Genomic DNA, 115,343 nt, shown 5'->3' with positions numbered 1-115,343 from the left:
TGACTTCCCAGTTGCGATAATCTATTTTCAGGTCATAACTTGCGATGTCGTAAATTTGATTGAATAATTCCTGCAAGTTTATGATAGGTTCAGTATCGCCCGATCGCAATGGTAGAGGAAAAGCTGGCATCTGGTTCTGCACGTTAAAAGCGTACAAATCAGCTTTGGGACGGCGATTTCCCCGACACACCAAAACGCTATAGTGACTTTCCACGTTATTGCCAACAATTGGCATTTTTTGACCGCGCCGCAATAAATCTATTTCTATTAAATGAGTGCGACTGGATAAAATTTCTTCTCGCTTTTCTTCGTACATTTGTCGCCCTTTACCTGTTCGTTTATTAGTAGGCGATAGAATTTCAATAAGGGTGATTAATTCTTGGCTTCCCCTTTCTCTAATTTCTAAATAGCCTTCCCGAACCTGGTAGGGCATGGGAATATTTACTGTTAAGGGTTGTGTCGGTGGCGCTGCAACGGCTACGTTTGATGTGATTAATTCGGTTTTGGTTTTTGGTTGAATTACGTTTACATCAGGAATGCCAATTGATAAATTATCGTCAGCCATTTCATACATTCTCACTTCTACAGACACTAAATACTTAGGACGTAGTTGCGGAGATAATAATCTGGCAATTTCAATAATTAGCCAGTGATGTAGGGCAGGCCAGAGTTCGGGATGCTCTAAATACGGGTCCATACCGGGAAAGGGAGATGGCATTGATTTGACTCCTTAACTTAAGTCTATTTACAGTTTAGCAATATTTTTTTGGCACGAATGCTGTAAGAGATTAATCGATCGCACATTTTGCACTTATTGCCACAGTCCGTCGGGGGTTTAAACCCCCGCCTCATAGCTAAAGTCGTCTAAAGACGACTGAAAAGGCGATCGATTAATCTCTAATTCAATCCTTTCTTCAGTCCTTTCTTCAGTCCTTTCTTCAGTCCTCTTTGAGAGGACTTTCGCTATGAGGCAGGGGTTTAAACCCCTGCCGGAATATGGCAACAAATGCAAGATCTCAGTCCGATCGCTATTAAACTTCGATCGCCAATTGCATCGGAATTAGCACGCTGTTTTCATCTAACACAGACACCGCATTTACGAACACAATTGTATGCGGGACTGCGGGCCTTAAGCGGCGCAGCGCATTGAGGTAAGATTCGGCATCGCGGCGACGGGCGAAACGGGCGACTGTTAACCGCTGACACTTGGGGAGATGCCGAATTAGATGCCACGGTTGAACTCGATCGCGATATGTCGGTTGTTTTGGTATCATAGGAAAATCCTTCCCACTTTTGTGGGTAGTGAATGAAAAGCGATCGCCCTGCGACCTCAGAAATCAAGGGCGATCGCTGTATTTAACTATTAAAAGCCAAACACGTAGCTTATGTCAAGCATAAATGGGGTTAATTAGGTTGCGAGTTCGAGAACTAGCTGAGGAAAAGGGTTGGACGCTGAAAGAAGTTTCCGAGAGAACGGGCATTCCCTACAGCACAGTCAAAAATTATGCACAAGCTCCTAAACTGGCAACAGTGGACTACACGGCTTTGCAGAAACTTGCTGCTGTCTTCGATTTGATGATCGAAGATTTGGTTGAGGTTTTGGAACATTGAACTAATTTGTCAGCGGGAAGATGGGGTTAATTCCAGGGCGGTTTCATTCTCCAAAAAACGAGGGCTTTGTAGGGGTAGTGGATGGTGCGTGCCTACCCCCCCACAGACCATTTTCATTCATTTCAGGCATTGGGGCAACCGGGCGTGGGATTGCCCCTACAAAGAATGAAACAGCCCTGGGGGCTGGGGGGGATCTTTGGGTTTGAAAACACGCCCTAGGGGGGGTGGGGATGCGAGGGGGATCGAAATATATGCAGCCTCATATTAAATTGGTATAAACTGGCAACTGTAGACTATACGGCTCTGAATAAAATGGCTCGTGCGTTCGATATTGCGATCGAAGATTTAGTTGAGATATTGGAATATTAAACTGATTTATCAGCGGGAAGATGGGTTTAATTCGGTTGCGAGTTCGAGAACTAGCTGAGGAGAAGGGTTGGACGCTGAAAGAAGTCTCTGACAGAACGGGAATTCCCTACAGCACGGTTAAAAAATATGCCCAAGCTCCCAAAATGGCAACGGTGGACTATACGGCTTTGCAGAAACTTGCTGAAGTCTTCGATGTGATGGTGGAAGACTTGGTTGAGGTTTTGGAACGGTAAACTGATTTGTGATTTGGTTTTTGCGCTTGTTGCAACAGTCCGTCGGGGGTTTAAACCCCCGCCGAGAGAGTTCAAGTCGTCTAAAGACGACTGAAAAGGCGATCGATTAATCTCTATTTCAATCCTTTTTTCAATCCTTATCTTCAGTCCTCTTTGAGAGGACTTTTGCTATGAGGCAGGGATTTAAATCCCTGCCGGAATCTGGTAGCAAATGCCAGATATCTGTTTTCATAAATATTTGCTAGAAATGCAGTTCAAAGCCCCCCCTTAGCAAGGGGGGGTTGGGGGGGGTTAGCTATGTCACGCTACTTCATGAAATTGGTATTAACGGGCGATCGAATACTTGATTTTTATGCAGACTTGACATATCATTAAATAATGGGAATCTGTGCCGCCATATAAAGTGAAAAAGATTGCCCCCAGCGAAGACAGCGCAACTGCGAACCGGGCGACTAAGACAGCGCAACTACAAACTAAAACAAGGATTGTGTCAAAATAAGCTTAATCTCCACCCATCCACCTAAAACCGATGATTCCCCCAGGTACAATCCTCCGCAACCACTACCAAATAATCAAATTCTTGGCTGGTGGTGGCTTTGGCGACACCTACCTAGCCAAAGATTTAGACTTACCCGGAACACCCCACTGCGTCGTCAAACACCTGAAACCGAAAGACAATCGTCCCGTTGTTTTGCAGCTAGCCAGAAAGTTGTTCGATACCGAAGCACAAGTTTTGTACAATTTAGGAAATCAATGCCCGCAAATTCCGACTTTGTTTGCTCACATTGAAGAAAATGGCGAATTCTATCTAGTTCAAGAATTCATAGATGGACATAATTTAAGCACAGAGATTGTTCCCGGCAAAAAGTTAAGCGAATCCTACGTTATTACCTTATTAAAAAACATCTTAGAAGTTTTAACAGTTCCTCACGAACACCAACCAAATGCCGTTATTCATCGAGATATTAAACCAGCTAATTTAATGCGCCGTCGCCAAGATGGTAAAATAGTCTTGATTGACTTTGGTGCAGTTAGGGAAATCAATCAATTAATTGTGAATGTTAATGGAAATGTCACAACAACAATTGCTATAGGCACACCCGGATATGCACCCAGCGAACAAGCTAAAGGAAAACCAAAATTGTGCAGCGATGTCTATGCTGTGGGGATGATTGGGATTCAAGCATTAACAGGAATTCCCCCGCACCAATTGCAGGAAGATCCGAGAACCGGGGAAGTAATTTGGCGGCAATTAGTGCCAAGAGTTGACTCTAGATTTGCGGATGTTTTAGATAAAATGGTGCGCGACCATTTCAGTCAGCGTTATCAGAATGCAGGGGAAGCTTTGCAAGCACTTTTATCTTTATCGACGAATCCTTCCGGGAGCAAAGCCCTGGCCGGAGCGCAAATCTGCATTTTTTGGGTCGCCAATCAAGTTAATCGGGGTTATTGGTTGGGTGGGGGCGGGTTTATACAGATTGTTGGTTGGTCTCAAATATTATTTGTAAAACCCGCCCCTACCGAAGAATCAAGGGTATTAAACACGAGATTAATCAAATGTTTCCAGACTTCTGATAGTTCTTCTGTGTACTCTAAATCTTTGGCAAGAGACATAATAAACTTGCCTCCCGGCAAAAAACATTACTCTCAGTTTATCAAAATCCAGAATAAATGTCACTTGTAGTTGAGTCTCGATCCCCCTAAATCCCCCTTAATAAGGGGGACTTTGAATAACTCTTGTCCCCCCCTTATTAAGGGGGGTTAGGGGGGATCTAGACTTTGATACAAACAAGAGATACTCAAGGTTTAAGTTAAGTTGACAACAATGGTCAAGGTCTAAGTCCTTACCTCATCTCATAACCAAACAAATTAGGATCGACTTCTCCCAAATTTAGATCGGCCAAACCGTACTCGGCCCAACGCCGCTGAACCATCGCCGTCATATCAGGATCGGATTCCAAAGGTTTACCCCATTCGTGCTCGGTTTCCGGCGGCATTTTCGTAGTCGCATCAATCCCCATTCTGCCTCCCAAACCAAGCTTTTCACTGGCAAAATCTAACGTGTCAAACGGCGTATTCGGCAAGATAAATACATCTCGAACCGGGTCAACTTTAGAACTAATTGCCCAGACTACTTGACGCGGATCGCGAATGTTGATACTTTTATCGACAACAATCACAAACTTGGTGTAAGTAAACTGCGGCAATGCACTCCAAAATGCTAAAGCAGCCCTGCGCGCTTGACCGGGATAGGCTTTATCGATCGAAATAATTGCCGCTTTATAACTCAGCGCTTCCATCGGTAGGAAGAAATCGACAATTTCCGATACTTGCTGCCGCAAAATAGGGGTATAAATGCGATTTAGGGCGATCGCCATCATAGCCTCTTCTTTCGGGGGGCGGCCGCTAAATGTCGTTAAATAAATCGGATCTTTGCGGTGCGTCATGCAATTGAACCGTACCAGCGGCGAATCTTCCACACCGCCGTAATAACCCATGTGATCGCCAAAGGGCCCGTCGGGCAGAACTTCACCGGGGGTAATCGTTCCTTCTAACACGATTTCCGAGTCAGCAGGTACTTCCAAATCTACGGTTTTGCACTTGGCCAATTGCACGCCGGAACCGCCATAAAGTCCGGCAAATAACCATTCGGATAAGTCTACAGGAATGGGAGTTGCTGCGGCCAGGATGATTAGTGGATCGACACCTAGGGCGATCGCAACTTCCAATTTCTTACCAGCTTGCGCCGCTTTCCGCAAGTGGCGCGCGCCGCCTCGGACAGATAACCAGTGTACAGTCATGGTATTTTTTGACTGCAACTGTAAGCGATAAACCCCCACATTCGGCGTACCGGTTTCGCAATCTTTGGTAATTACCAAACCCAAAGTGATAATTTTGCCCGCGTCTCCCGGATAGGGGCGAATCATCGGGATTTTGTTCAAATCGAGCCCTTCTCCCTCAATTACCACTTGCTGACAAGCCGGGAAGAAGTCGCGCCCCGGTTTGGCTTTCACTACGTCAAACAGCACTTTGCCAAATTCTATGGCTTGGGAAATCTTTTTTGGGGGTTTGGGCTGTTGTAGCATACCTAATTTTTTGCCGAGTTCTTCAAGTTCGATCGGCTTTTCCATGTTCAGCGCCCAGCAAACCCGTTCTTCCGTACCTAATAGGTTAATCGCCACCGGGAATTCTGCGCCTTTGACGTTTTCAAATAGCAAGCCTGGGCCGCCTTTTTGCAGCATTTGGTTGGAAATTTCGGCAATTTCTAAGTCGGAATCGACTAAAGCGCTAATCCGGCGCAGTTGTCCCCGTTCTTCGAGTAGTTTGAGGAATCCTCGCAAGTCTCTAGCCATTTTTTTTAATAATTGTTAAGTTTCTTTTACTATTATGGGGCTTCTGAACGGGTCAAGGGATATGTGTTTAACGAACCGCGAAGACGCTAAGGGCGCGTTCGGCGAAGCCGTTCCCGCAGGGTAGGAAGATAAAAAGAAGGTAGCTAATGCCTTGTTCGGTTTGGGAGTAGGCTGTAATAATGGTTAAATGAAATGTCCCATATGCGAATCTGACCAACTCCGTAAAAACGGCCGTCCCAAGGGTCGCCAGCGGTATCTGTGCAAGGCTTGCGGCAAACAATTCTTTGAGCCCCTAGGGCCACAGTCTTTAAGTCGCCAATTCACGGAAAGTGAATTAAGCGCAGCTATCCCCCAGGAAATCGCCCCTGCAACCACCACAAAGTCCTGCGGGATTGCGATTTTGCTGTTAGATGCAGAAAATCTGAAACTTAACGTTCATACAGAACTATTCTTAGCGAGTTTGTGCGTCTATCCTCTGCAAGTTAAAGTTGCTTTTTCTAACTGGAAAAATCTGAGTACGGGGAAGTTGGATGCTGAGCTTTATGACCGTGGTTATGAGCTGATTCATGTTCCGGGCGGTGCTAATAGTGCTGATGGTAAAATGATTGCCTTTGGTGCTGCTATTTTATATCGATATCGCGATGTGCGAGAAGTTTTTGTTTGTTCTTCGGATGGTTTGTTAAATCATCTTTGCAATCAGTTGCAAAATCAGGGGTTGACTGTGTTTCGGGTGCGGCGACAAAATTCTGTTTTGTCTATAGACAATTGTCGGAGTGGTGATACTCGTCACTATTCCTGCGATCGGGAAATGGAAATTCCTAGTTTTGAGGAATTGGCTCATCAAGTTGCAGAGTTATTACAGGCTGAGCATAAATCTATTGAGGAGCGTATAGCTCGCTTTTCGATGGTAGCTCAGTTTTTTAAAGAGCGCCATACTATTGCTTTTAATTCTGTAAGTTCTCATGGAGTAACAGTTTCTGAGTCAGTAGAACCGGGAGTTTCTGCCATGTCTGAAGCGCCTTTGGCGACGGTTGTTGTCGATCAAAATGTTGCCCAAAAACCGGATATAGAAATCGTTTCTGTTGTCAATTCCTCTACTATTGATTCTCTGGATGTTTTTCAAATTAAAATTTTAGAAATTATTGAATGTGCCAAAAATGAGTTGCACGAGGATACGGTGAGTCTGGTAAGAATTCAGAAAGATTTTTTGGATAAATATAAATCTAATGCCGATTTAGTTGTGAAAAGTTTTTTGGGTAAAAATTCCAGCTTGCTAAAATATTTGCAGTCGAGATCTACAGTTTTTCAAGTGAAATCCAGCGGTCAAAAACATCAAGTGGCGATCGCACTTGCCTAAGTTGTTCCCATCTTTAATAGCAGATGTTGAGGTGTGGATGCCATAGTTGAACAGGGAATTAAAAAATGGATAGATGCCATTGCGGGCAAGGGTTTAAGCGATTTACCAGCGATCGGAGTCAAGCCCCAATTTCTTCAAGAATCCGAGGCTGGTGCCTATGGTATCAATGGTGAAATTTTTTTTATTAACTCTCCCAACAGCTAATTGTCAAAAATTTAATTCAAATTTAACCAAAATTTAAAACAAGCTTATCCTTTCTCCAGGTCTGACTCGTATGTTTCGGTCTATCCTATGGAGGGGATTCCCCAAAGTCTGTTATTTAAGGAGGAGGAGTATGTTTTTTTTCACAGGACGTTGGCGACGTGCCTTTATAGTTACGCTAGCAGCAGCCGCATTTTCGCTCTCGTTAATTACTTCTGCTGTAGCAGCCGTCACACTAAATGGTTCGGGAGCTACTTTTCCCAAACCTCTTTACGATCGCTATTTCTCGCAGATGAGAAGTGCTAATCAAATTACTGTAAACTACGAAGGGACTGGCAGTGGTGCTGGCATCAAAGCATTAATTTCAGGTACTGTTGACTTCGCAGGTAGCGATGCGCTGATGACGGCCGCGCAAATCGCTCAAGTAAAACGGGGTGTCATTGCTGTTCCTACCGCTGGTGGAGCTGTTGCGGTTGTTTACAATTTGCCAGGAGTAAACAATGTTAGATTGAGCGCCGATGCGATGAAAGGCATCTTTGAAGGGAAGATTACCCGCTGGAACGATCCTAAAATCGCTGGAATTTCTGGACAAGCTAAAAATTTGCCAAATACTCCGATTCGAGTAGTTGTACGGGCAGATAGCAGCGGTACAACCTTTATTTTTGCTAATCACTTACAGGCGATCGGCAGTACCATCAAAGCCGCCGCTCAACCTAGCTGGCCCGGAAGCCCCCTCAGCGGTCAAGGAAACCCAGGTGTCGCAGGTTTAGTGAAACAAACAGCCGGTGCGATCGGTTATGTTCAAGATACCTATGCCAGACAAAACAAGCTCCAAACAGCATTTATTCAAAATAAAGCTGGTCGTTTTGTAGATGCTAACTTGGCAGAAGCCGAAAAAGCTTTAGCAGGGGAAATATTCCCCGCCGACTTCCGTTTAGTAGAAGGGAATCCCAACGACGGTTATCCGATTGTTGGTTTAACTTGGTTGTTAATCTACAAAGAGTATCCTGCTGCGAAAGCCGATGCTATTAAAAAGATGGTTAATTGGGTGATGACTACAGGCCAAGGTATCAACAAACAGCTAGAATTTACTAGAATTCCTTCGCCGACAGCTCAAAAGGTAATTCAAACAGTAAATCAGACTGTACTTGCTAAAGGTTAAGAGAGGGCGCTACAACTCAGTTAGGAGTTAAATATCTAACTCCCAACTTATAAATTGTCAGGGGTAAGGTGCGCAGCAGCGCACCCTACTACATCTACTATAATTACTCTTCCATCAACCACATATTTCACTGTTTACTCAGTAACAACTAGGGTATGACCAATTTTGCTAAGGAACCGAAAAAATTGACTAATCAGCAAATCACAAACACTACAGAAGTAGACTTGACTGATACTTCAGGTGAAGGTTTGTGGGTGGAGTCAGGATTTACCATATTTGTATGGGCTTTTGCTCTAGCGACAGCAGCTACGTTGTTCGGGATGAGCGCGGTAATTTTTAAAGATGCTTGGCCTGCGATTAGCAAGTTTGGCATCTCATTCCTCTGGAATCCTAAGTGGGATATTGGGGAGTTACAATTTGGAGCTTTGCCCTTTATTTACGGGACTGTGATTAGTTCTGCGATCGCCATTATTATCGCAATTCCTCTTGGACTTTCCGTGGCTATAGTTACCAGCGAAAACTTTTTGCCCGTTTGGGTGCGATCGCCCTTGGGATTCATGGTGGAATTAATCTCAGCCATTCCCAGCGTCATAGTTGGACTTTGGGGAATTTTTGTTCTCATTCCCTTTCTCCTACCTTTACAACAGTCGCTATTTAACAATTTCAGTTGGTTCCCCCTGTTTAGCAGCGAACCCTTTGGTCCAGGAATGTTGCCCGCTGGAATACTGTTATCCATCATGATTTTACCAACAGTAGCCGCCATTAGTCGCGATGTTTTGATGTCAGTTCCCGTAGACTTGCGCAGTGCTTCCATGTCCCTAGGTGCCACCCGTTGGGAAACAATATTTAAGTTGTTATTACCAGCAGCTAGTTCAGGAATTATCGGGGCAACCATCTTGGCCTTGGGACGCGCTTTAGGCGAAACCATGGCAGTCACCATGGTAATTGGCAACTCGATTCAAATCAACCAATCTATTCTAGCTCCTGGTTACTCAATCCCCGCTGTTTTAGCCAGCCAATTTCGGGAAGCTCAAGAACCTCTGCACGTCGGTTCTTTAATGTATTTAGCGCTAATTCTATTTGTCATCACCCTATTGGTGAACGCAGTCGCAGTATTGTTGGTTCAGCTAATCGGTGTCAAGGGAGCGAAAAACTAAACATGAATCAAGCACAAAAAACACCAACTATTCTGGATGCAGAAATTTACAATCCCCTGTCCCTAGGTAGAAACTTTTTTAGCCGAGGAATGACTGTTATTGCCTTTGGTCTCACAGCCTTAGCTCTGCTGCCTTTGTTCGCTATTTTATACAAAATCCTGGGGGAAGGATTAACACATTTAAGCTGGGACGTTTTAGTTTCCCTGCCAGCACCAGTAGGAGTTGAAGACCAGCCCAACGGATTTGCCAATGCGATTCTGGGCACGGCTTTAATGGTAGGAATTGCAACCTTATTTAGTGTCCCAATCGGGGTAATGACCGGAATATTTTTGTCAGAATTTGGCAGAGAAAATAAAGGGATGGCAAATGCCATTCGCTTTATCACCGTCATTCTCAGCAGCGTTCCTTCCATTGTTGTGGGAGTCTTTACTTACGCTTTAATTGTCGTTACAACCAAAGTATTTTCAGGATTAGCTGGCGGTATCGCTCTGGGTATTATTATGCTTCCCGTTGTCGCCTTGACAACAGAACAAGCATTAAAATTAGTCCCTACTTCTTATCGGCTCGCTTCAGGAGGTTTGGGAGCCGGACGTTTTCAAACTATCTTTCGGATTATCATTCCCTCGGCACTCCCGACGATTACCACAGGCGTTTTGCTCGCCGCTTCCCGCGCCGCCGGCGAAACCGCACCACTCATCGTTACTGCTTTGTCCAGCCAGTTTTGGCCTCCTTTGATTGAGAAATTGGGAGAAATAACTCAGTCTCCCCTTGGTGCAGAAACTCTCTCGAAAATCCAAGAAATTCCGGGGACGCTTCTGACTCCAACTCCTTCTATGTCAGTATTAATATACAGTTATGCCAGTTCTCCTTACAAGGAACAGAATGAATTGGCTTGGACGGCGGCTTCTGTGCTTTTAGGCATGGTTTTGATTGCTAGCGTTGCCTCTCGTGCGGTGACACGCAAACGCTTGCAAAATAGATAATTCTCATTAATTATAGGTCTCCCTTCGGGAACAGTCAGCCAACAATTAGCGAGATAGTTATCTACATCTCAAAGTTTACTATTAACCCTACATAACTGAAAATAATGACACTTGAAAGTAACTTGACAACTGGAAAAAATACCCATAATTTTTCGGCAGATACCGCCCAGGAAATTGACCCCAAGGCAATGCCAGCCTTGCGGGTTCAGGACTTGAGTTTTTACTACGGAACTCACAAAGTTCTGGAAAATTTGTCGATGAATATTCCTCACCCACAAGTCACGGCTATTATTGGACCTTCTGGTTGTGGTAAATCAACTTTTCTGAAGGCTCTTAACCGGATTGGGGAATTGGAAGGAAAAGTAATCATCAAAGGAAGGGTTGAGTTTTTTGGACAGGATATTTACAGTCCTAAAGTGAATATTAATAGTCTGCGTCGCCAAATTGGGATGGTGTTTCAAAGACCAAATCCTTTTCCACTAAGTATCTATGATAATATTGCTTATGGAGTGAGAATATTTGGCAAAAAAAGTAAAGCAGAATTAGATGAAATTGTAGAATCTGCACTGAAAAGCGCCGCGCTTTGGGATGAGGTCAAAGATAATTTGAAGAAATCGGCTCAGGGGATTTCTGGTGGACAGCAGCAGCGACTTTGCATTGCTCGTGCTCTAGCTGTGAAACCAAAAATTTTGCTGATGGATGAACCTTGTTCGGCTTTGGACCCGATTTCTACAATGAAGATTGAGGAGCTATTTCAGACTCTGCGGCAACAGTTAACTGTGGTGATTGTGACTCACAATATGCAGCAGGCTGCTCGTGTTTCTGATTACACGGCATTTTTTAATACTGATGAAAGTCGCATCGGCCGCATGATTGAATTTGGGCCGACAAGTCGGATTTTTACTTCGGCAAGCAATCCCAGTACCAGGGATTATATTCAAGGTCGTTTTGGTTGATACTGGCATCTAGAACTTATTTGATAACAGGCATTTTGCCTGTTCCACCAGGGACAAATATTTGGGTGGAGCGGGCATTTTCCTGGCTATAATTATGTCTTCACAATTACTAAAGCGAGAATTAGGTGTTTTCGGTGCGACTCTGATGGGGCTCGGCTCCATTGTCGGTACGGGAGTATTTGTGAGTATCGGGATGGCTGCACAAATTGCAGGGCCTGGAGTGATTTTGGCTGTGGCTATTGCTGCTTTAGTTGCTGTTTGCAATGGCCTCAACAGTGCTCAATTAGCTGCAAGTCATCCTGTTAGTGGCGGTACTTATGAATATGGTTACAAATATCTGAATCCTTGGCTGGGTTTTACGGCGGGATGGATGTTTTTGTTAGCTAAAATGGCTTCGGCGGCTACTGCTGCTTTGGGTTTTGCGGGGTATTTTTTAAATCTAATTGGTGTAGCCGATCGCACTTATCTCATCTTAACAGCCTTAGTCGCCCTCGCCACCCTCACTCTGGTGGTATTAACTGGTATAAGGCGATCGCATATTACCAATACTGTCATAGTCTCAGTTACACTGGTGTCTCTGACAGTGTTCGTCATGGCTGGTTTACCAGAGCTAAGCTCGGAAATGCCGACTGTACAGAATGATAGTTCGATCGCATCCATCCTCCACGCCACCGCCCTGATGTTTGTGGCCTATAGCGGTTACGCGCGCATCACCACCATGAGTGAGGAAGTGCGGGAACCGAAGCAAACCATTCCCAAAGCCATAATTTTCACTTTGGTGCTGACAATGCTCCTTTACATGGCGGTAGCAATAGTCTTTGTTGGCGTGGGTGGTCCCGCTCAATTGTCCCTGCAAACAGCCACCACTGCTGCACCTTTGGAAGTCATCGCCCGCAGTTTCCGAATTCCGGGAGTTTCTCAACTGCTAGCTGTTGGGGCTATTACCGCCATGCTGGGAGTGCTGCTGAACTTAATTTTAGGGCTGTCGCGGGTGTTGCTGGCGATGGGGCGACGTCGGGATATGCCGAGAGTCTTGGCGCGTCTCAACCCCTCTGGGACAACTCCCTATGTAGCTGTGGTGGTCGTGGAAGTGGCGATCGCGCTTTTAATCCTCATCGGCGATGTCCAAACCACTTGGTCATTTAGCGCTTTTAGCATTTTGATCTACTACGCTATCACCAACCTCGCCGCCCTGCAACTTTCCCCCACCCACAGACTTTACCCCCAATGGCTCGCTATAGTAGGTTTAGCTTCCTGTTTGTTTCTGGCTTTTTGGGTCCAGAGGCAAATTTGGCTGATTGGGTTAACCTTAATTATTGTTGGTTTGATATGGCGCGCGATCGTCCGACTACTGGCGAAAAACTAGAATTATAGGGCATACTAGAACCTTTGGACGTTTATCCAAGCAACACAGGCGTGAGCATCGACCTCTAGTCTGAGCTTTCCAATCCTCTCTGAGCAAGCCTGCTGCTGGAGTCACCAATCGAGCGTGTCTTTAGACCTGAGAGTGTCAAGATAGATTTAGAAACCATCCTGCATTGTGGAGAGCTATGCCCGCTCATAACCCCTTGCTGGCGACTCAAGAATCTGCCGCATTCAGCGCCATCAGTCGCTATCTAGCTCAAACTCTAGTTTCCATTCAATCCAAGCACCCCGAATGGATAGCTGAAAAATACAGGAAAACCCAGTGGGCCAAACCTGATTTTCAGTCAATTTTGATTTTCAAATTTACCAAAAGTTTCAGATTAGCAAAAGATGTAGATTCAATCCTGCTAACTGCCAAAAAATACCTCCAAATCCTCTTGATTCCTGAATTCATTAATTCGGCTCAATTCACCAAATTAATCGCCAAAATTCAGCAACTTGCCGAAGCCCCCATAGCACCAGCTAAATCCAATAACTCAGCCCCATCGAAATCTCCAACTCCCACTGTTCCAACACTCTCATTTGGCGTCGGCATAGCCATCCTGCTGCTAGATGTCGAAAACTTGCAACTCAATCTCGAAACCGAAAAATTCCTAGAGGGAATTTGCCAGTATCCCATCCAAATTAAAGTTGCCTTTGCCAATTGGCGCAGCATGGGTAAAAAAGATGCTGAATTTCACCAACGCGGCTATCAACTTATTCATGTTCCCCCCGGAAAAGACAGTGCCGATTTAAAAATGGCTACCGTTGGAGCATCTATTTTTGTCCATTATCCCACAGCCAAGGAGATTTTGGTCTGTTCGTCCGATCGCGCATTGACCCACCTCAGCAATACTCTCCAAGCTCACGGATTAACAGTTTTTCAAGTCCGCAAACAAGTAGATAAAATCATAGTTTTAAATAGCAAAACAGGACAAACTGAAACCCATTCCCTTGTATCTGTAAACGAACCTGACCCCATCGAAAAATTAATTCTCAATCTAAAAGAATTAATCAAAACAGAACAACAACGCACATCAGCTCAGTGGGTAAAACTTTCCAGGATTTCAGTTTTATTTAAAGAAAATTACGGTTCAGCCCTCAATCAAGTTGTAGCAACTCATCTCCTAGGTACTAAAACCAGAGATATATTTATTAAATATCCCACGGAATTTGTGGTTCACCAACCCTCAGAAAATTCTCAAGCCTATGTAACTTTGTTTGAGGTAAAACAGTCACCAAAACCACCAATAATCAACAAAGAAAGTTCACCTAACAGCATGGCAGTCCCAGCTAGTTTGGCAAGTATTAATTCTCTTGAAGACTTGGAAACAGCCATTGTCCAAATCGTGAAAGACCTCACCAGAAACTCTCCAGCTAATTCTGTATTTCTCTCAAATGTAGGTAGCGAATTTCACCGACAATATGGTAAACAAATTACTCAAATAATTAAGGAATTCAATCTCAGTAGAAAATTCCCTAAATTTTTGCAATCTTGCACTTCTCTCCAAATCCAAAAAGTAGATAAAGGCTGGCAAGTTTCTCTGAAATAGTTATTGGTTATTGGTTATTGGTTATTAGTTATTAGTTATTGGTTATTCGTTATTCCCAATTCCCAATTCCCCATTCCCAATTCCCCATTCCCCATTCCCCATTCCCAATTCCCCATTCCCCATTCCCCATTCCCCATGCCGCTTCGCCCAATTTTCATAACTTGAGTTATCATACAAACACGATGTAAAGAAATGTAAAGGGATATGCAGAATAAAGTTGTGGTTGTTGTGGGCGCTACTGGTGGGATTGGTTCAGCGGTAGCCCACAAACTGGCAGATGCAGGTGCAATCCTAGTGCTTGCAGCCAGAGACAGCAGTCGTTTAGACGCAATAGCCGCCGAATTCCCCACCACCAAGGTACTAACAGTACCTACAGATATTACTCAGTTGTCACAAGTCCAAACTCTGATGCAGAAAACTGTAGAGCATTTCGGACAAATTGATGTATTGATAAATGCGGCTGGTGCGGGTATCCTCAAGCAGTGGAACAAGTTAGAACCCGCTGATTTAGATGCGATGCTTGACTTGAATTTGAAAGGCAGTTTTTACACATCTCAAGCAGCAGCTAATGTGATGAAAGACCACAAATCAGGTCACATTTGTAATGTCATCGGCATTTTGGGTAAGCATTCGATGGCGATGGGAACAGCTTATTGTGCTTCCAAGTTTGGGGTAGTTGGTTTCAGTAAGTGCATGGCCGATGAATTGCGTCGCTATGGTATCAAGTTTACGCTATTCTATTTTGGTGGGGTGGATTCTCCCTTTTGGGATAGTGTGAGTTTGAAGGTAGATAGGTCAAAAATGTTGACTACAGAAACTGCTGCCAATGCCATTATGTTTGCTCTTTCTGCGGACCCACAAGCAGTCCCAATGGAAATTAACATTCAGCCTGAAAGTCATTTGTTTTTCTAGAATTTAAGCAGCATACCCATGGTAGATTTGAGATTGTAGATTTGAGATTGTTACGACTGATGAACCTGGGGTGATAAATTTTAAATTTATCATATAATTGAAGATATATTTCGATTTCCCCTTTCGATCCACAATCCCCTATCCCAAATCTACAATCTTCATGATTCAGTCTTCAGGCAGACACCAGAGCTCCTGTTTATAGGCTATTGTTAAGTCAATTAACCTTATTAAACATAAAAATGACTAAACAGTTTGTTAATTTCCCCCTAGCCATTTTCAATTATTGATTATGGAGTTCGATCGCATTCAATTCTATACTGAAGATGCCGCAAAATCGCGGGACTGGTTTGTGAGCAAATTAGGCTTTCAAGCCACAGCAAGTTATGCCAATAGCCACACTCATAGTGAAGCGATCGCAAGTGGCAATATCTGTTTTGTTTTATCTTCCCCATTGACATCCTCTAGCCCTGTCGCTAGTTGGTTGAAATTACATCCTCCTGGTATTGCCGATGTGGGATTCCGGGTAAAAAATATTGAATTTGCCATAGCTAGAGCGATCGCTGAAGGTGCTACACTACTGGAACCGATTCAAAAAGGTATAAATGCAGGAGGCAGTTTTAAGCGGGCAAAAATTGCTGGTTGGGGAGACTTAAGCCACACCTTGATTGAGGGAAGTGGTGATAGTTCACTATCCATTAATTCTGCCGAAATCCCACTATTTACTAATATTGACCACGTAGTTTTAAATGTGGCAACCGGGGATTTGTCTACTGCTGTTAATTGGTATCAAAGAGTCCTAGGTTTTCAGACTAAGCAAAATTTTGATATTCAGACTGACAAATCGGCTTTACGCAGTCGAGTCATGGTTCATGCTGAAGGTCGAGTGCAATTGCCTATTAATGAATCGGCATCACCTAATTCTCAAATTCAAGAGTTTTTGGATGCAAATCAAGGACCGGGCATTCAACATATGGCTTTGCAAACCGATCGCATTGTAGGAGTTGTTGCTGATTTGCGATCGCGCGGTTTACCTTTTCTGCCGGTTCCCTGGACTTATTATAAAGAATTACAACAACAGCAAAACTATGTACCAAAAGATTGGCAAGAAATTGTAAGTGCTCAAGTTTTAGTAGATTGGCCGGAAGAGACTCCCGCAGCCCTGCTGTTGCAAATTTTTACGCAGCCAATTTTTGCTGAACCTACATTCTTTTTTGAGATAATCGAACGCCGAATTGCCTTAGTTAACGATCTAAAAGTGCAAGCGGGAGGTTTTGGGGCGGGAAATTTTCGGGCTTTGTTTGAGGCCATAGAACGGGAACAAATGAAGCGAGGAAGTTTGAGCTATGATTAATCAAGGTAGTCCTGGATGCAACAATGCTATGGATTAGGAGCAACCAGGAGGAAACTCTCCACCCCCCAAGGCTGGGCGGTTTCACTGCTACAGGAACCAGCGGCTAAAGCAATAGTTGCTATTGAATGGGAATAGAGCATGGGGAATCTATTAAGTATTTGTCCGAACACCCCAAGCAATTGTGAGGGGTTCTAAGATTTTTTGCTGACTGCTAGAGGCGAGTTTCGTCAAATATTCCCGCACTATAGAAGCCTGTGGGATATTCAAACTATAAGTCCGATCGCCCTCTTGAAGAAATAGCGGTGCAGCCCCGATCGCCTCCCAATCAGGATTTTGCTGAGAATCCGGCGCTAACAACATTAAATCGGTGCGATCGGGCAAAAGTCCCGCCGTCCAATTTCCCGCCAAAATTCCCAAAATCCGGGACTCACAGGTGCGAGTATTCACGCCACGGCGTTCCAATAACTGCAAAATTTGCTCAAACCTCATAGCTGCTTCCCCCAGCACCTGCATTAATTCCCACAGAATAAAAAAGTTGCCGTATTGATGCCTCGAAGCATCTAAAATTTGAGGATAAACAGCTACACTCGCCAATCCGCAAGCCACGCGACTGATTTTCACATCCTCAAATTCTGGGTATTGAACTACGATCGCATTCGGGAGTTTCTGTCGCAGCCAACGGGCGATCGCCGGCCAAGCGCCCATTCCCCCAGCACAAATAGCCTGATTTATGCCCACCGGCGATATTCCGACACGGCTCAACAAAACATTCAATTCTCGGTTTAACTGCTGCACAAAAGGCACTAAAACCTGACTTTCCAAATCCTTCCGTCGCACATTCCAACGTTGTTCGCCAATATCCAAAACAAAGCTTTCTTGATGCTGCAAAATCACCTTCAAATGTCGGGCAGCTTCCAACAATTGCAGACCAAAAGTGGAACTTTGTAAGCGCTGCTGCAATTGATAACGACTGGGTAAATCTGGATGTCCAGGACGAGGTAAATCCAGCGACATTCCAAAGGTTTCATTTTTTGCTAATAACTGACAAATAATATCTTGATCGAAAGCATTGCCAGCAAAAGCAAAACTTTGGCAAGCAAAATCAGTATAACTTAAATGTTGACTATTTTCGGGCAAATCAACTAAACCCAATTCCACCGTCGTCGCCCCCGCATTTATAATCAAAGTTCCCCCACTAAAAGACGAAGCATGAAGCACTAACTGTCGGTTAGAGCCGGGATTTTCCTCAGCGATCGATTCCCCGGTTTCCGACTGCCCAAAATAGGCATTTGTCACAGGAGTTACAGCAGAAAGCAAAGTGGCGATCGCATCTTCCACCACAAAAATTTGCTCACCTTCGGCCACCAGTCCCGCACCCAAAACCGCCTCCCGCAGGTTAAACCGATAAGCATCGGACCAATGGGCGGGAGTTCCCAAAATTACGCCGCGTAAGTTTTGCAGCGCTCGATCTAGAGTTTCCTTCTCCAATCCCGAAGCTCGACAGATGAAATTAGGCATTGACAAATCATCATTCTGCCCCTGTAAGCGGGGATTTAAAGTAGTCAACAGCGCCCGCAAACCGTTGAGGGGCAAAGCGATAGAAATAGCCTGCTCCTGGGAAAGCTGCAACAGAGGCTCATAGACAACTCCTGTTTCCCGCAGATAGGGAATGCCCACCTTCAAAGGTAGTTTGAAATTTTGCAGCAACAACTCCCCAACCAGCAAAGTCTGTGGTCGATCGCCCACCGAATTGACCCTTATTTGCTGTCCTAGACCCTCGGTGGCTGTTTTTGCCAAAACTGCCACCGAGGGAATGCGACAAGTGGTAACAGGCTCATAAGCATCATTAGAGGATGTTTCTGAGGGTTGTTTCTCCCAGTAAATCGGGTACAACTGATGTTTTTGCCGATCGACCAAAGCCGCCGAAAGCCCGCAGGTGCCGAAGTCAATGCTCAAATACCAGTGAGAATTGGGGCGCGGGGGCGCTGGAGTGGGAGATTCGGGGAATGAAGGAGCGATGGAGCTTGCAACCGAATTGGGAACTGATGCTGCTTTGTTACTCTCGATCGAAATTAGGTTTTTTTTTTGACTTTTTGGGGAATTCGACCGCATTCTGGTAGTTTCTGCGGCAGTTTCTGGGGAAGGATTGGCAGAATTAATCGGATTTTCCTGTGTTGGGGTCAAACTAGCCAAAATATCGTCTAGACTGACATTCGCTGCTTCCTCTTGAGTCAATAAATCAGAATCCAGATCGTCTTCTAAAGTAAAAATTTCATCCTCCGATGATTCTTGCAAGATATCTGGGAACAAATCTTCTAGGGTGCCGAGTTCTGCCTCTGCCATTTCTGGAAAAGGGTTTGCTGTGTTAGCCTCAGCATCGGCAAAGAAACCGGATTTGACTGTTGTGGAGTCTGGGGATGGTCTGGGGTTAGTATTTTCTAATCCTTCGAGACTGTAAAGGTCTGACTCTAATTGTTCCAGAATATCGCTGTCCAAGTTCAGGGAGCGATCGACATCTTCCTCCTGAGAGGACTCTATCGGTAGCAAATTTTCGTCCGGTGAAGCTTGGATATAAAAATCTTCAGGGGCGAGATTACTGGGTTCTAAATTAGTTGGCGCGCTTTGGGATGTGGAACTACTTTCTCCCCTGCTTCTCAAAGCCCCTGGTAGCTCAGATGTCGATCGGGTTTGAGTCCCAACCTCAGTAGCTGATAGTTCACTTTGGCTAGATGCAGTTGCTGGATTTGCTCCTTGATTCCCCAGTCGTTGTGGCTCGACTTTGGGTATGGTTGGTTCTGGAGACAGGGGTGGTGTTGTCACTTGCTGTCTCCCTAAATCTGGAGTCTCTAAAGTTAGCTCCTCGGAATTTTCACCTACTAAAAATCCTGCCTCTGATTCATCTTCATGTAATAGATTTTGAAACAACTCGTTCGTCGCATTTAGCGCTTCATCATTTCCTGAAAAGCTGGAATTGGACTCAGATGAATCCTCAGCTTCTAGTTCTCCAAACAAATCTAATCCCTGACTATCTAGTGATGATTCACTGGCAACTACTGGCTGCTCTGATGCCGAGTAATCATCAAATTCTAGTTCTCCAAACAAATCTAATCCTTGACTATCTAGTGATGATTCACTGGCAACTACTGGCTGATTTGATGCAGATGAATCCTCAGCTTCTAGTTCTCCAAACAAATCTAATCCTTGACTATCTAGTGATGATTCACTGGCAACTACTGGCTGATTTGATGCAGATGAATCCTCAGCTTCTAGTTCTCCAAACAAATCTAATCCCTGACTATCTAGTGGTGATTCACTGGCAACTACTGGCTGATTTGATGCAGATGAATCCTCAGCTTCTAGTTCTCCAAACAAATCTAATCCCTGACTATCTAGTGGTGATTCACTGACAACTACTGGCTGATGAGAGGCAGATGAATCCTCAAATTCCAGTTCTCCAAACAAATCTAATCCCTGACTATCTAGTGGTGATTCACTGGCAACTACTGGCTGATTTTCAGAGGGGATTAATTTACTTTCGGTAGCAGTTGCGGTATTTTCTATAACGAAGTTTTCCAGGTCTAGTTCTGCAACTTCTGCTTCCAGAAATAAATTAGCATAAACATCCTCAACCTCTTCATCAGTTTTTGCCGATGGTGTTTCGGATTCAGCCCCTGGAAAGGGAGTTGTTGGTGGATCGACTTGCGGCCCGGAACCGAACAAGTTTTCTTCCAAATCCGGGAGCGAAATGGCTACGGAAGTACGATCGCGTTTCAACTGTCCGAATTGGGAAGAAATTTCTGTTCCCGCATAGGGTAGTCTTTCTTGTTCTTCGAGTTGGTTGCTACTATTCCCATGGGCGATCGCCATTTCTGCTCTGGGAGTCTCGGTAGCTAACTCGGTTTGAGAGGTGTTTGGTAGTATCTCGCTGGTGAAGGTGGCATTTCCGAGGGTGGACAAATCGATGGGCTGCTGTAGGTAGGATGATGCTTCTCGGCCCAACTCCTGGGCCAAATGGCTCACCAAAGCGGTAAACATCATCTCGCTCTGTTGACCCAAACCGTGCATTTTTTCGAGTCCTTGGGACAAAGAGGCTTGATAGCTTTCCAAATTTCCTTGCAAAGCCTCGAATACAATGTGCATTGTGGAATCGAGTCTCATCAGGAGGCGATCGGCTTCAGTCTCGAATTCTTGCAGTTGTTCCAACCTGGGGGCCGATGTCGGCACCGATGATTCTCCTGGGGCTTGTGGATGCACATCTAGGGAGTCGGAGGTAGTTGCTTGGGGGTTGGGGGATAAATTACCGAGTCTGGTTTCTTGCAAGCGGCTGGTGACTGCTTGCAAAAATTCCGAAATGATTTGCTGTTGATGGGCTTGTTGCTGAGCTAAGGATTGTTGCTGCTGACGTCTGACTTCCAGCTCCTTGATTTCTTGAACCAGAGCCTGCTGTTGTTGACGGAGAGCTTCTATGTCTTCTTGTAGTGGACCAGTCAGCTTTTCTCGCAAATGGCTGATTTCTCCGGTTACTGCTTGCAAGATTTGCTCTGTGGCTGAGTGTTGATTTGTCGCCAGTGGTACTTTGGGTACTGGAACTGGTTGCGGGCGCATCTGGGGGCTGTTGGCTGGTTTGTCTGGCACCATTAGCTTTGAGTCTGGGGAAACCAGATAGGTGCGAACTCGCTCTAAAAGTTGACGCTGGTGCACGAGATCGATCGAACCCGTCCAAGGTAATCGGGGTACGGGTTTGCTGAGTACCTCATCAATCTCAGCAATTAGTGCTTGAATTTTGTACTTCTGAGAATTCAAGGGCGGAACCTCTAAGAATGCGGCTTGCGAAAAACTTTACCAAAAAAAGGCTGAAGTCATGGGATAGTCATGTTCAAATACATAGATTAATCTGGATGCAATCCCCCTGTTTCGGGTGTAGTATTTTTGGGCCCGACCATCTGTAGGGTTCTTTGTACTTCTTGCCAACTACTATCTATGTTTTGCCTTGCGATCGGTAAGAATTGATGATAGCTTTTTATCTTTATCTATGGCTAGACATTAATGGTACAATGTTTTGGGGGTTCTCCGATAAGTTGCTAAGACAACTCGCCAGTCTCGCAAGATCGATCGCCAACCTTGAGGCTACTATTCCCCCGAATGTTCCATTGCTGCTGACCTGGGAGAGTTGCTCGCCAGTAGAAAATCCTATTTTGTTACTGGCATGACATATTAGCGGACTGTACCAATAGACTGTTGGGGTCTCCTGACAACAAAGCTCTCAGCAGTGTTAAACTATCTCTCGCTAGCTGTTTGACAAAGGTAGTCACATCCTCTGACTCGGAGACTAGGCTGCTACAATTATGTAGCTAAACTTCGGTTACAGGTCTTGGCCTCAAAAATTGTGGTATATTTTTTAGCTTCTAGCTCCCAATCAGAGATTGAGGCTATTGATTCCATTTTTTGACCGGAGACCGCAAAACTTTAGAGGTAAAACTCCTAATTTTAGACTCTTGTTTCTGGTTTCTTAAATCCAATGACTCGGCTGCAAGCTATTTTTAACTGCCCAGCAAAGCTCAAGCGCATAAATTAAAATGATGGCCTCATGGAAGACCGCTTTAACACCCGAGATCCGCAGTCGAATATCAATCAATTGATACTATCCACTCCTTTCTTTTTAGGCTTACCCGATCCTGTAATTGAGAGAGCAACTGTCCACATTGTTACCCGCAGCCATCCTTCAAATCAAGTGATTTTGTTGGAAAATGACTGGGGTACATCTGTGTATTTTATATTGGATGGTTGGGTGAAAATTCGCACCTACAACCTAGACGGAAAAGAAGTAACGCTCAATATTTTAGGCAAAGGAGAGCTATTCGGTGAAATGGCGGCGATCGAAGAAACACCGCGATCGACAGATGTCATTACCCTAGCTCCGACACTGATCGGTAATATGCCATCCCAGGATTTTGTGCAACTAATTCACACCGAGCCGCTAGCAGGGATTCGGCTGGCTCAACTGATGGCTCGCAGGCTGCGACAAGTTAATCGTCGTCTCCGCTTGCGAGAGTCCGACAGTACCTCACGAGTAGCAGATATTCTATTATTTTTGGCAGAAGGACAAGGGAAAATCATGTCCACAGGAGGTACAGAAATTCCCAACCTCCCACACAGAGAATTGAGCAGTCTCAGCGGTCTAGCGAGGGAAACAGTAACGCGGGTGCTCAGCAAACTGGAAAAAAAAGGAACTATTCAGCGCGAACGCGACATTTTGTGTATTCCAGACTTGCACGCCCTAGAACGGCTGTTAGTCTAGAAGTGAGAGAGATTGTGAACTAAAGTCAAAGGCATTTTCTCCCTTGTGGCTGTTTATTAATTACCATCGGAGGTTAATCAATGAGTTTTCAGAAAATCTTTGCGGCCTTAGATGACTCTGAATTGAGCCACCGCGTGTTCAGCGAAACTTTAGAATTAGCTAAGGCTAATCAAGCTGCTGTGATGCTATTTCATTGCGTCACCGTCAACTCCTTGGGCGAGTCTGCCGTACCAATTCCGGTAGATTTGGGCATGAATGTACAATTAATGGATCAGGCTTATCAAACTCAACGTTTGTTGCTGGAAAAAGAAGTCAAACAAGGGGAGAGTTTGCTGAAAAATTACTGCGACGCAGCAGCAAATCAAGGAGTCAAGGTGGAATTTGACTCCCAAATAGATGGCGATACAGGCCATTGTATCTGTGAATATTCCCAAAATTGGGGCGCAGATTTAATCATCTTGGGGCGGCGTGGGCGCACGGGGATCGCAGAAGCTTTCCTCGGTAGCGTCAGCAATTATGTCGTTCACCACGCATCTTGCTCGGTTTTTGTGATTCAAGAACCCAAGGTCTAAAAATAATCGTGGTGATTGTTTGGCTGAGAAATTTAATCTCACATCACACTGACGACCAGAAACCAGAAGTTTGGGATAAATATTAAATTGGGCTAGGATTTATCGACTCAAAAAAACTGGTTTCTAGTCTGGTGAAAGCTAAAATTTAAAATATAAAATCTAAAATCGGATGAGTGATTTTTTCTCAGCAGATTCTGCATCAAATGTGAGCAGTTCGCCTAATACAAATAACGACCCGCAGCACCCAGCTATTTCAGCTTTGTCCGCCGATCGCACCAATCCAGACCCAACCTCAAACAGAAACTCAGCACCTTTGAGGCTAGTGGAAACGGCATTTTTAGCAAGTACCGCTAGCTTGATTTGGCTAGTAAATTACTATTTTCCACTGGGACCTTTGCTGCGAGTCTTCTTTCCAGTCCCCATTGCCCTAGTCTACCTGCGCTGGGGTCAGCGGGCGGCTTGGATGGCGGCTTTAGTTTCGGGTTTGTTACTATCGGTACTGATGGGTCCGACCCGCAGCATTTTATATGTCATACCTTTTGGGATCATGGGAGTTGCCCTTGGAGGACTGTGGAGGCGCAAAACCAGTTGGTCTGTTTCCATTAGTGTGGGCGCGCTAATTGGGACTTTTGGCTTCTTTTTTCGGTTTTGGCTGCTGTCAGCCTTGGTGGGCCAAGACCTCTGGGTTTACGTCACCGCCCAAGTAGCAGAGATGGTGGAATGGGTGTTTGTGAAACTAGGTTGGCTGAGCGTGCCGAGTTTGAACACGATTCAGGCGATCGCGGCCGGGATGATTTTAGTTAATAATATTATCTATTTATTCGTAGTACATTTAGTAGCTTTGCTGTTGTTAGATCGTTTAGGAAATTCCATCCCCCGACCACCACGCTGGGTACAAGTTTTGATTGATTACGAAGAATAGTTATTGAAGACCCAATAACTAATAACTAATGATGATTAATATTTATACAGAAATTCAACAGGGCAACAGGTGGGTGGAATCCTACCGGGGGAAAAAACCCCTATTTGCCTGCATTTTAGGATTTACTGATACTGGCTTAATTCCCGGTATTTCCGCAGCAGGTGCAACCCCCCACGATCGCCAATTTACCTGCTTAGCAGATGCAGAATTTTTGTATAACGGCCCCCAAATTCAGCCCCAATATCCCTTGCCACCCCTAGAAGCAGGCGCCTCACCGGTACTGATATCTCGCGCTGTAGTCGAGGCTTTGGAAATTCCCCTTTACCTATTTAACGCTGGTTTGCCCTTGCTTCCTCCCGTACCTACCATAGATTTAGGGGGGCAAAGGGCCAAATGTCTGACATCGGGGAAGGCTTTACCACTGGAAACAGTGGAACATTTGCTGGTACAAGGATTAATGTGGGGAGCTAAATTAGCTGCTACCACCGATGATAGCTACCTCATTTTAGGGGAGTGCGTGGTTGGGGGTACGACTACGGCTTTGGCTGTATTAATGGGCTTGGGTATAGCGGCGGCGGGGAAAGTTAATAGCAGTCACCCTCAGTGCAATCATGCTCAAAAATTGGCGGCAGTCACCACAGGACTGGAAATGGTGGGCTGGACAATGGGCGGGAAAATATCTCCTCTGGAATTGGTGGCTGCGGTGGGAGATCCCATGCAGATAGCCACGGCGGCAATGGCGATCGCCGCGAGTCGGACTTGTGGTGTCATGCTGGCTGGTGGCACTCAAATGCTGGCTGTTTATGCTTTGATGGAGGCGATCGCCCGCGAATATGCTCTTGTATGGTGTCCCGAAGGAGTCGTGGTGGGGACTACTGACTGGGTGGCTCAAGACCCTACAGGGGACACGGTAGGACTGGCTAAGGATGTTGGCGGTGTACCTTTGTTGTCGGCACAGCTAAGTTTTGCAGGTTCTACTTATCCCCAACTTCAAGCTTACGATCGGGGATATGTCAAAGAAGGTGTCGGTGCTGGAGCCTGTGCGATCGCATCTAACATCATGGCAAATTGGACTCCATCTCAACTTCTAGAAGCTGTTGAAGTTTTAGCCTCGCGCTTATAAAAAAAACTAAATTCCTGGTGGAAGTGTCTATATTTGCTGAGGAATTTTTGTCAGATATTTACTATCATTTTTCAATGAAACTTGTCTATTTTTGTGAGTGTATTCTTTTTGACAGCAACTGTTCCTCCAGGGCGGCAATCCGATTGTAAGCTGCTGTGAGCTGCGCAGTTAGGCGCTGGATTTGAATATCGGTTGTTAGTTCTTTTTCGAGGTTTTGAGAATTCTTGTCAAAGTAACTGTCATCCAATAAAATGTCTTTGTGATCGAGCATCGCGTCGAGACTGCTGTAGGCGGGATAGACAGAGATCGGCTCACTGGCTTCGATGCTCGATCGCTGATTGTGTTGTTGCTGGGTCAGCTTAGTTTGGTTAGCTGACTCCAATATAGTTTGATTGAGATTTTCTATGAGTTTGTAGAGGTCATTGACTTTTTCAGTCAATAGTGAAACTTGTTGACGAAGCGCTTCCATAAATCAGTCCTGTGTATCTTAACTTATATGTTTATATCTTAGGCAAATCGTTACATAAGTGTGATTTATCACCAAATTATTTAATTTTTGAGCCAACTCTTGTGATATAAATCATGAGGGTAGATTGAGGCGATACACTAGAGCAAAATTGATAGGTATTTGTTCCTCAATTTGAAAGTTTCCTTGACCTTCATGCCTTGGGTCTCTTCCCTCAGATTCATCCGTTGTTAAATAAAAAATATGGTCTGCGATCGACCAGATCGTCAATCTATCCATGGCGTCAATTAGTGGTGTTCCCCTTAGTAAAAGTAAATTGCCCCTGGGCTACTGTAGCTGATGTTTGCGCCAAAGTGATGGCCACGGGGGCTTGGGGACGATTACGCTCTGGAAAAGAGAATTTTAAGCAGCCCAGGCTGCAACTTTGTGTGGAAAAACCGAGTACAATGGCTCTGTGTTTGAGGAAGAAATAACACAAATCGCCTCCCCATACCGGATTCGACCAAAGATTATTTCTCGGACCACAAAACACAAAACCATCGGTCAATATTTAGAAAAGCGCATTCAAAAGTGAAACGAAGGTCTTTGCTATTGGGGACAGCTACCCTAACTTTAAGTCAATTGGCGGCCGCGTGTGAGTCGAAGCCTAGTCTCAAAATTCGATCGCTCAAAAATGCGATTCCGGCCCAACTCGTCAGCAAGTTTAGCCTCGATTCAAAACCCTCTTCAGTTTTGCAGGTAACGCAGTCAACCCAATTAACAGAATTGTTCGCCCTATTGCAAGACTGGAAACGGAATCCCCAAACCAAAAATCAAGCTGACTTAGTGATGCTGGGAGATTACTGGCTGACTTTGGCAATTAGGCAAGAATTAATTAGACCGATCGATCCACAGAAATTTTCTAACTGGCCACAAATCCCCGAAAGATGGCGAACACTGGTAAGACGAAATAATCAAGGTCAGTTAGACCCTAAAGGTAAAATTTGGGCCACACCTTATCGGTGGGGAAGCACTGTAATTGCCTACCGCACTGACAAATTTAAGACTTTGGGATGGACTCCTACAGATTGGAAAGACCTCTGGCGCGAGGAATTGCGCGATCGCCTGTCTCTACCAAACAATGCCAGAGAAGTCATTGGTTTAACTTTAAAAAAGTTAGGTAAATCCTACAATACCCAGGATTTAGATAAAATTTCTAACCTGAAAACAGAACTTGCAAAATTACATCAGCAAGTTAAATTTTATAGTTCCGATGCTTACCTGCAACCTTTGATTTTAGGTGATACTTGGTTAGCCGTTGGTTCATCAGCAGACATCGTACCGCTGTTAGCAACTCAAAAAGATCTAGCCGTAGTAGTCCCTCTTGCTGGAACTGCACTTTGGACAGATTTGTGGGTAGAACCTGCGTCAGGGAATCCAGTACCCTTAGTAGCAAAATGGATTAATTTTTGTTTACAACCTTCTGTTGCGCCTCAATTATCTTTGCTGAGTAAAGTTAGTTCGCCGATTGTTGTGGGGATGAAACCGGAGAATTTGCCTGCGGAGGTTCGGACTAATCCTGTACTATTACCCGATGCCAAGATTCTCGATCGCAGCGAGTTTCTACTGCCTTTTGGGGATCGGGCGATCGCACAATATCGATCGCACTGGGAACAAATGCGACAAGTTATCAAAAGTTAAATATGAGATATCTGCTGTTTAACTATCAAGGCTAGATCCCCCCTAGCCCCCCTTAATAAGGGGGGGACTGGAAGCGCTCAAAGTCCCCCTTATTAAGGGGGATTTAGGGGGATCTGGACTCAGGTAGAAACGAGATTTATCAAGGCTTTCAGGCGATTGTTGACACGCCTTGGTGGGAATCGGGCGGCAAATTCCCGACTTCTGCTTGAGCCAACTCCCTCAGCCTTTCTTCATCCAAAACTTTAATAGGTTTTCTTTGACCATATTTTGCCGCATCACCTCTAGCAGGTATTCCTGAGCTTCATTTTGACTTAAGGTTTTGACTTGTTCTCGCAACACTTGCAGTTTGAACTGCTGTTCCATGCTCAGACTTATAGGCATATCCATAAATCGCTCCTCCACTTTGCTACATGAGATAAATCGAAATCAGATATATCGAAATCACGTTTCGCTGGATTTCTTTTGTTCCTACATTGTAAACTATCATAACATTCACTTGACAATCTGTCCAAGGTGCACATTTTGCTACTAATTTGTGCCACAAAAGTACATCTAAGTGGGGGGAGCTTTATCATAAAAAAACGTACAAACCGGGAAGCCTCAGCCAAAGGAGCTATTTATGATGGATGCAATGGAGTTTTTTCACAGCAGTGCAGGGAAGTGGCGATCGCAGCGCAGCACTCACCACCTCCCTTTCCGCCAAACGGAGATTGGGGATTCCAATATTGAGGTGACGGCCCTTGGTGCCGATGACACGCGAGTAGCCGAGATTTGTCAGATGCACGAAATTGACCCCTGTCGGGCTGCCGGAGGTGCTTTTGTGACTTGGCATGGCTCCATGGCCTGGGATAAGGATGATGAGAATCATAAAGGCTCTACGGTGTTCGCGATCGTCCCCGATCCTGAAAATCCGCGCCAAGGTTTGATGTTACGGGAACGTGGCTATGCGGAAATTGTGCCGGTGGCTGGTCGTTTTGAGATGGATGATGAGGATGGGCTGATGCTGATTACCGAATACGAGACGATGAGTTCGATCGAGCGTTTCTGGTTCGCAGGTCCCAATGTGCGGATGCGGACAAGTACGGTAAAGCGCTTTGGCGGTTTCAGCACTTCCACTTTTTGTACAGAAGTTCGCGTCGAACCCGATGCCGAGGCCGCGAAGCCAGCAGCAGAGGAACCCGTAGTCACCAACAAGTTTTACTCAGCCTTGGGCTGGTAATGTGGCATTCCACCGTCAAAAAATGTTACAGATTGTTGCAAAAATTCAGGAAAATCAGATCTAGACCGCGAGAATCCCCTAATCTGTATGTTGGCTAGTTGTAGCATTACGCTGGCCGATCGCAGTGTCAGCTATTTCTGAAATTTGAGATAACGGAGATTATAACGTGGCGCTTCCTTTGTTAAACTACGCTCCTAAGAGCCAAAACCAGCGCGTAGCTGGTTATGAAGTCGGAGGCGACGAGCAGCCCAGAATTTTCACAACCGAAAATTTGCTCTCGTCCGGGGACATGGAAAATTTGATTTGGGCTGGATATCGCCAGATTTACAGCGAACACCAAATCCTTAAGAGCAACCGCCAAAAGTCTTTGGAGTCGCAACTCAAGTTCGGCCAAATTACGGTGCGGGATTTTATTCGCGGTTTGGCAACTTCGTTCCCTTTCTTGGAACGGAATTATCAAACTAACAGCAACTACCGCTTTGTCGAAATGTGCGTTCAGCGCATTTTGGGCCGGGATGTTTACAGCGAGCGCGAAAAGATTGCTTGGTCGATCGTGGTAGCGAATAAAGGGCCTCAAGGCTTTATTGACGACTTGCTCAATAGCGATGAGTACCTGAATAAGTTCGGCTACGATACAGTGCCTTATCAACAGCGCCGCATCTTGCCTCAGCGAGTTGCAGGGGAGACACCCTTTAACTTGAAGACTCCTCGCTACGGTGAGTACCACCGCTCGCAGCTTGGCTTCCCACAAATCATTTGGCAGAGCTCTGTACGCCGTTTTGTGCCTCAAGAGAAGCAGCTCAGAGCTGGAGATCCGGCAAATTACCTGGGTATGGCTCGCAATATGCCAACGCCTGCTACTCCTCCACAACGTGTTCCTCTGGCTAATATCAATATCGAGACGATGGTGCCTCGCCGGGGTCGGTAATTGATAGTCTCAGGTCTACTTCATTGTGTCAGGCGATCGACTGTTTTTATCAGTTATTAGTCTGGGAGAATTTTGAGTTTTGAGTTTTGAGGTTTGAGTTTTTTACTAAACTCGGAATCCGAAACTCAGAACTCATTTTTGAAGGGAATTCTCTATCATAAATTTATGGCATTTTGTGATAATTTTTTAAGTCGCCATCTAGTGACCAAATGAAAACTTCACTCATTTTAAAAAAATTACAGGACTTATGAAATTCCTGAATGATGCTGAGATCCCCGAAGCTTGTTCCTTCTAATTTAAGAGGTGCTTTGTTTTTACCAGCCAGATCCGGAAATTGGTCAATCCATAGCAATATCTCTTCGGTGTTCGGGAATGTAGTAGGTTTCCAGGGAGCTTCGCCTGTGAATGCAGCTTTAACTTGTTCAACAAAACGTATGGCCGTTTTCCTTCGCATTGTGCCGTCCCCGTTTTGGGCGATGTGGTTCCCTGTTTCGAGTATCGTTGCCATCGGTAACAGAAAAGTACAGCCAGCTTGAGAATAAGTCTTAAAATCTTCGAGAACTGATGCTCTATGCTGATTATAGTTGGGAACGTTGAGTATTTCGAGGAATATGCTGGTATCTATCAGGCAGATACTACTCATTGCCGTACTCCTGTAACCGAGACAGCCATGCCATAGCTTGCTGTTTTCTGTCTTCAGCGGTGTGTGGCGATTTGACGAATCGATCGACTATCCCAGCAGTTACCAGTTGACCGAGCGGCCCCTGAGATATCAGACTAGGAAAATCGTACATCTCCCCAAGCCGTACCAGGCGGCTATCTCCTGCCTCTGGATTGCGGTAACAAAACACTACATCACCCAGGGCAGCATCGGGTAAGGCATCCATTAAGGCTGGGTTGTGGGTAGAAAGCAGCACTCGTAATTTACGCCTCTCGGCAATATCTCGGATGCTGGCGAGTAAATGCTTGGCGCGGTTGGGATGAACGCCGTTGTCGATTTCCTCGATGACGACTAAACTGCCAACGGGTGCTGATAGCATAGCAGCGGCGATCGCCAAAACTCGCAAAGTACCATCAGATAACAATGCGGCATCACAATAGGTGCGGGTATTGCCAAAGGTTTCTGCTAGTCGCACCATGACTTCATCCCGTGGGCCGAAAAGGAAATCTAGCCCATCTATAGCCTGTTCTGGTAAACTCTGGATAAAGTTGAGAATTGCCTGTTGATTTTCGGCTTGGTTCTCCCACAATCGATACAAAACGCTGGAAAGATTTGTGCCATCTTCTTGTAATCGCTTATCAGATTTGAAACTGTACTCGCGCATTCTGGGGGGGACGGGATCTAAAAATAGGATATTTTGTAAAACTCGTTGATATTCGCGGACGGTTTGAGGAATGCTTTTTTGGGATTTGGGGTACTTTGGATCGAAATGGGCAGAAGTGTCTAATTGCACGAATATAGCCATTTGATCGCTGCACGTTATTCGTGGCTTGTTCTTCCCTCTTGTAAAGTTGTTATAGGCCACACCAACATCAGTCCCTACTCCTTGAGAAGGCCGATCTAAGTCATATAGCGGGACTTGACTTGTTGAGTTAATGATTCGCTCATTACTAATGTGCAGTTCTCCGTCACGCACATTTAGGGTGATGTCAAGTTGGTTCCATTCTGTTGAGTCCAAACGGCAACCGATGGTAAAATTTGACTCTCCCCGATGGCACAAGTCATTTACTCGACCGCGTACAACACGCTCTGCACTATTCACGGCATATTGAATGCTGGAGAGTTTTTGCCCTTGTGCTAGCCACGACAGAAAGCGCAAACCTTCAAGGGCGTTACTTTTGCCTGCGGCATTGGCTCCGATTAGTACGGTTAGCGATCCAAGGGGTAATCGGCTTGTACTGTAACTTTTGAAGTTGGCGAGGGTAAATTCGGTTAGCATGGCTTCATGTTAGTCCTCTCTCTTCTTCTCTGTGTCCTCTGTGCCCTCTGCGGTTAAATCCTTCAAAAACAACCGTAAAAAACATCAACCAAACAACCGCTGCTGTGCATTCGCCACATCCTTCCCCGCATAAATCTCGCGAGTTCCCTTCGGAATATAAATCCAACCAAACTCTTGCAAACGATTAGTCAAATTGGAAATACTCACTCCCAACTCATCCCTCATTTTGTATAAATGCGACCATTTAGTTAAATCCCGTCCCTGTCTTTTATCCTCCAAAATACCTCGTGGCATCAACAAACAACTGGCAAAATATTGTGCTTGCCATTCGATCGATGCAATTTTGGTATCAGCACTCGCACCCCGACATACAAACGGTTCCTCCACATCCTGCGCCCTGTTTCCCCCGTTGTCCAAATTTAACTCCAACGGTTCCACATCACCGTCTGCTGCGTCTTGATTGATGTGCAGCACCCAGTGTCCAATTTCGTGGGCGATGGTAGATTCGATGAATCCAGACGGCTTTGCCAAAATCTGTTCGTTGATTTCAATTAACCGTTGCTGCGGCAAAATTCTCGCAGCGATCGCACCCTCTTCATCAGGTTCAATCCAGTCCCAAACTACTCCTAAATCCAGGAAATCAGCCACCATTGTCGCCTCAAAAGGCCATCTCGGAGCAAAATTTCGGGTTTTTTGCATTTGCATCAGAATGTCATTTGCCAAACCCTCGATCGATTCTTTGGGGTAGAAGCAATACGGCTTAAAGATACTCACTTTGAGAGCCCTCTCTTACGGTTGCAAAGAATTTTTCAGCCAATCGGGATTTTCTTGCATCCGCCGGAAAAGAGCCTGCATTTCCTTCGGATTCTGCTTCAGCAAAGCTTCGTACTGCTGTGGCAGTCTACCCGCCAAGAAAATTAGTTCCTCCTCATTGATGTCTAGATTCCGTGCTAGCGATCGGATTACCTCCTCTTTCGGGGCATAATCCGCGCGATCGTTCTCCAACTTCGATAAATATGTAAAATCCACACTTAGCATAGCCGCTAGCTCACGTTGTGAGAATCCTTTGTCCTTGCGAGCTTGACGGATGAGTCTTCCAAAGGTCTGTTCTAATGTCTGTTCCACGGTTTTTCGCCTCCCTCCAAGCATTCTAGCCTGTTTTGATGAAAAATTCAACAAAGCACTTGACGGGAAAATCAACATAGGCTAAACTAAGTTTAGTTGACGGTTTAATCAACAAAAAAAACCATACAGGTAGAGTCAAAAGCCCAAAACCGAAGACAAAACACGCTAGATACAGCCAGTGAATTGTCAAAACAATCAGAAGTGCGATCGGTCAAAACGCTTGTACTGAGAAAACAAGGAGGAACAGATAGCCAATGCTGAGAACCTGGACAGACACCCATTACAAGCTAGAAGACGACGACTGGCTATACATCGCCACCCACGAAGAACAAAACTCGGCCTCACTTGTTTGTCCGGGTTATGCAAGGGATGGCGAAGGCTTCAGCATCCACTTCACCCCAGCCCACCTAGAAATGTTAGAGCATTTACTCGCTGCGCTGCGGATAATTAAAGCTCAGCAAGAAGCGATGCTGGAATACACATATCCCGAACCAAAAAAAGCCAAACATCTCATTAGGTAATTGAAGGAAGAAGGAAGAAGAAAGAAGGAAGAAACTATTCCCAATGCCCAATGCCCGATTCCCAATGCCCAATTTGCTGTCAATCAATAATTAAAGGAAAAGACAATGACTAAAACACAAGAAAGACCAGTATTTTCAGTATTTGGAGCTAAACCTACCAACGCTTTACTCGTACCAGAAATTCCCATCGCCGTTCGTAACAATTGTCAAAGCGGACAGTGGACAATCGGCGATACCGATTATGGTAGTAAATGCTCCATGACAATCCTCAAATTCTCCAAATTCTTCGGCAGTTTAGGTCAAACTTCCCACACACTTTGGGGTCAACTCTGGTTTGTCGCCGAAACTGGCGAACTACCGCAAGGAGTTGTGATGGTAACATACATCAAAAACCGCAGTCTGAACGATTTTAATCGCTTAGTTGCCTCCGTTCAATCTCGCGGAGTAGAGCCAGCTACAGGTATCTTCATTCCCGAATTTACCAAACATTCCGGTCAAAAACCAGATGATAGCGGAGTAGTAAAACCAATCAATTACTACAGCTTAAAATGGTCTTGGATTGAGCGCAAAGACTGGGGAATCATTGACCAAGCCGCCGCAGTATTGTCCGATATGAGCAATCAATCTCGGATGATAGATTTGGAAGGAACGCGGCAAATGATCTGTTTGGACAATCTCCCTCCCCAGGAAGTTGCCTGTTTGATGGCAGCCCATGCTAACGGTGAAAATGATGCCCTTTCTTTGAACTCTAACGGCGCTATCTCACTGCCAGCAGCCCAAGATAAATCAACTGCCGACTTGTTCTAAATCTAGGGAAAGGGCGCGATTATATCTCGCCCTTTCCCTAGATTATTACTAATTTTAACCGATGCCGAAAATAACGAACATCCAAAACCCATCGCATCTGATAGAGAGCCGTTTGAGAGCAAATTTAGAGCTGATAGAACAAATTCGAGCCGATTCTATAAACGACATTGAAAGTCTCACAGAAATGTGCCAACACATGACTTTAGTTACAGAATCTATCCAGCAAAATTACCAAGCTTTATTGGTCCAGAATCAATTGCTAACAGGCAAACTTTTGAGTATAATTGACGAGTGTACTTGCCGGGAAGGGAAGCGCTGCGGGCGCTGTTTGGAAATTCTCAAAACTTTAGGAGGCGAAAATCTAGAACCCAAACCGGATGCAGTTCAAAAATACCAAACTCTCCTTACCAAACTCCGCAAGTTAGGATAGCTAAACACCTCTGTACACACAGAAATAAAAATTAGAATCAGGAGAAACCAGCATTATGACACTAGGAACAGCCAAAGAAAGCAAAGCCAAAATCCAGCAAAATTTTCAGCAAATTATAGCGGAAAGAAAAAAGATTGAATCGAAGGTAGAAACGAAAGAACAGTCAGCCGAAAAAGCCAAAAACCAACAACTCCTCGAAGTCGCTTCTACCTATACAATTGACAGTATTGTCAAAGGCTTAGCGGATTTGCAATTAGATTTTGGTAACATCATCAGCGGACTTTCGGAAAAATTAAATACGGAATCATCAAAATTAGATGAATTAAAGCGCGCCATTGAAATAGAAACAGCACAATTGCAACAATTGCAGCAAATCCGAGTTGTAGCAGATGCACTCTATATTTTAACCCAAGAACACCAAGAGAAAATAACAGCCTTAGAGCAAAGTGCAGCCCTTCAGCACGAAGTTATCGAAAAAGACAGGCTTCAAAAACGCAAAATTTGGGAAAAAGAACAACAAGAATTCGACGTAGCAGTTGCCGAACAAACTGCTCTAATACTCAAAGAACGTCAAGAGGAAGCAGCCGATTATCGCTACGAATTGGAACGCACTCGCAAAATTGAAACTGACGAATACGAAGAAAAGAAACGCAAACTAGAACGAGAATTGCAGCAATATACCCGCGAAAAAGACAAGAATTGGGTAGAACGTGAACAAGTCCTGAGTGACAATCAATCTGAGTTTGAAAAGAATCAAACTAAAGCAGCCGGATTTGAAGAAGAACTCAAACAGGCTTATATCAAAGCCAAAGAAGAAGCGATTCAAGAGGTTTCCCGCGAAGCTAAAGTCAAAGCAGATTTAGTGGATAAAGAATGGGAAGGAACTAAGCAGGGATATGAATTGAAAGTGCAATCTTTGCAGCAGACTATTGGGCGAAAAACTGAACAAATTGCGGAAATTTCGGCGCAACTGCAAGCTACGATGAAGCAAGCGCAAGATTTGGCAATGAAAGCTTTTGCTACTAAAGCTTAAAGATTAGAACTTCGGCGGTTTAAACCGCGACTACACAAGTGAAGTCCGCGGAGGCGGACTAAGAATTTGAAGTTAAATTCAGCAAAAATTGCCCAATTATTAGGAGATGAAAAGTTGTGAACAAAAAAGTAAGTGATAAGAGTACCAAGGCTGAAATTTTGGAAGCATACAAAGAAGCATCAGAAGCTAAGGCTGCTTTGGAATTGCAAGTGAAGCAGGTTAATAAAACCCCACCTGTCAATGTTTCTCAAAAGCAAACTGTAGTTCCAGACAAAGCTATTAGCGAGGTAAATAAACCAATGGTTTTAACTCAAACTCAACAAAAAATGCAGGCTACGATCGACAATTTAATTTTACTGCAATTTGGCTTCGGTGGTGCGGTCAGCGAATTGTCTGAAAAACTGACCTCCGAAGCGTCTAAACTGGAGGAATTGCGGCGGAATGTGGGTGAGGAAGTTCAACAACTGCAAGAGTTGCACAGTTTAGAAGATGTTGCGGAAGACACCCTGGATAATTTAATCCAAGAATACGAAGAAAGTGCGAAAACATTTACTGAAGAAATCAGCCAACAGCGAGAAACTATTGAACAGGAACTCCTGGAATTACGCAAAGCTTGGGAAAAAGAGCAACAACTGCAAGCCTTAGCAGTTCAAGAACGGAATGATAGCGAGCAAAAAATTCGCGATCGGGATGAAGAGTTGTATGATTATGATTTGGAGCTTCAGCGCAATCTGGATATCGAAGAATATGAACAGCGCCAGCAAAGGCTGTACAAAGAAATCGAAGAATTTAAGCAGGAACAGGAGAAACAGTGGGCGGAACGGGAGAAATCTATTGCGGAACGGGAAAAACTTTATGCTGAGGTGAAAGCAAAGGTGGAAGCTTTTCCGAAAGAACTGGAAGCTAATATCAAGAATGGTAAAGATAATGGTCGGAACATCGGCAATTATCAAGCTAAAGTGAAGGCGGATTTGTTTGCTAAAGATTTGGAAGGACAAAGGCAAAATTATGAACTGCAAATCCAAGGTATGTTGCAGACTATTCAAAATCAAGAGTCTCGGATTGCTAGTTTGTCGAAACAATTGGATTCTGCGTTGAAACAGGTGCAAGATTTGGCGGTGAAGGCGATTGAAGGTGCATCGAATTTGAATTCGTTTCAGGCTGTGAAGGAAATTGCGATCGAACAAGCTAAGACTCAGCAGAAAAATAAGTAGTTTTTAGGGATTTTAAGAGTTAGTTAGGTGGCTGTAGATACCCGATTTCTTTGAGAAGTCGGGTATCTGGGTATTGAATTGAAGAGATTTTTGCGATCGCCCGCGAACTGTGCAAATATATAAGTATTTAGGATTAGGACAACTGCTATGCTTGATACTAACAACTTCGATCCGCGCGACATTCCTATATATTCTATCCCTCAAGCAGCGCAATATCTCAGGCTGCGGAAGGATAGGTTGCGAGATTGGGTTGGTGGCTGGTTCTCGAAAACAAAAGCGGAAAAGCGCTTCTTTGAGCCACTGATTAAGTTACCTCACCCCCAAAATTTTGAACTGCTTCCCCAGTCCAAAACTACACTACTTTCTTTCACAAATTTGGTAGAGGTTCATGTCTTGATTGCCATTTTTAAGGCTACTGGCTTCTCCCGAAAACAACTTAGCACTGAACTCGACTACATCAACGATCATCTTTCGACTCCTCAATTATACGGTGGAATTGAGTTTCAAATCGAGGGAATAGCTCTTTTGTTTAAGAGATTCGGACAGAAGCTTGCAGCATCCGACAGGGAACAGGAAGCAAGACAGATTCTAAAAACTTATTTCGATCGCATTGTACGAGATGAAGCTGGATTACCCCTCAAACTCTACCCTTTCACGAAACTACCAGGTGCCGACGAACCTAAAACAGTGATGATTGACCCCAGAATCTCCTTTGGCCGCCCAGTTTTAGCTGGAACTGGCATTCCCACAGCTATGCTGGCGGAACGTTACAAAGCTGGGGATTCCATCGATGAACTTGCCGAAGACTACAATTGCGATCGGCTCCAAATTGAGGAAGGTATTCGCTGCGAACTTCCGCTAGTAGCAGCATGAATGAGATATTTTTCATAGACAGATGTTTAGGAAAGAAACTGGCAGATCCACTACGAAAGGCGGGGGCGACAGTAGAAATTCACGACGATCATTTTAGTCAAGATATCAATGATGAGGATTGGCTGAGGATAGTTGGAGAGCGCAATTGGGTGGTATTAACAAAGGACAAGAAAATCGCTAGCCGTCCTTTGGAGTTATTAGCCGTGGCTCAAGGCAATGTACGGCTTTTTGCATTTGTGGGCGGCGATGTTTCTGGAGTTGTAGTCGCACAAGCTTTTGTAAATGCCTTAGAAAATATGCAACGATTTATGCGGGGGAATCAAGCACCTTTCATCGCTAAGGTACACCAGTCGGGTAAAGTAACGTCCTGCAAAAACCAAAAGGAACTTTTGAAAAAGCTCCCTAAAAAAGCATCACTCGGCGATTGAAACTTTTTGACATTGAAATAGACAAACGAAGTCCGCCTCGGCGGACTAAGAGAAAGTGCCTATTCTGTTTTGTTAGGTGGGTTTACTTAGCTGGAATTAAGGCTTAAGAACGGTTTAAGAGTTTTCGTTTGTAGGAAATTTAGGAAACTTGCACTTTACCTCAATTGCTAAATTGCCTTCGGCTGAGCCTTCGGTAATATATGGAATGCCAGTTTTTCCCCCCATTTTGATAGAAAATTTTAGTGTCACTTCTTCTACTTCCGCCGCACCAAAATCTTTAAAAGCAGTGACAGCATACATAGCATAATTACGAATTAGCTGGCGAGCTTGCTGCATCCGGTTCATCGTCTCGCTTCCTATACCCCTTTGTTCATCAAAAGGACTATCGTCCTCTGACGTTGCAGTTTCGTCAATGGTGACTTCGTACACTTGTTTATGTTCTTCAAAGGCGAAACGTTCTATCATAATGTTACCTATTGTTAAGTTTATGTTGATTTTGCTTAAAGATCGAGCTTGCTTCCGGGAAGTTTAGTTATTATAGCGTTTAAAGGAAAACAACGGTTCAGGGTGTTTGTCAATTAAGCCAGTATTTTTAAGTTTAGGTGAAACTCAATGGCTCGTTATGCCCTGGTTATTGGTATTACTGAGTATCAAAGCTCACAAATGTCCCGTCTCCCGAAAGCTGCTAGTGATGCGGAGATTTTGGCGCAAGTATTAGAGCAGTATGGCGGTTTTGAGGTGAAGCGATTACCGGCACGATGGAATGCCGAAAAAAATTGTTTTGAAATCAGCGGAAATAAGACAGTTACAGCAACTGAAGTCGGTCAAGAGTTGAGAACTTTACTGTTAGATAGAGCTACTAAAAATGAAGCTTTGATTTATTTTGCTGGTCACGGGTTTACCTTCTGCGATAGTTTAGGACAGCAAAAGGGAGTTTTAGCGACTTCTGACTGTCAGGTGGAAATGGCTGGGAAGGAAGTTATTGACTATAAATATGGTATTTCTTTAGCAAGTCTCAACGATTTAATTCAGCAATCGGATTTGAGCAGTTTGGTAATGTTGTTGGATTGTTGTCATAGTGGTTATTTTTTAGAAAGTCAGCTTGTGCAGCGAACTCTGACGGCTTTCAGTACACAAAGAGATTATTATTTAATGGCGGCGTGCCGAACATTTGAGACTGCAAAATCTTTAAAAGGTGAACCAAATAGTTATTTTACAGGTGCTGTGCTGAAGGGACTGGCATCAGCAAATGCCGATCGCAATCTTCGTGTTAGTGGCGATCGTTTGTTCGATTACATCAGTGGGGAACTAAAGAGTTTTGTCCAAGAACCGATTCGGATGGGCTGGGGGCGCTGCATTACTCTAGTAACTTATCCGCAGTCAGAAATGCCTGCTAGTGAAATTAGTTTCGATCGCCAAAATCCCTATCTAGGACTTTCTGCTTTTGAAGCTGAACAAGAAAAGTATTTTTGTGGGAGGCAGGAAGCTGTTCGGATACTGATTACTCATTTGACAAATAGTCGTTTTATTCCTATTATTGGCTATTCTGGTTCTGGGAAATCTTCTTTAATTAAAGGGGGGTTGTTGCCAGAGTTAAGTCGAGATAGAATTCCTGGTAGCAGTCAGTGGCCTGTTGCATCTTTTACTCCTGGGAAGCATCCCCTAGGAAAGTTGGTGGATGTTGTAGCTCGGTATCGAGAGCGGAATGAGCCGTTTGTAATTTTTATAGATCAGTTTGAGGAGATATTTACGCTTTGTGAGGATGAATCTGAGCGAGGGAGTTTTATCCGTTTGATTGCAGAGGAGATGAATGATTCCGCGCGAAAGAGCCGGATGATTATTGCAATTCGTGGGGATTTTTTAATTCGTTGTACTAATTATCCAGATGTTTTAAATTTGATCAATCATATTCCGCCTAGCACTTATATTGTGAAGTCCCTAGGGATTAAGGAGTTGCCAGAGGCGATCGAGAAACCTGCCCAGTTGCATGGTGTTAAATTTGAGCAGGGGTTGGTATTGCAAATTGCTCAGGATGTGGCGGGTCAGCCTGGTGCGTTGCCTTTGTTACAATATGCTTTGAAAGAGTTGTGGCGAGTTTGTATTGAAAAACCAGAATTACCAGAGCCGTTACTGACGAGAAAGGGCTATGAAGATATTGGTGGTGTTGAAGGGGCTTTGGAAAATCGAGCTAATGCAATCTATGAAAGTCTTAGTGAGGGCGATCGCCTTTTTGTTCGCAAACTATTTATGGAGTTGGCGCAGTTGGGTGAGGGTACGGAGGTAACGCGCCGGCGGGTTGATTGGGGTAGAGTAAAGGACATCGCAGATTCTACTGAGCAGTTGGATCGGGTAATTGGGCTGTTGGCTGGGGCGCAGCAGCGTTTGATTATTGTGGATGAAAATACGGTGGAAGTGGCTCATGAAGCTTTGTTGTGTCAGTGGAAATTGGTGAGTAGTTGGATTGAAGAGGATCTGGAAAATATTCGGATTAGTCGGCGGTTAGAGACAGCTTGTCGGGAGTGGAAGGAAACTTATGGTAAGTCGGAGTCGGCGTTGTTGACGGGGGCGCGATTGGCGGAGGTGGAGGAGTGGGAGAAAAGGGTGCGGCAGAATTTGACTGGGGATGAGAGGGATTTTTTGGAGAAAAGTGTTGGTAGGCGCGATCGGCAGATTCAAGATGAAATCAAGATACTAGAAAGGGAAATAAAACTGACGGATGAAAAATATCAGGCTCAAAAGCAAAGGACTAGGTTGGCGATCGCATCTGGGATACTTTTAACCTTTACACTTGGCTTGGGATTACTTACCAATGTACTCGATGGACAGAAAAAACAACGGGAGGCGATGACTCTTGGAACCTTGGTTTCAACCTCTGAACTGTTATTGAAAGCTAATAATCAACTTGAAGCTTTAAAAACGAGTATAGAAGCACTGAAAAAACTGAGAGAGATAGGTAATTCTGATATAATTACATTATCTAAGCTTCAAACCGTAATCTACAGCGTGCAGGAACGCAATCGCTTGGAAGGTCATAAAGACGCGGTTACGAGCATAAGTTTTAGCCCTAGTGCTGGTATTCTTGCTTCTGCAAGTACAGATCAGAATATCAAATTATGGAATTTAGAAGGTCAGAACCTCAGAAGTTTTGCCGGGGCTTCAGGATCTAACAACATAATTCACGAAATTAAATTCAATTCTAAAAATGAAAACATAATTGCCTCTGCCAGTAATGACAGAGCTATAATCTGGACTATAAATGGACAAAGATTACATACTTTTTCCGAATTAAAAGGAACTGTATTTAGTGTTAGTTTTAGTTCTGACGGTAGCTTGATTGCTGTGTCAGATGCTGGCGGTGAGATAAAAATATGGGATACTAAAACCTACCAAAAAGTACAAGAAAAAATAGATAATCAGTTCCAAAGTAAAATATATAAAGTTACCTATATTTATAGAACTGATTTTAATCCTAAAGACAAAAGCTTTATTGCTTACGCAGGGTTTTTAGATGGTGGTAAGGTAAAAATTTGGAATTTAAAAACTAATACAACACAAATTTTAGGCGAACACCGAGGGATGGTAAATTCAGTAAAATTTAGCCCTAGTGGTAATCTTCTAGCTTCTGCTGGAGCTGATGGTAATATAAAAATTTGGTCGCTGAAACAAGGCGTAAAATTTATAGGAGAAATCAAGAGCAGCCAAGGTGAGTTATATGGTTTGGCATTTAGTAAAGATGAGAAGTTAATTCTCTCAGGAGGAAGTGACACAACCATAAAACTATGGTCTTTTGATGAGGTAATAAAGATGGGAAACAATAAAAAACCTTTAGAGATAGCTAATGAGACTGTGAAAGGGCACAAGGGTCAAGTCAATGCTGTACAATTTATCGATCGGACAAAGGATGATAAAATTACTATTGCATCCGCCAGTGATGATAGAAGCGTCAGAATTTGGCAAATAGACATTTTTCCCACAAAAAAGAAACTTAAAGAAAAAATAAAATTAGATGATTTGTTAGAAGATGGCTGTAAGATATTAAAGTCTTACTTAAAAAGTAGTCAAAAATTGAGTCCAGAAGAAAAGACAATTTGCGATCGTTGAGAACTAATCGTCAAATTTATTCTAGTAAAATTTAGGTTGACATACACAAAAAGAGTTCAAAACGTATGAATAAGTTAGAGGCTTCTTTGGAAGTTTTAATGCTGGGTATCTCTAGTGAGTTAATGAGTTCTAGGCAACCTCAAGAACAAGTCAGGCATACCCTAGAACTGCTGCAAAAGATTTACGTAAGAATTGACACAATAGAACAATCTCAATTAAATCAGGGGGTAGATTTGAGAAAATTCCGCTCTCTGTTGATAAACCTTTTAAAAATAACTGTTTTGAGGGAATCTTTTGCCACTATTGAAATTTCGCAAAAAATAGACAAACTACTAGAATATCTAGAAGCAATATATCAACAAATCCCCCTTGATTTTTGGGTGGAAAGTACAGATAACTTGAACAATCCTCCCTTGAACATAGATTCCCCAACGGATGGGACTTTTGATATTAGTTTTCCTCCTCTTAATTTAGGTACTAATCCTCCGTGGACTTTTAGGGGTAGCAACGAGAGAAGGGAGTTCACCGAATCTATTCATGGCACTGGCCCTCGTCCGGCTAGCAACGAGAGAAGGGAGTTCACCGAATCTATTCATGGCACTGATCCTTTTATGGCTAGCATTGAGGGAATGGGCTTCATCGACTCTACTCATGGCACTGCTCCTCAGTTATTGTAAAAACAGAGGTCTGAAAAAACGATCGCCCTTCAACCCCTCAAACCCTCAACAGCTATACTAAAACCAGCACCACAACCATCAAATAGCATGGTACAACAACTCACCCCCGAAACCAAACCAGAAATCATCTACCCAGACAGCGACGGAGAACCAATGGCCGACAATACCAAACAATTCCGATGGATTGTCACTATTACAGAAAATCTAGAAATCTTGTTTGCCAACATCCTAGATGTCTTCGTCGCCGGAGATTTACTTTGGTATCCCGTTCAAGGAAATAACAAAATTCGCCAAGCACCGGATGCAATGGTTGTCTTTGGTAGGCCAAAAGGTGACAGAGGTTCTTACCAGCAGTGGAAAGAAGATAATATCCCTCCTCAAGTCGCTTTTGAAATCTTATCCCCTGGAAATCTGGCTGGAAAGATGGGAGAAAAACTCCTGTTTTATCAACGCTATGGAGTAGAAGAATATTACATTTATGACCCAGACAATATGGAATTGAGTGGCTTTGTTCGCCATGAAGATTGGTTGGAACCGATCGCAGAAATGAATGGCTGGGTTAGTCCGCTGTTGCAAATTCGCTTTGAATTGACAGAGGATACTCTGGAAATTTATCATCCAGATGGCCGGAAGTTTCTCACTCCTGTGGAAATGGATCGAGTCAGGGAACAGGAACGTCAAGAGAAGGAAATTGCTCAATCTCTTGCCCAACAGGAACGGCAAGAGAAGGAAATTGCTCAATCTCTTGCCCAACAGGAACGGCAACGTGCGGATGAAGCGATCGCACAACTGGAACAAGAGCGACAACGTTATCAAGCTTTGCTACAACAAATACAGCAGCAAAGCATAGACTCGGACGCTAGTAATTAACATAATTAATCTAACTGTATCCATCTCTTTAGTCCAGTTTACCAACTGTCTACTCCCATCCTGACTACTTGAGGCTGAAACCCTATTTGTGTCGATCGCCTTTTTAGTTAAAACCCCGATCGCTCTGTGCACTTATTCAAACTGTCCCTATCTCTCCCGATCGCTTCTTTTATACTCTCTATTCTTGAAGTTAATCCACCCAAAGATATATTTAAACCGGAGAGATTATGGCACAACAAATTTTACGTCAAAAAGATACTAATGCTTGGATTTTACAGTGTTGGATTTCCTTTATTCTAGCCACTTCTACCACAGCGGTCGGTATCATTTACTTGCCAGTTGATGTCTGGGTAAAAAGTTTTATGGGTATGGGTTTGACTTTCTCGGTAGGTTCTTCTTTTACTTTAGCAAAAACGATTCGGGATAACAATGAGGCTACTAGATTGACTGCGAGAATTGATGAGGCTAGAGTTGAGAAAATTCTGGCGGATCACCATCCTTTGAAATAAGTTATGGCAGAAGGAAGAAGAACCCCCCCCTACCCCCCCCAAGGGGGGAATGAATCAAAACTTCTGCTGGGGGGAATGATATAAAATCCTCTCTTCATCCTTCTGTATTAAACTCTCTCTTCTCTTCCTTCGCGTCCTTCGCGCCTTCGCGGTTAAATCATTCCGGTTGTATCGGAATCAATCAGAACTTCCCAAGGGGGGGAATGAATCAGGGAAATAAAAATAGCCCGCAGTGGCGGGCTTTGTGTTTGTATTCTGATTGTGTGATGTTAATGGCCGTGTTTGGAGTTGCGATCGCCCAATTTCGCTTTTTGCCGCTGGCGAATACCGGCCCGAACTGTTGCCATATCCACCGGGAAGCCCACGACAGGAATTACCTGATCCTGGCGTTCCTTTTCCAGATTCTTGAGTTCGGTGTAATCTACCCAGTGAATGCAATTCACCGGACAAGTATCGATCGCCTCAGCAATCAATTCTTCAGAATCACCATCTTGTCGAACTACGCGCGATCGCCCATAATCCGGTTCAATGTAAAAGGTATTCCGAGCAACATGAGCGCAATGCTTGCAACCAATGCAGGTAATCTCATCAACGTAGACACCTTTTTGTCGCAACACGCCACCCAACTCTGGTTCAAAACCAGTGCGATCGGGCGCATCTCGCAAAAAACCACCTAACTCTGGTTCACAACCAGTGCGATCGCCCGCAGTCTCTATTTCAATTCCAGAAATCTCAGACATTTTCGACCTCTTCCAATAACAATAAGTCCGCAGAGGCGGACTTTAGATGGTGAATTTATTTGATTGTGCAGCCACTGTTTGAAGCTAGACGCATCTAAGCGCACCAGCGCTGTACTACCAAGCGAATCGAACCATCTTGATTTTGCTTTTGTTCAGAAACTTGGAAACCCTGTTTGGCGCTCTCATTCACCACCGTGTGGTAAGCATAGCGCTGAGTCACCTTATTCAGAAAACGGTCTACAGACCAAGCTTGCTGCCAAAATTGTAAGTCAGCGACTAATTCATATTCAGTCCCATTCCAGCTAAAACCTAAGTCATAGCCATTTTCCTGCTCAATAACCACCTCAGCGGTGCTAGTTAGTCCGCGATAACCCCGCACCTGTGTCGGGCCCGACTTCCAGTGGATACCCAAGTCGGTTAAAGCAGCTTCCAAAGAATTCAAATTGCGGATCTGGGTCTTAATTTGGCTAAAGTGTGACATGATGATTCCAAAAAAATTTAAGTGAACTCAACAAAAAAAATTACCAATCGCTAAAAGCCACTTGGGTTGTCGCTTCGGCTGACTGATGAACCGCTTGGGCAAAATATTCAGATGTAGACTCTTGATGAAGCACAACTCCAAGCTGAGCTTCGATCGCAGCCGTTACCTCAGCGCAGGATGCGCCAATAATGCCGGTGACTGTTTCCTGTACCCGGCCATCTGGATAAATCACAAACTCTAGTGTTTCCATGTATGTTATCGAACAGTGGCTGACTGAATAGGAATAGTGAGACTAGACATCGGTAGCACTAAGCTAAGGACGATGCCTGCGGGCGTCGCTTCTTGAGGTTGGCGTAACTCGCAAACCCCTAAATCAATTTTGACTAATTGATAGGTTGCGAGTCACAACTTCACAAAAGTTATTAATATCTAGAAGCTTTACGTCAGTTATGTGTAAAGTTTCGCGTACTTTGTGACATCAGTCAATGGGATTTTAGATTTTAGATTATTGTAGAGGCGATCGCCCAGGAGCGAGAAAAATATGCACAGTTTATCAAAAATGTCAATAAGTTTGAGATTTGATACGCCCTCAGATGGTCTTGAGAGGGCTAGATATGTTGTTAAAATGATGAGTACACCTGAATAATTTTTAGCAGAGGCGCGATCGCGATGACCGTTGCATCCCAAAAAATGAGCTTGGAAGAGTATCTCAACTTTGATGACGGTACAGATACTCGGTACGAACTGGACAATGGAGAATTGATTGTCATGCCCCCAGAAAGCGATCTGAATCAGCGAATTGCGATATTTCTATTGGTCTACTTTGCAAAACAGGGTATTCCATCTCATCGATTGAGAGTTGGCGCTGAAATTGTGGTGAGTAGTTCGCGGGCTGGGAGTCGTTTACCGGATTTGATGGTGCTATCGGAGGAATTGGCTACGGCTTTGGAGGGAAGTAGCCGATCGACTATTATGATGGATATGCCACCACCATTGCTGGTAGTAGAAGTGGTGAGTCCTCATCAAGAAAATCGAGATTATCGCTACAAACGTTCTGAGTATGCGGCGCGAAGAATTCCAGAGTATTGGATTGTGGACCCCATACAACAGCGAGTGACGGTGTTGGAGTGGGTTGAGGGTTTGTATGAAGAGGTTGTGTATACGGGTGAGAATGCGATCGCCTCCCCTGTGTTGGGCGTGTTGGAACTAACGGCTTCACGACTATTGCAAGGGCGTTGAAAAAGTGGGTGATCTTCAATTTTAGATGAGTTAGAAATATTGTTAAAATGATGAGTAAACCTGAATAATTTTTAGCAGAGGCCTGGTTGCTATGACCGTTGCATCCCAAAAAATCAGCCTGGAAGAGTATCTGAACTTTGATGATGGTACAGATACTCGGTACGAACTGGACAATGGAGAACTGATTGTTATGCCCCCAGAAAGCGAACTCAATCGCCGAATTGCCTCATTGCTATATATATACTTTGCACAACAGGGTATTCCATCTCATCGATTGACGATGAAGACTGAAATTGTGGTGAGTAGTTCGCGGGCTGGGAGTCGTTTACCGGATTTGATGGTGCTATCGGAGGAATTGGCTACGGCTTTGGAGGGAAGTAGCCGATCGACTATTATGATGGATATGCCACCACCATTGCTGGTAGTAGAAGTGGTGAGTCCTCATCAAGAAAATCGAGATTATCGCTACAAACGTTCTGAGTATGCGGCGCGAAGAATTCCAGAGTATTGGATTGTGGACCCCATACAACAGCGAGTGACGGTGTTGGAGTGGGTTGAGGGTTTGTATGAAGAGGTTGTGTATACGGGTGAGAATGCGATCGCCTCCCCTGTGTTGGGCGTGTTGGAACTAACGGCTTCACGACTATTGCAAGGGCGTTGAAAAAGTGGGTGATCTTCAATTTTAGATGAGTTAGAAATATTGTTAAAATGATGAGTAAACCTGAATAATTTTTAGCAGAGGCCTGGTTGCTATGACCGTTGCATCCCAAAAAATCAGCCTGGAAGAGTATCTGAACTTTGATGATGGTACAGATACTCGGTACGAACTGGACAATGGAGAACTGATTGTTATGCCCCCAGAAAGCCAACTCAATTGCCGAATTGCCTCATTGCTATTTGCTCTATTCTTGCAACAGGGTATTCCATCTTATCGATTGATGATGAAGACTGAAATTGTGGTGAGTAGTTCGCGGGCGACGACTCGTTTTCCCGATTTGATGATACTATCGGAGGAATTGGCTACGGCTTTGGAGGGGAGTAGCCGATCGACTATTATGAGTGATATGCCGCCACCATTGCTGGTAGTAGAAGTGGTGAGTCCTCATCAAGAAAATCGAGATTATCGCTACAAACGTTCTGAGTATGCGGCGCGAGGAATTGCGGAGTATTGGATTGTAGACCCCATACAACAGCGGGTGACGGTGTTGGAGTGGGTTGAGGGTTTGTATGAAGAGGTTGTGTATAGGGGTGATAGCGCGATCGCCTCCCCTGTGTTGGGCGTGTTGGAACTAACGGCTTCACGACTATTGCAAGGGCGTTGAATTTAAAGTGCGATCGAGAATCTGCAATAACAAAAATTTAATTTTGTGTTTGAGATTAGTGAGAAATATTGCTAAATTTTAGATATATATTAATTTATTTAGGGTGTGAGAAATCCCTGGATCAGACAGAATTAAGTCGCTCATTTCTAGCTATAAGATGCTAGATATAGTGTTACCATATCGCCCAAAACAACATCTCCAACAGCCACGATCCGCCCGATCGAGCTAAAATCCCAAATCTGAAATCTCAAATCCGATGACCGATGACTTCCTTAAAAGCGATTTAAGATAGAGAGAATAAGATCAACCAAAAATCCACATGACATCAACCCTGCTCAAATCCTCCTCCCGATCGCCCATCAATGCTCCCACCATCCGCCATTTCCCCAACGGCCTCACCGTCATCGCCGAACACTTACCCGTCGATGCCGTTAACCTTAGCATTTGGGTAAACTTGGGCTCCGCCGTCGAATCCGACGAAATCAACGGGATGGCTCACTTTTTAGAACACATGATTTTCAAGGGAACTCCCAGTATTCAAAGCGGAGAATTTGAGCGGGCGATCGAACAACGTGGCGCAGTCACCAATGCAGCCACCAGCCAAGATTACACAAACTACTACATCACCACAGCCCCGAAAGACTTTGCCGAACTAGCCCCTCTGCAAGTAGATGTGTTGCTAAATGCCAGCATTCCCGACGATGCCTTCGATCGCGAAAGACTGGTAGTCTTAGAAGAAATTAGGCGCTCCGAAGACAATCCCGGCCGCCGCACCTATCAGCGATCGGTCCAACTAGCCTTTGAATCCCTACCCTATCGCCGTCCCGTCCTCGGCCCTAGCTCGGTGATCGAAAACCTTACCGCCCAACAAATGCGCGATTTCCACCGCAGCAGATATCAGCCCAGCGCCATGACAGCAGTGGCTGTAGGGAATTTGCCTGTGGATCAATTAATTCAAATTGTGGCAGACAGTTTTTCGGCAAAAAGCACAGCACAAAACGGCAACATAGACATCGCTGCTGCCAAAAATGACTCAACACCCCAAACCCCGACATACTTTCCAGAATCGCCCTTGACAGAAACAGTCCGCCGCGAGTTTGTCGATTCTGCCCTCCAGCAAGCCAGACTGATGATGATGTGGCGAGCACCCGGTTTTGTTGACATCTCCGAAACCTATGCCCTAGACGTTTTAGCCACTATTTTAGGTCACGGGCGCACAACTCGCTTAGTTCAAGAGTTGCGAGAAGATAAGGGGCTAGTCTCGTCAATTTCTGTGAGCAACATGACTCAGCGACTAGGCGGTGTTTTCTCAATTTCCGCTCACCTGGTGCCGGAAAACTTGGCAGAAGTCGAAGCAGCCATCGTCCGACATATCCGCACCCTGCAAACTGAACTGGTGACAGATGCTGAAATTTCCCGCATCCGCACTCAAGTGGCAAATCGGTTTGTCTTTGGTAACGAAACTCCCAGCGATCGGGCAAGTTTGTACGGCTACTATCAGTCGATGGTAGGAGATATCGCTCCCGCCCTCAACTATACCGCTTGCATCCAAGCTCTGACTCCCACCGATATCCGGGATGCCGCCGTCAAATATTTGTCTCCCGATGCGATCGGCATACTGATCGTTCGCCCTTCCTGATTTTGCAGTCTCCCCTTGAAGGTTTTGTATCGAATCATGAATACAAAGCCTTTAACATAGGGGCGATCTACAAAATTATCGTAATTTTCTGAGAGGATAAGCTTGGAATTATTACACATGGGTGGGCAAGGATGAAATTACAAAACTTTCTAAAATCCCAAATGAGGTACGATGTCAAGGCGATCGCGGCTGACGACGAACTCAGTCGCCAAATTCAAAGTCGCCTGATTGACTTGGGTTTACTCAAACCCCCCGTAGACGGCTTATTTGGTCCCCTCTCTACCGCCGCTCTCCATCGGTTTCAAACCCTGATGAAGTGCGGCGAACTTGGTTTTTTGGGAGCAGTCACAGCCGAAAAGCTGATCGAGACCAAAAAGGGAGACATTCCCACACCTCCGATCGTCCTAAAAATCCTCAAAGACACAGTTTTTAAAGCAAAACCTCTGGCAACTTCTCAACTTCTTGAGGCGGAAAAACAATCAATACCAGCGGGAAAAGAGTTTGAACTGATTGCTTTTGCTCCCATTCGCGGCCACCTGAGAATTGCACTGCGCAACCAGTCCTTTAAAGGTTCGGGGATTTGGTATGTTTTTGGGCCACACGCTCAAGTTACTCAAGAAGGTGTGGTGCTCTATCCCAAAATAAATCCACCCACTGTCAGACTGGGAGTTCCTTACCGCTCCCAAATGGATAATTTTTACAATCCCAGTGGTTCTTGTAATGTAACTTCCATAGCAATGTGTCTGGATTTTTTGAGAATTCCACGACGCAAAAAAACCGGGCAATTTGAGGACGAACTCTACGAATATGCGATCGCCAAAGGTTACAGTCGCTGGGAACCGTTGGATTTAGCAAAGATTGTCAAAGATTACGGCGCTCAAGATTACTTTACAGAAAATGCAACAATTCAGGACTTAAGAGATTGGCTAGCCAGTGGCAATCCCGCTGTCATCCACGGATATTTCACCTCTTTCGGTCATATTATAGTTGTAGTAGGTTATGACAGCGATGGATTCTTTGTGCACGACCCCTATGGAGAGTGGTTTGCCAGTGGCTATGACACCAGTGTCAGCGGTTCCTACTTGTATTATTCCGAGCGTTTAATCCGCAACGTCTGTATGCCAGACGGAAATTTTTGGGTTCATTTTATATCCAAATAGTCATTAGTCATTAGTCATTAGTCATTAGTCATTAGTCATTAGTCATTAGTCATTAGTCATTAGTCATTAGTCATTAGTCCTTGGTCATTAGTCATTAGTCATTAGTCATTAGTCATTAGTCATTAGTCATTAGTCATTAGTCATTAGTCATTAGTCATTAGTCCTTGGTCATTAGTCATTAGTCATTAGTCATTAGTCATTAGTCATTAGTCATTAGTTATTAGTCATTAGTCCTTGGTCATTAGTCATTAGTTATTAGTCATTAGTTATTAGTCATTAGTCATTAGTTATTAGTCATTAGTCCTTGGTCATTAGTCCTTGGTCATTAGTCCTTGGTCATTAGTCATTAGTCCTTAGTTATTAGTCCTTAGTTATTAGTCCTTAGTCCTTAGTCCTTAGTGATGGCAAATATGGCTAATACCAAATCCTGCTTTAATACCCCTTTTAGTCTTTAGTCCGCTTGGAATGGACTTCGTTTGACAAGAAGCGATTTCAATCGCCGAATAATCGAGGGAGTAACTTATCTCTTAGCTAATGACTAATGACTAACAACTAATGACTAATAACTAATAACTAATAACTAATGACTAATGACTAATGACTAATAACTAATGACTAATGACTATTAATTTTCATACTCAAATCCAGCCAAGTCGATCTCGTAATTGGAGCACTCGTAGAAATATAGTCAACTCCGGTTTCCGCCACACTCCTAATTGTTTCCAAAGTCACATTCCCAGAAGCTTCAATTTTCACCCGATCGCTCTTTTCACGAATTATTACCACAGCCTGCCGCATCAAATCGAAGGACATATTATCTAACATGATAATATCCGCCTTGTGCTGCAAAGCTGTCTCCACCTCAGCCAGAGTTTCCGTTTCAACTTCGATTGTCAGCGGATAGGGGATAGAATTGCGAATAAGGGCGATCGCCTCGGCAATTCCCCCAGCCGCCGCAATGTGATTGTCTTTAATCATCACCGCATCATCTAATCCCATCCGGTGATTGCAAGCACCGCCGATTTGAGTCGCGTATTTTTCCAACAATCTCAATCCCGGTGTTGTCTTGCGGGTATCCACTAATTGCACGGGCAAATCGGCAATTTTGTCAACATATTTCTGAGTTAAAGTAGCGATGCCGCTCAAACGCATTGCCAAGTTTAATGCTACTCTTTCTCCAGTTAGCAGCGCATCGAAGTTGCCGGAAATTTCGGCGATTACTTCTCCTTTTTCGCACAGTTTCCCTTCGGGTACTTGGGGGATGAAACTAAGGCTGCTGTCTAAAAGTTTAAATGTGCGATGTGCGATCGGCAATCCGGCTATGACTCCGGCTTCTTTGACTATCCATTTAGCAGTACCCTGGATGCTGGCTGCGGGGAATAAGGCTGATGTTGTGCGATCGCCCCTACCGATATCTTCTAGCAGCCAGTTGTGCAGTAGGGAGTCTAAAACTATCCAAGGTGGCAATATTGCTGTCATGTTTTTTTCGGTTGTTATATCAATAGGAATTACGCATCATAACCCAAGAAACCGGGTTTTTGCGATTGAATTGGGCTGTAACAAAAGATCTCGGAAAAAACCCGGTTTCTGACTACCCGTGCGTGTAGGACGGCTACTAGGAACGATAGTCGATCGGGTAATTTTCGGCAAGTTGCAAGATAGTGATGGTGTGAGTGCGATTTTGGGCGATGATCGGGCTAGATAATGGGCTATTCTGTTGCTGACATTGGGTTTTGGTGCTTTAATGGAGTAGATGGGGCGATCGCGAGTAGAAACAATGATACAGCCAGTCATTTTAGAAAAATTAGCAGAACTCCCTGAGTCTCTTCAGACAGAAGTGCTTCATTATATTGAGTTTTTGATCGAAAAGCAGGCTAAAAACTCAACTCAAGAAAAGCCGACAAAGCGAGGCGGACTTGGAATTTGGAAAGGTACAGTCTGGATGTCTGATGATTTTGATGAACCTCTGGAAGATTTAAAGGATTATATGTAAACATGAATATTCTAATAGTCGATCGCACAATTTTAGGCAAGTTGCAGAATAATCTGGCCGCGCGGATGTCCTTGTTGGCTTAATTACAGTTTGCTCAACAGGCGCAGTTTTGTAGTCAATCACCTGTTGACAAAGTTAGGTGTCGGTGATTTAATAAAGTGAGTTTGCTTTGTCGCCAGGAAAATTTCGCCAAAAAAACAAGCTTATCCCATTGAGGAGCAATTAGAGGCTTTGGGGTGGGCCACTAGGGCTAAGGGTAAGTTTGCTAGTAAATTTTGAAGTAACGAACTTGATAAATTAGAGTTCGGAATTGATTATTTCGCCTAAAAACTACATTCAAGCTACAAATACTCAGTTATGACTAACCTAAATATTTCTCCTCTCAACCGTCGCTCTTTTCTTAGTTATGTTGCTTTAGGTACTTTGGGTTTATTGACAAAAGACTTGCTCGATCCAGCTAGCGCTATGGCTGATAGCGAGGGATTAGGCAAAAATTTCTCTACCTTGGAGAACTATCATATTTTTGTTCCTTATACCACAGCACGCAACGGAGGAAAAGAAACATTTACTTTGCGCTCTGGAGAACCTTGTCAGGTAGCAATTCCCTCCAAAACCCAAGATAGCCAAGAGATTACCATCAAAGGGCGCGGTCAAGACGGTAAAGATATTACTGTAGTTTTGCATACCTTATACGATCGACAACTTAGAATAGCCGATCAAGTTTATCAAGAAATTGACAAAAATACGCAATTTGTCGAACAAGCAAGCAAAGCTAAATGCAAATTTGTTTATGAGCAAGTTGAAGATGGTGAGTACATTAATGATCTGATCGCCTTGGATTTTCTGGATTATGTGATATCGTCCTCAAAGCTAGACAGCAAAATTCAAGAGCGTTACCAACTCGCCAGTATCAATTCACGCCTGCTCGGAATTTCGCAAGCCATTGAATCGACCTTGGCTCAATCTAAACTGACTGAGATAGAGAAGAAGCTGATCAGAGGAACTTTTGCATACGTCCGTGCCGGCGAACCAGTTCCTGACTTTAAGGCACTCACAGATATTGACTCAATAGTAGCAAGTTCGACGCTGCCTTTAGAAATAAAACAGACTTACACTTTATCCAGTGCCAATTCAAGAGGCTTAACAGTTGATTTTATTCTGGTAAAACAGATTAAAGAAAGCCAATTGACTGATGAAAAAAAGAATAATTACCAGTCAACTTATCAGCAGGTTCGCGATGGTAAGACAGTAGAAGATACAGCAACTTTGAAGTCGCTAGACTCTTTCATTGACAAAGCCAAAATCCCAGAAAATGCTAAAGCTGTTTACTCGATAGCAAGGAAACAAAATTTAGATAATCAAGTTGCTTCTGGTGAAAAATCCGATGCTTTTGTCCAAACTGCTCAAGCATTCAAAGACCAACTGACGGATGCTAAAGACAAAGGAGCAGCAATTGTTCCACAAGCTACGAGAGTGTTGAGTACACTTGGAGCAGAAACAGCAACGGGTGTTAGTATTACCAGTTTGTCTGGGGCGGCTGCAACCAACGCGACTTTAGCTGTTTTAGGTGGTGGTTCTGTCGCGGCTGGTGGTTTAGGAATGCTGGGTGGTTTAGCAGTAGCAACAGGAGGAGCCGCGTTAATTGGAGCAGCAGGAGTCCTGTCTATTGCGTTAGTCTCAGAAATGGACAGCGAAGACCAAAAAAACCTGGGAATTGCAATTGGTACAGGAACAGTCGCCGGTACTGCAACTATTTTAGCTGCTTGGACTGCTGCGAGTGCTTTGGGAGCTGCAGGTACATTGTCTGGTGCTGCTGCTATCACTGCTACCATCTCGACTATTGGTGGACTCAGTGTAATGACTGGCGGCGCTGCTCTTGTTGCATCGGGTACAGCGTTTTTAATTTGGTCATTACTCAAAGGTGGAAAGACTCGCGATTCATCGGTGCTGCATCAATTAGAAACTCGGACTTACACCTATACTGAAGATATAATTCCCGGTTATTGGGGAGAATTTCTTCAACAGAATATAACTCCAAAAAATGGCGGCATTGAAGAGGGATTTTCTGCTCCTAATATTCCATTAGATAAACTATCGAAATCGCTATCTTCATGGCTGTCTCTTGACTATGAAGAAAAGGTAATCGCTTTGATAGACTACAGTGTTTTTAAGGATGCAAAAGAGGGGGTTGTATTTACAAACGAAAAAATGGCTTGGAAAATATTTCTTTCAGAAGCTGATTCAATTAAGTATGAAAATTTAGCAAAATTTGTGAATAAGGAAAGCAAATTAACTTCACTGCTCTCTGACGCGAAGCAGAAACAGGAGTTGTCTAAGTTGAAAACGGTAGTAGATATTTTGTCAGACGAGAAATACTCTACCAATTTATCTAAGTTGCAAGAGTTAGTAACTATTGTGGGGAGTGACAAAAACTTATCGGAACTGGTTTCTAATGAGAAGTATAAAAACAAGTTGCCAAAATTAAAAAATGCGGTAGCTATTTTATCAGACGAGAAGTACAGTCATAACTTGTCTAAGTTGAAAGATGTTGTAGATGTCTTATCTAATGAACCTGATTTAGTAAAATTTTTCTCGTCGCAATTAGTTTCACAGCTATCTGAGAAGAACTATACCAAGGACTTGTCTAGGTTAAAAGAGGTAGTAGATAGGTTTCTAGACGAATCTGACAAGGACAATTTCACTAAATTGCTTCGACAAATTGGTCAAAAATATAGCACAGTTTAGGTAACAACTTTTGCCCGCGATTCGGGCTATGAGGAAGGTGGAAGGCGATCGCCCACTATTGACTGCTAAAATAAGGGCGATCGCCTGTGATGATTGTGTTAAAATAATTAGGCTATTATCGCCAATTCCCATGTCTCAGGTATTTGACCGATTACAAATCAGTGGCTATCGCGCCCTTAAATTAGTAAATCTGTCTCAACTAGGACAGGTGAATATTTTTGTGGGCGATAACAATGCAGGAAAAACTAGCATCCTTGAAGCTGTTTCCATTCTCTGCAATCCACTCGATCCATTTCAATGGCTTGAAGTTTCACAACGCCGATTATATCTCGGTCGATCGCAACTAATGAGACTTCGACCAAACATTGAGGCGTTGAAATGGATTTTTTCTCAAAAAATAACTGCTTCTAACGACGAATTTTATCAAGCTGAAATTCTGATAGAAGTAAATGGGACTGCACCCATACATGAATTGAGAGCAAAGCTTGGAGAAATTTATGGGAGTGGAGTAGAAAAAAACAATCAAAACAGATTTGAAGAAGATATATCTTCTGCCGAAGAAGATGTCTCTTCTTCTGAAATTGACTCAGTTAGAGCAGGCCTCGAATTAGAAATTGTACTCAACTTAGCTCCAGGAAAAATTAGTTCAGGCCAACTTAGTTTATTTCCTTCTGAGCCAAAAAGTGAAATATTTCAGTTTTGGGAAAACGAGCGATTTGTCCAGCGCCGACGAAATAAACCTATCGTTAAAAATGCAACTATCTTTCCTTCCTATTCTTCATCAGAGCCAATCCTAGAGCGCCTTTCACGAATCATTTTGCAACAAGAAGATGGTAAAAATGAATTATTAGAACTGATGCAATCGTTTGACGATAATATTCTTGATATTCAAATACTTTCACCAACCGCTACAGCAGCTATTTACATAAAACATAAAGAGCTGGGTTTGACTCCTCTATATGTATTTGGCGATGGATTGAAGCGAACATTAATTATTGCTCTTACTTTGTTGACAACAGCTAATGGTGTACTGCTAATTGATGAAATCGAGACATCTATCCATGTTTCAGCTCTTGGTAGCGTATTTTCTTGGCTGATTGAAACCTGTCGCCGCCGAGAAATACAGCTTTTTGTAACCACCCATAGTCTTGAAGCTATTGATGCAATGCTACAGCCTGAAATTGCTACAGAAGATGTTGTAGCTTTTCGCCTAAACCATAATGGACAAGCACCCCAGAGGTTTTCTGGTAATTTGTTACATAGGTTGCGCTCAGAGCGTGGACTGGATGTGAGGTGATTATGGTTAGGTACTGTTACATAGTTGCAGAAGGTCCTCAAGATATTGAATTCTTGATTTGCTTTCTCAAATTTTACGGTTTAAAACGAGTTACTCTTTTATCTGAATTAGACTCATTTTGGGAACCATTAGTACCTAAAACATTCCCCATAAATGGTGACTTGATGAAGCGCGTACCCGTTCCAATCTTTTTGCAAAATGCAGACTTATCAGTTGCTTTGCATAGTGCTACTGGAATCACAGGCTTATCAAATACGATCGAGGAAAGCCTTGCTATAGTGCCATCTTCAGAAATTTTTGGGATTGGTATTTTTCTAGATGCTGATGATGTCGAAACACCTCAACAAAGATTCGAGAAACTAATTCCTGAGTTGTCTCGACTTGGTTTGTCTTTACCTTCGATACCTTCGATACTGGGGGAAGTGGCGAAAGGTTCCCCTCGATGCGGGATTTTTATCGCGCCGAATAACAGTGAGTCAGGAACTTTAGAAGATATTTTGTTAGAATGTGCCAAGTTAAACTATCCAAATCTATTCTTTCTTGCTACTGACTATGTTGCTGGTATTGATACTAATCAATTAACGAACAATGATTTGAAGCAGTTAAATAAACCCGCAGGCAAAAATAAAGCAGTGGTTTCAAGCATCAGTAGTATACTAAGACCAGGCAAGACTCTGCAAGTTTCAATACAAGATAATCGATGGATAGATGAGAACACAATGGCATTGGATAGCGTAAAGCTTGTCAAAATATTTCTTGATGAAGTTACAGGCTCTACATGAAATAACTCCCCAAAAACTAAAGCCCTTTTCCGTTGTTGCGGGAAAAGAGCTTTAATTTATTATTAACCTGGCACCGAGCTATTTTACCGGGCAGTGACCCGCCGAGTATCTTCGCCATAGTAACGTTTAACAACCGAGTTCGGGATGGATCGGAGTGGTTCCATTACACCATAAGCACCAGGAAAGCTTTGAAAACTTTGAATCCTGTGTCTGCGTTAAATTTGATGCGCTGCATCTCTTTCGCCTGACATTTATTAGACTACCAAGCTCTCCCCAGTTTGTCAACCCCTTTTTAAAATATTTTTGAGGTTCGCCGTCTGAGCAACCAAGGTTTTGTAGGGGCGGTGCCCCCGTGCCCGCCCAGCCCATAGCCAATAAGTGGGTGTTTTAGATATCGGGGGCAACCACGGGGGGATTGCCCCTACAAAGAATTAAACAGCCGTGCCTCAATTAACTTTACAAATCCCAAAACCCAGCATCCACACCCTACTCTCTGCGAAGCTTCGCATCCTTCTCAAACCACGCCACAACCTGCTTAACTGTTAATTGCTCGATCGCCCCTTCAGATTCTGCCGCAATTTGCCTCAAAGGCCGCAAAGACGCAACCACCAAATTTGTAAAAAAGTTTTCAAAACTAGCATCAACTTGAATTGACTGCTGAATACTCTCATCATTCTTAACCCAATCCATCACTTGCCCATTTGTCACATCAGCCACCGGTAAACCAGTCTCCCCAGCAATTTGCTTCAACACCCTCAAAGCATAAATAGCCAGCCGCGCCGAAAACTTCTCCTTCGACGACAACAGCGCCATATCAACTTCCGCGCACTCTTCCGGCTTTAAAAAATCAGCTAATGGTTCCATAGTTATTTGTTGACTACTGACTGTTGACTACTGACTACTGACTACTGACTACTGACTAATGACTAATAACTACTGACTAATGACTAATAACTACTGACTGTTGACTACTGACTACTGACTAATGACTAATGACTAATGACTACTGACTACTGACTACTGACTACTGACTACTGACTACTGACTAATGACTTCCTTCTAGCAATCAAATAACCGCACCGATGTTCCCCATCAATAATCCAGTGAGTCCGCTCCACAGTACAATCTGGCAACACAGCCGCAAACATCTCCAACTCATTGCCACAGACACTCGGAAAAGTTTCGGCCACATTAGAAATAGCACAATTGTGTTCCATAAACACAAAACGATCGCCCTTAGCATTAAAATCAGAATCGCGATCGTCCACAGGATAAAACTCAGCCATATAACCCTCAGCCCTGCGCAGCTCCACCAACCCGCTCACCCGCTCTTGAAGCGAACCAGAACCCACCAACCTGCGGTACTCCATCGCCTTGCGCTCCCACTGCTTTTGCAGAATCGAAATCACTTGCTCGCGGCCAACAGTCTCAGCCAAAGTATCCAGCAAAGAAACCGCAAAATCCCCATAACGATTCCCAAAGCGATCGCGCCCCAGACTGGTAAGCTCGTAAATGTGTTGTGGCCTCCCCATACCAGCCTGCACCGACTGATACTGAATCAGCCCCTCCCCCTCCAAATCCTTCAAGTGACGGCGAATCGCCTGGGGGCTGATATCCAAAGCCTCCGCCAACTCAAGAGCAGTCCCTTGACCCCCCTTAAGCAAAAGCTGCAAGATGTCTTGTTTCGTGGAAGTCTGCTGAGTAGTCTCCATCATCTTCACAAAAAATTATTAATTTGACTTTGACAAGATCGCTGTTGTTAATGTAGCTTAAAATATACTAAAGCAACAAATCTGTTGTTTAACTTCCCACAGCAGCCCCCAGAACTCGCCGGACCCCCCGACAGTTCAACGTCTGCCACCTTTGAGAGACTTATCCAGAACACTCGAAAGCGCAAAATAATGAGCTCTACAGTCACAACCCTAGTCAACCAACCCTACAAATACGGTTTCGTCACCGACATCGAGTCAGACACCATCCCCCGCGGCTTGAGCGAAGATGTAGTGCGCCTGATTTCCTCCAAGAAAAACGAACCGGAATTCATGCTGGAATTCCGCCTCAAAGCATATCGGAAGTGGCTGACAATGACCGAGCCCACCTGGCCTCATGTCAACTATCCGGCGATCGACTACCAACAAATTATCTACTATTCCGCGCCAAAACAAAAGCCCAAAAAACTCAACAGCTTAGAAGAAGTTGACCCAACACTGCTAGAAACCTTCGAGAAACTAGGTATTCCCCTCTCCGAACAAAAGCGCCTGGGAAATGTCGCCGTCGATGCCGTTTTCGACAGCGTTTCCATTGCGACAACCTTTAGAGAAAAGCTAGCCAAAGACGGCGTAATATTCTGTTCCATCTCAGAAGCAGTCAAAGACTATCCCGAATTAATAGAAAAATATCTCGGCAGCGTTGTACCCGTTGGCGACAACTTTTTCGCAGCCCTCAACTCCGCCGTATTCAGCGACGGTTCCTTCGTGTACATCCCCAAAGGCGTCAAATGCCCGATGGAATTATCCACCTATTTTCGCATCAACAACGGAGATTCCGGCCAGTTCGAGCGCACCCTAATTGTCGCAGAAGAAAACAGCTCTGTTTCTTACCTAGAAGGCTGCACCGCACCCATGTTTGACACCAACCAACTACACGCCGCCGTCGTGGAATTGGTAACAATGGATAACGCCGACATCAAATATTCGACAGTACAAAACTGGTACGCCGGCGACGCCAACGGTAAAGGCGGAATTTACAACTTCGTGACAAAGCGCGGTTTGTGTCAAGGAGTCAATTCCAAGATTTCTTGGACGCAAGTAGAAACAGGTTCCGCGATTACTTGGAAATATCCCAGTTGCGTATTAGTCGGCGACAACTCCGTAGGCGAATTCTACTCAGTAGCGCTGACAAACAACAAACAGCAAGCTGACACCGGCACTAAAATGATCCACGTCGGCAAAAACACTCGCAGCACAATTATTTCCAAGGGAATTTCCGCCGGCAATTCTGCCAACAGCTATCGAGGCTTAGTGAAAATGGGGCCGAGTGCTAAAGGCGCTCGGAATTATTCTCAGTGCGATTCCATGCTGATTGGCGATAACGCTCAAGCGAATACTTTCCCCTATATTCAAGTGCAGAACCATACTGCTAAAGTGGAACACGAAGCATCGACTTCCAAGATAGGGGAGGAGCAATTGTTCTTTTTTGCCCAGCGGGGAATTTCCGCAGAAAATGCGATTTCAATGATGATTAGCGGTTTCTGCAAAGATGTTTTCAATCAGTTACCAATGGAATTTGCGGCGGAAGCTGACAAGCTATTGAGTCTGAAGTTGGAAGGAAGTGTCGGGTAGAAGGAAGAAGTCACCCCCCCTGCCCCAGGGCTGTTTCATTCTCACCAAAAAAAGGGTTTTGTAGGGGTAGCGCCCCGTGCCTACCCCTGCCACCAACGATCCAATGCGCGTTTGGGGCTGACCGGGCCGGCACTCTTGGCACGGCCCCTACAGAGAATGAAACCGCCCTGCCCCCTGCCCCCCCCAAGGGGGGAAATTCAGGAAGAAGGAAGAAGGAAGAAAATTTATCAAACTTTTTTCTTTCTTCTCAACTCCCGAACCCTCGTTACCAGACAGAACCCATTGGTGAGAAATTAAGACTGCAACCAATAAATAATGTCGCTTTTATTCGAGTCTAGATCCCCCTAAATCCCCCTTAAGAAGGGGGACTTTAAGAATACTTCTTCTGTCCCCCCTTCCTTAATAAGGGGAGTAGTGGTTGACTTCGATCGCAGTCTTGTCCCCCCTTCCTTATAAGGGGAGTAGTGGTTGACTTCGATCGCAGTCTTGTCCCCCCTTCCTTATAAGGGGAGTAGTGGTTGACTTCGATCGCAGTCTTGTCCCCCCCTTATTAAGGGGGGTTAGGGGGGATCGAAACTTCGATACAAACAAGAGAGACTATCGGTTTTACGTTAATTAGTCAGCAATCGGCACAGCATAGGAACGAGAAAACAAACTGTAAACTCCATTGAGGCAAAGGAAAAAAATAGATGATTGTTGAAAATAGTCAAGTGGTATTGTCAGTCCGCAACTTAACTGCGAATGTCGAAGATACCCAAATCCTAAAAGGTTTGAACCTAGAAATTAAATCCGGCGAAATCCACGCCATCATGGGTCCCAACGGTTCAGGAAAAAGCACCTTATCCAAAATCTTAGCCGGCCATCCTGCTTATACAGTAACAGGCGGAGAAGTCACTTTTTTAGGGCAAAATTTACTAGAATTAGCACCAGAAGAACGCTCTCTGGCTGGCGTGTTTCTAGCTTTCCAATATCCTTTAGAAATTCCCGGCGTTAGCAATCTCGATTTCTTGCGCGTGGCTTACAATGCTCACCTGAAACATCGCGGCATGGAAGAATTAGATGCTTTTGATTTCCAAGATTTGATCGAACAAAAATTGGATATTGTCAAGATGAATTCGGCTTTTTTAGACCGCAGCGTGAATGAGGGTTTTTCCGGTGGCGAGAAGAAGCGCAACGAGATTTTGCAAATGGCGCTTTTAGAACCGAAGTTAGCGATTTTGGATGAGACTGATTCTGGTTTGGATATCGATGCTCTCAAGATTGTGGCTGGCGGTGTCAATCAATTGTCAACTGCCGAAAATTGTATGTTAGTGATTACTCACTATCAGCGGCTGTTGAATTACATTATTCCTGATTTTATTCACGTCATGGAAGGTGGCAGAATTATCGCGACTGGCCCGAAAGAGTTGGCGCTGGAGTTGGAAGAACGCGGTTATGACTGGATTTTAGAAGAAGAAGCAGCAGGAGTTGGCGCGCGATGATGAATACGCAAGTTGCTACTAGAGAAATGTTTTTGGCTGGTTTGGTAAATCAGTGCGAAAAGTTGGGCGCAGCTAATGCCAAAACAGTCGCTTTCGGGTTGCAGGAATTGCGAGATGCTGCGGCTGAATACGTGCTAGCGGCCAGTTTTCCGACGGTGAAGGATGAAGAATGGCGATTTACTGATTTGTCTCCCCTGTTACCAATTCAGTTTAATGTGCCCCAGAGTAATCAGTCAGCAATTAAGTTGTCTGATATTACTATGCCTGTGAAAAACAAGGACGATTTACCTTTAAGATTGGTATTTGTCAACGGTATTTATGCGCCGGATTTGTCAGCGGTGAATTTGCCGGACTTTTATGTAGGCAATCTATCCAATGCACCGGAAAAATATCAGGCGCGCATCGCCGATGTTTTGGGCCAGCACAGACAACAAACTGAAGTATTTACTGCTTTAAATATCGCGGGTTTGCTAGATTCTGCGGTGGTGTTCGTGCCGGCCAATATGTCGATCGCCCTTCCGATTCATTTGCTGTTCTTGACCGCACCAGGGGCATCTCCCACGATGTGTCAGCCACACTGTGTGGTTATAGCAGAGCCTGGAAGCAATGTCACCCTAATTGAAGACTACGCCACTATTGGTAATATGGCCGCATTTACGAATGCTGTTACCGATGTAGTTGTCGGCGAAAATGCTGCGGTGAATCATGTTCGACTCCAGCGGGAAGCTGGGGATGTGGTTCATATTGGCAAAAGTGCGATCGTCCAATCTCGCAATAGCCGTTATACTTGTCATGCTATCAGCTTGGGTGGCAAAATATCCCGGCACAATTTAGAAGTCTTTCAGCAAGGCGAAGCCACTGAAACAACTCTAAATGGTTTAACCGTAGCCTTTGGCGAACAACTATCCGACACTCACAGCTTGATTAATTTCAATCATCCCCACGGTACAAGCCGTCAACTGCACAAGTGCATTATTGGTAACAGAGCTCGTGCTGTATTTAACGGCAAAGTTTTCGTTTCCAAAGCCGCCCAATTAACAGATGCGGGACAGTTGAGCCGGAATTTGTTGCTGTCATCAAGAGCCCGCGTAGACACAAAACCGCAGTTGGAAATTGTGGCCGACAACGTGAAATGTTCCCACGGTGCAACAGTCAGCCAATTAGAAGACGATGAACTTTTCTACTTGCAAAGTCGCGGTTTAGATTTAGAGAGAAGCCGCTATTTGCTGATTGATGCTTTTGCAGCGGAGATTTTGGAGAAACTGCCTATTATTGGGGTAGCAAAAATGCTTTCTACCTGCGTGGCTGTCCAAAATTAACTCATATTTGAACAGCCTGTAGGGGCGGGTTTCACGAATAATCATTGCTGAAAACCAACAATCTCATCAACCCGCCCCCACCCAACGACAAATCACTTCTAAAAAATATGACACTTATTCAAGAAAAAACCTTAGCCTCAAAAGTGCGCGGTGACTTCCCAATTCTGAAGGAAAAAGTCAACGGTAAACCGCTAGTGTATCTCGACAATGCAGCTACTTCTCAAAAACCCTTAGCTGTCTTCAATGCTTGGCGGGAATATTATGAAAAATACAATTCCAACGTCCACCGCGGTGCTCATACTCTCAGTGGAAAAGCCACAGATGCTTACGAAGGCGCTAGAGATAAAGTGGCTGCTTTTATCAATGCAGCTTCCCGCCAAGAAATTGTTTACACTCGCAATGCTACCGAAGCGATTAATTTAGTTGCTTACTCTTGGGGTTTGAACAATCTGCAAGCGGGAGATGAGATTATCCTGTCCGTAATGGAACACCACAGCAATCTCGTTCCTTGGCAAATGATAGCTCAAAAAACTGGTGCCCTACTCAAGTTTGTGGAACTAACTGAGACTCAAGAGTTTGATTTAGAACAGTTTAAAACGCTGATTTCCTCTCGAACTAAGTTAGTCTCCATAGTTCATGTTTCTAATACTTTGGGCTGCATCAATCCAGTTAAACAAATCTGTGAAATTGCCCACACTTATGGCGCAAAAGTTTTAATTGATGCTTGCCAAAGCGTGCCACATATGGTAATAGATGTGCAGGCAATGGATTGCGATTGGTTGGTTGCTTCCGGGCACAAAATGTGCGCTCCCACGGGCATCGGTTTTTTGTATGGCAAGTTGGATTTACTCAGAGAAATGCCTCCATTTTTCGGCGGTGGTGAAATGATTGCTGAGGTGTTTCTCGAATATTCTACCTATGCCGATTTGCCGCACAAGTTTGAGGCGGGGACGCCTGCCATCGGAGAGGCGATCGCCCTTGGTGCCGCGATCGATTATCTTAGTAACATCGGCATGGATAACATTCACGCTTGCGAAGCCGAATTGACGGCTTATCTCTTCCAACAACTGCGCCAAATTCCCGAAATTAAAATCTACGGGCCGCAGCCAGACAGCAACGGTGAAGGTAGGGCTGCGTTAGCGGCATTTACCGCCGGAGAAATTCACCCTCAAGACTTGGCTACGATGTTGGATGAGGAGGGAATCGCAATTCGATCGGGACATCACTGCACGCAAGCTTTGCACCGCTATTTGAACCTTTCATCGACGGCGCGGGCGAGTTTGTATTTTTACAATACTCGCGAGGAGATTGATGTGTTTGTGAAAGCGTTGAAAGAGACGATCGACTTTTTCGCCGGAATTATGGGGTAAGTTTGTAGTTTGGGTATTTACCTACCACCTCATTATTAATCCGATCGAACTCAAATGCCCAACTTAACTGATTCATGAGTGAGAAAAGACTTAATTATAGGAACTCAGCACTTACTAACAAAATCTATCTTTAGGGTGATGCCAGCCATCACCTTTGACATTCCATTATGAGACTCTAGGTAATGTAAAAGTTAAATCATTGTGGAATTCCTGAAGCTAGGATTTTTTGCCCGTATCTTTACTGAGTTCTTATTTAACTAGAGGTTCACCATGAAACCTTCAGAGTCAGAATCAGTACCATCCAGCTTCTTTGATGAAACCTATCGCCAAAGTACAGATCCTTGGAGATACACCTCTAGCTTTTACGAAACCAGTAAATTCAGAACAACTATCAGATCCTTGCCCAAAGGCAGATTCAAAAATGCTTTTGAAATCGGATGTGCTATCGGCGTACTGACGGAGAAACTAGCAGCAAAATGTGATAGATTGCTGTCAGTCGATTATTCAGAATTAGGATTAGAGGAAGCCCGGAAACGGTGTAAAAACCTGCCCCAGGTGCGGTTTGAGCAGATGCAAATACCCCAACAGTTCCCTACTGAGCAATTCGATTTCATTTTATTCTCAGAAGTGGGCTATTATTTGACGAAAGAAGACCTCGATAAAACCAAGGAAAAAATTATTAATCAATTACTTCCGGGCGGTTATCTTTTGATGGTTCACTTTAGGTATCCTGTCGAAAGCTTCATTTTGAATGGTGACATAGTTCACGATACTTTTGTCGAAAATTCTGCATCATCTTTGAAGCACCTAGGCGATCCACGCAAAAAGTTTTTGATGTTAGATTTAGCGCGTCATCACAAACGCTATCGGATGGATTTGTTTCAGCGTTTGTAAGTCTCATCAGCAGATAGATTGCATCAGGGTGTATCGACGGTTAAAGGTCGATCGCCCTTTTTTTATGCGCTAGGAATTATTTAATCGCAGAGAACACTCTTGACACAGAGGGAGAAAATAGAGAGCTGATTACAGGTTTTGATATAATTAAAAAATTCCATGCAGCATATTTGGTATTTTCTGGTATTATATATTTCAATAATATTTAACAGAGAGAGGTTAGTGATGGAACCTTCACAACAGCAATCAACACCACCCAGCATCTTCGATGAAACCTTCCGTGAAAATCCAGATCCATGGGGGTACACAACTAATTTTAATGAAATCAGTAAATTCCGAGCCACAATCAGAGCTTTACCCAAAGTCAAATTCAAAAATGCTTTTGAAATTGCGTGTGCTATCGGTGTACTGACAGAAAAACTAGGTCCAAAGTGTGAAAGATTACTTTCAGTAGATTATTCAGAATTAGGATTAGTGGAAGCACGGAAACGCTGTAGCCATCTCCCCCAGGTGCGCTTCGAGCAGATGCAGATACCCAAGCAGTTCCCCACTGAGAATTTCGATTTAATTTTATTCTCAGAAGTTGGCTTTTTTTTGACGATGGAAGATTTGCTGGAAACTAAACAAAAAATTATTGACCACTTACTTCCGGGCGGATATCTGTTGATGGTTCATTATCGAGGTACAGCGGGCGATTATTTTATCCTGGATGGGGAGACGGTTCACAATACTTTTGTCGAAAATTCTGCATCATCTTTGAAGCACCTAGGCGACCCGCGCAAAAAGTTTTTGATGCTAGATTTAGCGCGTCATCACAAACGCTATCGGATGGATTTGTTTCAGCGTTTGTAAGTCTTATTAGCAGATAAATTGCATCAGGGTGTATCTACTATTAAGGGTCGATCGCCCTTTTTTCATGGGCTAGGAATTATTTAACCACAGAGGACACAGAGGACACAGAGGGAGAAAATAGAGAGCTGATTACAGGTTTTGATTGTAAGTCTCATCAGCAGATAAATTGCATCAGGGTGTATCTACTATTAAGGGTCGATCGCCCTTTTTTTATGAGCTAGGAATTATTTAATTGCAGAGAACACACAGGACATAGAGGGAGAAAATAGAGAGCTGATTACAGGCTTTGATATAATTTAAAAATTCTATGCAGGATATTGGGTACTTTCTGGTATTATATTTAAATAATATTTAACAGAGAGAGGTTAGTGATGAAACCTTCAGAGTCAGAATCAGTGCCATCCAGCTTTTTTGATGAAACCTATCGCCAAAGTACAGATCCTTGGGGATACACATCCAGCTTTTACGAAATCAGTAAATTCAGAACAACTATCAGATGTTTGCCCAAAGTCAGATTCAAAAATGCTTTGGAAATCGGATGTGCTATCGGCGTACTGACGGAGAAACTAGCAGCAAAATGTGATAGATTGCTGTCAGTCGATTATTCAGAATTAGGATTAGAGGAAGCCCGGAAACGCTGTATAAACCTCCCCCAGGTACGGTTTGAGCAGATGCAGATACCCCAACAGTTCCCTACTGAGCAATTCGATTTAATTTTATTCTCAGAAGTTGGTTATTATTTGACTTTGGAAGACCTTCACAAAACTAAAGACCAAATTATTGATAGATTACTTCCGGGAGGTTTTTTGTTAATGGTTCATTATCGGTTTCCTGTGGAAAGTTTTATTCTCAATGGCGAGATAGTTAATGATACTTTTATCAAAGAATCTGCACCATTTTTAAAACATTTAGGAGACCCGCGCCAAAAAAACTTTCGGCTTGATTTAGCCCGTCACAACAAACGTTATCGGATGGATTTGTTTCAGCGTTTGTAAGTCTCATTAGCAGATAAATTGCATCAGGGTGTATCTTAATTTAATGGTCGATAGCCATTTTTTATTGGCTTTCATTGTGGCACTGGCATCGGAGATGCCAGAAAATAGTCGTTTCCCAACCGTGAATTAAAGCTATCCCAAAGGGGAATTTTTAACTAAAATTCCCGAATTTCAGGATGAATAAATTGATAACCGGCTTCCTTAATCTTGAGATTGGACACCCTCGCATTATAAGGACGGACGCTAGGACTTCCATCCCAAGTAGCTTTCGGCAGATTATTAGCTTCAAAAATGCGATCGAGCAATTGACTACTCGATAGTGGCACATCTCCGACTAAATTATAAACTCCCTGCAATCGGTGTTCCAAAGCAAAAATTAATCCCCCAACAATATCATCAAGATGTATCCAATTAGTAGCATCTTCTCCTCGGCCAGGACGAGTAGTACCGGCCCAACGTCCAAAGATTTTCACCAATTCTCGTCCAGGTCCGTAAATTCCACCCAATCGGAGAATGCAAACTTTGAGATTTGGACTGGATGCTGCTAATAAAACCCGTTCTGTTTGTGCCAGAATTTCACTATTGCGATTAGCAGGTGCGACTGGTGACTCTTCATTGACTACTGCACCTTGGCGATCGCCATATACTGAATAAGTCCCTGTATAAATCACTTGCTTGACTGTGGGGTTCTCCTTTAACACTGATACCAAAGTAGTTGCTGTATCTAAATAACTTTCCTGATAAGCATCAGGATTGGGAGCGCCTACACATAGCATAACAGCATCTTGGTCTTGCAATAAAGTAGCGATCGCCTCTTTGTCATTTCCCTTAAGCACAGCCACTCGGTGGACAATTGCCTCCAACTGGGCCACTCGTTCCCTGGTGGTGGTAGTCGCAGTCACGGTATAATCAGACTTGGTGCGTAAATTTTTAGCTACCGTTGTACCAACATACCCACAACCGACGATCGCAACTTTCATCAAAAATTCTCCTTGGTTTCATCCTCTCTCAAATTATTACCGGTTTCTACGATATTTTTGCTCTCAGTTTTGTGCTAAAATGTCAAGCGTCGCGATCGACTGGATTAGCATCATGTCTGAAAAAAATATTTTTGCCACATCCTCAGAAAGTGAACTTTTAGCTTTTTATGGAGCTTTATTTGCCATCGCAGCCGCGGATGGTTTCGTGGATATTGACGAACTAAATCTACTGTTTAAAACCATAAATTTAGAACAATTTTCTGAATCAGCAAAGACTCAAATTCACTCCTACATAGCTAGTCCCCCCGCCCTCAAAGACTGTTTGAGAACTCTCGCCACCTCTGCTGATACACTCCGTTTGGGCATCATGTATTTTGCCGTCAGCATTGCTTGGGCAAATCATAGCATTCATCCGAAAGAAAGTGAAGCGATCGCCTTTGCCCAAACACAGCTAAGAATTTCGGACGAGCAAATTCAAGCTATGCAAGAGTCCATCGCCGATTTCCAAAAAATTAGGGAAGTGGCACCACATCCAACTCAAGCATCCGCATCTTTCAAGTCTGGTGTTTCCCGACTCAAAACTGCTGGCATTCCTCTAGATTTAATCGATCCCAAATTAACTGCCACAAACATGAGCAATGCCAAAATTAATTACTCCGATGAAACCTTTTGGGCTAAACTGAAAAAATTTGCTTTAACCGCCGGCAAAGAAGTAGTTGAAAAAGCTTTGATACTATACTACACTGCTCAAAATCCCAAAGTTCCTAGTTGGGCCAAAGGCGTGGTAATTGGAGCTTTGACTTATTTTATATCTCCGGTCGATGCCATTCCCGATGTATTAGTGGGCATCGGATTTACCGATGATTTGGGAGTATTATTAGCAGCCATCGCTACTGTGTCTGTATATATTAATACTGACAGCAAAGAACAAGCTAAACAGAAAATGAAAGATTGGTTTGGTACATAATATTAAGTGTGGTTAATCAACTCCAATTAAATTGGTTGGTAGTGAGGACTTTAGTCATCAAGCACCTAAAGTTATCAATGGGAATAAAGTCCTCACTAGGGATTTAAGGAGTCTAGCGAATCACTCTTTAAGAGGTTTGCCTTCTCGATTCACAATCCGGCTTTCACCATCTGATGCCGTCACATTTTCATAAACGCCTTCATCCCGCTTGACGTATTTGCTGAAGCCCTGATTTTTATATTCCGTGTCGGAAGTGGGCTTCATCAACCTCGGAGCGCTCAACAATCGGCGCACCGTCGCATCTGCGGGCGTGTCTCCAAGTTCACACTTAGCCAACTCACACAGTTGGCCCCAAGTCGAAACTTCCAGGTTCATACTGTGCCAAACTTCTAGCTGCTGGTTGTTGCTGGAACAGAAATAATCGTATACAGGCATAGCAAAAATCTCGATCGCAACTACTAAAATTATTAATTGCCGACTTGTTTCGACTATTTTAGCTCAAAATCACTCTAAATTCAACTGAAATAAGTAAAAGTTACTATTTTAAATAGTCGTTGACAAACTGCCATCAGCTATATAATTAACCCTGTGCAGTTGGTGGAGATCGCGATGGAGACAATGCTCTTTCTCGATCCTAACCCGATCGCCGTAGCAGTTTGCACAACTATAGCTCGATCGACGGCTAGCAAATGATCCCAAACCTGCCTGAATGCCGTCACAGGATCGATCGTAATTTTCTGACAGCACAAAAATCACTGACCATAAGTTTCAATTTTATTTATTTACTCACAACCGAGGATTTACGGATGAGCGATTTCAAAGTTACACCAGAAGTAGAGCTAAAAACAGCTCAAATGTTAGAGCGATATCAACTGCAAGACGAGGCAATTTTACGACGTTGGGCCAAACTGCACGGCATCAATAGCACTCGCGGTTTCTTCTATCCCAGCGAAGTAGACTTGATCGATCATGCCCACCATCACATTTACAATTTGGGAATGAGTATTGCTGACTATCAAAGTCTTTTAGACCGCCGTCGCGATTATTCTCAAACCCCTGGAGACCAAAACCAAACAGTGGATAGTCAAGTAGCGAATGAAGCTTATGATGCTATAGAAATGTTGACCGAACAGTATTCTGAAGCTGTTGATTTAATGGGAGAACGCATAGCCGATCATTTCATAGACGAACTAGATTTATCTGTGATGCGACACCTTTCTCAAAAAGTGAAAGACCGCCGTGTACTCAACGGTCAAAACCCCAAGCCGAACCGTTTTCTGCAAGTAATAAAAGCAGTGCTACAACCTAGCAGTGGCAATACGCTTTTGGTCCCCAAAAAAAGTGACGACCCTAGTTTAGAATTAGAACATCACCACCGACTCGGCTAAGGGAAAAACCTAAAAAAAAAACACCAAAAACCCCGACTTTTGAGAGAAGTCGGGGGGAGTTTTACCAGCAGGAATAAGGAACAAAGAAGCAGCAAGAGGGCAGAAAAATAAGGAAGAAAATTAAGGGTTTTAGCTATTAAAAACTTCCTCACTGCCCGGGCAGTTTTTACCATAAAAAATAAATTTATGACTACAGAGGGATTTGTTATCTGCCGAAATCAGAGATAATAATAAGTCGATCGCACCAGTCCAACTCGCTGAATTATAGAGAAATGATTAAATCATGGATGGTAATTGGAATTGTGGTATTGCTAGTAGGATTAGCTTCTAACTTAATCGCCCCCAGCGATATTAAGTGGTTCAATCGACTGCAACGTCCCAGATGGTTAGTATTTGAAAAAGCAATTCCGTTAATTTGGACGGTAATTTTTATTTGTGGAGCTTGGTCAGCAGTGATTGTTTGGGAAAAATCACCAGGGACTCAGGAGACTTGGTGGCGAATGGCTTTGTACCTGCTTTTAGAAATAGTTACTATGTCTTACACGTCGGTGATGTGCAAACTTCGCAGCCTGAAAGTTGGCACTATTATTGGCGGGACAGGCGCTATTTTAAGCGTCATGCTGGCTTTAAGCGTGTTGCAAGTTTCTGAACCAGCGGCTCTGTTACTACTGCCTTATATACTTTGGAGTCCGATCGGCACTTACACAACTTGGGCAATGATGCACCTGAATCCGGCGGATGTTTAAGATCGACTCCGGTAGCATCATCCTGTATTCATCTCTCTTATCTCCCTCTGTGTTCTCTGCGCCCTCTGTGGTTAAATCATTCCCATGCCACCGTAAACCAGATCAATAGCCTAAAACCGATTTGGAGGCCGAGACGGCTCACTTTCCGGCGGAACAGGAGGCTCAGATTCAGCAACCGGAGCATTGAGCGACTGTTGCCAAACTTGGATTTGCGATCGCGCCTCATCAAAAGACCGAGTACCCGCAGGAATTTTCTTCAAAATAGCGATCGCCCCTGCTAAATCCGACGACGACTCTTCCATACCCATCGCCAAAATCCGCTGACTCCACTCCTCAATCGCCTGAGTCGCTTGCGATCGCAGAGAACTCCCCTCCGGCACCTGACGAGCCAGGGAAATCGCCGTTTCCAAAGCATCAGGAGTCCCAGCCATCGCCGCCCTCTGAGCACTCTCCAACCCTTGCTGGCTTTGAGCCTGAACATCCCAAGCCCGAATGTTCGATCGAGCTTGCTCGTAGAGCACCCTTCCCGGTCGAATCCGCCTCGCCATCTCAATCGCCTCCGTCAAATAGCCGTTGGCCGCTAGCTGCTGAGCTCTGTCCAAAAACGGCTGGTCAACCAGTCGCTGTCTCCTGTCAATCCAAGCTTGAATTTTAGTCTGAGCTTCCCCATACAGAGCTCTACCTTGACCGATCCTCCTAGCTTGAGCAACGGCAGCTTCCAGAGCATTTGGATCGCCTGTATTCGCCAATTCGTTTGCCTTTTCCAGAAACGGACTGTCTTCGATCTGCTCGATTTGACGGCCCAAGCGACTAATTAGGGCGCGGGCTTCCCCAGAACGAGGATTGGCTTCGGGAACTGTTTGCAATTGGGCGATCGCAGCCTTCAAATCCTTCACCCCTCCCGGTGCCGCCAGCCTAGAGGCCAAATCCAAAGTTTTCACATCAGCAATTTCCTGTTGCCAACGATTGACTAAATCTTGAGCTTTTTTGTATAAAGGACGGCTCGAATTCAAATTTTTAGCCATCGCCACAGCCTTAGACAAACCATCAACATTACCTGTCAAAGCTTGACCAGTAGCATTAGCCAACTCATTAAAATCTTTGACTTGTTCCTGTAAACTGCCACCGTCAGGAATCTTGTTGGCGATCGCGATCGCCTGCTGCCAATCACCTGATTCCAAACGCTTTTGAGCCAGAGCAAAAATTTTCTGACTCAACTCCCCGATTAGCTTATTTGCAGCTTGATACAAATAACTCTTTTGGTCAATTCCCTGAGCCAGCTTAATCGCCGTCACCAGGTTATCCACTCCTCCCTCCTCCGCTTTATTTCGGGCTTTAATTAACTTATTGCCCTCAGCTTTAGTCGCCTGAATTGCCTGAGTTATTTCCTCATATTTAGTGGACTCCCAGAAAGTATTCCCAGTATCCAATAACAAAGTTGCTTCACGGAAAGCTAGAACCCACTCTTCCTTACGCAAGTGGTTTTCTGCCGTGCGGTAAATTTTTTCTGCATCGTTCCAACTAGACTGCCACTTTTCAATCTGCTTTTCCACCATGGGATAAGCGGAAACATTTTGAGGGACTTTACGGGCGATCGCGATCGCCTCCGCCAGTTTTCCTTCTTGAAAACTCACATTTCCCAGCCTGAGAATATCCTCCGCCCACCGATCGATTTGACCGTTAATTCTCGGCCGCATCGGGTGATCCTGTGGCAAAGCATTCACTAATTCGATCGCCCTGAGCAAATCATCCGCCGTCCGTTTGCTAGCAGCTTCTTGAGCACAAAAAAAGCGATCGTTAGCCGAAGCCGTCGGCCAAAAAATCTTCGAGCAATTCGACTGAGAAGTCAGGTTGAACAAAGATGCAATTGCCACAAACCCCATACCCACCGACAGCATCAAACTCACCGCCAGCCAAAATTGCCACTTCTTCGACCACCGCAGCCACCAAGGATTTTTTTCTGCCGGTGGCTGGGAATGTTCCCCCGACGAACTCGGCGGTAATGCCGGATGCTCTCCTGGCATTTGGCCCGAAGTCAACATATCGCGGAGTTCTTTTAGTCTCTCAGCGCGGTTTTTCCGTGCGGGAACAGGCACTAACGATGAAGTATCTGGTGTTGGTTCCAAGGATTTTGATGCAGACCAATGGCCTGGTGTTTTGGGATCTTGACTCATAGAAGCTAATCTAGCCGACTGCTTTATACTAGGCAGAAGACTACCCACAGTCAACATTGTGGAAGCAGCCGGCGATCGATAAATTGGCAATGGGCAATTAGTCAAGAGCCAAAGCCTCATTCCTGCCCATTGCCAATTACACATTATTGCCCTAAGAGCCGGACTGCGATCGCAAATCTCCAATCAATTCAGCCAATTGATCGCTGCTAGCCTTGTACACCTCATTACAGAAATGGCAAGTAGCCTCCGCCCCGTCATCTTTTTCAATCATGTCTTGAAGTTCGGCCTCGCCCAGCATTTTTAAGGCTCCCAAAACTCGATCGAACGAACAGCCACATTGAAAGCGGACCATTTGAGTTTCCGGGAAAATTTCCAGCCCCATATCTCCCAGTAGCTGTTCCAGAATCTCGTGCAAAGTTTTACCAGAGCGCAACAGTGGCGTAAAGCCAGCAAGCTCTGCCACTCGCGACTCCAGAGTAGCAATCAGTGCTTCATCCCTCGCCGCCTTCGGCAGAACTTGCAGCAAAACACCCCCAGAGGCTTGCACCCCGTCTGCCCCAACAAACACCCCCAACACCAAAGCCGAAGGAGTCTGCTCAGAAGTTGCCAAGTAGTGAGTCAGATCGTCACCAATTTCGCCGGAAACCAACTCCACCGTACTAGAGTAAGGGTAGCCAAATCCAACATCCCGCACCACATACAAATAGCCATTACCTATGGCACCACCCACATCAAGTTTGCCTTTGGCATTGGGCGGAAGTTCCACCTCTGGATTTTCCACATAACCCCGAACCGTACCATCGAGTCCAGCATCGATCAGCAATCCGCCCAGAGGCCCGTCTCCTTTGATCCGAATATTAACCCTAGATTCAGGCCGCTTCATGCTAGAAACCAGTAACAGTCCCGCAGACATCGTGCGGCCAAGGGCTGCCGTCGCCACGTAGGAAAGTTTGTGCCGCTGTCTGGCTTCTTCAGTCAGGCGGGTAGTGATGACGGCTACAGCACGAATTCCGCCGTCTGCTGCTGTAGCGCGAATTAATTGATCTGCCATGAAAAACCCTACTTTTGCCTTGTAATCACTGCTTCAATCATTTTACGAGTTCCTTCAGGTTGGCGTAGCAGGTCATTGAGTTTTGGTAGCAGACTTGTCCGATCGCCCTATTTAATATTTTGAACTCTCAAATCAATAATTTTACAGTTGGCTATTTATTTCAATCGGTTTTCAATTATTTTTTAAAAATAATAACATCCTGAGCAGTATACAATCTGGCAGTTCGATCGCAAAAACTGCCGATTCATCAATCAATATACAAAGTTAAAACAATTAACCAAAGCTTATCTTTCCGCTAACCAGAAGATTACCCAGCCTTTACCTTCATCAGTTAGAGTCAGAGACATAGGTCTCAAACCACTGTTTTGTAGCTGGAAAAAAAAGATATGCAACTAACTTCTAAGCCACCTTTAGCGGAAATCCAGCATAGCACAGGGATCGATCGGAACTTACATTTTTATGCCAAAGGCGAAACAATTCCTCTGATGTCCCAAGGCCTGTGGCAAGTTTGTCAAGGTCTAGTGCAATTGACTACCCTTTATCCAAGTGGGGAAGAAGGACTTTTAGGCTGGGCCGGACCTTCGATGTGCTTCGGTTTATGGTTGACCAGCTTGCAGACTTACCGGGCTACGGCGACATCAGATGTCTACTTGATCTGGTATTCTATGGTGGAAATAGAAGCTTCTCCTCAATTAGCTCAGAATTTGCTGCCTCAAATGGGCAGGCGGCTGCGACAAATGGAAGCAATTTTGGCGATCGCCGGACAGCGCCGAGTAGAAGACCGTTTATATCAGCTACTATTATTGTTGAAACAAGAATTCGGTCAGACAGTAGTGGAAGGAACTCGCTTAAATATCCGCTTAACACATCAAGATATTGCTAATGCCATTTGCACTACCCGCGTGACGGTAACGCGAATGCTGGGAAAATTGCAGCAGCAAGAGTTAATCAGTCGAGACAAAGACCGTCATTTGATTCTCAAAAAAGAGGGTTTTGCCTCCGCATCCGATTTGTTTGGTTACAAACCTCAAGCAGTCATTAGTCATTGAAAAAATAACAACCTGAAAATGTTAGTTCGATCGCAAACTAGCCTTTCCAGGCTGTTTCCGGCGTCCCTCCAAAGAAACCACCTCAGCTTCGGAACTCTCCCTCGCCACCCGAATCAGCAGCCCCGACAACAAAAAACTTGCCACCATCGAAGAACCGCCATAACTAAAAAACGGTAGCGGCAAACCCGTAGTCGGCAAAACCCCCGTCGCCACCCCAATATTCAGCAGCGACTGTCCCACCATCACCACCATCGCCCCGATCGCCACCAACTGAGACTCAACATTCCGCGCCTTCATCGCCACCCTCAAAGCCACAGTAGCGTACACCCCCAACATCAACAACAGCGAGAAACCTCCCACCAAACCAAACTCCTCAGCAAACACAGCAAAAATAAAATCACTGTACTGAATCGGTAAATAAAATAACTTTTGCTGGGACATCCCCAAACCCACACCCCAAATACCACCCGAACCTACCGCCAGCAGACTTTGAACCAACTGATAGCCATCTTGCATCGGATCGGCCCAAGGATTCAGAAAAGACATAATCCGGCGGCGCTGATATTCCCGAAAACTAATACTTAAAACCGCCAATAGCATTCCGCCGATCGCGGTTGCGCCCAACTGCAAAGCAGGCAAATTAGCCGCCAAAGCCACCAACCACAAAGTCATCCCGCACAAAGCCGTGGTACTTAAATTCGGCTGTAACAAAATTCCCAACAGCATCGCCCCGAAAATTCCCAACCAAGTAAAGCGAACTTTATTCGTCAATCGAGGCCAGTTGCCGAAAATGCGAGCACTTTGGAGAACGAAAAAGGGTTTAATCAACTCCGAAGGTTGAATAATCGGAACAGGGCCCAGAGATATCCAGCGAGTCGCCCCGTTGATGGTGGTTCCCACTCCGGGAGCTAAAGTCAGCCACAGCAACCCCAGCAACATGAGAATGCCCCACTGAGCTGTTTTGATCAGGTAGCGCAGGGGGGAGTAGATCATCAAGTTAAAACCAGCCAGCCCGATCGCCGCTGCGATTAGCTGTCGTTTCATATAATAAAGACCATCTCCAAATTCTGAATTGGCGATCGGATAGGAAGCCGAGAACAAAGCTGTCAGCCCGACAAACAGCCACAGGAAAGTCAGCCACCTCAGCCAGCGCGCCTCAGCAGCCCATTGAGATACGGTAGGGTCTAAAAATGGAATAAAGCGTCGAATATCAGCAGCCATAGGATTTTAAAACGATCTCAATAAACTATAACAAAGATGATGACAGTACCAGATTGGTTGATTTACTCGTTAATCTGTTATCTATTATATGGTTTTTGGGGTTTTTTCGGTAATTTAGCGACTAAATATGTTGACTACAAAACTGCTTTTTTTTATGAAGCAATTGGTGCTATCTTGATGACTTTATTTATTCTTATTCAAAATAATAGTTTGAGTTTTCAGGGAGATGTGAGGGGAATTTTGTTTGCTGTTTATTGGGGTTTTGTTCGCGATAATCGCAGTGATACTTTCGGCTTATTGAAATATTTGCGATCGGATTATGCACTATTAAGTAGAATATCCAGGTCATGATTTAACCGCAGAGAGCGCAGAGGACACAGAGGGAGAGAATAGAGAGATGAATAATTCCGATGCTACTGGATTTGATATCTCCTGGGATATTAGGCTATTTGTCATAAACCGGGTTTTTGGGTAATATTTGCTAAGCGTAAATTGCCCATCGGAAAACCCGGTTTTTTCGAGTTTTAATGTGTCAGGCCTTCACCTAAATAAGCTTGCATCAGTAACTGCTTCAAATCGGCAATCAGAGGATAGCGGGGATTGGCGCCAGTGCACTGATCGTCAAAAGCGCGATCGGCCATTTCTTCTACATGAGCAAAGAAAAAGTCATCGGCGACACCTTGTTCTAAGAGTACCTCTTGAATTGTAGCTGGAATTTCCACTTGACGTTTTAACTCTTCCACTGCTTCGATCAACTTCTCAACTTTTTCCTCGTCTGTCTCGCCGCCCAAGTTGAGATAGTTGGCAATCTGAGCATAGCGCCACTTGCTATTAGGATACTTGTTCTGCGAGAAAGTCGCTTGCTTAAAGGGTACATCCGTCGCATTGTAACGAATTACATGGGAAATCATCAGGGCGTTGGCTAAACCGTGAGCAATGTGACAAGTTCCGCCTAACTGGTGGGCGATGGAGTGACAAATTCCCAGGAAAGCATTCGCAAAGGCCATACCTGCGATCGTAGCAGCATAATGGACTTTTTCCCGTGCTTTGGGGTCTGTAGCACCATTTTTGTAAGCACTAGGCAGATATTTGAACAACAGACGAATTGCTTCTAGAGCCAATCCGTTGGTATATTCAGAAGCCAGTACGGAAACGTAAGCTTCGATCGCATGAGTTAACGCATCTATCCCACCATAGGCTGTCAGTCGTTTGGGCATATTCATCGTCAATTCTGGATCGACGATCGCAATATTTGGAGTCAAAGCATAATCTGCAAGGGGATATTTGATACCCGATCGCTCATCTGTCACCACCGCAAAAGGAGTAACTTCCGAACCTGTCCCCGACGTGGTAGGAATTGATACCATCATTGCCTTTTCTCCCAAGGGTGGAAGTTCATAAACCCGCTTGCGAATATCCATAAATCGCATCGCCAATCCTTCAAACTCAATATCGGGATGTTCGTACATTAACCACATCACCTTTGCAGCATCCATCGGAGAACCGCCACCAAAGGCAATAATCACATCGGGATGAAAGCTATTGCAAATTGCTAAACCTTTACGCACGGTGGCTAAGGAAGGATCGGGTTCCACATCATAAAAAGTATAGTGAGCAATGCCGATTTCTTCCAAACTATCAGTAACTTCTTTGGTTAATCCGAGTTCAAATAAAGGGCGATCGGTAACAATTAAAGCCCGTTTTTTCCCCGCCAAATCCCGCAGCGCTACTGGTAAACAACCAAACTTAAAGTAAATCTTAGGAGGGATGCGAAACCACAGCATATTCTCCCGACGGGAGGCGACAGTTTTGATATTCAGCAGATGATGAGGTGTCACATTCGCCGAAACGGAATTACCGCCCCAGCTACCGCAGCCCAGAGTCAAAGAAGGATCGAGACGGAAATTGTAAAGATCCCCGATCGCCCCTTGGGAAGATGGAGTATTAATCAGCACCCGCGAAGTTTCCACCTTGGTTTCAAAATAACGAATATGTTCCTGATTGCTAGGGGCTGTATACAGCGCCGAAGTATGTCCATGTCCCCCGAATAAAATTAAGGCTTCTGCTTTTTCGACAGCATCATGAAAATCAGTGGCGCGATACATCGCCAGAATCGGTGACAGCTTCTCATAAGCAAAAGGTTCATCTTTGTCGATCGCCTCTACTTCCCCAATCAAAACTCTTGTATTCCCTGGTATTTCCAACCCCGCAACTTCCGCAATTTTGCTCACCGTTTGTCCCACAATTGCTGGATTCAAATGTCCATCGGTTAAAATCACCTGACGAACTCGATCTCGTTCTTCAGAATTCAGGAAATAAGCACCGCGCTTGATAAATTCCTGTCTCACAGCTTCATAAATTGCATCTACCACAACCACCGATTGTTCCGAAGCACAAATCGTGCCATTATCAAAGGTTTTACTCAAAATTATCGAACTCACAGCCATTGGAATATGGGCTGTTTCATCAATAATTGCTGGAGTATTTCCAGCGCCCACGCCGATCGAAGGATGTCCCGAAGAATAGGCTGCTTTCACCATCCCAGGCCCGCCTGTTGCCAAAATCAGCTTGATATCGGGGTGTTGCATCAAAGCTTGGGAAAGTGGCACTGTTGGCTCATCAATCCACCCAATGATATCTCGTGGAGCGCCCGCCGCTACTGCCGCATCCAGCACAATTTTTGCCGCTGCGATCGTGCATTCTTTAGCATGGGGATGGGGCGAAAAAATGATCCCATTTCTAGTTTTAAGTGCAATCAAAGATTTAAAAATAGTGGTTGAAGTGGGATTTGTGACAGGCACAATTCCAGCTAGGATTCCCACGGGTTCGGCAATGCGTTCGTAGCCAAAATGTTTGTCTGATTCAATTACGCCACAGGTTTTATCATTTTTATATTTGTTGTAAATCATTTCTGAGGCAAAATGATTTTTGATGGCTTTATCTTCGATTACGCCCATTCCTGATTCTTTTACCGCTGCTTTGGCTAAGGGAATCCGCGCAGCATTAGCAGCCAAAGCTGCTTGTTTGAAAATGCGATCGACTTGCTCTTGAGTAAAAGTAGCAAATTCTGTTTGTGCTGCTTTTACGTTTTCAATTAACAGTTTTAATTCATCAATGTTGGTGACTTTCATTGTTAATTCTCCTCGGCTTTATTGTTGTCAAATTGTCGTGAAATTCTGAGATTGTAGATCCCCCTAAATCCCCCTTAAGAAGGGGGACGGTTTCATTCTTGGCGGGAAATCATCGTTTTGTAGGGGTAGTGCCCCCGTGCCTACCCCCTCCATCGACTATTTGTTAGGTGTTTCAGAGATTGGGGCAACCACGGGGGGTTTGCCCCTACAAAGAATGAAACAGCCCTGGGGGCTAGGGCAGGGCTGTTTCATTCTCAGGAAAACGATGATTTTGTAGGGGTAGTGGATGGTGCGTGCCTACCCCCCCCACCAACCATTTTCCGTCATTTCAGAGATTGGGGCAACCACGGGGGGTTTGCCCCTACAAAGAATGAAACAGCCCTGGGGGCTAGGGGGGATCTAGCCAACTTTAACTAAAGCGCGATCGCCCCGATCGCCTCTACTCCGCGATCGCGAAAAATATCAACCGTTTGCTGAACCATTTGGGCCGAAGCGGGTGGTGTATCTTTCAGGGAATAGGGAAGTCCTAATTGTTCCCATTTATATTCCCCCATTTTATGAAAAGGCAGAATTTCTACTCTTTCCACATTTTTGAGAGTCGCGATAAAGTCTGCTAACTTCTCCACGTTTTCAATATTATCGGTGAGGTGTGGAACCAACACAAATCGAATCCAAGTGGGTTTGTCAATATCGCTGAGATATTTTGCCATCGTTAAAGTTGGCTCGATGGAAACATTGGTCACTTGGTAATATAGTTCGGGAAGGTAGGATTTGATGTCTAGTAGAACTAGATCGGTCATTTCTAGCACTGGTTTGGCAATTTCTAAACCACAATAGCCAGATGTATCAAGGGCCGTATGCAAGCCTAGTTGATGACAGCGATCGAATATTTCTCTGGTGAATTCTGGCTGCATCAATGGTTCGCCACCGCTGACTGTTACGCCGCCTTTCCGAAGGTAGGATTTACATTTTTTGATTTCATTAATCAGATAATCAACTGTCACTTCTTTACCATCATGGGCGTTGCGACAATCAGGATTGTGACAATAGAGACAGCGCAGAGGACAACCCTGAGTGAAGACAATAAATCTAATTCCTGGACCGTCAACAGTACCAAAGGTTTCGATTGAATGAATGCGTCCAATTCCTGACATGAATTTCGCTTTTAGGTAGGCGGGGCAGGTTTATGATATGGTTGGTTTTAGGCAATTATGGTTGGTGAACCTGCCCCTACAGAATTTACGTCTTGGCTATCTAGACACGTTCGTGGAAAGTCCGTTTAATCACATCTAATTGTTGTTCGCGAGTCAGCTTGATGAAGTTAACTGCATAGCCAGATACGCGAATTGTCAATTGAGGATAGTTTTCGGGATGTTCCATTGCATCTAGTAAGGTGGTGCGATCGAGGGCGTTAACATTAATATGATGACCCCCATCATGGAAATAGCCATCGAGTAAACCAACTAGATTATTCGTGCGATCGCTTTCGAGTCTTCCCAAGGCCGCGGGCAGAATTGAGAAGGTATTCGAGATACCATCTTGACAGTCGCTATAGGGCAATTTTGCCACAGAAGATAGCGAGGCGATCGCGCCGCAACAATCTCGTCCGTGCATGGGATTGGCACCGGGTGCAAAGGGTTCCCCCGCCTTGCGTCCATCGGGAGTGCTGCCTGTTTTTTTGCCGTAGACTACATTGGAAGTAATCGTCAGGACAGATTGAGTAGGTACTGCGCCACGATAGGTTTTGTGCTTGCGAATTTCGTTCATGAACCGTTGCACTAAGTCGATCGCCATACTATCAACGCGATCGTCATTGTTCCCATACTGCGGATAATCGCCTTCAATCAGATAATCCACCGCCAAACCTTGCTCGTTCCTTTCTACTTTAACTTTGGCGTATTTAATCGCGGAGAGGGAGTCAGCCACCACCGACAAGCCGGCTATGCCACAAGCCATTGTACGGTAAACATCGCGATCGTGCAGCGCCATTTCCAGCCGTTCGTAGCAATATTTGTCGTGCATATAGTGAATGACGTTCAGCGTATTGATGTAGGCTTTTGCTAGCCACGCCATCATTTGCTGCAACCGTTCATTTACCTCTTGGTAATCCAAATATTCGGCAGTGATTGGTGCAAATAGAGGTGCTATTTGGTCGCCAGATTTTTCATCTTTACCGCCATTTATAGCATACAGCAAAGTTTTTGCCAGGTTCACCCTTGCGCCAAAAAACTGCATCTGTTTACCGATTCGCATCACCGATACGCAACAGGCGATCGCATAATCATCGCCATAGGTAGGGCGCATCAAATCATCATTTTCATACTGAATTGAACTGGTGTCGCCAGAAACTTTAGCGCAGAATTCTTTGAAGTTTTCTGGTAAATGTTCTGACCATAATACAGTCAGGTTTGGTTCGGGTGCTGGGCCGAGATTTGAGAGTGTGTGCAAGAATCGGTAACTGGTTTTTGTTACCATTGTTCTACCGTCTGCACTCATGCCCCCGATCGCTTCTGTTACCCAAGTGGGATCGCCGGAAAACAGCGCATTGTAGTCAGGAGTCCGCAAAAAGCGCACCATCCGCAGCTTCATCACAAAATGATCGATCAGTTCTTGCAAGCCAACTTCGGCGATCGCTCCACTGCGTAAATCCCGCTCGAAATATACGTCTAAAAACGTGGATACCCTACCGAGGGACATCGCCGCCCCATTCTGCTCTTTGACAGCGCCTAGATAGCCAAAATATAGCCACTGCACAGCCTCTTGGGAGTTACCCGCCGGACGACCAATATCAAAGCCGTACTTCGCCCCCATTTCCTTCAGTTCAAACAAAGCCCGCACCTGTTCTGATAACTCTTCCCGCAGGCGAATTGTTTCCTCGTCCATCATGTCGAGTTCCAGGGATTCTTGCTGAGCTTTTTTGTCATCAATCAGGCGATCGACTCCATACAAAGCCACGCGCCGATAATCCCCAATAATCCGCCCGCGCCCGTAAGCATCGGGTAAACCTGTGATAATGCCCGATCGCCTCGCCATCCGCATTTCACGAGTATAAACATCGAACACCCCGTCATTATGAGTTTTACGATATTTAGTAAAAACCTCTTCAGTTTGCGGATCTAGCTGATAGCCATAGGCTTCCAAACCAGCTTTCACCACACGAATTCCGCCATAGGGCATGATAGCCCGTTTCAGAGGTTTATCTGTCTGCAAACCCACAATTTGTTCTAGTTCGCGATTTATATATCCAGCGTCATGGGCTATAATTGAAGAGGGTACTTTGGTATCAACATCCAATACACCCTTTTGCATTTCTAGCTTCATTAGTTCCAAAACTTCTTGCCACAGCTTCTGAGTCCTTGTCGTTGCTCCTACTAGAAACTCGGCATTCCCTTCATAGGGTGTGTAATTCTTTTGAATAAAATCCCGGACATTGACTTCTTTTGTCCAACTCCCTTCTGTAAAGCCGTACCATTCTGCATACATAGCTTTAACCTCCTATTGTGGACTATTTTTAAAGATATCGCTCTTTCATCTTTTGTATCCATTATATATCTCTCCCATCATCTCCCATGGAAATGCTGTCAGGTTTTTACAAAAGTTAACTGGTCGATGGTCCGATCGCACTTATCACGTATATATACAATAGCGATCGCGCCCCTGTTTTTTTGCTTGATATAGTGCTTCGTCTGCATAAGCAACCAGGGTATGAGGCTCCAATTCTAAGCTAGGGATGAGTGAGGCGATTCCCAAACTAACTGTGAGGGTATTCTTTACATGAGACTGCTCATGGGGAATCGCCAAACTATGAATTGCTTGCTGAATATTTTGTGCTATTTTAATCCCTCCCTCCAAATCCGTATTGGGGAGAAGTAACGCAAATTCTTCGCCACCGTAACGCGCTGCTAAATCCGCGGGACGATGGACTACTTTTTGTAATGTTTTCCCTATTCTAACTAAGCAATTATCCCCCGCCAAATGACCATAATAGTCGTTGTAGCTTTTGAAAGTATCAATATCCAATAAAATCAGAGAAAGTGGCTGCTTTTCTAGCGCTAATCTTTGCCACTCGCTTTGGAGGCGATTGTTGAAACAGCCACGGTTAGCCACCTGAGTCAAAGCATCTAAATTCGCCAATATCTCTAGTTTTTGATTGGTTTCTTTGAAAGCTATCTCCATTTGTTTACGTGTAGTGATATCGCGAATAGTAATCGCAAAACCATCACCTAGTTTTACTGCTACAAAGTGAAACCAAGAAGACTGTCCCCATTCATAGTAAAAATCGTATTCTAAAGGTTCCCCAGTTTCCACAATTTCCACAAAGCGCTGGAATAATTCAGGAGCAACATTGCTCAAAAATTTTTTCAGTACCAATTTCCCAATCATCTCTTCGCGAGTGCGTTTAAAAACTCTAGCAATCACGGGATTGACAACTAAACAACGAAAATCCTCAATCTCCCCAGTTACCGGGTTGCGGACAGCTTGCATTGCTGCAATACCATCCAGGGAACTATTTAAAACACTAGCCAGTAAAGCCCTCGATTGATACAGTACCTCTTCCGCTTCCCTGCGGATAGTAATTTCTTTTTCCAGCAGCCGTTGCTGACGTTGAATGATTAACTGATTTTCCAGACGCGCTACGACTTCTTCGATGTGAAAGGGTTTGGTAATGTAATCTATCCCCCCTGACTCAAAGGCTTTTACCTTGTCAAAAACATCATCTAAAGCACTAATAAAAATAACGGGAATGTGGCGTATACTCTCATCTCCTTTCAGAATTTTACAGACTTCATAACCATCCATCTCTGGCATTTTCACATCTAAAAAAATGACATCTGGGTGCTTAACTTTTATGGTTTTTAGTGCCATGATTCCACTGGTAGCGCTGCGAACAGTGTAGCCAAGTTTGAGGAGTACATCGCTTAAACATTGCAGATTGCCACGGTGGTCATCTACTAGGAGAATGTTGCCTTTCTCTAGGTTTTGATAATTTAAATTCATGAGCTATCGAGGTTATTTCTTTAAGGTTTTTATTGACACACAAATTTTTATTTGTGTTTGGCTAAAGGAATCTCAATTACAAATTCTGCTCCTTTTCCTATTGTCGAGTGACAATATAAATCCCCACCGTGTTTATCAACCACAATCTGATGACAGATAAACAGTCCCAGTCCCGTACCTTCACCTACCTCTTTGGTAGTAAAGAAAGGGTCAAACAACTTAGATTGTAATTCTTTAGCAATTCCCAAGCCATTATCTGATATTTTAATTGATATTCGATGATTATTATGAACTAGAGTTTGAATTTTTATTTTTGGCCTCTCACCTATAAAATGAGTAGACACGGAATCAATAGCATTATTTATCAGATTCATAAATACCTGATTAAGTTGACCGGAATAACACTCAATCAGCGGCAGTTGACCATAATCTTTGATCACGGCAATTTCGGGATTTTTTAGCGTCGCTTTTAGGCGATTTTGGAGAATCATCAGCGTATTGTCGATACCTTGATGAATATCCACTCGTTTAAATTCAGCCTCATCGTGACGGGAGAAATTCCGCAGGGACAGAACTATTTCCTGAATACGTTCGGTCCCTATCTGCATAGAATTAAGCAGTTTGAGCAAGTCTTCTTGCAGAAAATCTAGGTTAATAGCCTTAATTTCTGCTTGAATTTCTGGTGGAGGATCGGGAAAATGTTGTTGATATAGTTTTACCAAATGCAGTAAATCTTGGAAATATTCCGTAGCAGGACTCAGATTGCCGTGAATAAAATTAACTGGATTGTTAATTTCATGTGCCACACCTGCAACCAGATTCCCAATAGAAGACATTTTTTCACTATGAATGAGTTTTGCTTGGGTGCGTTTGAGTTCCCTGAGAGTAAGTTTTAAATTTTCTGCTTGTTGTTTTAATTGAAATTCTGCTTGTTTGCGTGCAGTGATATCGCGGATGGTAATAGCAAAACCATCACCGAGTTTCACTGCTACAAAATGAAACCAAGCAGACGCTGATTCATAGTAAAAATCTTGTGCTAAACTGTCTCCATTTTCAACAATATTAACGAAGCAATTAAAGAGTTCGGGAGCGATACGATGCAAAAGTTTTTTGACTACCAATTTACCAATTATCTGTTCGCGAGTGCGTTTAAAAACTCTAGCAATCACGGGATTGACAACTAAACAACGAAAATCCTCAATCTCCCCAGTTACCGGGTTGCGGACAGCTTGCATTGCTGCAATACCATCCAGGGAACTATTTAAAACACTAGCCAGTAAAGCCCTCGATTGATACAGTACCTCTTCCGCTTCCCTGCGGATAGTAATTTCTTTTTCCAGCAGCCGTTGCTGACGTTGAATGATTAACTGATTTTCCAGACGCGCTACGACTTCTTCGATGTGAAAGGGTTTGGTAATGTAATCTATCCCCCCTGACTCAAAGGCTTTTACCTTGTCAAAAACATCATCTAAAGCACTAATAAAAATAACGGGAATGTGGCGTGTACTTTCATCTCCTTTCAGAATTTTACAGACTTCATAACCATCCATTTGTGGCATTTTAATATCTAGAAAAATGACATCTGGTCGCTTGACTTTTATGGTTTTCAGTGCCATCACTCCACTGGTGACGCTACGAACAGTGTAGCCAAGTTTGAAGAGCACATCGCTTAGTAATTGTAAGTTTTCGATCAGATCGTCTACAATCAGAATATTACCTTTATTGTCGGTTTCAGAATTAAGGTTCATCGCTTATAAGGGGTTCGGCTAGGTCAATAATTTGTTCAAATTGAAATTGACGTACCAGTTTGGTCAAGGATTGTATCAAACAAGTTTCTGTCTGGGGAATTTCTGCTAGCAGTGGTAAGGCGACTTGGGTATTTGCTTCCAGAGCAGCTTCGTATAGTTGGGTAATCCATTCTTGAGGCATACAGGTGAGGTGTTGTGAAGTCAAGACGCTCTCTGCTTGCTCATTTAAGCTTGGTGAAGTTGTTTCCGCTAAGATATATTTTACACCAAGATGTTTAGCCAGTGTGTCGAAAATTGTATGTTCGGTAAATGGTTTGCGGAGGAAGTCATCGCACCCCGCTGAAAGCACGATCGCCTTTTCTTCTTCTAACACACTCGCAGTTAAAGCAATTACCGCTGTCCCATTACCTTTGGTGGTAGATTTAATATGTTTGGTGGCTTCATAACCATCCATAATGGGCATTCTCATATCCATCCAGATTAAATGCGGTTCCCATTCATCCCAAATGGCGATCGCCTCTTGTCCATTACTAGCTTCTTTCATTTCAAATCCTACAGGAGTGAGTAACTTAATGAGTAATTGTCGATTAATTATTTTGTCATCTACTGTGAGAATTTTATAGGTAGGTTGACCGGGAGCAATTCCCAGCACTCTGGAATGTTCTTCTGAACTATTGGCATTTGTTTCTTGACCGATTTTTACCTGAATATAAAATTGGAAAGTTGTGCCTTTTCCCAAATCGCTTTCTACTGAAATATCCCCTCCCATCAGTTGCACAAATTTGCGACTGATAGCTAAACCTAAACCAGTTCCTTCTTGCATCTCTTTCCCGGCTTGGGCTTGGGAAAAAGCATCAAAAATATGTGGTAGTTCTGCGGAGGCAATCCCTACCCCAGTATCGCGCACCCGAAAATGAAGATTAAAAACATCTGGTGTTTCTAGCTCTTCATGAAAAACATCGAGAGTAATTTGACCCTCTGAGGTAAATTTAATGGCATTGCTGAGTAAATTAATTAACACTTGACGTAATTTGACTTCATCCGTACAAATATAGTGAGGGACATTTTCAGTCCGCTGGAATATCAACTTTAAGCCCGCATTACTAGCCCGGAGATACAGCATATCTTCTAAATCATTCAGTAAGCGGTAGAGGTCAAATTCACTGGGATTGAGGGTGGTTTTGTCGGCTTCGATTTTGGATAAATCGAGGATATGATTAATTAGCGTCAACAGGTAATCGCCGCTGCGATATATGATGCCAGCATTTTCGTGTTGTTCTGATGGCAAGTTTGTAGAGCGTATCATCAATTGAGAAAAACCGAGAATCGCATTGAGAGGCGATCGCAATTCGTGGCTCATGTTGGCAATAAATATACTCTTAGCTTGATTAGCTACTTCGGCTTTTTCCTTAGCAATTGCCAATTCTTCGGTTCTTTGTTGCACTTTTTCTTCTAAATTTTCAAACAATTCTTTTAATTGATGAGCCATGCTATTAAATGAAATTGCCAGTTCTCCTAATTCATAATTTTGGTCAATTGCTACACTTTGGTCTAGTTTGCCATTGGCTATATCTTTAGCTGCTTTATTCAGATTCAAAATTGGTTTTGCTACCCAATTGCTAGTCATAATTCCAATAGTTACAACTAAAAAAAAGGCGACAACGCATAATATAATTGTCTGCCGAGTATTAGCATGAATACGATCGAGAAAGTCTGATTCAGGTACAACAGTAACAATCAACCAATCTATGCCTAACTCATCTTTATAGGGCGAAATTTGTAAAAATTGTAGAGCGTGGTTATACTGAAATTCAAGTTGATAACTGCGGTCAATTTTAGCAAAATCAACAAAATATTTTTTGAGATACTTTGCTGTAGCTTGAATGATCGGAACGCTACTTCGCTCTATAGAAGGTCGTGTGGTTTTTTTGAAAGTTTTACTATTATTAAGACTAATTTCCGGTTGAGAACTGGCTACTAACAACCCTTGGCGATCGACAATAAATGTTTGTCCATTTTTGCCAATCTTATGTTTACCCAGAAAATCTTGAACTTTATCTAATTCATAAGTAGCAGTAATCACACCTAAAAGTTTACTGTTTCGGTCGTAAATTGGCTGACAAAGATCCAGAAAAAAAATATGGTAGTCAATTCCTGAATAAATTGGCTGCCAATTTAGTTTACCGGCTTTGACTGCTCCCATGTACCAAGGACGCTGCCTGGGATCGTAATATCTGGTAAATTTGTTCATTACTTTGGTAGGCTGACCTTGGGGACTAATGGCATATTCCAAGGTAAAATAATTAGTAGAAGCATTGGAAACCACAAATCTTAGTTCTTTATTTTCAGGCTTTCTCCAAACTTCTAAATATTGATTCTTGTCTTGAGAAGATAAGCCAATCCTACTAACTCCATCGAAATTTTTGATCAGTTGCCATAAATAATTATATTTTTTAGTATCTTGATTTTGTAAATCGAGATTTAATTCCCCCCGTTCAATAGCATCAACGTTAAGTTTATGAATCATCACGAGAGCCGATAACTGGTTGTTAATATATGTTTGGATTTCTAAGGTAATTTTTTCCCGTAATTGAGTAGCAATTTCGTTAACGGCTTGTTTGCCATTTTCATAGGAGAGAAACCCCACTAATCCAACTATCAGAACAATTTCCATCAAAAAAGGGACAGTAAAAATAATTCTTAAAGGTATTTTTGTCAAAAAATTAGATAATTGTTTATTCATAAGATCGTATTTCATAACCAGACTGCCTTACTACTTAAATATAATCATTATACGGAATATTGAGATGGTAAATGTTCGCTGATTACATATATAGTCCGGGACGCAAACAACCAGATTTTTCCCAAAATTCTTCGTTTGTTTTGATAAAATTTAGATTGGCATTCTCCTGGGATTGGCAAATTTGGGGTTAGTAGGTTAACCTGGTTGACAATAGAAAAAATCCAACTAAAAAATAGCCCCGCTTAAACGCTCATAACAGAAGCAGGACATGGCAAAAATCTCAACCAATCAAACATCCCTATGCGATCGCGCCCATGATATTTGGAAAGAACAGCGCCATCCCCTCGATGGTATCTTTCATCCCCGCTCTGTGGCGGTAATTGGTGCCAGCGAAAGAGAAGGAAGTGTGGGGCGGACTATACTCTGGAACTTGATTCGCAGTCCCTTTGGGGGCACGGTTTTTCCAGTCAATCCCCAACGTCCCAGTGTATTGGGCATCAAGTCCTATCCTGACATTGCTAGTGTACCTGAAATTGTGGATTTAGCAGTAATTGCTACACCTGCTGCGACGGTTCCCCAGGTAATTCGAGAATGTGTAGGAGTGGGAGTCAAAGGTGCAATTATTGTTTCTGCCGGTTTCAAAGAAATTGGGGAGGCGGGTGCGGCTTTAGAGCAACAAATTATCGCAGAAGCGCGCCGGGGCGGAATGCGGATTATTGGGCCCAATTGTCTGGGTTTAATGAATCCGATCGCCGGACTGAATGCGACTTTTGCCAGTACGATCGCCCGTGCTGGTAATGTCGCCTTCATTAGCCAAAGCGGAGCGCTCTGTACTTCAATTTTAGACTGGAGTTTGGGAGAAAATGTGGGATTCAGTGCCTTTATTTCCATCGGCTCCATGCTGGATGTCAGTTGGGGAGATTTGATTGAATATCTGGGTGACGATCCCCATACCCATAGCATAGTTTTGTATATGGAATCCATCGGCGATGCTCGCGCTTTTCTATCAGCAGCCCGCGAAGTTGCGATGGATAAACCGATTATTGTACTCAAAGTCGGAAAAACTGAGGCGGCGGCTAAAGCTGCTGCTTCCCATACAGGAGCTTTGACTGGTAGTGATGCTGTTTTGAATGCCGCTTTCCGTCGCTGTGGTGTATTGCGGGTTAATACGATTTCTGACTTGTTTGATATGGCGGAAATTCTGGCAAAACAACCTCGCCCCAAGGGTAATCGGCTCTCGATTGTGACTAATGCTGGGGGCCCTGGGGCGATCGCCACTGATGCGTTAATTAGTGGTGGCGGTGCATTATCGGAACTAGCACCAGAGACTTTGGAGCAATTAAATCAATTTTTACCGGCTCAATGGAGCCATCATAATCCGATCGATATTTTAGGTGATGCTAGCAGCGATCGCTATGCCCAAACCTTAGAAGTTGTTGCGAGCGATCCAAATAGTGATGGACTTTTAGTCATCTTGACTCCCCAAGCGATGACTAATCCCACTCTAACCGCAGAAAAACTCAAGGCTTATAGCAAATTAGGGAAGCCGATTTTATCGAGTTGGATGGGCGGTGCAGAAATTGCAGCGGGAACGCAAATTCTCAATCAAGCACATATTCCCACCTTTCCCTATCCCGATACTGCTGTCAGATTGTTTAACTATATGTGGCAGTATACCTATAATTTGCGGGGCATTTATGAGACTCCTTCTTTACCTGCGGATTCCGAGATTCATGCACCCGATCGCATTTTGGCGGCACAAATTTTAACTAAGGTAAGTAAGAGCGATCGCACTCTGTTAACAGAATACGAATCAAAGCAATTACTCGCCGCCTATGGTATTCCCACAATTGATACATCCATTGCTACCAGCGATATGGAAGCTGTGGAAATTGCCGATCGCTTGGGCTATCCGGTAGTTCTCAAACTGCATTCGGAAACAATTACTCACAAAACTGATGTGGGCGGCGTGCATTTAAATCTCGCTGATGCGGCGGCTGTGAGTGGAGCATTTGAGGCGATCGCTTCAAAGGTACGTTCGATCGATCCTGAAGCATTTTTGGGTGTAACTGTACAGCCAATGGTCAAAATGGAGGGCTACGAACTAATTTTGGGTAGCAGTCTCGATCCGCAGTTTGGCGCGGTAATATTATTTGGTATGGGCGGTCAATTGGTGGAAATTTTTGAAGATAGGGCGCTAGCTTTACCTCCTTTAAATACCACCATTGCGCGGCGAATGATGGAACAAACCCGCATTTATAAAGCCTTGCAAGGCGTGCGTGGCAGACAGGCGATCGATTTGGCAAAACTAGAACAGTTACTGGTGAGTTTTAGTCAGTTAATAGTGGAACAGCCACAAATTCGGGAAATTGATATCAATCCTCTGCTGGTTTCTCCCGAAGGTATGGTTGCTCTAGATGCGCGGGTTTTGCTCCACACAACGGCCGATTTCGCCCAGAAGCCATTACCTGCAATTCGTCCCTATCCGACGAAATACGTGCAGGAATGGGAGTCACCCAAGGGCGATCGTTTAACGATTAGGCCAATTCGCCCGGAAGACGAGCCACTGATGGTCAAGTTTCATCAAAGTCTTTCGGAGGAGAGCGTCTATTTGCGCTATGCTCATACTGTGAAGCTCAAGCACCGGATTGCTCACGAAAGATTGACTCGAATTTGTTTTATTGATTACGATCGCGAAATGCTGTTAGTAGCCGATCGCCAAGTTCCGCAAACCTTAGAACATGAGATTTTGGCAGTAGGAAGGCTGAGTAAGTTGCACGGGACCAATGAAGCGGAATTTGCTTTGATTGTGGGGGATGGTTATCAGCATCAAGGGTTGGGTACCGAACTTTTAAGCCGACTTCTAGAAGTTGGGAAGGACGAACAACTTTCGGCGATCGTGGGTTATATTCTGACCAGTAATTACCAGATGCAGAGCCTTTGTCGGAAGTTAGGATTTGAATTTCAGCCCGATCGAGAAACAGGAATGTTGAAGGCTATTTTTGGTAAGTTCTATAGGTAGAATTAGTTGAATTTTCCTGGGAACTCTTTTGCTCTACCTTCTGGCTGCAAAACCACCACAAAAAAGAGGTCGCGATCGCAACCTCTTAACCCTACACTAATCCAGCGTCGGATCTTAAAGTAGACCAGTATTAGCTCCGGGCTTACCTGTAGCCAGTTGCACTTTAATAATTTTGCCGCCCATTTTCATAATTCTTTGTTGTTCTCTAAACCAGTTATCGTAAGGAACAAGTTTAGTAAAATAGGTATTTTGCAATTCGCGCTGAGTGCGGATGCGTGTTTGGCTAGGGACGCAAGCAGTCACTTTAAACATTCTCATGGGAAACTACCTCCTGAAGTAGGTTTACTGATTTTTAGATGGATTTTTAAAACATTGAAGACAGGGAGTTAAGAATCAAAACTAGCTCATTAAAACTCGTCCAGTATTCTCGACAAGCCTTTGACGGTCTAGCAATCACTCGTAACTTCCCTGACTTCTTCCAAAAGAAAAGGCTAAAAGTCTAAAAGTCTCAAAGTCTAAAGTTTAAAAGTCCAAAAGTCAAAAGTTTAAAGAGAGCAGAAATCAATATTTTTATTTATTTCCTTCTTCCTTCTTCCTTCTTCCTTCTTCCTTCTTCCTTTTTCCTTCTTCCTTTTTCCTTCTTCCTTTTTCCCTCGTCTTAGCTCAAGCCAGAGCAGATGTAGTCGAAATAGACACCCATTTCTTTACCAGCGTCAGAACCGACCAAACCGGCAGTGACTTCTTTCATAGCTTGGATAGCTTGTACGGTAGAACCGATGGGCACGCCCAAGGAGTTATAGGTTTCTTTCAAACCGTTGAGCACGCGCTCATCCAGGATGGAAGGGTCGCCAGCCAACATGGCGTAGGTGGCGTAGCGGAGGTAGTAGTCCAAGTCGCGAATGCAAGCTGCATAACGGCGAGTGGTGTACATATTGCCACCGGGACGAGTTACGTCAGAGTACAACAGAGACTTAGCAACTGCTTCTTTGACGATTGTGGCTGCATTGGCGCTGATGGCTGTAGCTGCACGGACGCGCAGTTCACCAGAAGCGAAGTAGTTTTTTAGTTTGTCTAGAGCGCTGATATCCAGGTACTTACCTTGAACGTCAGAGGAATTGATAACGGCGGTAATTGCGTCTTGCATGATGGTCTTGTTTCCTAGAAAGTGGCTGAGTTCAGTCCAATTTTGTAGCTCGGATTTGAGATTTGGGATTTCAGATTTATACAGTGGTTATTTATCTGTAAAAGCTTGTGGCTCCAGGCTGGTAACTCACAATCTAAAACCTAAAATCTTTACTGCATCGCACCGATAACGTAGTCGAAGTAAGAGGAAGCTTCGGAAGCATCTTCTCCAGAAAGCAGCGAGCTCGCTGCATTTTTCATGGCGCGAACGCCTTCGGCGACGGCTTCAATGGGGGTTCCCAAGGATTTGTACATTTCGCGGACGCCAACAATACCGATTTCTTCGATCGGAGTAATGTCGCCAGCTACGATTCCGTAGGTGATCAAACGCAGGTAGTAGTCCAAGTCGCGCAAGCAAGTTGCGGTCATTTCTTCGCCGTAAGCGTTACCACCAGGGGAAACTACATCAGGGCGTTTTTGGAAAAGTTGATCGCCTGCTTGCTTGACGATACGTTCGCGGGATTCGCTCAAAATTTGGGCGATGCGGACGCGGCGTTCACCAGAGGTGACGAAGCTTTTGATCCGGTCTAATTCGCCTGGGCTCAGGTAACGAGCTTCAGCGTCTGCGTTGACGATTGATTTGGTGACGATACTCATCTTGTGTGTACCCGCTGGATATTTTGCAATTACGAACTGCTCCACGCTCAGCATAGCGATGGTGGGCGCTTGCATCCCGTACCTCTGGCTTGCGGCAGGAGCTTTGACACTTTCGGGAATCTACCTTGCTTCCAACTGTTGAAGTTGTTGGCTGGTGGCTACCTTGGGCGTTTGACGGCGCTTGTTCTGACGCCGGTGCCTATTGTTGGCTGCACTTTGCCTGTCGCTTACGATACCACACATAACTGCTGCTTTCTCTAATTTTGCGATCGAGATGGCAATGATTAGGTGGCGATCGAGTGACTGTCTGATAGTTGGTCAGGAATTTGATTCTGTGACGCAACTACCTCTGGCAAGTATTTTGAGGCATTATGTTCACATTCTGAGTGTTACTGTAATAGTTTGTAACATTCGTTTTCATTTTTTGGGTCTATGGCACTGAATTTGGCATCCCCAAATTATGTCGCTCAAAACGCTATAATCTTGTGACACCAAGCATTACGACCTATCAAGGCTCGGTGTTTTGGCTGGGGCGTGGTGGTTCGGCTTCCCAATTTTAAATTCCTAAGCATAAAAAAACCGGAGGTGGGGCTCGCTCCCAGGGCTGTTTCATTCTCACCAAAAAAAGGGTTTTGTAGGGGTAGCGCCCCCGTGCCTACCCCTGCCACCAACGATCCAATGCGCATTTGGGGCTGACCGGGCCGGCACTCTTGGCACGGCCCCTACAGAGAATGAAACCGCCCTGGGCTCGCTCCGGTGCGATCGGAAATTCCGACTTTCGACCTTGTAGTCAAATTTTGCTGTAATTTTCAACCAGGTGCGTTTTGAAAAGAAATCTATCAGCCATTACAAAAGCTTTGCAGTTTGGTGTCAGCGGTGCCGTCGGCGGTTTCGTGGGTAATTTAATCACCGAACCTTTCATGAATTTCGATCGCCTGTCGGGTTCGGTATCTTTTTTTGAGAGCGTAGTTTCCACCGCCCGCTGGTTTGGATTGGTAGGCGGTGGCATTGCTACAGCGATTATGTTTGGCTATTATTACTACATCAAAGGCAAGCCTCAAATTAAATCAGCTTTCAAGAATGGGGGATTGTTTGGTTTAATCGCAGGGGCGGTTTCTGGGGCGATCGCAGAAGCTATCTACAGCGGCATTGGCCCGAATGAATTATTGCGAGTAGTTTGTTGGGGAATAGCTGGCAGTTTGTTAGGGCTGGCACTTTCCAAACGAATTCCCAACTTAGGAATGCTGCGCGGCGCGGGCGGAGGCGGTGTTGGGGGCGTGTTGGGGGGATGTTTGTTTATTTTGTTCGCTTATTCTTTATCGGGTACTGTGGGCCGTTTAGCTGGCTGTGGGGCGATCGGCTTTTGGATTGGCATTATGCTAGTTGTGGCTGAAACTTTGTTTAACAAAGCTTGGCTGGTAATTAGTTACGATAACGGAGTCAATCGCACTCTGACTATTGGTGCTGAACCGGTGACTTTTGGTAGCGATGATAATTTGTCTATTATCTGTATTCCCCATATTTCGCCCTTGGCTATGCGCTTTCAACTGGAGGCTGGGCAAATTGTCTGCGAAAATTTTGATAATGGGGCGGTGACTTATTTGCGATCGGGCGATCAAAAGAAATTAGGAAATTGTACAATTACCGTCGGCAACTCTGATTTGCCCGTTGCCAATTCTGCGAAAATTCCACCTACATACATATCAGCAGATCCAGCAGAAAAATCTTTGGTCAATAGCCAATTTTCCCTGAAATTAAGCAGCAAAATTATCCCTTTGAGTGTAGGGACTCAATTGTTGAGTTCCGACCTATCTAGTTTAAAATCTACTGCATCTAATGGTGTGGTAGCAGTTGTGAATTCTAGTTCTGTACAGCCACTGTCCTTGGGATTGAAAAATTTATCCGATCGCGCTTGGTGGGCCACAGACAGCCAAGGTGACATGAAACTGGTAGAACCAGAAGGTACCCTGACTATCGCGGTGGGGACTCAAATCGAGTTCGGCGAAATTAATGGTGAGATAGTTGACGGTTGACAGTTAACGGTTAATACTCTTTTTTGAGGGCCACATTCGATATAATATTATCTAGAGTAGATTTTTTCCACCTACAAATAGATAATCAGACTAATGAACTTGAAAAAAATATTCGCTGGTTTCCTATTAATTCTGACCTTGACATTGGGACTAATTACGATTAGTCCCCAAATTGCTTGGGCAGATGCAACTTCAAATCCTGCAACTGCTGCCGAAGTTTTTACCGTCAATTGTGCGGGTTGTCACAGCAATGGCGGAAACATCATCAGACGTGGCAAAAATTTGAAACTGAAAGCATTAAAACGATATGGCATGGATTCCATCGCCAATATTGCCAACTTAGTAACCAACGGTAAGAATATCATGCCGTCTTACAAAGATCGCTTATCTGAACAACAAATTATGGATGTTTCAGCCTACGTGTTGTCGCAAGCTGAAAGTGATTGGAAATGAAAAAACATGATTGGCGCAAGATTGTAACAATTATTACTTTCTGTCTCTGTCTCACCATCACCAACAACCCACCAGCCTTGGCTTCGATTCACAAATATCCAGAAACCGGGGACAGAGTAATGTTCCGATCCGTACAAAGCTTGCGGGATAATCATGACAAAGCATGGCAGGTGGTTTTGTATAAGCGAGTGCGATCGGGCATAGTAGACTCTTTTAACCTGAGATTGGTGGGATTTCCTGGGACGCAATTAGAACACCCCGTGGCGCTGAAGGTGGTGGCGGGGAATCGGGAACTGGCGCTGGCTAAGGATATTTGGAGTGAATCGGATTTGCCGGTTAATGTGGGAGAGTACGATTTTAAATCAATGGTCGCACAATTGGAGAGCGATCGACCTTTAGGCTTAAATTTGCCAGTCCAAGGTAAAAAAGATCTACAAATCTTGGTTCCAACTTTTGCGGTAAGGGAATGGAGGCAGTTGTTAGATAGAAGCTAACTTTTGCCTACGGATTGCAGTTGAATGTGATAAAGGCTACATTGCTTGTGAAAAAAAGTCGGTATATTTGATATGCCTCAAGGTAGATATTGGCTATTTTGAACCATAATTGTGAAACAAACTAAAAGTGAGATTAGTCAGGTTAAAAAAATCGACTGTTTTAGATTGGGCATATTATTGGAAGGAAAATTTACTATGACATTAATCACTACCATTGTCCGAAAAGCTTTAGCTACAGGTTGTTTGACGGTTGACGCGGAAGAACAGTTGCGGCAACAGTTGCAGATGACAAAGTACGGTGTGGAAGATTTTGAGGCTTTTATTACTTTGCAAACAGAGGTAATGGAAGGTAGAGTAAAACACCAAGCTTGGGAATTGTTGCGATCGCATAATTGTTCTGCTGCTGCTGCTTGAAATTAAGTACGATTCCCTACCCTTCGGGAACCCCTACGGGGAACGGGATAGCTCCGCACGCGCGTACTTTTGGATAGAATTAATGGCGATCGATACAAATCATCAATAGGACTTACCCATGGGTGGTCAGAAACCAGGTTTTTTCCGAGATACTTGGTTACACGCCACTTCCACGGCAAAAACCCGGTTTCTTTGGTTTTGAGGCGTAATATGGTTGACCGTTGCATCGTCAGGTGATTTAACCGGACCTAGAACACAGAGAACACAGAGAGAAATGAATAATTCCGAGGAAGAGAGGAATTGATATAATTCCTAACTCTGAAAAGATCGAGTGCTTTTTAACTTGACAAAAATACCCAAATCGCCCATAATCGTAGATTGTCTGTCTAAATCCGGCTCGGATCAGGTTAAGACATTCCAAAAGCTGAAAAACCGTCATCCGTCAAAAGTCCACAGCCAAAAGTTCGTAACTAAGGACTAAAGACTAATGACCAATGACTCATCAGCTACCTGTACGGCAATCTCAACCACCATCCCATGACTTACGCAATTATTGAAACCGGCGGCAAACAATTTCGGGTAGAACCAGGCCGCTTCTACGACATCGAACTGCTTCACGTCGAAGCTGAATCCAAAGTCACCATTGACAAAGTATTTCTGATCCAGCACGAAAACGATGTTCACATCGGTCAACCTCTAGTAGAAAATGCCACTGTAGAAGGAACTGTTCTGCGGCATTTCCGGGGCCGCAAAGTCCTTGTCTATAAGATGAAGCCGAAAAAGAAAACTCGGAAGAAAAAAGGGCACCGTCAAGAAACAACTCGCTTTATGATTGACTCCATCAGCGTCAATGGTGTTGTTTTGGCCGCGAGAGACTTAACTCAAGCTGTTGTGGAAACTCCCCAAACCGGCGAAAGTGATTCAGAATAAAAAATAGTCAGTAATTAAAGTTGAGGAAATCATGGCCCATAAGAAAGGTACAGGTAGTACACGTAACGGACGCGACTCTAATTCTCAGCGTCTTGGTGTCAAAAAGTACGGCGGTCAAGTTGTCAAAGCTGGCAACATTTTGATTCGTCAACGCGGCACTAAAGTTCACCCTGGTAATAATGTTGGTATTGGCAGAGATGATACTCTGTTTGCCATGATTGATGGTGTGGTGACTTTTGAAAGAAAGGGCAAAACTCGCAAGAAAGTTAGCATTTATCCTGTGGTTGTAGCAGCACCTGCTGCTGAAGCTGTAGCAGTTTAATTGTGATATTTTGCGGCGTTGTTTAAGTCTTTTTTGTGGGTCTCTAATTCTAGATACCCCCTAACCCCCCTGAATAAGGGGGGGGCAAGAAAATTCATTTACTGGTTCCTAGGCTCTGCCTGGGAACGCATTTTTAGAGGCTCTGCCTCTTGATTTTCTATCTCCATATACCCATATCCCCTATTTCTTTAAGAAGTCGGGGATATCATGTTTTTTAGGCAAGTTTTGTGAGAAATTCGGAATGATTTAACCACAGAGGGCGCAGAGGGCGCAGAGGAGGAGAATAGAGATAGTTGAATAATTTTGATCCGAAGGGAGTTGATGTGGTTAGTTGGTTTGTGGCTAGCCTCCTCCCACAATGGTTACAATTTCTAATATGTCGCCTTCTTGGATTTGTGTGGTTTCCCAGAATTGTTTGTGCAGAATTTCGCCGTTGTATTCGACAGCTACTAATCGCGGATTTAAGCCTAGTTGTTTTAAGAGTTCGGGTAATGGTGTTTCGATCGCACAATTACGACTTTCTCCGTTAACTTGTAGGGCAATTTGAGTGGTCATTTGTTTATTAGTTTAATGATTTGAACGAACCGCGAAGACGCGAAGAACACGAAGGAAGAACTGCATTTCTTTCTTTCTCTTGCTTTGCGTTCTTCGTGCCTTCGTGGTTCATTTAATCTTACGACCTATTAGTTATAAGTTTGTGAGTTTTGAGCTTCTGCATCCGAATTAGCTGGGAGATGAAAAATTGGGTGACTAAAGTTGGTTGTTCGGCTTCCATGATCGATCGCACAACTGCTACTCTGGAAGCTCCGGCATTTAATACTTCGTCAAGGTTGTTGATGTCTATTCCGCCGATCGCAAACCAAGGAATCGGCGACTTAGCAGCAGCATACCGCACATAGTCCAAACCCGCAGCTTGTTTATCGGGTTTGGTGGGAGTGGAGTAGACTGGGCCAACTCCAATGTAGTCGGCTCCTTCTTCAATGGCTCGCTGCATTTCTTGGGCGTTTGTGGTCGATCGCCCGATCGTCCGTCCAGGCCCTAGCAACTTGCGCGCTTCAGCTACAGGTAGATCTTGCTGTCCTAAGTGTACACCGTCGGCATCGGCTGCGATCGCCAAATCCACGCGATCGTTCACAATCAACAAAGCATCATAACGGTGACAAAGTTCGCACAGCTTACGCACATGATCCAGCTTCACCGCATCGTCTGAGGTTTTGTCGCGGTACTGTACCAAAGTCAGTCCACCTTGCAAAGCAGCTTCCACCACGCCTAACAAATTGTCTCTCCCCGAAGTTACCAGATATAACTGCGATCGCAATAACTGCTGGTAGCGTCTATAAGCGAGCAAATCGCTTTCGAGAGTATAAACCCGATAGCGCATCTGTTTAAAAGCCTTGCCCATATTCGGATCGTAAACTTTGCCATACTCTTCAAGTACCCGCAGCGCTTCTTCCACCCGGCAGAAATTCGCCTCCAATAGCTGCTGAAGTCCAGAGCGCTGTTCTTCCTGCGGATGAGTCAGTTCCGTACCTGGATCTGCGGGCGTATCCCTAGCGCTGCGTAATTCTGCGGTGTGCCAAACAGCCAATTCCTGACGCAGTTGCTTGCACTCCCCAGCTAAATCGGCGCTATTGAGGCCAAATCGGCACCATTCTTCAATGATTCTTAATCCTTCGCGGGCGCGATCTAAATTTGCATCTAAAATCCGGCACAGAGCGGGCTGTGCCGGTAAAGTTCTGTTTGGTTTTTGCGTCATATAGAACCACCTCGATCGTTAATCCAGCAGTCAAGCTGCTACATTTTCCCACTAATTTTTAAGTTTTATTGAATTTGAAGAAAACAAAGCATAATAGATCAAACTTGAGGATAGTGGAATCGTTAAACTGCATACCACACTTCGGAGGAGAGCCGTGAGGTTAGCAGAAAATAAAGGATTAACGGAGAAAAACCCCAGCAGCACGCTGCCATTAAACTTCGATCGCATGGGCGAAACTTTGCTCACAGACAGGTTGTGTTTTTTTATGCTGATTTACTCAAAACAGAGCGGGTACAACTCACCTCTAGAATCATTCTCAATCAGCCTTTCCGGGACTAGCCAGATACCTACCCCACACCAAAAATTGCTGTTTGTCGAACAGGCATCTTGCCTGTTCCTGAAAAAGCTGCAAGATATTAGGTATACAGGAGTGCGATCGCCAAGCAAAGCCTTAAGTTCTTGCCTGTTGCTGCTGTTTGCTAGTGTGTCATTGTTCAAAACTCAACAGTCTGCGATCGCCGCCGAAACCCCCATAGTGCAGATAATAGCTCAGGCGCAGCAGCCCGAAATCAACATCCTGTACGTCAGCTCATCCGGTGGAAGTGACACCACAGGTAATGGGAGCGATCGAGATCCATTCAAAACCCTTACCTATGCCTTAAGCGTCGCCCCGCCCAACACAGCAATTTTGCTAGCGCCCGGTACCTACAGCGCCCAAACTGGCGAACAATTTCCGCTGATACTCCAGCCTAACGTGATTGTTCAAGGAAACCCCAACACTCGCGGTCAAAATATTGTCATCAAAGGCGGAGGAGACTTTATCAGCCCCACTTCGGCTGGTCAAAATATCACCATCTTAGGCGCATCGGGAGCCAGACTCAGCGGGGTGACAGTGACGAATCCCAACTATCGGGGTTATGCTTTGTGGATCGAATCGAGCTCTCCCACGGTGGTTAACAATACTTTTTTGGGGAGCACTCACGACGGAATTTCAGTGGTGGGTAATTCTCGCCCGATGATTAGCGGGAATTTGTTCTCGAAAAATGGTGCTAATGGGATGACGATTTATGGCACTTCCCAGCCGGAAGTTCGAGATAATGTCTTTGAAAACACTGGATTTGGGGTGAATGTAGCGGAAAAAGCTTCACCTTTGTTAATCGGGAATCAGATTACTCGTAACAAGGATGGTGTGGTGGTACAAGCTGAGGCGACACCGGTGCTCCGCAATAATTATATCGAGAGGAATCAGCGAGATGGGATTGTGGCGATCGCCAGAGCTCTCCCCGATTTAGGAACTATGACGGAACCGGGAGGAAATGTGATTCGCAACAACGGCCAGCATGATGTGAATAATGCTGCCAAAGGTCAATTAATTCAAGCTTACGGCAATCAATTGCTGAGCAACCGCACGACTGGTCAAGTTCAGGTGGCGGGAACTTTCACCTCTCCTCTATCCATTGGTGGCCCTGATTTGGGGTTCGTTGCTCAACCTCCCAGAAGCGGTGGCCCAGATAGCTCTTTACCTGTTTACATCACAGCTCCCTCAACTCCGAGAGTTCAAAGATCGCCCCAGAGGCCTCTGTCGTCGCTGTCAGCGAGTCCTGCCCCAAATCGATCGCCATCCGGTCAAACTCGGTTGTCGCCTCTGTTGGCTCCCCCAAGTGCCTCTCCTTCGGCGATCGCCATTCCAGTCCCAACTCCCGATTCTCGCTCCGTTGCAGAAATTGCTTTGCCGTCGCCCATTTCACCACCTAACTTGGATAGTCCGATTCCGGTTCCTGCTGATGGTAAATTACCTGTTCCGAGTCGCAACATTCCTCTGGGAAGGGGTGGCTATGTACCGGCTGGTTTAGGGGGTAATTCTTTGCCTAATTCTTTGCCTAATTCTGGGGAAAATGCGCCATCATTCGATCGAGCGTTAGCTTTGGGTTTTCGGTATCGGGTGGTAGTTGATGCTCAGAGTCAGAGCGATAGAGTCAGGATGCAATCTTTGGTTCCCGATGCTTTTCGTACTTTTTCTAACGGGCGCGCCGTCATGCAAGCAGGTGCTTTTCGGGAACAGGAAAAAGCTGAGGAATTATTACAGATGCTCAGTGCTAATGGTTTGAATGCCAGGATTGAAGAGATAAAAGAATGAATTTGATGCAGCGAGTTTTGGAACCGGAGGTTATGGATTCCTGGGAAGAGGCCATCGAATACGATTCGATGGACTTTACTGAGGTTAATTCTGCTTTTGCGATGAGTGCGGCCGCCTTGGGGCCGGTTTTTGGAAATGTTTTGGATGCGGGGACTGGTACGGCGAGAATTCCCATTGCTCTTTGTGCAATACGTCCCCAGTGGCACTTGACTGGTATCGATTTGTCGGCGAATATGCTGAAAGTCGGGGGTGAAAATCTGGAAAAGGCTGGAGTGCGATCGCAAATTAGTCTTGAATTAATTGATGCCAAGGCCATGCCCTATTCTGACAATTATTTTGACATGGTGATTTCCAATAGCATTATCCATCATTTGCCAGATCCCCTGCCATTTTTTCAGGAAGTCCAGCGGGTGTTGAAACCAAAAGGAGCAATATTTTTGCGGGATTTATTGCGGCCGGAAACACCAGCAATCAGGGATAATTTAGTAGAGATGTATGCGGGAGATTGCAACGCGCATCAAAGGCAGTTATTCAGAGATTCCCTACAGGCGGCTTTTACTCTGGATGAAATTCAGACTATGATGAAAACTGCGGGTTTGGATGGCTTGAGAATTTATGAATCCTCAGACAGACACTGGACGGCTGAACGTGCTTGGTGCGAGTCTGAATAGACTGGGATTTGCTGCAATTTTTGAAAGCTAAGATGGTACAAGGGCGATCGCAATTGCGGTGGAGTCTCGACACAAACCCCCACCCTAGCGGTACTCCGCTTGGTGGTGGGTAATTGACTAAACTTGTTTACCACCCCGAAGTTCCAGGCCCTCCTTTAAACGGCCCGACAATATCTTTAGTAATCCAGCCACCATAAAAAACGCCTTCTTGAGGTTGCACTAATTCTCCATCCACATAACAAGCATCCATCAAACTTGGATAAAAAGCCACATAATCCTTAATAGCCTCAAAGATATTAGTGGGATTCGGATAAAACCAAGCAGCATTCATGGCTTCCTTTTCTCCCACCTTCACTGTGTAATAGCCTGCTTGTCCTTTCCACTCGCACCAAGAACCCCGCGAAGTTTTTTGCAAATATTGCATTTCTATATCTTCGGGAGAGATATAGTAAAAAGGAGGGTGACTTGTCTCTAATACCCTTTGAGCGCGGTGGGTGTCGGCAAGTGTCACACCATTAAAAATTATCTTTACGTGTTTGGTCGATTCCTCCAGACGAGGCGGCCGTGGGTAATCCCAAACTGATTCTTGACCGGGACCTGGTTTAATTCGATCGATGTTCACTGCCACAATCTCCCTGATAAAACCACAATTTTTTCACTTAACATCGTACTTAAAAAGTACAATATCAAAATTATAGTAGATAAAAATTCTCTTCACCACTCTGGTAGCTGAACTACAAACAACCAAGTTTTTTTAAGATAAGTTTCCGAGGATGCAGAATTCTCAAAGCATTCCTGTGTTAGGAAAAATAAATATTTTACCTTCTGTGTTGAGTCTTTGGCCAAGGCTAGGGGGAACTACCATCTTTGACACCTTGAGAATTATCTGATAAGGTTATAGCGACTATCAACCATCTTTAACTAAAACCGAAAATTAATGCTCCTGTAGAGTTTGTATGAGTGCCAACCTATAGCACCTGTACTCAAGTCACCCGCGATCGCACTTTTAAAACTGAGCGGGCAGCCTCCAACAATTACATCTATGGAAATTCCCTTTAACATCACCCTGTTGATGGTCATGACCGTCACCTGTGGCATTAGCGCTCAAGTTCTGGCAGCTTACTTAAAAGTTCCAGCGATCGTCTTTTTGCTGTTGTTCGGTATTTTAGCAGGGCCAGACTGTCTGGGACTGCTACACCCAAATCTCCTCGGCAGTGGTTTGGAGGTTATGGTATCCCTTTCTGTAGCATTAATTTTGTTTGAAGGCGGCTTGAATTTGGAATTGCGAGATTTGGGTCGAATTTCCGGCAGTATCCGCAACTTAGTTACAGTAGGCACTTTAATTACCCTCATCGGCGGCGGCATGGCGGCCCACTGGCTGGGTGAATTTCCTTGGCCGATCGCCTTTTTATATGCTTCTCTAGTAGTAGTCACCGGTCCGACGGTCATCGGCCCTTTGCTCAAACAGGTTTCTGTTGATAAACAAGTCGCCGCTTTGCTGGAAGCCGAAGGAGTTTTAATCGATCCTGTCGGGGCAATTCTGGCAGTATTGGTACTGAATATTATTTTAAACGGCAATGCAGACTTGCTAGTTTTGTTCCGAGATTTAATTGTGCGGCTGGGAGTTGGTGCTGTCGTCGGAGTGGCGGGAGGTTGGCTGCTAGGATTCATTCTCAAGCGATCGAATTTTCTGTCAGAAGACCTCAAAAACCTAGTAGTATTAGCGGGCTTATGGGGATTCTTCGGATTAGCAGAGGAACTGCGCAGCGAATCGGGATTAATGGCAACGGTACTCTCCGGTATTGTCCTCAGAGCAGCTTCTGTTCCCGAAGAAAGGCTGCTGAGGAGGTTTAAAGGTCAACTCACAGTCCTTGCTATTTCAGTGCTGTTCGTGTTGCTGGCGGCAGATTTATCCCTCGCTAGTGTAGTTGCGCTTGGTTGGGGCAGTGTGTTCACAGTTTTAGCATTAATGTGGGTAGTACGACCGATTAACATTTGGCTGTGCACCCTCAACAGTGGGCTAAATTGGAGACAAAAATTATTTGCTTGTTGGGTAGCGCCTAGGGGAATTGTCTCAGCTTCGATCGCATCTTTATTTGCCATTTTGCTTACCCAGCGAGGAATCAACGGCGGCGACTCCATTAAAGCCTTGGTATTTCTGACAATTATGATGACAGTTTTCCTACAAGGACTAACCGCCGGAGCTATGGCTCAAATATTAGGAGTAACCTCGAAATCCGCCACCGGTGCTGCCATTGTTGGGTCAAATTCTTTGAGTAGATTGATTGCTCGGTTATTTCAAGAACGCGGCGAATCTGTAGCAATTATAGACACCAACCCGGAAGCTTGTCAACAAGCAGAACGGGAAGGTTTACGAGTTTTTTTGAGCAGTGCTTTGGACCACAGTGTGTTGGAAGCCGCCGGACTGGAATCGATGGGAACTTTTTTAGCAATGACCAACAACGGTGAAGTCAATTTAGTGTTAGCTCAAAGAGCAGCAGAAGAGTTTGCACCACCAAGGGTTTTGGCAATTTTCCCCAAAGATCCCCAAGCTAACAGCGCTGTCAATAATCCCAAAATAAATCAAGCCTTTGTGTCTGATTTGTCCCTGAAGGATTGGAACGAATATCTGAACGACAAAGAGGTAAAATTGGGAGAAACGGAGTTAAAAACTACTGGATTGCAGTTTCAGTTAGCTCACTTGCAGGCTCTAATTCGGGCTGGCGAGTTAGTGCCACTGTTATTGGAAAGACAGGGATATTTGCAGGTAGTGTCGGCGGGGCAGATTTGGCAAGCAGGCGATCGAATAATTTATTTGTTACACGATCCTACACCGAAATTGTTAAAAAGATTGTCTGGTTCATCTCAGTCTCGGTTAACTTTGGAAAAGCATCCAGTAGTGGAAGAAGTGCCGATTCCTTCTCCTGTTTTAGATGCGATTGTGGAGGCAGGTATCGTGGAGAAACCAACGGAAATTTTACAACCACCAGTTTCTAGATAGTTATAAATCAAGGGATGCGGTTGAATTGTTTCTGGCCTTTAATTTCCCGTAATTACGGACCACCGTAGTACAGCTCATCTCAAGAGTCCCGCAAACCCTAACACTTGCCTGGTAACAGGGGCAAATGCTAAACTTCCCGAAGGCTCCGTGGCACTGTCTCAATTTGAGATTTGAGATGAAAATTGTGGCTAAAGTGCTAAAATGAACCTCTTGAGTTCAAAAACCCTTGCGGAAGAACCTTTTAGGCTGCTAATTTGTTTGCTAACAGTGCCTTATTTCTGTGTGGCTGGTTAAACCTTTTGCTTGGGGAACATCTACTGCTATGGCTCGCGAGCCTATTTCTACCTGGTATTTTACCCTAGTTGTCGTTCACTTAGAAAACCGTTTTCTATTGGTACAAGAGCGCAAGTACGATCAGCAGTGGTATCTCCCAGCAGGACGAGTGGAACAAGGAGAGACATTGTTCGAGGCCGCTATGCGTAATACGGTCGAGGAAGCGGGCATTTCTGTGATTATTGAGGGCATTCTCAGAGTAGAGCATACAGTGATGCCTAGAGGGACTGTCCGTTTGAGGGTGATTTTTGTGGCTCGTCCCGAAGACAAAACGCCTCCCAAGAGCAAGCCGGACGAATATACTTTGTGCGCTGGCTGGTATTCTCTGAAGGAATTAGACCAGTTGTCCCTGCGCGGAGAGGAAGTTCGGGAAATATTTCAATATATGGCTAGTGGTGCTCCCATTTATCCCATCGATTTGCTGAGTATTGAGGGGGCACCTTTTAAGACTCATCGATATCGGTGGTAAGTAGAAGGAAGAAGGAAGAGGGAAGAAGGAAGAAGAACCTCCCCCCTTGGGGGGAAATTCAGGAATAATGCTCATACAGCAAAGCTTTTTAGCCACCTGTATCTTAGGTGTCACCAAATTGGTAACGGGGGTCGATCGCCACCCTAACGGATGTTTAATTAATTAATGGAGCAATTAATAGGTATGGAAGCAGTCGGTTGGCTAGAAGCCACTGGCGATCGAGTAGCTTTGAGTGTAATAGTGCTATAATTACGGTTTTGAAATCCCAAATTTTTATTTTTTACCGGCTCCCATAAAAAAATAGCGTTAAACCATAACCCATAACCCATAACCCATTCCCAGTTGTCATGAATGACTCTTTCTCCCTAGTCAATAGCCTCTCAGAACCACTGCGCCAGCCATTTTGGTGGGCAGCCCTAGCTTCTATAGGTCTTCACGGAGTGCTCGGAGTTAACGCGCCTCAGATCTCAAATCTAATTTATGGTGGCAATTCATCAAAAAACTTACCCGGTTCGGTTGGGTTCGTGGAGCTAACTCCAGCAGAGGTAGGACGACTGCCACAAACCATACCCCCACTCGCATCCAATGCGAAAGCACCATTGTCCCTCGTCGCACCAGTTCCCCTACCACGCAACATCACCCCGCCATTACCCCCAGCTCCGAACCCCATTAACTTACCAGCCCTCCCACCGGGAATGCCACCTCCGGGATTCTTTGCTCCTGCGCCTCCATCTCCTCTTCCTTCCTTAACTCCTCCCATACCTCCGAAAGCTCCATCTCCCACTATCCAAAATCCCGCTCCTCAAACACCCGTAGCCATCATACCGCCACAGCCGCCCACCAATCTCATCCCCCCCCCATCCCCCGGTAATTTCTCTCCGATTACTCCGCCTCCACCACCATCGGACACCCAGACCCCCCAGCCTCCCGGAAGCCAGATGGATGAAGGGGAGTCTCTAGAAAAATTGCGAAATGCTCAGGGTAGACTGCCACTGTTTCCAGATGGAGCTGTAGTATATACCCCGCAATTCCCAATTACAGGTACAAATTCTGAGTCTGGTAACTCACCACAATCGACTCAACAAGATCCAAATCAAGACAATCAAATCACAGAAAGTCCTGAAGAAAGAGCTAGGAGGCAACAGTTTGAGCAGGAACAAAAACAACTAGAACAGCAGGGTAATCTAGGACAAAACTCATCCAAGGATTCCGACAGAAATCTGGCTGCTGCAACTACATATATTGCTTTATTTGAAAGGTTCAAAAAGGCTTATCCTGACTTGGAAATGACTGGACCTACTCCTGTGAATGTCCCTTATCCCAAAACAGCTTGCTCGCAAAAACTGGAAGGGAAAGCAGTATTTGGTGCAGTTGTCAACCCCCAAGGGCTGCTGAAGGCAGAACCTCAAACCATTGCCCTGACGGGTTCTAATGTTCTCGACGATGCTGCTAAATTTGCAATTATTAACCCTCAATTCATACTTCCACCAGCCAGCACGCACAAGCTTTATCAATTGGCTGTGGCATTTAAATATGATGAAAAGGTTTGCAGCGGTATTCCTGTAACTCCCTCGGCAACCCCAGCAACTGGACCCTTGCCTTCCCCAGCTCCCGCAGCGGCGCCCCCAAGTCCAGGGGGAGTGAAGCCGCAGTTTGAGAAGCCTCCACGGGACTCCAGCAAACCCAAACCAGGAGTCAAGCCATCGCCTTTACCTCAACCCCAGTCAACGGCTAAACCATCGCCTTCACCTCAACCAAAACCAGAAGCGAAGCCATCGGTATCTCCGTCTACTTCTCCTCAACTGAAACCAGGGGCTAGAGACTTAGTGTTACCTGAACCTGAGCCAGTGCCTACAGAGTCACCGATTCCTGAACCGCAGCCAGTGCCTACAGAGTCGCCGATTCCTGAACCTGTTGTTTCTCCGACTACGGAAGCGTCGCCGACAGCATCTCCATCTCCTGCTGCTTCTCCTGCTGCTTCTCCTGGGGCGGAAGCGTCGCCGACTACGGAAGCGTCGCCGACAGCATCTCCATCTCCTGCTGCTTCTCCTTAGTTGGGGGGCGAGGATGGTTAGTTTCTCATCCTAAAAATAGGTGATGCCCATCGCTTATTTTGAGATTACCGATCGCATTTGCCTCCTAGACTGGCTCAATTGTATTGCAGTTTATACATTTGAAATAAATCGCCACTTTGCTTTTTGACTATCTTTGCACCGGCGGCTTTAATCAGTTTTTCCCAATCCTCAATTGCTTCTAAAAATACTTCCCCTGCTCGGTAAGTTTCTAAAATTGCCCAATCTTCTGCTAGGGGAGCATTAGGGTTGAGGACATCAAACACGAAGTGACCTCCCGGCTTTAATACTCGCTTAACTTCTCCCATGACTATAGCCCAATAATCTTTGGGAAAATAGCAACTAAAGCCGGTGGCGATGCACAAATCGAATTGATCCTCTTCGTAATTTAGGCGATGAGCGGGGGCAAGTTCTACGCCTTTAAATAGTTTAGAATTGAGTTGAGGGCCGCGGGCGTTTAAGGCATCTCGTGCGGCGCTGCTGATTTCTTGACCGTAAAAAAAGGCTTCCCAATCGCGCCAAGGGTAGATCAGAAAGCTGACTCCGCAGCCTATATCTAAACAGCGCTGATTTTTTTGGGGTTTGGCAATTTGCCAAAAGGGAGAAACTGTTTTGGCTTGGAGGGTGCCGGCGATGGATTCCCGAAAAATCGGCATGGCTTCGACTTCTTCGGGGAAAGGGAAGGGTTCTCCTCGGTATTCGCGATCGAACCGGGAAGCAACTGGCGAGAGTAAAGGTTGCCAGCTATCTGATTTGTCCTTAGCAAACCAAGTTGGCTCTGGACTGGTGGCAAGGCGATCGGACTTTTTAGACATTCTTGAATTACACTTTTGGATAGAGATTTGTCGCGATACAAAGGTCGCGATTAATCATGAATTAGATTCCCCCTACCTTGATGTCGGGCTGTCTCTCACCTTTTGGAGGCTTTGAGGGCCTTTGTAAAGTTTTGGCGATAGGGCTTATTAAAAATTAATGCTGGCCATAGCAGGGCTAGCTTCAGGCGATTGGAAAAACTTCTGTCGAAGTTAGTGCGATCGAAACCCTTCCAAAATTTCCAAATACCTGCACCGTAAGCGATCAGTAATGCCAAGCTAATTAAGGTACTCATCAACAAAATGGGTTTGAAACCCCGTCCTGTGAGGACGGCTTTTCCACAATTTAACACATCTCACGAGATCGGTATTATAAAACACGATCGATTGAGAAATGAGTTAACCAGCTTTTAAGTAGGGATGCTATGGGACTCCCGAACCCGAAACCTCGATCGCCCTGATGATAGGGTGTACTCGCTTGGTCTACAACGGTGGCTGGAGAGTTGGCGCTGAGGCTTGGTACTAAGACAAGCAACGAATGGCTACAACCATATTTCAGCTAGATTGACTCTTGGGAATCAGCACCCTGAACTCGAATTCCTCCTAGGCGCTTCTGTCTTGTAGATATCAAAAGAATCCTATCAATCATCAATTATAAAAATAATAATTAAGGAGTTTAATGAGTATATAATACTACTAAGTTGCCAAATTCTGTTAATTGCAAATCACAAACAAGTCATAGCTTTTTGTCAAGCTTCTGGTACAGTACGGCTGGCCTCTAACTGGCTAAATACTGTAATGAGGGAGGTTTTAAAAGCTCCTGAAAAGGTTAAATGTTATATAATCCTACCAAAGGGGTTAAAAAGCAGGGGAAGGTACAGGCTAAAGTTTCAAATATCCGTACAGAAATCAAGTTGATGTCAATCTTAGGTAGCCGACTCACGGATAATTAATTAAGACGTGATAGCTGAGGGCTGACCCAACAATTTTAAATTTGAGATTTTTGAGTTAAAAATGACCAGGAGTGCTTTTTAAGCAAGGAGGATTTTATGCGTGCAGTGCTGATGGCTGGGGGGTCGGGAACGAGGCTCAGACCTCTGACGTGCGATTTGCCAAAACCGATGGTGCCTATTCTTAATCGCCCGATCGCACAACACATTATCAATTTGCTAAAAAGACATCAGATAACGGAAATTATTGCGACGCTGCACTATCTTCCTGATGTCATGCGCGAATACTTTGGTGACGGCAGTGAATTTGGCGTACAAATGACTTACGCTGTGGAAGAAGACCAGCCACTGGGTACCGCAGGCTGTGTCAAAAATATTGCCGAATTGCTCGATCGCACTTTTATCGTGATTAGTGGCGATAGTATCACAGATTTAGACTTGACGGCTGCTGTGCAATTTCACCGCAGCCAGAAATCCAAAGCTACGTTAATTTTAACTCGCGTTCCCAACCCTATGGAATTTGGAGTGGTGATTACGGACGAAAATCACCGAATCAATCGCTTTCTGGAAAAACCTTCTAGTAGCGAAATTTTCTCCGATACTGTCAATACCGGCACTTACATTTTAGAGCCGGAAGTCTTGGATTACCTGCCGATGGATGTGGAATCGGATTTCTCGAAAGACTTATTTCCGCTGTTGCTGGAAAAAGGTGAGCCGATGTACGGTTACATTGCTGAGGGTTACTGGTGCGATGTTGGCCAGTTAGATGTCTACCGGGAAGCTCAGTATGATGCGCTGCGGGGAAAGGTGGAATTGGATTTGAGCTACTACGACCAAGTGCGATCGGGATTGTGGGTAGGTCAGAATACTTTTATTGACGATTCTGCGATCGTGGAAGTACCGGCGATGATCGGCAACAATTGTCGCATCGGGGCTAGAGTCAAAATCGAAGCTGGTTCGGTGATTGGAGATAACGTAACTGTGGGGGCAGATGCCAACCTCAAGCGTCCCATCGTGTGGAACGGAGCAATTATCGGCGAAGACGCTCATCTTAGGGCCTGTGTGATTTGCAGGAGCACTCGCGTAGACAGGCGGGCTCACGTATTAGAAGGGGCTGTGGTCGGTTCCATGTCCATAGTGGGAGAAGAAGCACAAGTCGGGCCAAGCGTTCGCATCTGGCCTAGTAAAAATATTGAATCCGGCGCTTTGTTAAATAGCAATTTAATTTGGGGAGAACAAGCTAAGCGGAATTTATTTGGTCAACGGGGGGCTCAAGGACTAGCCAATGTGGATGTTACCCCGGAATTTGCGGTGAAATTGGGCGCTGCTTATGGTTCTACTTTGAAACCAGGTTCTTCGGTATCAGTGTCTAGGGATCAGCGGAGTATTTCCCGGATGGTTTCGAGGTCTTTGATTGCTGGTTTAATGTCGGTGGGAATTAGTGTGGTGAATTTGGAATCCACCGCAATTCCGATCGCCCGCACAGTTTCCTCTACTCTGTCAGTAGCTGGTGGAATTCACGTTCGGATTTCGCCCGATCGATCGGACTATATTTTAATTGAATTTTTCGATACCAAAGGTATCAATATTACCAAAGCGGCGGAGAAGAAAATCGAGGGCGCTTACTTTAAGGAAGATTTACGGCGGGCTCTGATTCCTGAAATTGGCGAGATGTCTTACTTTAACCAATCTCTGGAGGTTTACTCCCGCACCTTTGAGCGGCAAATGAATGTAGAAGCCATTCGCTACAGTAATTCTAAGGTAGTTATCGATTACGTCTATGCAGTTTCGGGGGCAATTTTGCCACAAATGCTCGCCAAATTTGGTTGCGATGCGGTGGTACTTAATGCCAGTCTTAAACAAAGTTCTCTGAGCAATGGCGAACGGGAATATTTGCTTGACCAACTCGGTCGGGTGGTGAAAGCACTCAGTGCTAATTTTGGGGTACAGGTGTCGGCCAATGGCGAACAGTTAATTTTGGTAGATGAGTCTGGGATAGCGATTCGTGGGGAAATGTTGACGGCGTTGATGGTAAATTTGATGCTGACTTCTCATCCAAAAGGTACAGTGGTAGTACCGGTCAATGCTTCTTCTGCGGTAGAGGCGATCGCCCGTCGCTATCAAAGTAAAGTAATCCGCACTAAAGCAAATCCCACTGCTTTGATGGAAGCTGCTAACAGGAATCCCAACGTGGTTTTGGGCGGCAGTGGGAATATGGGTTTTATTTTCCCCCAATTGCATCCTGGATTTGACGGAATGTTCTGTATTGCTAAAGTGATAGAAATGATGACGATTCAGGAGCGATCGCTAGGACAGATTAAGGCGGAACTTCCTCGCGTTACTCATCGTAGTTACAGCGTCCGGTGTCCTTGGACTGTCAAGGGTTCCCTGATGCGATATTTAGTAGAAACTCATTCCCCAGATAGTTTAGAATTAGTAGATGGAGTGAAAATTTTTAACTCCAGCGATGACAATTGGGTATTAGTTTTGCCCGATGCTAGCGAACCGACAGTCCATATTTTTGCTAACAGTGAAGACCGAGATTGGGTATCTGAAACTTTGAAGGAGTACCGCAGCCTAGTTCAGGATTTTGTTACCCAAACTGAGGCTGCTGTTCGCAAAGATAAATTTGGTAATGGGTAAAATGCCCAATTCCCAATTCCCAATTCCCAATTCCCAATTCCCAATTAAGTTATGAATAGCTGCATTTTGTTGGTAGAAATAATTCAAGAACCACAACTCCGTTTTACTGCTGAAAATCAACTTCAGATCGCTGAAATGCTAGTGCAGTTTCCTGGTCCAAAACCTGAAGATCCGCCAGAACATTTGAAGGTGATAGGATGGGGAAATTTGGCCGTGGAAATCCATGAAAAATATCATGAGGGCGATCGCGTGATAATTGAAGGCCGACTCAACATGAATACAATGGAAAGAGATGGTATCAAAGAAAAGCGAGCCGAACTGACAGCTCAAAAAATTTACAGTCTCGGTGCGAATGCTATGAACTCGGCTTCCGTCCCTAGAACCGCCCCGGAACCAGCTCAAATTCGTGACAGCGCGCCTCAGACCGTGCCTAGCAATGTGGTACCTTTAGGCTCGCGCAACCGCAGTTCTAGCAACACTCCCGCGCCTGCTAATCGCACTTCTAGCTCTGATTGGAACTCCCATCAGTCTCCAAATTCTGAGTCCGATCGCTCGTCAAGCTCCTCTAACGAAGCTGACAACCCCGATTACGATCCAATTCCGTTTTAACAAATAAAGTGCGTCACTCGATCGATCGAATGACGCATTTTAATTTAAGGGCGATCGGACTTCAGGTTAGAGGGAGCATCCCATTTTTGCAAATATATCCGTAGAGGGGAAGCATTGCCGCAGTAAGTCTCTGCTTATAAAAAAACATTCGGCAAGCGGAAAACTCTGAGTCTTTAGACCTGAGATGCAAGCGGCACGGGCGGTTTCAACCGCCTTGAATCTTTCTTAATTCGTAACATTTAAAAGCAGAGAAAGACGT

Annotated in this window: 104 protein-coding genes, 1 rRNA gene and 1 pseudogene (1 of these 106 running past the window's edge); 67 read left to right on the top strand and 39 right to left on the bottom strand. The window is 44.5% G+C overall.

Annotated elements, in window-relative coordinates; all coding sequences use genetic code 11:
* On the bottom strand, positions 1 to 718 hold the 5' portion of the coding sequence (locus AAFP14_RS17435) for a DUF4058 family protein (protein WP_341733499.1). 71 nt of this gene lie to the left of the window's left edge; 718 of the gene's 789 nt are visible here — the first part of the coding sequence; its start codon is at positions 716 to 718; its stop codon lies off the left edge, out of view.
* Positions 719 to 1,031: 313 nt separating this feature from the next.
* Positions 1,032 to 1,274, bottom strand: coding sequence for a hypothetical protein (locus AAFP14_RS17430; protein WP_341733498.1), 243 nt, complete (start codon positions 1,272 to 1,274; stop codon positions 1,032 to 1,034).
* A 124-nt stretch (positions 1,275 to 1,398) separates the two neighbouring features.
* On the opposite strand from AAFP14_RS17430, the gene AAFP14_RS17425 reads away from it, so the two are divergent.
* The 3 genes from AAFP14_RS17425 (at position 1,399) to AAFP14_RS17415 (ending at position 3,897) form a co-directional block, all read left to right on the top strand.
* Positions 1,399 to 1,611 (top strand): helix-turn-helix domain-containing protein, encoded by a 213-nt coding sequence (locus tag AAFP14_RS17425; protein WP_341733497.1) that lies wholly within the window; start codon positions 1,399 to 1,401, stop codon positions 1,609 to 1,611.
* A 389-nt stretch (positions 1,612 to 2,000) separates the two neighbouring features.
* Entirely contained in the window at positions 2,001 to 2,213 is a 213-nt protein-coding gene (locus tag AAFP14_RS17420; protein ID WP_194063647.1) for a helix-turn-helix domain-containing protein, read from the top strand.
* Positions 2,214 to 2,742: 529 nt separating this feature from the next.
* Positions 2,743 to 3,897: a serine/threonine-protein kinase gene (locus AAFP14_RS17415; RefSeq protein WP_341733496.1), complete on the top strand. Its 1,155-nt coding sequence runs from the start codon at positions 2,743 to 2,745 to the stop codon at positions 3,895 to 3,897.
* A 160-nt stretch (positions 3,898 to 4,057) separates the two neighbouring features.
* On the opposite strand, the gene AAFP14_RS17410 is transcribed toward AAFP14_RS17415, so the two are convergent.
* Positions 4,058 to 5,566, bottom strand: a complete 1,509-nt coding sequence (locus tag AAFP14_RS17410; RefSeq protein ID WP_341733495.1) for a UbiD family decarboxylase — start codon at positions 5,564 to 5,566, stop codon at positions 4,058 to 4,060.
* Positions 5,567 to 5,753: 187 nt separating this feature from the next.
* Here AAFP14_RS17410 and AAFP14_RS17400 point away from each other — a divergent pair, with 187 nt between their 5' ends.
* The 8 genes from AAFP14_RS17400 (at position 5,754) to AAFP14_RS17365 (ending at position 14,339) form a co-directional block, all read left to right on the top strand.
* Complete coding sequence (locus AAFP14_RS17400) at positions 5,754 to 6,923, top strand: IS1/IS1595 family N-terminal zinc-binding domain-containing protein (RefSeq protein ID WP_472851064.1); 1,170 nt, start codon at positions 5,754 to 5,756, stop codon at positions 6,921 to 6,923.
* A 33-nt stretch (positions 6,924 to 6,956) separates the two neighbouring features.
* The gene (locus AAFP14_RS17395) at positions 6,957 to 7,127 is read left to right on the top strand and encodes a hypothetical protein (RefSeq protein WP_341733494.1); all 171 of its coding nucleotides are present in this window, start codon (positions 6,957 to 6,959) and stop codon (positions 7,125 to 7,127) included.
* 130 nt (positions 7,128 to 7,257) lie between these two features.
* Positions 7,258 to 8,286, top strand: coding sequence for a phosphate ABC transporter substrate-binding protein PstS (pstS, locus tag AAFP14_RS17390; protein ID WP_341733493.1), 1,029 nt, complete (start codon positions 7,258 to 7,260; stop codon positions 8,284 to 8,286).
* A gap of 155 nt (positions 8,287 to 8,441) precedes the next feature.
* Entirely contained in the window at positions 8,442 to 9,443 is a 1,002-nt protein-coding gene (pstC, locus tag AAFP14_RS17385; protein ID WP_341733492.1) for a phosphate ABC transporter permease subunit PstC, read from the top strand.
* A 2-nt stretch (positions 9,444 to 9,445) separates the two neighbouring features.
* Positions 9,446 to 10,426 carry a phosphate ABC transporter permease PstA gene (gene pstA, locus AAFP14_RS17380; protein ID WP_341733491.1) on the top strand — a complete coding sequence of 327 codons (981 nt, stop codon included), beginning with the start codon at positions 9,446 to 9,448 and terminating at the stop codon, positions 10,424 to 10,426.
* Positions 10,427 to 10,530: 104 nt separating this feature from the next.
* Positions 10,531 to 11,382, top strand: coding sequence for a phosphate ABC transporter ATP-binding protein PstB (pstB, locus tag AAFP14_RS17375; RefSeq protein WP_472851063.1), 852 nt, complete (start codon positions 10,531 to 10,533; stop codon positions 11,380 to 11,382).
* A 94-nt stretch (positions 11,383 to 11,476) separates the two neighbouring features.
* Positions 11,477 to 12,748 carry an APC family permease gene (locus AAFP14_RS17370; protein ID WP_341733490.1) on the top strand — a complete coding sequence of 424 codons (1,272 nt, stop codon included), beginning with the start codon at positions 11,477 to 11,479 and terminating at the stop codon, positions 12,746 to 12,748.
* Between the two features lie 184 nt (positions 12,749 to 12,932).
* Entirely contained in the window at positions 12,933 to 14,339 is a 1,407-nt protein-coding gene (locus AAFP14_RS17365; protein WP_341733489.1) for a PIN domain-containing protein, read from the top strand.
* A gap of 35 nt (positions 14,340 to 14,374) precedes the next feature.
* Here the strand turns inward: AAFP14_RS17365 and AAFP14_RS17360 are convergent, their stop codons facing one another.
* On the bottom strand, positions 14,375 to 14,512 hold the full coding sequence (locus AAFP14_RS17360) for a hypothetical protein (protein WP_341733488.1): 138 nt from the start codon (positions 14,510 to 14,512) through the stop codon (positions 14,375 to 14,377).
* 31 nt (positions 14,513 to 14,543) lie between these two features.
* Here AAFP14_RS17360 and AAFP14_RS17355 point away from each other — a divergent pair, with 31 nt between their 5' ends.
* Together AAFP14_RS17355 and hppD are read left to right on the top strand one after the other, a co-directional pair.
* Entirely contained in the window at positions 14,544 to 15,251 is a 708-nt protein-coding gene (locus AAFP14_RS17355) for an SDR family oxidoreductase (protein WP_341733487.1), read from the top strand.
* Positions 15,252 to 15,540: 289 nt separating this feature from the next.
* Positions 15,541 to 16,602: a 4-hydroxyphenylpyruvate dioxygenase gene (hppD, locus tag AAFP14_RS17350; protein WP_341733486.1), complete on the top strand. Its 1,062-nt coding sequence runs from the start codon at positions 15,541 to 15,543 to the stop codon at positions 16,600 to 16,602.
* Between the two features lie 150 nt (positions 16,603 to 16,752).
* Here the strand turns inward: hppD and AAFP14_RS17345 are convergent, their stop codons facing one another.
* Positions 16,753 to 21,405: a hypothetical protein gene (locus AAFP14_RS17345; protein ID WP_341733485.1), complete on the bottom strand. Its 4,653-nt coding sequence runs from the start codon at positions 21,403 to 21,405 to the stop codon at positions 16,753 to 16,755.
* Between the two features lie 784 nt (positions 21,406 to 22,189).
* Between AAFP14_RS17345 and AAFP14_RS17340 the strand changes: the two genes are divergently transcribed.
* The 4 genes from AAFP14_RS17340 (at position 22,190) to cobT (ending at position 25,517) form a co-directional block, all read left to right on the top strand.
* Positions 22,190 to 22,900: a Crp/Fnr family transcriptional regulator gene (locus AAFP14_RS17340; protein WP_341733484.1), complete on the top strand. Its 711-nt coding sequence runs from the start codon at positions 22,190 to 22,192 to the stop codon at positions 22,898 to 22,900.
* 80 nt (positions 22,901 to 22,980) lie between these two features.
* Entirely contained in the window at positions 22,981 to 23,472 is a 492-nt protein-coding gene (locus AAFP14_RS17335) for a universal stress protein (RefSeq protein WP_341733483.1), read from the top strand.
* A 169-nt stretch (positions 23,473 to 23,641) separates the two neighbouring features.
* On the top strand, positions 23,642 to 24,394 hold the full coding sequence (locus AAFP14_RS17330) for a DUF2232 domain-containing protein (protein ID WP_341733482.1): 753 nt from the start codon (positions 23,642 to 23,644) through the stop codon (positions 24,392 to 24,394).
* A gap of 31 nt (positions 24,395 to 24,425) precedes the next feature.
* Positions 24,426 to 25,517, top strand: a complete 1,092-nt coding sequence (gene cobT / locus AAFP14_RS17325) for a nicotinate mononucleotide-dependent phosphoribosyltransferase CobT (RefSeq protein WP_341733503.1) — start codon at positions 24,426 to 24,428, stop codon at positions 25,515 to 25,517.
* An 85-nt stretch (positions 25,518 to 25,602) separates the two neighbouring features.
* Here cobT and AAFP14_RS17320 read toward each other — a convergent pair whose 3' ends face one another.
* Positions 25,603 to 25,986: a hypothetical protein gene (locus AAFP14_RS17320; RefSeq protein WP_341733481.1), complete on the bottom strand. Its 384-nt coding sequence runs from the start codon at positions 25,984 to 25,986 to the stop codon at positions 25,603 to 25,605.
* Between the two features lie 451 nt (positions 25,987 to 26,437).
* Here AAFP14_RS17320 and AAFP14_RS17315 point away from each other — a divergent pair, with 451 nt between their 5' ends.
* Both AAFP14_RS17315 and AAFP14_RS17310 read left to right on the top strand, forming a co-directional pair.
* Positions 26,438 to 26,557, top strand: a complete 120-nt coding sequence (locus tag AAFP14_RS17315) for a hypothetical protein (RefSeq protein WP_341733480.1) — start codon at positions 26,438 to 26,440, stop codon at positions 26,555 to 26,557.
* Positions 26,554 to 27,663, top strand: a complete 1,110-nt coding sequence (locus AAFP14_RS17310) for an extracellular solute-binding protein (protein WP_341733479.1) — start codon at positions 26,554 to 26,556, stop codon at positions 27,661 to 27,663. Before AAFP14_RS17315 ends, AAFP14_RS17310 begins: the two co-directional genes overlap by 4 nt.
* Positions 27,664 to 27,882: 219 nt before the next feature.
* Here the strand turns inward: AAFP14_RS17310 and AAFP14_RS17305 are convergent, their stop codons facing one another.
* Entirely contained in the window at positions 27,883 to 28,050 is a 168-nt protein-coding gene (locus tag AAFP14_RS17305) for an NblA/ycf18 family protein (protein WP_340525620.1), read from the bottom strand.
* A gap of 235 nt (positions 28,051 to 28,285) precedes the next feature.
* Here AAFP14_RS17305 and AAFP14_RS17300 point away from each other — a divergent pair, with 235 nt between their 5' ends.
* Together AAFP14_RS17300 and AAFP14_RS17295 are read left to right on the top strand one after the other, a co-directional pair.
* Positions 28,286 to 28,882, top strand: a complete 597-nt coding sequence (locus AAFP14_RS17300) for a phycobiliprotein lyase (protein ID WP_341733502.1) — start codon at positions 28,286 to 28,288, stop codon at positions 28,880 to 28,882.
* A gap of 166 nt (positions 28,883 to 29,048) precedes the next feature.
* On the top strand, positions 29,049 to 29,810 hold the full coding sequence (locus tag AAFP14_RS17295) for a phycobilisome rod-core linker polypeptide (protein WP_341733478.1): 762 nt from the start codon (positions 29,049 to 29,051) through the stop codon (positions 29,808 to 29,810).
* Positions 29,811 to 29,973: 163 nt separating this feature from the next.
* Here the strand turns inward: AAFP14_RS17295 and AAFP14_RS17290 are convergent, their stop codons facing one another.
* The 4 genes from AAFP14_RS17290 to AAFP14_RS17275 all read right to left on the bottom strand — a co-directional run bounded on the left by AAFP14_RS17290 (position 29,974) and on the right by AAFP14_RS17275 (position 32,875).
* Positions 29,974 to 30,453, bottom strand: coding sequence for a hypothetical protein (locus tag AAFP14_RS17290; protein ID WP_341733477.1), 480 nt, complete (start codon positions 30,451 to 30,453; stop codon positions 29,974 to 29,976).
* The gene (locus tag AAFP14_RS17285; protein WP_341733476.1) at positions 30,446 to 31,750 is read right to left on the bottom strand and encodes an AAA family ATPase; all 1,305 of its coding nucleotides are present in this window, start codon (positions 31,748 to 31,750) and stop codon (positions 30,446 to 30,448) included. The genes AAFP14_RS17290 and AAFP14_RS17285 overlap by 8 nt, the downstream gene beginning before the upstream one ends.
* 84 nt (positions 31,751 to 31,834) lie before the next feature.
* Positions 31,835 to 32,524: an ImmA/IrrE family metallo-endopeptidase gene (locus AAFP14_RS17280; protein ID WP_341733475.1), complete on the bottom strand. Its 690-nt coding sequence runs from the start codon at positions 32,522 to 32,524 to the stop codon at positions 31,835 to 31,837.
* 15 nt (positions 32,525 to 32,539) lie between these two features.
* The gene (locus AAFP14_RS17275) at positions 32,540 to 32,875 is read right to left on the bottom strand and encodes a helix-turn-helix domain-containing protein (RefSeq protein ID WP_340525634.1); all 336 of its coding nucleotides are present in this window, start codon (positions 32,873 to 32,875) and stop codon (positions 32,540 to 32,542) included.
* A gap of 254 nt (positions 32,876 to 33,129) precedes the next feature.
* Here AAFP14_RS17275 and AAFP14_RS17270 point away from each other — a divergent pair, with 254 nt between their 5' ends.
* From AAFP14_RS17270 to AAFP14_RS17240, 7 genes are all read left to right on the top strand, one after another.
* A complete protein-coding gene (locus AAFP14_RS17270) occupies positions 33,130 to 33,396 on the top strand; it encodes a hypothetical protein (protein WP_340525636.1) in 267 nt (88 codons plus the stop codon).
* Positions 33,397 to 33,501: 105 nt separating this feature from the next.
* Positions 33,502 to 34,203, top strand: a complete 702-nt coding sequence (locus AAFP14_RS17265; RefSeq protein ID WP_341733474.1) for a hypothetical protein — start codon at positions 33,502 to 33,504, stop codon at positions 34,201 to 34,203.
* A gap of 61 nt (positions 34,204 to 34,264) precedes the next feature.
* Positions 34,265 to 34,633, top strand: a complete 369-nt coding sequence (locus AAFP14_RS17260; protein WP_341733473.1) for a hypothetical protein — start codon at positions 34,265 to 34,267, stop codon at positions 34,631 to 34,633.
* Positions 34,634 to 34,688: 55 nt separating this feature from the next.
* Positions 34,689 to 35,666 (top strand): hypothetical protein, encoded by a 978-nt coding sequence (locus AAFP14_RS17255; RefSeq protein ID WP_341733472.1) that lies wholly within the window; start codon positions 34,689 to 34,691, stop codon positions 35,664 to 35,666.
* 116 nt (positions 35,667 to 35,782) lie between these two features.
* Positions 35,783 to 36,880: a coiled-coil domain-containing protein gene (locus AAFP14_RS17250; RefSeq protein WP_341733471.1), complete on the top strand. Its 1,098-nt coding sequence runs from the start codon at positions 35,783 to 35,785 to the stop codon at positions 36,878 to 36,880.
* A gap of 147 nt (positions 36,881 to 37,027) precedes the next feature.
* Positions 37,028 to 37,753: a DUF433 domain-containing protein gene (locus AAFP14_RS17245; protein ID WP_341733470.1), complete on the top strand. Its 726-nt coding sequence runs from the start codon at positions 37,028 to 37,030 to the stop codon at positions 37,751 to 37,753.
* Complete coding sequence (locus tag AAFP14_RS17240) at positions 37,750 to 38,181, top strand: PIN-like domain-containing protein (protein WP_341733469.1); 432 nt, start codon at positions 37,750 to 37,752, stop codon at positions 38,179 to 38,181. Before AAFP14_RS17245 ends, AAFP14_RS17240 begins: the two co-directional genes overlap by 4 nt.
* A 114-nt stretch (positions 38,182 to 38,295) precedes the next feature.
* Here AAFP14_RS17240 and AAFP14_RS17235 read toward each other — a convergent pair whose 3' ends face one another.
* The gene (locus AAFP14_RS17235) at positions 38,296 to 38,646 is read right to left on the bottom strand and encodes a CU044_2847 family protein (RefSeq protein WP_341733468.1); all 351 of its coding nucleotides are present in this window, start codon (positions 38,644 to 38,646) and stop codon (positions 38,296 to 38,298) included.
* 147 nt (positions 38,647 to 38,793) lie between these two features.
* Here AAFP14_RS17235 and AAFP14_RS17230 point away from each other — a divergent pair, with 147 nt between their 5' ends.
* The 4 genes from AAFP14_RS17230 to AAFP14_RS17215 all read left to right on the top strand — a co-directional run bounded on the left by AAFP14_RS17230 (position 38,794) and on the right by AAFP14_RS17215 (position 44,338).
* Positions 38,794 to 42,282, top strand: a complete 3,489-nt coding sequence (locus tag AAFP14_RS17230) for an nSTAND1 domain-containing NTPase (protein WP_341733467.1) — start codon at positions 38,794 to 38,796, stop codon at positions 42,280 to 42,282.
* A gap of 65 nt (positions 42,283 to 42,347) precedes the next feature.
* Positions 42,348 to 42,959: a hypothetical protein gene (locus AAFP14_RS17225; RefSeq protein WP_341733466.1), complete on the top strand. Its 612-nt coding sequence runs from the start codon at positions 42,348 to 42,350 to the stop codon at positions 42,957 to 42,959.
* 87 nt (positions 42,960 to 43,046) lie between these two features.
* Positions 43,047 to 43,829: a Uma2 family endonuclease gene (locus AAFP14_RS17220; RefSeq protein ID WP_341733465.1), complete on the top strand. Its 783-nt coding sequence runs from the start codon at positions 43,047 to 43,049 to the stop codon at positions 43,827 to 43,829.
* A gap of 227 nt (positions 43,830 to 44,056) precedes the next feature.
* Positions 44,057 to 44,338, top strand: coding sequence for a YiaA/YiaB family inner membrane protein (locus AAFP14_RS17215; protein WP_341733464.1), 282 nt, complete (start codon positions 44,057 to 44,059; stop codon positions 44,336 to 44,338).
* A gap of 269 nt (positions 44,339 to 44,607) precedes the next feature.
* Here the strand turns inward: AAFP14_RS17215 and AAFP14_RS17210 are convergent, their stop codons facing one another.
* The 3 genes from AAFP14_RS17210 to AAFP14_RS17200 form a co-directional block, all read right to left on the bottom strand.
* Entirely contained in the window at positions 44,608 to 45,078 is a 471-nt protein-coding gene (locus tag AAFP14_RS17210) for a ferredoxin (RefSeq protein ID WP_341733463.1), read from the bottom strand.
* 94 nt (positions 45,079 to 45,172) lie between these two features.
* The gene (locus AAFP14_RS17205; RefSeq protein WP_341733462.1) at positions 45,173 to 45,559 is read right to left on the bottom strand and encodes a DUF1257 domain-containing protein; all 387 of its coding nucleotides are present in this window, start codon (positions 45,557 to 45,559) and stop codon (positions 45,173 to 45,175) included.
* A 40-nt stretch (positions 45,560 to 45,599) separates the two neighbouring features.
* Positions 45,600 to 45,809, bottom strand: a complete 210-nt coding sequence (locus AAFP14_RS17200; RefSeq protein WP_341733461.1) for a DUF2997 domain-containing protein — start codon at positions 45,807 to 45,809, stop codon at positions 45,600 to 45,602.
* Positions 45,810 to 46,228: 419 nt separating this feature from the next.
* Between AAFP14_RS17200 and AAFP14_RS17195 the strand changes: the two genes are divergently transcribed.
* The 5 genes from AAFP14_RS17195 (at position 46,229) to AAFP14_RS17175 (ending at position 50,919) form a co-directional block, all read left to right on the top strand.
* Positions 46,229 to 46,798: a Uma2 family endonuclease gene (locus tag AAFP14_RS17195; protein WP_341733460.1), complete on the top strand. Its 570-nt coding sequence runs from the start codon at positions 46,229 to 46,231 to the stop codon at positions 46,796 to 46,798.
* Positions 46,799 to 46,889: 91 nt separating this feature from the next.
* Entirely contained in the window at positions 46,890 to 47,459 is a 570-nt protein-coding gene (locus AAFP14_RS17190; RefSeq protein WP_341733459.1) for a Uma2 family endonuclease, read from the top strand.
* Positions 47,460 to 47,550: 91 nt separating this feature from the next.
* A complete protein-coding gene (locus tag AAFP14_RS17185; protein ID WP_341733458.1) occupies positions 47,551 to 48,120 on the top strand; it encodes a Uma2 family endonuclease in 570 nt (189 codons plus the stop codon).
* Between the two features lie 319 nt (positions 48,121 to 48,439).
* A complete protein-coding gene (locus tag AAFP14_RS17180; protein ID WP_341733457.1) occupies positions 48,440 to 49,759 on the top strand; it encodes a M16 family metallopeptidase in 1,320 nt (439 codons plus the stop codon).
* Positions 49,760 to 49,890: 131 nt separating this feature from the next.
* Positions 49,891 to 50,919: a C39 family peptidase gene (locus tag AAFP14_RS17175; RefSeq protein WP_341733456.1), complete on the top strand. Its 1,029-nt coding sequence runs from the start codon at positions 49,891 to 49,893 to the stop codon at positions 50,917 to 50,919.
* A gap of 615 nt (positions 50,920 to 51,534) precedes the next feature.
* Here AAFP14_RS17175 and nadC read toward each other — a convergent pair.
* Positions 51,535 to 52,398, bottom strand: a complete 864-nt coding sequence (nadC, locus tag AAFP14_RS17170) for a carboxylating nicotinate-nucleotide diphosphorylase (protein WP_341733455.1) — start codon at positions 52,396 to 52,398, stop codon at positions 51,535 to 51,537.
* A gap of 298 nt (positions 52,399 to 52,696) precedes the next feature.
* On the opposite strand from nadC, the gene vapB reads away from it, so the two are divergent.
* The 4 genes from vapB (at position 52,697) to AAFP14_RS17150 (ending at position 57,736) form a co-directional block, all read left to right on the top strand.
* Positions 52,697 to 52,912, top strand: a complete 216-nt coding sequence (gene vapB, locus AAFP14_RS17165) for a type II toxin-antitoxin system VapB family antitoxin (protein WP_341733454.1) — start codon at positions 52,697 to 52,699, stop codon at positions 52,910 to 52,912.
* Positions 52,913 to 53,377: 465 nt separating this feature from the next.
* The gene (locus AAFP14_RS17160) at positions 53,378 to 55,657 is read left to right on the top strand and encodes a hypothetical protein (RefSeq protein ID WP_341733453.1); all 2,280 of its coding nucleotides are present in this window, start codon (positions 53,378 to 53,380) and stop codon (positions 55,655 to 55,657) included.
* Between the two features lie 37 nt (positions 55,658 to 55,694).
* Positions 55,695 to 56,954 carry an AAA family ATPase gene (locus tag AAFP14_RS17155; RefSeq protein WP_341733452.1) on the top strand — a complete coding sequence of 420 codons (1,260 nt, stop codon included), beginning with the start codon at positions 55,695 to 55,697 and terminating at the stop codon, positions 56,952 to 56,954.
* Between the two features lie 2 nt (positions 56,955 to 56,956).
* Positions 56,957 to 57,736 (top strand): DUF3226 domain-containing protein, encoded by a 780-nt coding sequence (locus AAFP14_RS17150; protein WP_341733451.1) that lies wholly within the window; start codon positions 56,957 to 56,959, stop codon positions 57,734 to 57,736.
* A gap of 65 nt (positions 57,737 to 57,801) precedes the next feature.
* On the opposite strand, the gene rrf is transcribed toward AAFP14_RS17150, so the two are convergent.
* From rrf to sufR, 3 genes are all read right to left on the bottom strand, one after another.
* Positions 57,802 to 57,918: ribosomal RNA gene (gene rrf, locus AAFP14_RS17145) — 5S ribosomal RNA — on the bottom strand.
* A gap of 304 nt (positions 57,919 to 58,222) precedes the next feature.
* The gene (locus AAFP14_RS17140; protein ID WP_341733450.1) at positions 58,223 to 58,600 is read right to left on the bottom strand and encodes a hypothetical protein; all 378 of its coding nucleotides are present in this window, start codon (positions 58,598 to 58,600) and stop codon (positions 58,223 to 58,225) included.
* 167 nt (positions 58,601 to 58,767) lie between these two features.
* Positions 58,768 to 59,451: an iron-sulfur cluster biosynthesis transcriptional regulator SufR gene (sufR, locus tag AAFP14_RS17135; protein ID WP_341733449.1), complete on the bottom strand. Its 684-nt coding sequence runs from the start codon at positions 59,449 to 59,451 to the stop codon at positions 58,768 to 58,770.
* 186 nt (positions 59,452 to 59,637) lie between these two features.
* Here sufR and sufB point away from each other — a divergent pair, with 186 nt between their 5' ends.
* The 7 genes from sufB (at position 59,638) to AAFP14_RS17100 (ending at position 67,988) form a co-directional block, all read left to right on the top strand.
* On the top strand, positions 59,638 to 61,077 hold the full coding sequence (sufB, locus tag AAFP14_RS17130) for a Fe-S cluster assembly protein SufB (protein WP_341733448.1): 1,440 nt from the start codon (positions 59,638 to 59,640) through the stop codon (positions 61,075 to 61,077).
* Between the two features lie 689 nt (positions 61,078 to 61,766).
* Positions 61,767 to 62,558, top strand: coding sequence for a Fe-S cluster assembly ATPase SufC (gene sufC / locus AAFP14_RS17125; RefSeq protein ID WP_341733447.1), 792 nt, complete (start codon positions 61,767 to 61,769; stop codon positions 62,556 to 62,558).
* On the top strand, positions 62,555 to 63,877 hold the full coding sequence (gene sufD, locus AAFP14_RS17120; protein ID WP_341733446.1) for a Fe-S cluster assembly protein SufD: 1,323 nt from the start codon (positions 62,555 to 62,557) through the stop codon (positions 63,875 to 63,877). Before sufC ends, sufD begins: the two co-directional genes overlap by 4 nt.
* Positions 63,878 to 63,984: 107 nt before the next feature.
* Positions 63,985 to 65,247, top strand: a complete 1,263-nt coding sequence (locus tag AAFP14_RS17115) for a SufS family cysteine desulfurase (RefSeq protein WP_341733445.1) — start codon at positions 63,985 to 63,987, stop codon at positions 65,245 to 65,247.
* Between the two features lie 270 nt (positions 65,248 to 65,517).
* Positions 65,518 to 66,141, top strand: coding sequence for an SAM-dependent methyltransferase (locus AAFP14_RS17110; protein WP_341733444.1), 624 nt, complete (start codon positions 65,518 to 65,520; stop codon positions 66,139 to 66,141).
* A 225-nt stretch (positions 66,142 to 66,366) separates the two neighbouring features.
* The gene (locus AAFP14_RS17105; RefSeq protein ID WP_341733443.1) at positions 66,367 to 66,993 is read left to right on the top strand and encodes a class I SAM-dependent DNA methyltransferase; all 627 of its coding nucleotides are present in this window, start codon (positions 66,367 to 66,369) and stop codon (positions 66,991 to 66,993) included.
* Between the two features lie 371 nt (positions 66,994 to 67,364).
* A complete protein-coding gene (locus AAFP14_RS17100) occupies positions 67,365 to 67,988 on the top strand; it encodes a class I SAM-dependent DNA methyltransferase (protein WP_341733442.1) in 624 nt (207 codons plus the stop codon).
* A gap of 155 nt (positions 67,989 to 68,143) precedes the next feature.
* Here AAFP14_RS17100 and AAFP14_RS17095 read toward each other — a convergent pair whose 3' ends face one another.
* A complete protein-coding gene (locus AAFP14_RS17095) occupies positions 68,144 to 68,968 on the bottom strand; it encodes an NAD-dependent epimerase/dehydratase family protein (RefSeq protein WP_341733441.1) in 825 nt (274 codons plus the stop codon).
* A gap of 112 nt (positions 68,969 to 69,080) precedes the next feature.
* Here AAFP14_RS17095 and AAFP14_RS17090 point away from each other — a divergent pair, with 112 nt between their 5' ends.
* Positions 69,081 to 69,935, top strand: coding sequence for a DUF1232 domain-containing protein (locus AAFP14_RS17090; RefSeq protein ID WP_341733440.1), 855 nt, complete (start codon positions 69,081 to 69,083; stop codon positions 69,933 to 69,935).
* A gap of 120 nt (positions 69,936 to 70,055) precedes the next feature.
* On the opposite strand, the gene AAFP14_RS17085 is transcribed toward AAFP14_RS17090, so the two are convergent.
* Positions 70,056 to 70,370, bottom strand: a complete 315-nt coding sequence (locus AAFP14_RS17085; protein ID WP_341733439.1) for an FmdB family zinc ribbon protein — start codon at positions 70,368 to 70,370, stop codon at positions 70,056 to 70,058.
* Between the two features lie 371 nt (positions 70,371 to 70,741).
* On the opposite strand from AAFP14_RS17085, the gene AAFP14_RS17080 reads away from it, so the two are divergent.
* Together AAFP14_RS17080 and AAFP14_RS17075 are read left to right on the top strand one after the other, a co-directional pair.
* Positions 70,742 to 71,323: a hypothetical protein gene (locus AAFP14_RS17080; protein WP_341733438.1), complete on the top strand. Its 582-nt coding sequence runs from the start codon at positions 70,742 to 70,744 to the stop codon at positions 71,321 to 71,323.
* Between the two features lie 272 nt (positions 71,324 to 71,595).
* Positions 71,596 to 72,069: a TspO/MBR family protein gene (locus AAFP14_RS17075; protein WP_341733437.1), complete on the top strand. Its 474-nt coding sequence runs from the start codon at positions 71,596 to 71,598 to the stop codon at positions 72,067 to 72,069.
* Between the two features lie 110 nt (positions 72,070 to 72,179).
* On the opposite strand, the gene AAFP14_RS17070 is transcribed toward AAFP14_RS17075, so the two are convergent.
* Positions 72,180 to 74,363 carry a tetratricopeptide repeat protein gene (locus AAFP14_RS17070; protein ID WP_341733436.1) on the bottom strand — a complete coding sequence of 728 codons (2,184 nt, stop codon included), beginning with the start codon at positions 74,361 to 74,363 and terminating at the stop codon, positions 72,180 to 72,182.
* A gap of 31 nt (positions 74,364 to 74,394) precedes the next feature.
* Positions 74,395 to 75,294, bottom strand: a complete 900-nt coding sequence (hslO, locus tag AAFP14_RS17065) for an Hsp33 family molecular chaperone HslO (protein WP_341733435.1) — start codon at positions 75,292 to 75,294, stop codon at positions 74,395 to 74,397.
* 386 nt (positions 75,295 to 75,680) lie between these two features.
* Between hslO and AAFP14_RS17060 the strand changes: the two genes are divergently transcribed.
* Positions 75,681 to 76,343 (top strand): Crp/Fnr family transcriptional regulator, encoded by a 663-nt coding sequence (locus AAFP14_RS17060; RefSeq protein WP_341733434.1) that lies wholly within the window; start codon positions 75,681 to 75,683, stop codon positions 76,341 to 76,343.
* Between the two features lie 21 nt (positions 76,344 to 76,364).
* On the opposite strand, the gene AAFP14_RS17055 is transcribed toward AAFP14_RS17060, so the two are convergent.
* The 7 genes from AAFP14_RS17055 to AAFP14_RS17025 all read right to left on the bottom strand — a co-directional run bounded on the left by AAFP14_RS17055 (position 76,365) and on the right by AAFP14_RS17025 (position 90,184).
* A complete protein-coding gene (locus tag AAFP14_RS17055; RefSeq protein ID WP_341733433.1) occupies positions 76,365 to 77,564 on the bottom strand; it encodes an FtsW/RodA/SpoVE family cell cycle protein in 1,200 nt (399 codons plus the stop codon).
* Positions 77,565 to 78,088: 524 nt separating this feature from the next.
* The gene (adhE, locus tag AAFP14_RS17050; RefSeq protein ID WP_341733432.1) at positions 78,089 to 80,695 is read right to left on the bottom strand and encodes a bifunctional acetaldehyde-CoA/alcohol dehydrogenase; all 2,607 of its coding nucleotides are present in this window, start codon (positions 80,693 to 80,695) and stop codon (positions 78,089 to 78,091) included.
* A gap of 413 nt (positions 80,696 to 81,108) precedes the next feature.
* Positions 81,109 to 81,849 (bottom strand): pyruvate formate-lyase-activating protein, encoded by a 741-nt coding sequence (pflA, locus tag AAFP14_RS17045; protein ID WP_341733431.1) that lies wholly within the window; start codon positions 81,847 to 81,849, stop codon positions 81,109 to 81,111.
* Between the two features lie 100 nt (positions 81,850 to 81,949).
* Positions 81,950 to 84,178: a formate C-acetyltransferase gene (gene pflB, locus AAFP14_RS17040; protein WP_341733430.1), complete on the bottom strand. Its 2,229-nt coding sequence runs from the start codon at positions 84,176 to 84,178 to the stop codon at positions 81,950 to 81,952.
* 144 nt (positions 84,179 to 84,322) lie between these two features.
* Positions 84,323 to 85,693 (bottom strand): diguanylate cyclase domain-containing protein, encoded by a 1,371-nt coding sequence (locus tag AAFP14_RS17035; RefSeq protein ID WP_341733429.1) that lies wholly within the window; start codon positions 85,691 to 85,693, stop codon positions 84,323 to 84,325.
* Positions 85,694 to 85,740: 47 nt separating this feature from the next.
* Positions 85,741 to 87,441 carry a response regulator gene (locus AAFP14_RS17030; protein WP_341733428.1) on the bottom strand — a complete coding sequence of 567 codons (1,701 nt, stop codon included), beginning with the start codon at positions 87,439 to 87,441 and terminating at the stop codon, positions 85,741 to 85,743.
* On the bottom strand, positions 87,431 to 90,184 hold the full coding sequence (locus AAFP14_RS17025) for a hybrid sensor histidine kinase/response regulator (RefSeq protein WP_341733427.1): 2,754 nt from the start codon (positions 90,182 to 90,184) through the stop codon (positions 87,431 to 87,433). The genes AAFP14_RS17030 and AAFP14_RS17025 overlap by 11 nt, the downstream gene beginning before the upstream one ends.
* Positions 90,185 to 90,452: 268 nt before the next feature.
* Here AAFP14_RS17025 and AAFP14_RS17020 point away from each other — a divergent pair, with 268 nt between their 5' ends.
* Entirely contained in the window at positions 90,453 to 93,206 is a 2,754-nt protein-coding gene (locus tag AAFP14_RS17020; protein WP_341733426.1) for a bifunctional acetate--CoA ligase family protein/GNAT family N-acetyltransferase, read from the top strand.
* 114 nt (positions 93,207 to 93,320) lie between these two features.
* Here AAFP14_RS17020 and AAFP14_RS17015 read toward each other — a convergent pair whose 3' ends face one another.
* The 4 genes from AAFP14_RS17015 to AAFP14_RS17000 form a co-directional block, all read right to left on the bottom strand.
* A complete protein-coding gene (locus AAFP14_RS17015; protein WP_007356911.1) occupies positions 93,321 to 93,524 on the bottom strand; it encodes a phycobilisome linker polypeptide in 204 nt (67 codons plus the stop codon).
* Between the two features lie 340 nt (positions 93,525 to 93,864).
* Positions 93,865 to 94,350, bottom strand: a complete 486-nt coding sequence (gene apcB, locus AAFP14_RS17010; protein ID WP_006634930.1) for an allophycocyanin subunit beta — start codon at positions 94,348 to 94,350, stop codon at positions 93,865 to 93,867.
* Between the two features lie 149 nt (positions 94,351 to 94,499).
* Positions 94,500 to 94,985: an allophycocyanin subunit alpha gene (gene apcA / locus AAFP14_RS17005; RefSeq protein ID WP_333176795.1), complete on the bottom strand. Its 486-nt coding sequence runs from the start codon at positions 94,983 to 94,985 to the stop codon at positions 94,500 to 94,502.
* 199 nt (positions 94,986 to 95,184) lie between these two features.
* Positions 95,185 to 95,328 (bottom strand): hypothetical protein, encoded by a 144-nt coding sequence (locus AAFP14_RS17000; RefSeq protein WP_341733425.1) that lies wholly within the window; start codon positions 95,326 to 95,328, stop codon positions 95,185 to 95,187.
* A 481-nt stretch (positions 95,329 to 95,809) separates the two neighbouring features.
* Here AAFP14_RS17000 and AAFP14_RS16995 point away from each other — a divergent pair, with 481 nt between their 5' ends.
* The 6 genes from AAFP14_RS16995 to rpmA all read left to right on the top strand — a co-directional run bounded on the left by AAFP14_RS16995 (position 95,810) and on the right by rpmA (position 99,631).
* Complete coding sequence (locus AAFP14_RS16995) at positions 95,810 to 97,018, top strand: hypothetical protein (protein ID WP_341733424.1); 1,209 nt, start codon at positions 95,810 to 95,812, stop codon at positions 97,016 to 97,018.
* 93 nt (positions 97,019 to 97,111) lie between these two features.
* On the top strand, positions 97,112 to 97,471 hold the full coding sequence (locus AAFP14_RS16990) for a c-type cytochrome (protein WP_341733423.1): 360 nt from the start codon (positions 97,112 to 97,114) through the stop codon (positions 97,469 to 97,471).
* Positions 97,468 to 97,965 (top strand): DUF3122 domain-containing protein, encoded by a 498-nt coding sequence (locus tag AAFP14_RS16985; protein WP_341733422.1) that lies wholly within the window; start codon positions 97,468 to 97,470, stop codon positions 97,963 to 97,965. The genes AAFP14_RS16990 and AAFP14_RS16985 overlap by 4 nt, the downstream gene beginning before the upstream one ends.
* A gap of 195 nt (positions 97,966 to 98,160) precedes the next feature.
* A complete protein-coding gene (locus AAFP14_RS16980; protein WP_341733421.1) occupies positions 98,161 to 98,379 on the top strand; it encodes a hypothetical protein in 219 nt (72 codons plus the stop codon).
* A 537-nt stretch (positions 98,380 to 98,916) separates the two neighbouring features.
* Entirely contained in the window at positions 98,917 to 99,309 is a 393-nt protein-coding gene (rplU, locus tag AAFP14_RS16975; protein ID WP_096829561.1) for a 50S ribosomal protein L21, read from the top strand.
* 31 nt (positions 99,310 to 99,340) lie between these two features.
* Positions 99,341 to 99,631, top strand: coding sequence for a 50S ribosomal protein L27 (gene rpmA, locus AAFP14_RS16970; RefSeq protein ID WP_341733420.1), 291 nt, complete (start codon positions 99,341 to 99,343; stop codon positions 99,629 to 99,631).
* A gap of 342 nt (positions 99,632 to 99,973) precedes the next feature.
* Here rpmA and thiS read toward each other — a convergent pair whose 3' ends face one another.
* Both thiS and AAFP14_RS16960 read right to left on the bottom strand, forming a co-directional pair.
* A complete protein-coding gene (gene thiS, locus AAFP14_RS16965; protein WP_341733419.1) occupies positions 99,974 to 100,186 on the bottom strand; it encodes a sulfur carrier protein ThiS in 213 nt (70 codons plus the stop codon).
* Between the two features lie 118 nt (positions 100,187 to 100,304).
* Positions 100,305 to 101,387, bottom strand: a complete 1,083-nt coding sequence (locus AAFP14_RS16960; protein ID WP_341733418.1) for a thiamine phosphate synthase — start codon at positions 101,385 to 101,387, stop codon at positions 100,305 to 100,307.
* Positions 101,388 to 101,541: 154 nt separating this feature from the next.
* On the opposite strand from AAFP14_RS16960, the gene AAFP14_RS16955 reads away from it, so the two are divergent.
* Positions 101,542 to 103,524, top strand: a complete 1,983-nt coding sequence (locus AAFP14_RS16955; RefSeq protein ID WP_341733417.1) for a DUF1565 domain-containing protein — start codon at positions 101,542 to 101,544, stop codon at positions 103,522 to 103,524.
* A 5-nt stretch (positions 103,525 to 103,529) separates the two neighbouring features.
* Positions 103,530 to 104,195 (top strand): class I SAM-dependent methyltransferase, encoded by a 666-nt coding sequence (locus AAFP14_RS16950; RefSeq protein WP_341733501.1) that lies wholly within the window; start codon positions 103,530 to 103,532, stop codon positions 104,193 to 104,195.
* A gap of 127 nt (positions 104,196 to 104,322) precedes the next feature.
* On the opposite strand, the gene AAFP14_RS16945 is transcribed toward AAFP14_RS16950, so the two are convergent.
* Positions 104,323 to 104,817 (bottom strand): DUF427 domain-containing protein, encoded by a 495-nt coding sequence (locus AAFP14_RS16945; protein ID WP_341733416.1) that lies wholly within the window; start codon positions 104,815 to 104,817, stop codon positions 104,323 to 104,325.
* A 420-nt stretch (positions 104,818 to 105,237) separates the two neighbouring features.
* Between AAFP14_RS16945 and AAFP14_RS16940 the strand changes: the two genes are divergently transcribed.
* The 3 genes from AAFP14_RS16940 (at position 105,238) to AAFP14_RS16930 (ending at position 110,052) form a co-directional block, all read left to right on the top strand.
* A complete protein-coding gene (locus AAFP14_RS16940; protein WP_341733415.1) occupies positions 105,238 to 107,196 on the top strand; it encodes a cation:proton antiporter in 1,959 nt (652 codons plus the stop codon).
* Between the two features lie 322 nt (positions 107,197 to 107,518).
* Positions 107,519 to 107,998, top strand: coding sequence for an NUDIX domain-containing protein (locus AAFP14_RS16935; RefSeq protein ID WP_341733414.1), 480 nt, complete (start codon positions 107,519 to 107,521; stop codon positions 107,996 to 107,998).
* Positions 107,999 to 108,345: 347 nt separating this feature from the next.
* Positions 108,346 to 110,052 carry a hypothetical protein gene (locus tag AAFP14_RS16930; RefSeq protein WP_341733413.1) on the top strand — a complete coding sequence of 569 codons (1,707 nt, stop codon included), beginning with the start codon at positions 108,346 to 108,348 and terminating at the stop codon, positions 110,050 to 110,052.
* A 95-nt stretch (positions 110,053 to 110,147) separates the two neighbouring features.
* On the opposite strand, the gene AAFP14_RS16925 is transcribed toward AAFP14_RS16930, so the two are convergent.
* Together AAFP14_RS16925 and AAFP14_RS16920 are read right to left on the bottom strand one after the other, a co-directional pair.
* Entirely contained in the window at positions 110,148 to 110,885 is a 738-nt protein-coding gene (locus tag AAFP14_RS16925) for a class I SAM-dependent methyltransferase (RefSeq protein ID WP_341733412.1), read from the bottom strand.
* A 95-nt stretch (positions 110,886 to 110,980) separates the two neighbouring features.
* On the bottom strand, positions 110,981 to 111,235 hold the full coding sequence (locus tag AAFP14_RS16920; protein WP_472851062.1) for a hypothetical protein: 255 nt from the start codon (positions 111,233 to 111,235) through the stop codon (positions 110,981 to 110,983).
* Between the two features lie 83 nt (positions 111,236 to 111,318).
* Between AAFP14_RS16920 and AAFP14_RS26705 the strand changes: the two are divergent.
* The 3 genes and pseudogenes from AAFP14_RS26705 to AAFP14_RS16910 form a co-directional block, all read left to right on the top strand.
* Positions 111,319 to 111,408 (top strand): annotated as a pseudogene (locus tag AAFP14_RS26705) (hypothetical protein); the annotation flags it as partial.
* A 523-nt stretch (positions 111,409 to 111,931) separates the two neighbouring features.
* Positions 111,932 to 114,475: a mannose-1-phosphate guanyltransferase gene (locus tag AAFP14_RS16915; protein ID WP_341733411.1), complete on the top strand. Its 2,544-nt coding sequence runs from the start codon at positions 111,932 to 111,934 to the stop codon at positions 114,473 to 114,475.
* A 51-nt stretch (positions 114,476 to 114,526) separates the two neighbouring features.
* Complete coding sequence (locus AAFP14_RS16910) at positions 114,527 to 115,084, top strand: single-stranded DNA-binding protein (RefSeq protein ID WP_341733410.1); 558 nt, start codon at positions 114,527 to 114,529, stop codon at positions 115,082 to 115,084.
* Positions 115,085 to 115,343 lie beyond the last annotated feature (259 nt).

Source organism: Microcoleus sp. EPA2 (genome assembly GCA_020882975.1).
Classification (GTDB): domain Bacteria; phylum Cyanobacteriota; class Cyanobacteriia; order Cyanobacteriales; family Microcoleaceae; genus Microcoleus.
The sequence above is the reverse complement of the archived record's forward strand: the minus strand, read 5'-3'. Positions and strand labels throughout refer to the sequence as shown.

Bases quoted from the DNA above. Each gene is read 5' to 3' on its own strand.
- AAFP14_RS17190 (WP_341733459.1), top strand. From the start codon at position 46,890: ATGACCGTTGCATCCCAAAAAATCAGCCTGGAAGAGTATCTGAACTTT.
- AAFP14_RS17260 (WP_341733473.1), top strand. From the start codon at position 34,265: ATGCCGAAAATAACGAACATCCAAAACCCATCGCATCTGATAGAGAGC.
- AAFP14_RS17400 (WP_472851064.1), top strand. From the start codon at position 5,754: ATGAAATGTCCCATATGCGAATCTGACCAACTCCGTAAAAACGGCCGT.
- AAFP14_RS17235 (WP_341733468.1), bottom strand. From the start codon at position 38,646: ATGATAGAACGTTTCGCCTTTGAAGAACATAAACAAGTGTACGAAGTC.
- AAFP14_RS17410 (WP_341733495.1), bottom strand. From the start codon at position 5,566: ATGGCTAGAGACTTGCGAGGATTCCTCAAACTACTCGAAGAACGGGGA.
- pflA (WP_341733431.1), bottom strand. From the start codon at position 81,849: ATGTCAGGAATTGGACGCATTCATTCAATCGAAACCTTTGGTACTGTT.
- AAFP14_RS17335 (WP_341733483.1), top strand. From the start codon at position 22,981: ATGAGTTTTCAGAAAATCTTTGCGGCCTTAGATGACTCTGAATTGAGC.
- AAFP14_RS16940 (WP_341733415.1), top strand. From the start codon at position 105,238: ATGGAAATTCCCTTTAACATCACCCTGTTGATGGTCATGACCGTCACC.
- AAFP14_RS17020 (WP_341733426.1), top strand. From the start codon at position 90,453: ATGGCAAAAATCTCAACCAATCAAACATCCCTATGCGATCGCGCCCAT.
- AAFP14_RS17425 (WP_341733497.1), top strand. From the start codon at position 1,399: ATGGGGTTAATTAGGTTGCGAGTTCGAGAACTAGCTGAGGAAAAGGGT.
- AAFP14_RS17355 (WP_341733487.1), top strand. From the start codon at position 14,544: ATGCAGAATAAAGTTGTGGTTGTTGTGGGCGCTACTGGTGGGATTGGT.
- AAFP14_RS17245 (WP_341733470.1), top strand. From the start codon at position 37,028: ATGCTTGATACTAACAACTTCGATCCGCGCGACATTCCTATATATTCT.
- apcB (WP_006634930.1), bottom strand. From the start codon at position 94,350: ATGCAAGACGCAATTACCGCCGTTATCAATTCCTCTGACGTTCAAGGT.
- AAFP14_RS17055 (WP_341733433.1), bottom strand. From the start codon at position 77,564: ATGGCTGCTGATATTCGACGCTTTATTCCATTTTTAGACCCTACCGTA.
- AAFP14_RS16910 (WP_341733410.1), top strand. From the start codon at position 114,527: ATGAATAGCTGCATTTTGTTGGTAGAAATAATTCAAGAACCACAACTC.
- AAFP14_RS17035 (WP_341733429.1), bottom strand. From the start codon at position 85,693: ATGAATTTAAATTATCAAAACCTAGAGAAAGGCAACATTCTCCTAGTA.
- AAFP14_RS17210 (WP_341733463.1), bottom strand. From the start codon at position 45,078: ATGTCTGAGATTTCTGGAATTGAAATAGAGACTGCGGGCGATCGCACT.
- AAFP14_RS17075 (WP_341733437.1), top strand. From the start codon at position 71,596: ATGATTAAATCATGGATGGTAATTGGAATTGTGGTATTGCTAGTAGGA.
- AAFP14_RS17220 (WP_341733465.1), top strand. From the start codon at position 43,047: ATGGTACAACAACTCACCCCCGAAACCAAACCAGAAATCATCTACCCA.
- AAFP14_RS17270 (WP_340525636.1), top strand. From the start codon at position 33,130: ATGCTGAGAACCTGGACAGACACCCATTACAAGCTAGAAGACGACGAC.
- apcA (WP_333176795.1), bottom strand. From the start codon at position 94,985: ATGAGTATCGTCACCAAATCAATCGTCAACGCAGACGCTGAAGCTCGT.
- AAFP14_RS17365 (WP_341733489.1), top strand. From the start codon at position 12,933: ATGCCCGCTCATAACCCCTTGCTGGCGACTCAAGAATCTGCCGCATTC.
- AAFP14_RS17415 (WP_341733496.1), top strand. From the start codon at position 2,743: ATGATTCCCCCAGGTACAATCCTCCGCAACCACTACCAAATAATCAAA.
- AAFP14_RS17265 (WP_341733474.1), top strand. From the start codon at position 33,502: ATGACTAAAACACAAGAAAGACCAGTATTTTCAGTATTTGGAGCTAAA.
- thiS (WP_341733419.1), bottom strand. From the start codon at position 100,186: ATGACCACTCAAATTGCCCTACAAGTTAACGGAGAAAGTCGTAATTGT.
- AAFP14_RS17420 (WP_194063647.1), top strand. From the start codon at position 2,001: ATGGGTTTAATTCGGTTGCGAGTTCGAGAACTAGCTGAGGAGAAGGGT.
- pstB (WP_472851063.1), top strand. From the start codon at position 10,531: ATGACACTTGAAAGTAACTTGACAACTGGAAAAAATACCCATAATTTT.
- AAFP14_RS17070 (WP_341733436.1), bottom strand. From the start codon at position 74,363: ATGAGGCTTTGGCTCTTGACTAATTGCCCATTGCCAATTTATCGATCG.
- vapB (WP_341733454.1), top strand. From the start codon at position 52,697: ATGATACAGCCAGTCATTTTAGAAAAATTAGCAGAACTCCCTGAGTCT.
- AAFP14_RS17115 (WP_341733445.1), top strand. From the start codon at position 63,985: ATGACACTTATTCAAGAAAAAACCTTAGCCTCAAAAGTGCGCGGTGAC.
- AAFP14_RS16985 (WP_341733422.1), top strand. From the start codon at position 97,468: ATGAAAAAACATGATTGGCGCAAGATTGTAACAATTATTACTTTCTGT.
- adhE (WP_341733432.1), bottom strand. From the start codon at position 80,695: ATGAAAGTCACCAACATTGATGAATTAAAACTGTTAATTGAAAACGTA.
- AAFP14_RS17175 (WP_341733456.1), top strand. From the start codon at position 49,891: ATGAAATTACAAAACTTTCTAAAATCCCAAATGAGGTACGATGTCAAG.
- AAFP14_RS17240 (WP_341733469.1), top strand. From the start codon at position 37,750: ATGAATGAGATATTTTTCATAGACAGATGTTTAGGAAAGAAACTGGCA.
- pstC (WP_341733492.1), top strand. From the start codon at position 8,442: ATGACCAATTTTGCTAAGGAACCGAAAAAATTGACTAATCAGCAAATC.
- AAFP14_RS17285 (WP_341733476.1), bottom strand. From the start codon at position 31,750: ATGCTAACCGAATTTACCCTCGCCAACTTCAAAAGTTACAGTACAAGC.
- AAFP14_RS17290 (WP_341733477.1), bottom strand. From the start codon at position 30,453: ATGAGTAGTATCTGCCTGATAGATACCAGCATATTCCTCGAAATACTC.
- AAFP14_RS17110 (WP_341733444.1), top strand. From the start codon at position 65,518: ATGAAACCTTCAGAGTCAGAATCAGTACCATCCAGCTTCTTTGATGAA.
- AAFP14_RS17225 (WP_341733466.1), top strand. From the start codon at position 42,348: ATGAATAAGTTAGAGGCTTCTTTGGAAGTTTTAATGCTGGGTATCTCT.
- sufR (WP_341733449.1), bottom strand. From the start codon at position 59,451: ATGATGGAGACTACTCAGCAGACTTCCACGAAACAAGACATCTTGCAG.
- AAFP14_RS17340 (WP_341733484.1), top strand. From the start codon at position 22,190: ATGGAAGACCGCTTTAACACCCGAGATCCGCAGTCGAATATCAATCAA.
- sufD (WP_341733446.1), top strand. From the start codon at position 62,555: ATGATGAATACGCAAGTTGCTACTAGAGAAATGTTTTTGGCTGGTTTG.
- AAFP14_RS17255 (WP_341733472.1), top strand. From the start codon at position 34,689: ATGACACTAGGAACAGCCAAAGAAAGCAAAGCCAAAATCCAGCAAAAT.
- nadC (WP_341733455.1), bottom strand. From the start codon at position 52,398: ATGACAGCAATATTGCCACCTTGGATAGTTTTAGACTCCCTACTGCAC.
- hslO (WP_341733435.1), bottom strand. From the start codon at position 75,294: ATGGCAGATCAATTAATTCGCGCTACAGCAGCAGACGGCGGAATTCGT.
- AAFP14_RS17160 (WP_341733453.1), top strand. From the start codon at position 53,378: ATGGCTGATAGCGAGGGATTAGGCAAAAATTTCTCTACCTTGGAGAAC.
- AAFP14_RS17025 (WP_341733427.1), bottom strand. From the start codon at position 90,184: ATGAATAAACAATTATCTAATTTTTTGACAAAAATACCTTTAAGAATT.
- sufC (WP_341733447.1), top strand. From the start codon at position 61,767: ATGATTGTTGAAAATAGTCAAGTGGTATTGTCAGTCCGCAACTTAACT.
- pflB (WP_341733430.1), bottom strand. From the start codon at position 84,178: ATGTATGCAGAATGGTACGGCTTTACAGAAGGGAGTTGGACAAAAGAA.
- AAFP14_RS16930 (WP_341733413.1), top strand. From the start codon at position 108,346: ATGAATGACTCTTTCTCCCTAGTCAATAGCCTCTCAGAACCACTGCGC.
- rplU (WP_096829561.1), top strand. From the start codon at position 98,917: ATGACTTACGCAATTATTGAAACCGGCGGCAAACAATTTCGGGTAGAA.
- AAFP14_RS16990 (WP_341733423.1), top strand. From the start codon at position 97,112: ATGAACTTGAAAAAAATATTCGCTGGTTTCCTATTAATTCTGACCTTG.
- AAFP14_RS17360 (WP_341733488.1), bottom strand. From the start codon at position 14,512: ATGATAACTCAAGTTATGAAAATTGGGCGAAGCGGCATGGGGAATGGG.
- AAFP14_RS17185 (WP_341733458.1), top strand. From the start codon at position 47,551: ATGACCGTTGCATCCCAAAAAATCAGCCTGGAAGAGTATCTGAACTTT.
- AAFP14_RS16960 (WP_341733418.1), bottom strand. From the start codon at position 101,387: ATGACGCAAAAACCAAACAGAACTTTACCGGCACAGCCCGCTCTGTGC.
- AAFP14_RS16950 (WP_341733501.1), top strand. From the start codon at position 103,530: ATGCAGCGAGTTTTGGAACCGGAGGTTATGGATTCCTGGGAAGAGGCC.
- AAFP14_RS17030 (WP_341733428.1), bottom strand. From the start codon at position 87,441: ATGAACCTTAATTCTGAAACCGACAATAAAGGTAATATTCTGATTGTA.
- AAFP14_RS17230 (WP_341733467.1), top strand. From the start codon at position 38,794: ATGGCTCGTTATGCCCTGGTTATTGGTATTACTGAGTATCAAAGCTCA.
- AAFP14_RS17090 (WP_341733440.1), top strand. From the start codon at position 69,081: ATGTCTGAAAAAAATATTTTTGCCACATCCTCAGAAAGTGAACTTTTA.
- AAFP14_RS17080 (WP_341733438.1), top strand. From the start codon at position 70,742: ATGAGCGATTTCAAAGTTACACCAGAAGTAGAGCTAAAAACAGCTCAA.
- hppD (WP_341733486.1), top strand. From the start codon at position 15,541: ATGGAGTTCGATCGCATTCAATTCTATACTGAAGATGCCGCAAAATCG.
- AAFP14_RS16935 (WP_341733414.1), top strand. From the start codon at position 107,519: ATGGCTCGCGAGCCTATTTCTACCTGGTATTTTACCCTAGTTGTCGTT.
- AAFP14_RS17100 (WP_341733442.1), top strand. From the start codon at position 67,365: ATGAAACCTTCAGAGTCAGAATCAGTGCCATCCAGCTTTTTTGATGAA.
- rpmA (WP_341733420.1), top strand. From the start codon at position 99,341: ATGGCCCATAAGAAAGGTACAGGTAGTACACGTAACGGACGCGACTCT.
- AAFP14_RS16980 (WP_341733421.1), top strand. From the start codon at position 98,161: ATGACATTAATCACTACCATTGTCCGAAAAGCTTTAGCTACAGGTTGT.
- AAFP14_RS17320 (WP_341733481.1), bottom strand. From the start codon at position 25,986: ATGGAAGCGCTTCGTCAACAAGTTTCACTATTGACTGAAAAAGTCAAT.
- AAFP14_RS17150 (WP_341733451.1), top strand. From the start codon at position 56,957: ATGGTTAGGTACTGTTACATAGTTGCAGAAGGTCCTCAAGATATTGAA.
- AAFP14_RS17180 (WP_341733457.1), top strand. From the start codon at position 48,440: ATGACATCAACCCTGCTCAAATCCTCCTCCCGATCGCCCATCAATGCT.
- AAFP14_RS17085 (WP_341733439.1), bottom strand. From the start codon at position 70,370: ATGCCTGTATACGATTATTTCTGTTCCAGCAACAACCAGCAGCTAGAA.
- pstA (WP_341733491.1), top strand. From the start codon at position 9,446: ATGAATCAAGCACAAAAAACACCAACTATTCTGGATGCAGAAATTTAC.
- AAFP14_RS17095 (WP_341733441.1), bottom strand. From the start codon at position 68,968: ATGAAAGTTGCGATCGTCGGTTGTGGGTATGTTGGTACAACGGTAGCT.
- AAFP14_RS17205 (WP_341733462.1), bottom strand. From the start codon at position 45,559: ATGTCACACTTTAGCCAAATTAAGACCCAGATCCGCAATTTGAATTCT.
- AAFP14_RS17060 (WP_341733434.1), top strand. From the start codon at position 75,681: ATGCAACTAACTTCTAAGCCACCTTTAGCGGAAATCCAGCATAGCACA.
- AAFP14_RS17195 (WP_341733460.1), top strand. From the start codon at position 46,229: ATGACCGTTGCATCCCAAAAAATGAGCTTGGAAGAGTATCTCAACTTT.
- AAFP14_RS17330 (WP_341733482.1), top strand. From the start codon at position 23,642: ATGAGTGATTTTTTCTCAGCAGATTCTGCATCAAATGTGAGCAGTTCG.
- AAFP14_RS17015 (WP_007356911.1), bottom strand. From the start codon at position 93,524: ATGAGAATGTTTAAAGTGACTGCTTGCGTCCCTAGCCAAACACGCATC.
- AAFP14_RS17370 (WP_341733490.1), top strand. From the start codon at position 11,477: ATGTCTTCACAATTACTAAAGCGAGAATTAGGTGTTTTCGGTGCGACT.
- AAFP14_RS17215 (WP_341733464.1), top strand. From the start codon at position 44,057: ATGGCACAACAAATTTTACGTCAAAAAGATACTAATGCTTGGATTTTA.
- sufB (WP_341733448.1), top strand. From the start codon at position 59,638: ATGAGCTCTACAGTCACAACCCTAGTCAACCAACCCTACAAATACGGT.
- AAFP14_RS17200 (WP_341733461.1), bottom strand. From the start codon at position 45,809: ATGGAAACACTAGAGTTTGTGATTTATCCAGATGGCCGGGTACAGGAA.
- AAFP14_RS17140 (WP_341733450.1), bottom strand. From the start codon at position 58,600: ATGGAACCATTAGCTGATTTTTTAAAGCCGGAAGAGTGCGCGGAAGTT.
- AAFP14_RS17105 (WP_341733443.1), top strand. From the start codon at position 66,367: ATGGAACCTTCACAACAGCAATCAACACCACCCAGCATCTTCGATGAA.
- AAFP14_RS17305 (WP_340525620.1), bottom strand. From the start codon at position 28,050: ATGGATATGCCTATAAGTCTGAGCATGGAACAGCAGTTCAAACTGCAA.
- AAFP14_RS17300 (WP_341733502.1), top strand. From the start codon at position 28,286: ATGGATGCAATGGAGTTTTTTCACAGCAGTGCAGGGAAGTGGCGATCG.
- AAFP14_RS17430 (WP_341733498.1), bottom strand. From the start codon at position 1,274: ATGATACCAAAACAACCGACATATCGCGATCGAGTTCAACCGTGGCAT.
- AAFP14_RS16915 (WP_341733411.1), top strand. From the start codon at position 111,932: ATGCGTGCAGTGCTGATGGCTGGGGGGTCGGGAACGAGGCTCAGACCT.
- cobT (WP_341733503.1), top strand. From the start codon at position 24,426: ATGATTAATATTTATACAGAAATTCAACAGGGCAACAGGTGGGTGGAA.
- pstS (WP_341733493.1), top strand. From the start codon at position 7,258: ATGTTTTTTTTCACAGGACGTTGGCGACGTGCCTTTATAGTTACGCTA.
- AAFP14_RS16925 (WP_341733412.1), bottom strand. From the start codon at position 110,885: ATGTCTAAAAAGTCCGATCGCCTTGCCACCAGTCCAGAGCCAACTTGG.